The sequence below is a fragment of the Sorangium sp. So ce887 genome (assembly GCF_051521455.1).
Classification (GTDB): Bacteria; Myxococcota_A; Polyangia; order Polyangiales; family Polyangiaceae; genus Sorangium.
In genome coordinates, this window is sequence record NZ_CP150354.1 from 4,437,735 (window position 1) to 4,553,077 (window position 115,343).

Sequence of the window (115,343 nt, forward strand, 5' to 3'; positions counted from 1 at the left end):
GCGTCCGCGGGCGTGAGCTTCTGCCCCGAACGGGCTCCGCAGTCGAGATTGCGCTTGTCACGTGCGACGTGGGACGCCGGCGTGACATCGTTTGCCTGGGTGGAGATCGCACGGGGGGCACCCGTGTCGGGGGGACGCGTGGCAGACGGAACGTGTGGAACCGGGATGGAGGGGCAGGCGAGCACCGCGCCTCGAGCCAAGCTGCAAACCGAAAGGAGCCGCGTGAAACGGCGCAAGCAGATCCTGATCGTGGACGACGATCAGGAGATCCGGGAGATGCTCGAGATCACTCTGGCGGAGGAGGGCTACGACGTCCTCTCGGCCAGCGACGGAGAGGCTGCGCTGGCGCTGCTCGAGCGCAACAGGCCGAACCTCATCCTGCTCGACATGCGCATGCCGGTGATGGACGGCTGGGGGTTCGCGCGGGCCTACGCGTCGTGTCCCGGTCCGCGCGCGCCGATCCTGGTCATGACGGCGGCGGTGGACGCCGGCAGCTGGGCCCGCGAGGTCGGCGCGTGCGCGTCGGTCGCCAAGCCGTTCGATCTGAACCGCCTGCTCGACTCGATCGCGGTGCACGCCGGCTCGGCGCCCGGTCCGAGCTCCGCCTCCGCCTGAGCGGGGTCAGGCCGGGCCGGGCGCGATCCCGGCCCGAGGGGCTCGGCGGTGGAGGGGCCGCTCGGCGGCGTGGAGGGGCCGCTCGGCGGCGTGGAGGGGCCGCTCGGCGGCGTGGAGGGGGCCGCCGCCGAGCGACGCAGGTCCGTCGCCTGGCGGCGGATGGGTCGTTTACGCCGCAGTGGATCAGCCGCCGGTCGCGCGGCGCATGGCGCACAACAGGTCGCCGCGGCACGGGTCGGCGGGAGCGCGGCGGTCGGTCGTGTCCGGCGCCGCGGGGCCGGCCTTGCCGTGCGGCGGAGCGGCTGCCCCGGTAGCCCGTGCGCGGCCCTCGGGCGCGCGCCGCGAGGCCGTGGTGCCGGGCTCGTCGGCAGGGACGGCGCCGTCGACGCGAGGCGCGGCGGGCGCGCGCTCCGCAGGCGCGGTAGCGGTCGCATCGACGGCGATCGCATCGACGCGCGGGAGCCGCGCCTCGATCACGCGCGCCGCGGCCGCGAGCCCAGCCGTCGCGGGAGGCCCGGGGGCGGCGTCCGGGGCCGAGACGCCCGCGGTGATTGCCGCAACCGCGGCGGCGGCCGCGAGCAGGGCGGCGGCCGAGCGGGCGCGCCACACGCGCTTCGGCGCGTCGAGCGACGGCGCCACGGGCGTGCGGGCGGACGCGGGGCCGCGCGCGGATGCAGGGCCGTGCATGGACGCTGGCGGCTCGCCGAACGGGAAGATCGGCAAGAGGTCGAGGACCTGGGGGGGAGCGCCTTCCGCGCCGGCGCTCAGCGCGGTGAGGTCGATCTGCCCCGAGGGCGCGTCGCGATCTTCGCCCGCGGCCCGCTCCGCGGACGCGGTCGCGGGCGCCGCGGCGGCGGTCTCGCCGGCCGCCGGCGCGTCGATCGCGAACGCGACCGAGGTGTCATCCGCGGGGCTGGTGACAGCGGAGCGGTGTTCGTTCCTCCACTCCTTGTGCTGCGTGCTCTTCATGGTTGCTTCTGCTTCAGCCGTATCGGTCGAACGCTGGAGTCGTGACGCTCCCCCGGCCGGTCGGCGTGTCCTTTCGTGGTTTGGACATGCGCGCGAGCGCGCGCTTGGGCCAGCGGCGCGCGCGCCGGATCACCTCGCACGACGGCCAGCGCACGTCGTTGCGCTCCATTCCGCCCCGCGCGCGGGGCGACGGATGCGCCCCGCGCGTGTGGCGACGGACGCGCCTGCAGGCGCGGTCGGGGTGCACCTGAGGCGTGCCCGTCGGCGGCGTTCGCGATCTTGCGAGCGGGCTTGCGACGCCCATACTTCGACCGCTCGGATCGCCGAGGGCGTGCAGTCGGCGGGGTTCATGACCGCGTGCGCTCGGGGAAGCTGGTTACGATCGGGGCGTCCCTCGTCGAACAGAAGTTCCCACGCAAACGCGAATCGGATACTTGAGGTGAGATGAAACCTACACGGCTCTTCACGGTTCTGGGGGCGCTGACGTTCCCCCTCGCGGTGGCTCTGGTCAGCAACGGGTGCAAGAAGGAGGAAGAGGAGCCGCCGCCGGTGCCGGCGCCGACCGTGGTGACGCCGGCCCCGACGCCGACGCCCACGACGCAGATCGTGCCTGAAGAGGACGCCGGGGCGGACGCGGCGGACGTCGACGCGGCGGACGCGGACGCCGGAAAGAAGGTGGTCACCGGCGACTCCAGCGGGATCCGCAAGTGCTGCGCGGCGCTGCGCCAGAACGCGAAGTCGGCGCCGCCCGAGCAGCAGGGCGGCTATCTCGCGGCGGCCTCGGCGTGCGACGGCCTCGCGAACTCGCCGCAGGGCCGGCAGGCGCTCTCGACGCTGCGCGGCCTCCTGCTCGGCGCGCAGATGCCGGCGTCCTGCCAGTAACAGGGACGGGAGAGCGAGCAGCGCACCGGCGGTGAGCTGGTTTCGCGCGCGAGGCATCGGCCGCCTCGCGCAGCGAAGCCAGCTCAGCCGTGCACGTACACGAGCGTGCCGCCGCCCTCGATGTTGAGGGCTCCGTGCCACTCGGACGGGACGGCGGGCTCGGTCCACTCGAAGAGCCACGCCGCGTCGGCAGGCGCCAGGTTGATGCAGCCGTGGCTGCGCGCCTTGCCGAACTCGTCGTGCCAGTAGGCGCCGTGCAGCGCGTACCCGCCGTGGAAGTACTGGGTGTACGGCACGTCGCGCAGGTCGAACGCCTCGGACGCCTCGTCGTCGCCATCCATCGTGGTCGAGACGTGCTTCGTGTGGATGTAGAACGAGCCGCGGACGGTGGCGTCGGTCTCCTCGGGATCCGCCATGCCGCTGCGACCGCTGGAGATGAGCGACGCGAACACGGGGCGCGTGCCCTCGTAAGCGACGAGCATCTGGCGGCGGATCGAGATGTCGATCCACTTCTTGCCGTCGCGCGCGAACCCCTGAGGGTCCTTGCGCAGCTCGGCGATGACGAGGTGGCTCCCGGCAAGCCATGAGCCCTCCGTGGTCTCGACGAGCCCCCTGGCGCCGCCGTGCGTGCGGCCGGTGAGCACCCAGCCCGACCGGAACGGCGCAGCGCCCGCGCCGACGAGCGCACGGCCCGAGGCGGACAGGCGCTGCCGCGTCGCCCCGTGGACGCGGACGAAGGCCGGGGCTCCCTTCAGGTTGGGATCGACGCGAGGGTCGGTGCCAGGCGGCGCGGGCGGCAGCTCGTCGGCAGGGGGCTCGGCGATGGAGAAGCTCGCGGCGTCCGAGGCGGCGCTCGCGGGGGCGTCGGCGCCGTCGGCGTCGAGATCCTTGATGATCACGCCGCGCAGCTCGCTGAGGCGCGCAGGACGCGTGCGATCGAGCGGGATGAGGTCGAGCTCGGTCGTGAGGCCGAAGCGGCGGTCGGTCCACTCGAAGGTCGTGATCAGGCCGAACGCGGAGCTCTCCTTGGCGCGGCCCGTGTGCACGGAGTAGTGGAGCTTCTCCTCGGCGCCGTACGGCTTGGGGAGATCCCGGCCGGCGAGCAGGAAGGCCGGCACGGGGTCGAGCGGCAACGACGAGGGCGCAACAGCGGCGCGAGCGAGGTGGACGCCGAGCGTGGAGCCTTCGACGCGGCGCTGATCCTCGGCGGTCGGGAGCCGGAAGTAGAGGTGCGGCGGGCGCGAGCCCGACATGACGTAGTGGTAAGGCACGGGCGCACCACGGCGCGGGCCGCGCACGGCAGCGGCGACCACCTGGTGCTCGAGCGCGAGCGAGGCGCCCTTGCCAACGCAGACGTAACCGCGCGGCGCGATCCGGTACCAGCCGCCGGCACAGCCGTCGGTGCCCGCCGGGAGCTCGGCCCGATCGACCACCGCACCAGCGCGCAGATAGCCGAGCCTCGTCGAGCGTTCGTCGGGGGCGACGTAGATCCAGGTGCGCATCGCGATGCTGGCGATCTTCGCGCCGTGGCCCGGAAGGGTGGCCTCCTTCGCGGACGAGGAGGAGGCGGCAGACGACGTGAGGGACGCAGGGAACGCGGCGCCGGGCGAGGGGGAGCCAGGAGAGGGAGAGAGAGAGGCAGCGGAGGGTGCTGCCGGGTCGAGCGAGGGGAGACCCGGGGTGGCGGAGGCGGCGGAGAAAGCGAGCGGGGCGGGTGCTTCCGCGGAGCCGGCAAGGAGATCGTCGGTCGCCCTGCCGGGAGGATCCTGGGCCGGAGCGCAGGCTGCGGTCAGCAAGGCGAGGATGGGGGCGGAGGCGACGGAGGCGAGCGAGAAAAGGAGCGAGCCGGCGCCGGAAAGGGAGCCGGTGAGCGCCGCGGGGCAGGAGCGGGAGCCAGAGCGGGAGCGCGAGCGCGAGGCGCGCGGGGAGCGCTGCGATGGGGGCAGCGACGCGGGGGCGGAGGCTCGAGCGAAGGGAAGCATCGGCGCGAAGGCGAAGGCAGAGAGAGCAGGGCCGCGGGGGCGAGCGCGAGCGCGAGACCAGCGGGCGAGAGAAGCTGAAACCGGGGCCGCAAGGGGCTGAGCGGGCGAGGTGTACGCTCAACCGAGGGGGAGATGCAATCTCCTGCCGGCGGGATGGGGGGAGGCCGAGCGAGGCGTGTGCGAGAGGGAGAAGGCGCGCTAGCGCTTGACCTTCTTCGCGAGCAGGTCGCCCAGCGTGCCGAAGTTGCGAGGGGCAGGCTTGGCGACCTTGTCGCCGGCACCGCCGGCACCGCCGGCACCGCCGGGGCGGTCGCCCTTGGCGTACGACTCGAACTGGCCGCGCTCCTCGTCGACGCGGAGGGCGGAGATCGACAGACGGATCTTGCCGGACTCGTCCACGTTGAGGATCTTCGCCTCGATCTCCTGCCCCACGGTGAAGTGCTTCTTCAGATCGGCCGCGCGAGGCGTCGCCGTCTCGACCGTCGGGACGAGCCCGCGGCCCGAGCGACCCGACGTGCCGGTGATCTGGACGAAGACGCCGTACCGCTCGATGCCCGTCACCTTGCCCTTGACCCGCGCCCCCTCGACGAGCAACGGCGCGCCGCCCGCAGCAGGCGCGGAGACCGCGAGCGACGTCGAGCCGTCGCCGTCGTCGCTCGCGCGCACGACGACCGGCGAGAGGCGCACCTGGCCGGTGCTCGAGTCGACGCCGGAGACCACCGCCGAAACGCGCGAGCCGACCGCCACCCGGAGCTGGCCGTCGCCGTCGCTGAGGGCCGGGCGCTCGAACATGCCCTCCTGCTTGCCACCGATATCCGCGAAGACCGCCTCGCGAGCGATCGCGACCACCGTCACCTCGACGGTCTCACCCGTGTGGTACTGACGGCGACGCTGCTTGCCAGCTCCTTCCGACTGCTCGAAGAGCGAAGCGAACGATTCGTTGGAGGCGGCGGAAGGGCGTGACGGCGACATGGCGCGACCTCATAGCGCGAGGCGAGGGCGTGAGGAAGGCGGCGGTGAGGGGGAAGCGAGGGACGGGGTGGAAATCGGGGAGGTGAGACGGGCGGGGGGAAAGGGAGGGGAGGTGGGAAGGGGAAGGATGGGCGGGGAAGAGGGACGGGGGCGGGGGCCGGGTGATGGGCGACGACGCGGGTGGAAAGGAAAGGTGGAACCTGCCAGGGGCTTCTGCTAGCTTCGCCCGCCGCTGAATCGGGTCGATAGCTCAGTCGGTAGAGCTGCGGACTTTTAATCCGTAGGTCCAGGGTTCGAGTCCCTGTCGACCCACCATCACGAAATCGTTGAGGATTTCGCCCGCTGATAAAGCGCGCCTCAACGAGTGCCCGGAGAGGCCGTTCCCATCCGGTGACCACGCCGCCGAGCAGGCCGATCGCGGCCACGAGGTCCTCCGGACGACGTGGGCGTAGACCTCGGGGGCGTCAGGTGTAGGTGGGCGGTGAGGACCTGGACGGCCGGGGCACCACCGGCCACGGGTCTGGAGGGAGATCCAGCGGGCCGGCTTGGCTTCCGTGGGGCTGGGTCGGGTCGTCCTGTCTCGTCGGGGCACCGAGTACTACCGCTGCAATAGCGGTGAAGCGCTCGACCTGGACGGCGATTTCTGCGGAAAGTTGAGGAATCGTACTGGCTGGCCGCCTGGTGAGATCCTCACGAACAGCGTTTCTGCAACTGAACTGTAGTACTGGAGCGGAGCACATGACCATGGCCCCCAGCCAGGTCCAGCAAGCGGGACGAGATGCCGGTGCCGGAGGCTGAAGGCCGCTGCTTCAGTTTGCCGAGGTGCAGGCGCCCCATCTTCGACCAGCACCGCACGGCTTCGGCAGGTTCACCACCAGGCGGCACAGAGGGCATTCGGGGACGTGGCGCCATGCCCCTGGCTTGCCGCTCAGGGGCGGTACCGCGGATCGTCGAGGAAGGCGGGATCGGTCAGCGACCGCAGGAACGCCACCAGATCGGCCTTCTCGTCCGGAGAGAGCCCCAGTTCATCGATCTGCGGATCGGTGGAGAAATGGCCCAGCCCGCCGCGATCATAATGGTCGACCACCTCCTCCAGCGTCGCCAGCGATCCGTCGTGCATATAGGGGGCGCTCGCCGCAATGTTCCGCAAACCGGGCACCTTGAATTTTCCAAGGTCTCCCGTCCGCCCGGTGATCTTGCGCCGCCCGACGTCGCCGCCGTCGAGGTAGGTGCCGTTGTTGAAGAAGCCTTCGTTGGTGAGCATTCCGGACGGGTGGCAATGGAAGCAGCCAGCCCGCTCGGTCAGGAACAGCGCCTCGCCGCGGCGCTCGGCGTCTCCGAAGCTCGTGTCGTCCCCGCGCTGGTGCCGGTCGTAAGGGCTGTCGGCGCTGACGATCGAACGGACGAAGCTGGCGATGGCCTGGCGCAAGGACTCCTCGCCGGGAGGCCCGCCATAGGCATCCGCGAACGCCTTCACGTAGACGTCATCGCCGGCGACACGAGCGACGGCCTCGGCGAGCGGTAGATCCATCTCGTCGGGGTGCTCGATGGGCTTCCCCGCCTGCTCTTCCAGGGTAGCCGCGCGGCCATCCCAGAAGAAGCTCTCGCCCCAGGCCAGGTTCACTAGCGCGGGCGCGTTCCGCTGTCCCAGGCGGCCCTCGACCCCCCGGGAGACGGGGTCCGGATCGGCGAAGGCGTACTCCTGGCGGTGGCAGCTCGCGCACGCCATCTCGCCGGTGCGAGAGAGGCGCTTGTCGAAGAAGAGCCTCTTGCCGAGCTGGGCCCTCGCCTCGGTGAGCGCGTTGGCGGCCGGCGCTCTGGCCGCCGCGGTGCGCGCCGGAAACCCGGCGGGGATGGCGTCCGTGACGAGTGGCGGCAAAGGCCCAGGGGCCGCCGACCCGTCGTCGCCGCATCCGCCCGCAAGGAGCAGCGCCGCCAGGCCGATGGCTCCTCCACGGTTGAAGCCCGGCATCACGGACCGAAGGCGAACACCGTCAGGTCGGGGATGCCGCGCCGCAGGCGCTCACCCGCGAGGAGCTCGTCTCCCACGGGCCCGGGCGGCGCGACGAACCCGGTCAAGTCGACGTCCGCCGTGGCGCCCCCGAAGACCTCGTCCATGACGACCCGGACGACCTTGCCCGTCGCGCCGCTCGCGGGCACGGACAGGGCGCCTCGTACCTCGGTCCTGGGGGCGAGATCCATGACCAGGTTGCCTCCCATGTGGACCGCCGGCGGAAGCCTGGCCGTCCCTCCGTCCGGATCGACGGGACCACCCCCGGCCGGCGGAGCCACCGTGGCCTCGTAGCGCAGGAAGAGGTAGCCAGTGTGCGGCCACGTCATCTGGGAGGCTTCCGACAGAGGCGCGACGCTCGTTTCGGGCCGGGAGATGTTGCAGGCCTGGTGCAAGCCCCAGACGAAGCTGACGCCTTCATAGCTGCCAGCCGGAGCGCGCAGCCGGAGCGTCGCCGAGCCGAGGTCCTCGGCGTTGTAGAAGTGGACCCCGTAAGGGGTGGGGGCGCCGTCCGGGCCGACGATATCGACGAACATGAGATCGCCGTCCGCCCCGATCAGCGCCGCGTGCGAGACGTAGAAGCGAACGTTGAGCGGCGTGACGGTGCTGCCGTCCGGCGCGACGTTCGGCTCGCCGAACAGGAACGGCTTGCCGCCGAGGACGAGCTCGAACGCGAGCTCGACGATAGTGCCCTGGGTCCTGATGGACGCCGGCCGCTCTGCGCAACCGGTCGGCCCGGTGGCCTCGGCCTGGCCGCCCGCGCCGCCGGCGTCGGGGTGGGCGGCCGCTCCACCCGTGCTGCTCGCTCCACCGGACCCGTCGGGCTGGCCGCCGCCCGCCCCGCCGGTCCCGGACGCCATCTGCTGATACGAGCACGCGCCGCCAGCGGCTGCGGCGCCTAATAGCAACCCGATGGACCGGAACAAGCCAGGAGATTTCATCGTGGGATCGATTGTACGCGATGACGCACCACACGGGAACAGATGACGCATCGCTGGGATTTCGCTGGGCGAGACGCGGGGAGGGCGGGCGGCCATGCGCCGCCGGGCCAGCCAGCACGATTGCGCCGGGGCGGTGCGGACACGAACAGGGGCGCTCTGCGGCATGACGGCGGGCGGTGACACGCAGGGCAATGGGGCGCGCGCGATAGAGTGTTGCGACGAGCCTCCCGCTTCAGCCGCTTCATCGCCTCGTCGGTCAAGGTCGACGCGCGGATCGAGCCGCGCAGCGCGCACCCCGCCAGGCCTGGTTTCGAGAGCAAGAAGCGGAGTGATCGGCGCACGCCACGCCGGCAGAGTGCTGCTCGTCGGCCGGACGAACCGGCCGCGAGGAGGATAGCGAATCATGACTGCGCTCTCGAACAAGGTTGCCATCGTCACCGGCGCAAGCGCCGGTATCGGCCAGGCCACGGCCAGGCTGTTCGCCCGCGAGGGAGCTCACGTGGTCGTCGGCGCGCGGCGGAAGCAGGAGCTCGACGCGCTGGTCGACGAGATCCGCCGGGCGGGCGGCGAGGCGGTCGCGCTGGCCGGGGACGTGGGCGACGAGGGCTACGCCCGCGCGCTGGTCGAGGCGGCCGTCGAGCGCTTCGGCCGGCTCGACGTCGCCTTCAACAACGCCGCCACCGTCGGCGCGCTGCGCCCCGCACCGGAGCTCTCCCTGGCCGAGTGGGACGAGGTGATCCGGGTGAACCTGACCGGCGCGTTCATGGCGGCGAAATATCAGATCCCAGCGATGCTTGAGCGCGGCGGCGGCTCGATCGTGTTCACGTCGACGTTCGTCGGCTACACGGTCGGGATGCCGAACATGGCGGCCTACGCCTCGAGCAAGGCCGGCATCATCGGGCTCACCAAGGTGCTCGCGGCCGAGTACAGCGCGCGCGGGATCCGCGTCAACGCGCTGCTGCCGGGCGGCACGGACACGCCGATGGGACGCACGGTGATGAATACGCCCGAGGCGATCGCATTCGTGCGCGGACTGCACGCGATGAAGCGCATCGCGGCCCCCGAGGAGATCGCGCAGACTGCGCTCTACCTTGCGTCGGACATGTCGAGCTTCACCACCGGCGCCGCGCTCCTCGCCGATGGCGGCGTGTCGATCACCCGCACCTGACGGCAGATCGTGGCGCGACAAGGCCGCTCGGGCGCGCCGTCGCTCCTGAGCGGCCCCGCGCCGCCGCAAGGTATCCACGCTTCAGGTGATCGACAACTCCGACCCGGTAGTGATCGTCGAGCCCGCGACCCCAAGCGATACGGGAGCCGCGGACAGGGTCTCGAGGATCGTCGACATGCGCCTGCGGCCCAACGGTCCGATCACGGGATCAGCGGTCGACCTTGAAGCGCATGCCCCCGCCAAAGCTGACCGTCCACGCCTCCTCGAGGCGGTATGGGTTCCAGAACATCCGCACCGGCTGATGAAATGGATAGCCCTCGTCCAGCACGAAGGTCGGTGTCTCATCGTTGAGGTTCTCGGTTAGCCAGAGCCCGTCCCGCTGCGTCGTCATGTACATACGGTTCGGGTTCCGCGGGTCGATGGCGCACGACTCGACGCGATACCGGTCGCTGATGCGCTGCCACGTCGCGCCCCGATCTCTGGTCCGGTACAGCCCGCCGTAGAAGCGCTCGTCGTGGCTGAAGACCGCGACGTACCAGGTGCTCTCGGTCCTGTCGTTCGGATCGATGACGATGTCCTTGGTCCAGTAGTGCATCTCGGGCGAGGAGCGGTCCTCCCATGCCGACGCTCCAGGCTGGAGGAGGAACACGCCGGACCTGTCGGTGAACGTCCGGGTGTTGCCGGGCTGATGGCCAGAGTAGCTGGCGACGATGCTTCCGTCCTTCAGCACGTGGACGTTGTACGGGTGACCCTGCGTGCGCGGCGGGGCGGGGAGCGCGGCGGGCGTCGCCCCCGTCGCGCTCAGATCGAGGCGATGGATCCCCCCCGTCAGGCTGTTGACCACGCTCGCGTAGAGCTGGTCCGGATCGTTCGGATCGAGCGCCAGCCAGACGACGGGACGGCCGAGATCGGCGGAGAGCGACCACGTGGCGCCCTTGTCGGTGGAGACCATGATTCCCCCTCTGGCAGGGCGGCTCGGCGTGCCGTCGAGGCGCGCGTCGCGCAGGTAAGGGCTCTGGTAGATGTCATGAACGCTCCCGGTCGCGGCGTAGAGCGCCCCCGTGTACGGATGCCGGACCACGTGATAGGTGGTGTTCAGGAACAGGCCGTTCGCGCCGTCGCGAGACCAGGACTCTCCGCCGTCCTCGCTGAAGCCGCTGCGAATGTCCGTGAGCGACGCGAACATCGTGTCCTTGTCGTAGAACGTCAGCCACCAGCCCGACGTTTGCTCGACGCCGCTCGTGCGGTAGACGCCGGACTTGGGCGTATCTGCTCCCCTTGGGTTCTCATCCGCTGGTTTCACGTAGGCCTGCTGAAAGGTCCTGCCCCCGTCCTCGCTGACGTGGACGAAGCCGAGATCCGTGAGGGCCACGCGGCGGGGATCCGTGGGCGACACCGAGAGGCCGAGCGCGTACTCGCCGAACTCCCAGCTCATGTCTCCGTCGAACCCGCTCCATCCGGTATCGATGTTGGCGTTGTGATCGGTGCGGAGCACGTGCTGCCAGGTCTGTCCGCCGTCGATCGTGCGGAGGACAATGGGTGAGAGCTTCTCGCGATCGCCGCCGGCGACGTACGCGACGCGGGCGTTGTCGTCGGACATCGCCACGAAGGCGAGCTTGTCGCTCGGGCCGAGCCCGGACGTCGCGGTCTCCCAGCGCGTCGCGCCGAGCTTCAGCCGGTAGAGCCCAGCGTACGCGTCCAGCTCCCCGCCGGTCGTGTTCGCGGTGACGAGAGCGTTGCCTTCGCTGTCCATCGCCGAGAACGTGACCGCGAAGAAGCGCGTACTCCTTCCGTGCCTGGAGCCGGCGAACGAGACGATCTTCTCGCCCGCCGGTATGCCGCCGATCGACGTGTCGATGGCGAAGGTGTCGCCGCCGTTGTGCGAGACGAGCAGCCCGTCGCTCGTACCAACATAGATGTCGCGCCCGTCCCAGTACACGCCGCCGACCAGAAGGCCGCCCGGCCAGGTCGTCGCATGAACCGAGCGGAAGGTGCCGCCGCCGTCGTTCGAGAAGTAGAGCCCCGTGGAGTCCGAAAAGAGCAGCCGCCGCGTGCCGTGCCGGTCCACGAACAGGTGGTGGCCGTCTCCAGGCACCCCGGGCGTCGTGACCTTGGCACCCCACGTGGCCCCCCCGTCGGTGCTCTTGGCCAGCGTGGTCACGGCCTGGACGCCGTTCGTGGATAACCTGTAGCTCACACCATAGAGGACGTCAGGATCGGCGGTGAAGCGGAATTGTGAAAGGACGCCGCCCTGGAGTTTGTGAAAATGCAGGGGCGTCCAGCTCCTGCCGAAATCCCTCGTGCGATAGACGCCCGTCATGTCGCTGGCCATGAAGATCTCGCGGCCGTCGTGCGGGTTGATCGACGGCGAATAGAGGGCGCCCCCGCCGCCCACACCCCGCGATTGCCACCGGCGGCGCGCGCTCCCGGACCCATGCTTCTCCAGATCCTCCTTCGCCCTGCTCGTGCCCGTGGCGAGGCGTTCGCTCGACGATCTCGTCGCCGCGTCGGTCGCCGCCTTCTCCGCGCAGCCTCCCGCGACCAGCGCGATGCCAAGGACGAGCGACCTCGCCGTGGTCCTACCATTGACCGTGAATCCAACGTGATTCGTCATGCGTGCTCCTTCACGGGTGAAATATCAGAAGCACGAGAGCCTGTGTGCGACGCTTTGGAGATCGTCACGTCGTTCGCGCGAACCGGTCGCGCGACACGACAGACGCCGGCCGCGGGGGGCCTTTGTCGTGTAGTTGAAAGTCGGATGAAGTGCCGGATGTGATCATTGGATCGAGGGGATCGATCCATTGGGCGCCCACATGCCGCGGGGCGGTAGGCTCTGCATTGCCCTGCCGGAGGCGAAGCCGGGCCGCTTCGACATGGGGACCGGGTGGCCTGGCAGGCTTATCGCCCGCCCGCGACGCGGCTGATGTCCATGGGGTCGAGCTGCGCACCGCTCCTGCGCTGCGGTGCGGTAGCGGCATCGAGGGGCACGTCGGGCGCTGGTGACTGGACACCTGCGGCGCGCAGCATGGCGTCAATAACGTTTCGGTCAGCCGCCTTTGCGCGGGCGCGCTTCGCTCTCGAGGTCGGCGGGCCCCCGCGAGGGCTCGGGCGGGAGCTCAGGTCGCAGCAGCGGCAGCAACGTCCGGGCGAAGCTATGATTTTCCGCGATCTTTCGCCCCTCGAAGTAGGAAGGAGAGCGCGTCTCGAAGAGCGCCACGGCCGGCGCCGCATCGCCCTACCAGAGGCGCCGCAGCGGGTGGCGCGCCCGGGGGTACAGATCGACGGCGCGCGGGCCGCTCGGAGCCTCGCGATGGCGCGCGGTGAGATCGACGGTCAGCGCCTGCGCGACGGCGCGCGCGGCGTCGTCGCTCACCGCGAGCGGCGCGTCGGCCGAGCTGTCGAACCGCTTCGCCCAGAGCCGAAACGCCACCCGTCGGCGATCATGCCCACCGCGAGCAGCACGCCCGCGGCGAGCAGCGCTGACCGCGAAAATTACGTCATGCGGATGGAAGTACGGCGAGATCGACCAGGATTCTTCGAAGCTCGTCTACCCGCTCCTTCTCGAGGGGCTGCAGCAGGGCCCGAAGCGGCCCGACCCGTGTGCCCATCAGCTCGAGGGCTGCCGAGATGGCTCGCGGCAGGCCATGCGCGACGATGAACTGAAGGAGCGGCAGCTGGCGGTAGAAAGACCGGGTGCTTCCTTGTTTTCGAGTAGTCGCCGTGATGCCCGGCGGACTCGACCGCGGGGTGCGCGAGCTTCTCCGGCATCACCACGCGACGCGGCGGCGTCTTGTCGAAGTCTGCTGAATGGAATGAGCTGGAGGCCCACGCCAGGAGGCTCAAGGGGCGCCTCAAGGCCGTGTACGTGACGCCTCACCATCAGTACCCCACGACCGTCGCAATGTCCGCCGAGCGTCGAATGCACCTGCGACGAATCTGTGAGTCTTTCGGGCTCTACATCGTGGAGGACGATTACGACTACGAGTACCATTTCGAGGGCGCGCCGCTGCTGCCCCTCTCTGCGACCAAGGACCTCTCGTCGCGCTGCATCTACATCGCTTCGCTCTCGAAGCTCATCGCCCCGGCCATACGACTCGGGTACATCATCGCGGACAGGTCCGTGGTCGCGCGCCTGAGAGCAGTCCGTGAGCTGCTCGGTCGTCAGGGGGATGTCGTCCTCGAGCGCGCCGTGGCCGAGCTCATCGAAGACGGCGAGGTTCAGCGTCACGCGCGGCGCGCTCGACAGCTCTACCGGCAGCGTCGCGATCACCTGCTGCAAGAGCTCGCGTCGAGATCGCCCTTGCGTGCCGCGATCGCGTGCGACCCGCCTGGCGGGGGATTGGCGCTCTGGGTGCGCTTGCGCAGCTTGACTTCGGAGAAGCTCGTCAAACGCGCGCGCGCCCGCGACCTGGCCCTCACGCCGGGGTCTGCGCACGTCGCGGCTGGGTTCGTACCCGCATTTTGCTTCGGCTTCGCTGCTCACACGAGCGAGGAGCTGTCGAGGATCTGCGACACGTTGGAAGCGTGTCTGCGGGCCGACTCCGGCTCGAAGCGCCGATGAATGGCGTGCTCCACCGCCGGGCGAGGGCTTCGGCCGCATGAAAGGCTCGGCCCGCAAGAGGCTCGCGAAGGATCGTCCGAGCGAAAACTTGCCATGAGTCGTCCGAGAGGGCTCGCTCCGGGTGTGGAAGACCGGAGAGGATGCATGCTGGTACACCTTTGTTCTTGGAGACGAATTTTTCTCGTGGCTCCAGGAGATCGACCACGAGATCGCGCGGCAGGTGGCATTGGGGCGATGCCGCAAGGGTTTTCATGGCCACGTGAACCGCTCATGGGGCTGATCCGACCGCTTGCAAAGAGGTATTTGGTGGTCCTATGATAGATTACCAGAACGGAGCAAGAACCATGAAGAGATTCCTGGCCATTTACATCGGAACGGAAGACGCGCTCCAGCGAGCGCAGTGGAACAACCTGGACGAGAACCAGCGCAAAGCGCGCGAGGCTTCGGGCATGAAGGCCTGGATGGACTGGGTGACGGCCAATTCGGCCGCCATCGTGGCTCACGGCGGTCCTCTCGGGAAGACGAAGCGCGCGTCTGCGGAGGGAGTTACAGATATCAAGAACACCATGGCAGGCTACATGATCGTTCAAGCCGAGTCTCACGAGGCTGCTGCAATGTTGTTCGAGAATCACCCGCACTTCGCGATCTTCCCGGGCGACTCGGTGGAGATCATGGAGTGTCTGCCGCTTCCGGGGCAGTGACGCGCTGCTTCTTCCCGGCGCCTCGCGCGCTGTGACCTGAGAAATCCCCTCGTTCTGTTCCCGTTTTCAGCAGAAAAATTGAACAGGGAGGCGGAGAGACAGGGAGATTTTTGAGATATTACTCCCCGTCTCCCCGCCTCCCTGTGAATTTGTCCGAAAAATTGGAGGGGATGCCTCCGCGCTGTGACAGCACATCCGAGCGCGATGCACGCCACCATCGCGAGCCCGAGCGCGAAACGAGCATCCCGCGCTGGGGCGCCGGCCGCCCCCTCGCCGCCGCGTCGCTTCAGTCGAGCCGGAGGACGACCTTGCCGAAGTGCTTGCCCGCGGCGAGCTTGGCGAGCGCGTCGTTCGCGCGTTCGAGCGGGAAGACCTCGTCGATCACGGGACGGATCGCGTGCGTCTCGAGCGCCGTGGTGAGCTCGACGCACGACTGACGCGAGCCGACGAGGACGCCCTCGACGCGGACCGCGCGGAACAGGATCGGCATCGGATCGATCTGGGTGCCGAGCCCGGTGAGCAGCCCGATGAGGCTCACGACGCCGCCGGTCTTCACCGCCTGCAGCGAGCGCGGGAGCGTGCCGGCACCGCCGACCTCGATCACCCGGTCGACGCCCTCGCCGCCCGTGAGGCGCAGCACCTCTTCGTGCCACGCCGGATGCTGCCGGTAGTCGATCGTGTCGGTCACGCCGAGCGCGTGCAGGCGCTCGATCTTCGCCGGGCTGGACGATGTGGCGATGACGCGCAGCCCCGCGGCGCGCGCGAGCTGCGCGGCGAAGAGCGACACGCCGCCGGTCCCCTGGACGAGGACCGTGGCGCCGGGCGCGGGACGGGGCCACGACTCGAAGAGCGCGGTCCATGCGGTCACGGCAGCGCAGGGGAGCGTCGCCGCCTCGTCGAAGCCGAGGTGCGCGGGCGCGCGGACGAGCGCGTCCTCGGCGAAGACAACGAGCTCGGCGAGGACGCCGTCGTTCGGGCCGGCGCCGAGATGCGTGGCGCGGTACTCGTCGCGGAACGGCCCCGACGCCCACGTCGGGAAGTACGCCGAGACGACGCGAGCGCCGGGCTGCCAGCGGCGCACGCCGGCGCCGATCGCGACGACCTCGCCCGCAGCGTCGGAGAGCGGGACGAGATCGTCCTTGCGGTCGCCGCCGTACAGGCCGCGCGCGATCATGAGGTCGCGGTAGTTGATCGACGCGGCGCGGATGCGCACGAGCACCTGCCCCGGACCGGGCTTGGGCGCGGGGCGCTCGGCGAGCGTCCATGCGTCGGACTCCGAAGCGTTCTTGCGAATGATGACAGCTTTCATGGGGTGTCCTCCCTGGACACCCCATCCGTAGATCCATTCCGCGGGGAGCAGTAGTCCGCGCGAGGGAACGTCACCTGTGCTATTTCGGCACAGATCATGATCTCGCTTGCCGCGATCGAGCTGCTCGTCGCCACCGTCGAGTCCGGGAGCTTCTCAGGCGCGGCGCGCCGGCTCGGCGTCACGCCGTCCGCGGTGAGCCGGCGCGTGATGCGCCTCGAGCAGGAGCTCGGTGTGGCGCTGCTGGCGCGCACGACGCGGTCGCTCCGTCTGACGGACGACGGGCAGCCTTCTACGCGCGCTGCGTCCGCATCGTCGAGGAGCTCGGGGAGGCGACCGAGGCGATCGCGCGCGCGAGCAAGAAGCCGGTGGGGCTCCTGCGCGTCGACGCGCCGGTGTCGCTCGGACGGGAGGTGATCGCGCCGGGCCTGCCGCGCTTCTCGGCGCGCTATCCCGACGTCCGGATCAACCTGACGCTGCGCGATCAGCAGGTCGACCCCGTGGCCGAGGGGCTCGACCTGCTCGTGCGCATCGGCCCGCTCGGCGACTCGAGCCTCGTCGCGCGCCGGCTCGGCGCGAGCCGCATCGTCCACTGCGCGGCGCCATCGTACATCGCGCGGCGCGGCGCGCCCGCGACGCCGGATGCGCTCGCGCACCACGATTGCGTCGGGTACCTGCGCGATGGGCGGCCGGCAGGGTTTCGCTTCCTGACGGGGGACGGGGATGCGGTGCTCGAGGTACCCATCTCCGGGCCGTTCCACGCGAACGACGTGGATGTGCTGAAGCGCCTCGCGATCGCCGGGAGCGGGATCGTGGCGATGTTCGACTTTCTCGCGAAGGACGCGCTGGCCGAGGGGACGCTCGTGACCGTGCTCGAGGAATATCGGACGATGAGCTGGCCGATTCACGCGCTGTATCCGAAGAATCGGCATTTGTTGCCGAAGGTTCGGGTGTTTGTTGATTTTCTTGCGGAGATTTTCGCGCCATCCGGAGCGCCGCGCCGGGGAGAGCGCCGGCGGAGCGGGCGGCGTGGGTGAGAGGGGAGTTGATGGCTCTGGTCTGGCGTCTTGGACCGGGCGTCGCTACGCCCCGAACTCCGCGATCGACCGGCAGACGCGGCGGAGCCGGTCTCGCAGCCACCGGTGCGCGGGGTCGGCATCGAAGCGGGGGTGCCACGCCTGCGCGATGGTGATCGCCGGCGTGGTCACGGGCAGCGGGAACGTCACGAGATCGAAGCGCGGGGCGGCGTGCGCCAGCCACTTCGACGGAAACGCGCCGACGAGGTCGGAGCTGGCGAGGAGGCACAGCGCCGCGTAATGGCCCGACGCCACGGCCGCGGTAGTCCGGGCGAGCCCTTTCTTCTTGAGGGCCTCATCGATGGGGCCCCAGGTCTTTCCCAGCCTGGAGACGCCGAGGTGGGCGTGCTCGACGAACCGCTGCAGCGTCACCTTGCCGGATGCGAGCGGGCTGCCGCGGCGCACCACGCCCACGAAGCGGTCCCTGACGAGCGCCTGCACGCGGATCTCTGGGCCCATGTCGCCGATGATGCCCAAGTCGAGATCGATCCGGCCCTCCCGGAGCGCGGCCACGTCCTCGTCGCCCTCGGGGAGGAAGCGGACGGTGACGCGCGGAGCCTCGGCCCTCAGCGCGTCGAGGAGCGGGGCGCCGAGGAGCCCGAGCATGCCGTCGCTGGTCCGGACGGCGAAGCTGCGGGTGAGCGCGGCGACGTCGAGCGCGCCCCGTTCGCGGAGGACCGCGCTGGCCGAGGCGACCACCGCGCGCACGCGCGGGCGCAGCTCCGCGGCGCGGGGCGTGGGCACGAGCCGCCGGCCGGCGCGCACGAGGATCGGGTCGCCCACGGCCTCGCGGACGCGCGCGAGCGTGCGGCTCATGGCGGAGGGGCTGAGGTGCATCCGCTTCGCGGCGAGGAGCACGCTCTCCTCCTCGAGGAGCACGTCGAGCGCGACGAGCAGGTTCAGATCCATGGAGTGCATGGAACGCAACGATACCTTACCGACCATGCACTGGAAGTCATGTCTGCTCGGGCGCAGGATTCGTGTCGAACAGGGCAGCAGCGAGGGCAGCAGGGCCGTCGCGGTCAGCCTGACCGGAGGAGACACGCCATCATGAGCACCACGCTCGATTCGCCGCGCGTTCAAGGGACCCTCGATCGCCTTTTCCAGGACGCCGGCAGCGGCGATCCGCGCATCATCGCCCGCGTCCTCGGCGACTGGGAGCGCCGCGGGCCGAACCCCGACCCGGAGAGGCTCGCCCACATGTTCGCGGACGCGTATCTGCCGGTTTCCCGCGAGGTCGGCCGGCTGCTCCACCTCCTCGCCTTCGCGGCAAGGGCGCGCACGGTGGTGGAGTTCGGCACGTCGTTCGGGATCTCGACGGTGTTCCTGGCCGCGGCCGTCCGCGATGGCGGCGGCGGGCGGGTGATTGGGAGCGAGATGCACCCGGAGAAGGTGCGGCGGGCGCGGCAGAACCTCGAGGAGAGCGGGCTCGGCGAGCTCGTCGAGATCCGCGAGGGAGACGCGCTGGTGACGCTGCGCGACGTGGAGGGGCCGATCGATCTGGTGCTGCTCGACGGCTGGAAGAATCTTTATTTGCCGGTGCTCCGGATGCTCGAGCCCCGGCTGCGGAGGGGCGCGATCATCGTGGCCGACGATCTCGACCTCGCGCCCGATGACCTGCGGCCCTACCTCGAGTACGTGCGGGGCGCGGGCAGCGGCTACGGGTCGGTGGAGATCCCGCTGGGGGACAGGCTGGAGGTCTCCTGCTGGCACGGCCGCGAGGGCGAGGCGTGAAAAACCAGGGGGGGCGCGCCAGGTTCGACGCGGCAGGTGCAAGGCGTCGTTGGGCGCCGCCAAGGCCCCATGCGTAGCTCGGCACACAAGCGGTCGTGAGGCGCCGACGGAAGCGTTGCGCAACAGCGCAATCCGTTGCGGAGCATGACAGGACGTTGCGCTCCACTCCGCGCCGTCCTGATCCGCTGTGCCGAGATATGGGCGCACCTCGCGCCGGCACATCTGTTGCCGTGCCGCTATACCGCAACGAATCCACGGCGTGTCGCTATGGCGGCAGGGGATCTCCCAGGACCTCGGGTTACCAGGCGGTACCAGGCGGGCTCGTCGGTCCGCGACGCGAGCGGAGCGGATGGTGGTCCCGGGGGGGCCCGAGGCCGTGCGAACGCAGTGGATTGCGGTCCCGAGCGGGTCCCGAGGCCGCGCGAACGCAGTGGATTGCGGTCCGGAGGGGTCCGGACCCCTCATCTGGCACAAAAACTGGCGCTTCTGAGGGGGTGGTGGCGCATATTTGCGCAATTTCGGACGCTATTTGGCACAGAAATATCCCCGAAAGACGGTCCGTGGCACGTTCCGGAGGGGTCCGGGACCCGGTGTGTCGCAATGCATTGCGTCTGTGCCGGTGCCGGACCCCCCTCGCTTGGCACAGGATCAAGCCGTTTGGCACACCGGAGCGCCGCGCAGCGAGAGCGCCGGCGGAGCGCGCGGCGTGGGTGGGGCGCTCTTGAGCGGAAGCAGGAGACTCCGAAGGATGCAATGAGCGCATGTTTCGATGCCAGCGCTGTGGCCCCAATGCGTAGAGGAGCAGGCCCAGAGCACTTGATGCACGGCGGGCGATGCTCTTCAGTCCTGCGGCGCGTCCTGTCCGAGCGACGCAGCTGAGAGGGAGCCTATGCGCTCTGTCGCGCGAGGGCTGCGCTATCCGGCTCGGTCGCCTGCGAGTGCCGCACGAGCTTCCGCCTGAGGCCCGGCGGCCCCATGTGGCGGCGGGCGCGGTGCTGATACGAACGCGCCCCTGCCACTTCCTGCGTGCTGTACCCCAGACCTCATGGGCACGCTCAGCGCCGCTCCTCCGTAGCCGTCAGCACGAACTGCTGCCGCTTGTGCTCTTTCCAGGTCCAGGCCGAGGGTAAGCTCCAGGAGCACGTCGTGCGACGCTCGCGCGTGCCGGGTGGGCCAGTCGACAGAACAAATCTTCACCGTGTCGTTGTCGAGGCGTACCTTGCCGTGCACCCCCAGCTCTACGCGGCGCGTGTAACCCCGATGTCGATGTCCGTTTCTTCGCCCCCCGTTTCCTCGCCCTCCGTTCGCACTCTCCTCGAATCGCTGCCCTCGAGGGGGCGCTTGATCGAGCTCGCGCGCTACTTCGGCGTCTTCGTGCCCCAGCGCGGCACGAAGGCCGAGCTGGTCGCCGCCCTGGCCCGCTCCGAGCAGGTCCGCATGCGCTCCGTGGTCGAATGGATGGGACGCGACGAGCTCCGTGCCGCCTGCCAGGCCCACGGCCTGGACGCTTCCAGCCGCGCGCGCCAGGCGCTCGCGGAGCGCCTCCTCCACGCCCTCGGCGACCGCAAGAGCGCCCCGCCGACGGGCCTCTTCGGAGCTCACGCCACCCCGCGCCTCACGCCCGTGAAGGGGGATATCGCGCTCGTTCGGCAGCGCCAGTACCTCGTCGAGGATGTCGTCACGCCCGAAGCTCCGAACGAGGCCACCCGCGTGGACCTCGTCTGCCTCGACGACGATGCGCAGGGCGTTCGCCTCTCGGTCCTCTGGGAGATCGAGCTCGGCGCGAAGGTCTTGCAGCCCGAGGCCGAGGGCCTCGGCGCGGTCGCCTCGCTCGACCCCCCGCGCCGCTTCGCCGCCTACTTCCACGCCCTCAAGTGGAGCAGCGTCACGGCCACGCGCGCCGATCTCTTCCAGGCGCCGTTCCGGGCCGGCATCAAGCTCCTCGACCACCAGCTCACGCCGCTCAAGAAGGCCCTCGAGCTCCCCCGCGCGAACCTCTTCATCGCCGACGACGTGGGCCTCGGCAAGACCATCGAGGCCGGGCTCGTGATGCAGGAGCTCCAGCTCCGGCAGCGCGTGGACTTCGTCCTCGTCGTCTGCCCGGCCTCCCTCTGCCTCCAGTGGCGCGGCGAGATGGAGAAGCGCTTCGGCCAGCGCTTCGAGGTCATGGGGCGCGAGCTCGTCGCCCGCCGCCGGCGCGAGCGCGGCTTCGGCGTCAACACCTGGAGCACGCACAATCGGTTCATCGTCTCCTACCAGACGCTCCGCCGCCCCGAGTACCGCGAGCCGCTGCTCGCCCACCTCGGCACGCGCATGAAGAAGAGCCTGCTCGTGCTCGACGAGGCCCACACCGCAGCGCCCGCCTCGGCGAGCCTGTACGCCGTCGACTCCCACGTCACGACCATGATCCGCGACGAGCTCGGCCCGCGGTTCGAGAACCGCCTCTTCCTCTCGGCGACGCCGCACAACGGTCACTCGAACAGCTTCAGCGCCCTCATGGCCATGCTCGACCCCCAGCGCTTCACGCGCGGCGTGCCCATCCAGGCGGGAGCGAAGGCGCTCTCCGCCGTGATGGTCCGCAGGCTCAAGCGCGACCTCCAGGCGCTCGGCAAGAGCGACTTCCCCCTCCGGAGCGTCGTCCGGATCGCGCTCGAGCGCGAGGGCGACGGCTTTCGGGCGCGGTACTTCGAGGCCGAGGCCGGGAAGAGCGAAAAGCTCGCTGCGGAGCTCTCCCTCGGCCCCGTGGGCACGCCCGAGCTCGAGCTCTCGCGCCTGCTCGCCGAATATTCGGAGAAGATGAAGCCCAGGCGCGGCCGCGGGCAGCTCGTCTTCATCAACCTCCAGAAGCGGCTGCTCTCGAGCGTCGAGGCGTTCCACCGGACCCTGAACGCGCACGCGGCGCGCGTCGAGGAGGGAGCCGCGAGCGCCGAGCCCCGGTCCGCATCGAGGGTGGCACGCCCGCGCCCCGAGGAGGACGACGACGCGTACGGCGTCGACGACGAGCAACGCGACGAGGAGGACGCCGCCGAGGTCGCCTCGGCATCGGCCGCGCTCTCGTCCCCGGAGGGGCGCGCCCGCGAGCTCCTCCAGCGCATGCTCGACCTCTCCCGCCAGCATCGCCATCGGCCCGATGCCAAGGTCGTGGCCCTCCTCCACTGGCTCCGCGCAGAGCTCTGCCCGGGGATCAGCGCCTCGGGCGGGGGCAAGCGCGCGAGCGGCGCGTGGAGCGAGCGGCGGGTGATCCTCTTCACCGAGTACGGCGACACCATGCGCTACCTCCAGAAGACCCTCGGCGCCGCCATCGAGGCCACGGATCGCGGTGACGAGCGCATCGCGATCTTCCACGGCGGCATGGGCGACGAGGTGCGGGAGGAGCTGCAGCGGGCGTTCAACGGCGATCCGAAGGAGCACCCGGTGCGCATCCTCATCGCCACCGACGCCGCGCGCGAGGGCCTGAACCTCCAGAACCACTGCGCCGATCTCTTCCACTTCGACGTGCCGTGGAACCCGGCCCGCATGGAGCAGCGCAACGGCCGCATCGATCGCACGCTCCAGCCTTCGAGCAGGGTCCGCTGCCATTACTTCGTCTACCCCGAGCGCGTCGAGGACGCCGTGCTCGAGAAGCTCGTCGGCAAGATCGAGACGATCCAGACCGAGCTCGGGAGCCTCGGTGAGGTCGTCATGGACCGCATCGAGCGGACCCTCAGCCGCGGCATCGACAGGGGCACCGCGGCCGCCCTCGACGAGGCGGAGCGGCTCCCCGATCAGGCCGAGACGACCCGGCGGGAGCTCGAGAGCCAGCGCGTCGACACGGCCGCGCTGAAGAAGGAGATCGACGAGGCCCGCCGCATCCTCGGCCGGTCCCGCAAGGTCATGGACTTCAGGGAAGAGCTCTTGCACGACGCCATCGACGTCGGCCTCGAGCTCGCCGGGGCCGCGCCCCTCGCGCCGCTCGCCGAGAAGGTCGAGGGGCAGCAGGCCTTCGCGTTGCCGCCGCTGCCGGCGAGCTGGGGCCGCACCCTCGACAGCCTCCGCCGGCCCCGGCACCGGGACGAGCCCGAGTGGGAGTGGCGCAAGCTCTCCCCGCAGCCGGTCGTCTTCAAGGCGCTCGACCGCATGGGCGAGGAGCGCGTCCACCTGCACCTCGAGCACCCGTTCGTGCAGCGCATCCTCTCGCGCTTCCTGGCCCAGGGCTTCGGTGCCCAGGATCTCTCGCGCGTGACGGTCGTCCCGGATGATCGCTCGGGCGAGCCGCGGGTCATCGCCCTGGGACGCCTCTCGCTCTTCGGTCCCGGGGCCGCGCGCCTGCACGACGAGCTCATCGCCGTCGCCGCGCCCTTCCGCGAGAGCGGCGAGGGCGACCACCTGAAGCCGACGGGCACCGACGAGGATCGTCAGGCCGTCGCCCACCTCGAGGAGCTGCTCACGCGCGTCGGCAGCCTGCCGGCCGTCCCGGAGCGCCTCCGCGAGCGCCTGGCGACGACGGCCGCCGCCCACTTCGGCGTGCTCTGGCGGCATGTGCAGGACGAAGCCGATGGCCGAGCGCACGAGGCCGCGCAGCTCCTGCAGGCCCGGGGCGCGAAGGAGGCCGAGGATCTCCGGCAGATCTTGAAGGACCAGCGCGTCGAGATCGAGAAGCAGCTCAGCGTCCAACTCGGGCTCTTCGACCACCTCGAGGACGAGACCATGAAGCCGCAGCGCGAGCAGCTCGACAGCGAACGACAGGACATGAAGAAGCGCCTCGCCAGCATCGAGGACGAGATCCGCGACGAGCCGGCGGACCTCGAAGCGCTCTACCACGTGAGCCTGAAGCGGCTCTCGCCGGTCGGGCTCGTGTACCTCTGGCCGACGACAAGCCTCTAGGGATGACCAGGCCATGAGTGACGCCGACAAGCGATTCCACGAGCAATGGATAGGCATGGCGCAGCCCTCCGAGGGGCTCGTCGTGTCGTTGCCCGTGCTGGTCGATGCCCAGTGCGCGGAGAAGCTCCCGCGGGAGGCGCACCTGGCCTTCCTCGAGTGCCTGGAGGAAGACGCCGGGGGGAGGCTGCGCGTCTCCGAGCTCCCGCGGCTCTTCTCGACCGTCCTCGACCTCGGCCCCCCGCGCTTCGACGAGGGCGAGGCGCTCCCGAAGGAGCTGTCGCTCTATGTCGTGGAGGGCAAGCAGCTCCTCCGCCCGACGCGCGCGCTCACGTGGAACAAGCCCCGGGAGGACGCGACAACGGCCGCCGACAGCACGCCGGCGGCCCAGGCCGGGCGCCCGTACGCGATGCTTGTCTGGGAGGTCTCCCCGGAGGTCGAGCAGCTCGACAGGCCCGAGAAGGTCACCGGCGCGTGGGAGTACCCCGCCCAGGCGAAGTTCGAGCGGCTCCTGCGCGAGTGCCGGGTGCCGATAGGGCTCCTCTCGAACGGCCACGAGATCCGGCTCGTCTACGCGCCGCACGGCGAGTCGAGCGGGTGGATCGCCTTCCGCGTCGCGGACATGGCGTCCGTGAGCGGGCGGCCGATCTTCGATGCCTTCGTGATGCTGCTCTCGCGGCAGCGCTGGTTCGGGGTCGCGGCCGAGCAGGCGCTCCCGGCGATCCTGGCCGAGAGCCGCAAGCGCAACGCCGATGTCACGAACGACCTCTCGCGCCAGGTCTTCGAGGCGCTCGAAGCGCTGCTCGCCGGGTTCGCCGCGGCGGACGAGCGGGACGGCACGGGCGCGCTCCGGGACGCGCTGGAGCGGAAGGACGATCACCTCTACGCGGGCCTGCTCACGGTGCTCCTGCGGCTCGTGTTCCTGCTCTACTGCGAGGACCGGGGGCTCCTGCCGACCGAACAGCCGCTCTTCGCCGGGAACTACAGCATTCTCGGGCTCTTCGACGCGCTGCAGGCCGACTTCGGGAAGTACCCCGACACGATGCACCGGCGCTTCGGGGCGTACCCGCGGCTCGTGGGGCTGTTTCGCGCGGCGTTCCTCGGCGTCTCGCACGGGGAGCTCGAGATCCCGGCGCGGCGCGGGCAGCTCTTCGACCCGAACGTCTATCCGTTCCTCGAGGGGTGGGGGCCGGAGGGGAGCGCGCCGATCACGCAGCCGGAGGCGCGTGCGGCGGTGAAGTTGCCCAGCGTCGACGATCTCACCATCTATTCGGTGCTGGAGAAGCTCCTGTACCTGGGCGGACAGCGGCTCTCGTACAAGGCGCTCGACGTGGAGCAGATCGGCAGCGTGTACGAGGCGCTGATGGGCTTCACGGTGAAGCGCATCGAGCACGGAGCGGTGCGGATCCGGCTCGGGAGCAAGAAGGGGGCGGCGCGGGTCTGGGTGGAGGCGGACGCGCTGCTCGCGGTGCCGGCGAACCAGCGGGAGCGGTGGCTCCAGGACGAGCTCGGGTTCGACAAGAACGTGGCGGCGAAGATCGCCGAGGCGGTGAAGGGGGCGAAGAAGGCCGGGGAGGCGCTCGGGGCGATGGAGGCCCTGAGCGGAAGGAACCCGGAGCGGGCGGGTGCGGGGACGCTGGTGATCCAGCCGGGGCCGGAGCGGCGGAGGACGAGCAGCCATTACACGCCGCGGGAGCTGACGGAGCCGATCGTGGCGCGGACGCTGGAGCCGCTGATCAAGGCGATGGGGGAGGCGCCGAGCTCGGAGACGCTCCTGAACCTGGTTGTCTGCGATCCGGCGGTGGGATCGGGGGCGTTCCTTGTGGCGGCGTGCCGGTACCTGGCGGATCGCGTGGTGGCGGCGTGGACGCGGGAAGGGCGGATGGAGGTCATCGCCAGCGCGCACGACGATGTCGTCAATCATGCCCGGCGGCTGGTGGCGCAGCGGTGCCTCTATGGCGTCGACAAGAACACGTATGCGGTGCAGCTGGCGAGGCTGTCGCTGTGGCTCGTGACGATGGCCAGGAACGAGCCGTTCACGTTCGTGGATCATGCGATCCGGCACGGGGACTCGCTTGTGGGGTTGGGGTTCGAGCAGATCCGGGCGTTCCACTGGAAGCCGAAGGCGCAGGTGGAGCTGTCGGCGGGGCTCCTGGCGGAGGCGCTGGACGAGGCGATCGGGATCCGGAGAAGGATACAGGCGCTGGCGGGCGAGGGGACGTACGCGGCGCAGCGGGAGAAGGAGCGGCTCCTGGCCGATGCCGAGGATGCGCTCGAGCGGGTAAGATTGATCGGCGACCTCGTGGTGGGGGCGTTCTTTGGCCAAAAGAACGACAAGGACCGGGAGAAGGAGCGCAATCGGCGGCTCGATCGGGTGGAGCAGTGGCTCGGGGCGGAAAGGCGAGGGGAGCGGGAGAGGGCAGGGGAGATCTTTGCCGAGCTGCGGGGGATGCAGGCGGAGATCCGGCGGGAGCAGGTGCCGTTCCACTGGATGATCGAGTTTCCGGAGGTGTTTTTCGACGGGAGGCCGGATCCGCTGGAGGGGAACAAGGTCACGGGGAAGGCTTGGGTGGATGCGTTCGTGGGGAATCCGCCGTTCGCGGCGAAGAACGGGATCGTGGCATCCGGAGGTCGTGAATACGTTCCGTGGCTGCTTGCGGCGTATGACGAAAGTCACGGTAATGCCGATCTTTGCGCCTATTTCTTCAGAATGGCTGGGCAGCTCGTGGGCAGCCAAGGCACCATAGGCTTGGTTGCCACGAATACGATAAGTCAGGGCGACACTCGCACGACTGGCCTTGCCGCACTGTTGCGGCTGGGGTTTGTCATCGTTCGCGCCGATCGCGACATGCGGTGGACGGGGGAGGCGGCGGTGACTGTGAGTTGTGTCGTCTTGTCATCGGGGCGGCTCGCGGAGGGGCTCGCCCGGCAGCTTAATGGCGTCGTCGTGTCCGATGTCGATTCGCGTTTGAGGCCGAACAAGGAGCGCGCGGAAGCTCAGCAGATCCCTAGTATGGGAGAGCTGTTCTTCATGGGGTCGAAGGTGTACGGGGAGGGATTCTTTCTTGCCGAGAAGGAAGCACCGAATCTGCTGTCCGACCCGCGATACCGAGATGTGGTCTTTCCGGTGATCGGGGGAGAGGATGTCAACACGGATCCGCGGCAGCAAGCGCCAGATTTCGTTATTTCTTTCGGGCAGCAAACCCTTGCCGAGGCGCGGGCATGGCCTCGTGCTTTCGCGCTCGTGGAAACGCGCGTGAAGCCTGAAAGGGATAAGGCGAACGAGGCCACCGCCGATGGTGCACATCGCAAGAAGTACTGGTGGCAGCACGCGCAGCCTCGTCCAGAGCTATACGCCAGCATCGCCCCCCTCTCTCGTTGCCTGGTCACTGCCTGCGTGAGCAAGCACATGTGCTTCTCATTCCAGCCTATAGATCGAATCTTTATTCACACACTGTACGTGCACCCGCTTGAGTGCTTCACGGCCTTTGCAACTCTCCAATCCCGCGTCCACGAAGCGTGGGCTCGCCTCCTGTCATCATCGCTAGAAGACCGACTCCGCTACGCGGCCTCCGACTGCTTTGAAACCTTCCCCTTTCCCCAGCCCGACCCGCGCACTGTCATCCGCTCCCTCGAATCCATTGGCGAAACCCTCTACGAGACCCGCGCCCGCTTCATGGTCGACTCCAACCAGGGCCTCACCAAGACCTACAACGCCCTGAAAAACCCAGACTCCGACGACCCCCGTATCCTCGATCTTCGCGCCCTCCACGAGGAGATGGACCGCGCCGTCCTCGCCGCCTACGGCTGGAGCGACATCGCCGTCCCCCCTTACTGCCCGAAGACCGACGAGGATCGCGCCGCGCTCCAGGCCTTCGAGGACGAGGTCATCGACCGCCTCTTCGTCCTCAACGCCGAGCGCGCCGAGCAGGAGAAGCAAGCCGCCGCAGCCGCCGCGCCTCCCGCGAAGGGCGCCAGGAAGCCCGCCGCCGCCAGGAAGCCCGCCGATCCCGCGAAGAAGCCCCGTACCCCGCGCGCGAAGCCGGCGACGCCCTCGTTGCCCGGCTTCGCGGACGAGAGCGACCCGTGATCCGACGAGCCACGGCACGACCTCGCCGGGGCGCTTCCAGGACGGCCCCGCTCGCGAAGCGGCCGCCCGCGCCCGCCGTGGCGCCCGCGAAGCTCGTCGGGGACATCCGCCGCCTGATCGACGCCGCACGCCAGCGGGCGGCGGTGACCGTCAACGCCGTGCTCACCCGGCTCTACTGTCGCATCGGCGCGCGGATCCGGTCCGAGGTGCTCCGGTACGCCCGCGCCGCCTACGGCGAGCAGGTGATCGCCGCGCTCGCGGAGCAGCTCCAGCGCCGCTACGGCCGCGGCTTCTCGGAGAAGACGCTGCGGCGCATGGTCCAGTTCGCCGAGGCCTTCCCCGAGGAGCCGATTGTCGCGAAGCTGTCGCGACAATCGACCTGGAGCCACTTCGTTCTCCTGCTGCCACTCGAGGCTCCGCCCGCACCCCGATTTCTCGTATGCGTGCCTGGTCGTGAACGGTTACAGCTCGACTTGTAGGATCCCCCATGATCACCTCCGTTCGACTCCAGGATTTCAAGGGTCACCGGGACAGCACCGTTCCGCTCGGCCGGTTTACCGTGCTCGTCGGCCCGAACGGATGCGGGAAGACGAGTGTACTCGAGGCCCTCTGGGTTCAGGGCCAGCTCACGAACCGCCGATCCGACGCAGTCCTGGCTGGCGACTGGTCGTTCGATGATCTCCTGCGTCGGGGAACGCCGGGGCCGATCGTGCTGACGTCGCAGGGCACGGGGAACGACGGGGACTGGAGCTGCCGGATCGACCTCCAGGGCCCATCGTCCAAGATCCACTGGAAGCAGGGCGCCGACACGCGACAAGGACATCCGGGAGTGCATCCCCTCAGCGCCATCGTGCCGAAAATCGCTGGGATCCTCAGGCCGACAGCCCTCTACAAGCTCAACGCCGAGCGCATCGCCGCGGCTGCGTACAGCGATCAGCCGGGGCCGGACGTCGCGTACGACGGAACCAACACGGCCGTCGCTCTGGCCTCGATCAAGCTCGGGCACGACGAAGAGTTCGAGCGGATCGAACAATCGCTTCGCAGGATCATCCCGAACGTCGCGCGCATCCGCATCCGTCAGGCCGTCGTCAAACGGCCGAACCCCGCCGCGCCCCACCAGCTGGAAAATGTCGTGGGGAGCAAGGTGTTCTTCGATTTCACCGGCGCCCCAGGCGTCCCCGCGCACGCCGCGAGCCAGGGAACCCTGATCACGCTGGCGCTCTTGACCGTGCTCCACGGTCCGAGCCGTCCGAGCCTCCTGCTCCTCGACGACTTCGCCGAGTCGCTCCACCCGCAGGCGCAGATGGAACTGGTGCGGCTGGTCAAGCGCATGCTCGAGGAGTTCGACGAGCTCCAGATCGTCGCCACGACGCACTCCCCCTACATCCTCGACGAGCTCGACCCCTCCGAGGTGCTCGCCTTCGCCCTCCGGGATGACGGCACCGTCGCGCTCAAGCGCCTCTCCGATCACCCACAGGCCGAGAAGATGAAGGGCGCTCTCTCGGCAGGGCAGCTCTGGAGCCTGGACCCGGAGCGAGCATGGGTGCTCACGGAGGACGCTCCGTGAGGCTTCTTATTTTCTGCGAGGCGCCGGCCGACTTCCGGACCACGAGCGCGCTGGTCGACCGCGTGCTCCGCGAGGAGGGGCCAGACTGGGTCGCCGACCTGTTGCCTTCGCACCCGGAGTCCGTTTTCCAGTGGGCCAACGACGGCCCGGGGAAGGACTTCTTCGACATCCACAAGCTTGACCTCTACAGACGGCAGCTCGGGAACGTACGCTTTCCACAGGGGCACTTCGACGGCGAGCCGGGTGCGCCCGGCGCGCAACTGGCAAGAAATGCGTTTACCATCGTACGCGAGTTGGTAAGGCGAGAACCGTCGACAGCCATCGATGCGGTCTTCATCGTCTGGGACATGGACGATCAAGGAGACCTGCGCAGGCGGGGACTCGCGCAGGCACGGGCGGAGGCCTCGCGGTGGGCTTCCTTCAGGACCGTCCTTGGCTGCCCCGATCCGATGCGCGAGGCCTGGGTGCTCGCCGGGTTCGAGCCGGAGTCGGACGAGGAATGCGCCCGGATGGACGAGCTGCGCCGTGAGCTTGGCTTCTGTCCCTGCGACGACGCGCACCGGCTACACGCCAAAGACGAGCGGGCCAAGCTGAGCCCGAAGCGTGTGGTCCACCTCCTGACCGCAGGTGACTTCGAGCGCGAGACGCGCTGCTCGACCGACGCCCCACTCGCGCACTTGCGAGAGCGGGGGCTGGCTTCTGGGCTGCGTGTGTTTCTAGAAGAGGTAAAAGAGCACGTCGTCCCGCTGTTCAGCACCGCGCGAAAGTCCGTATATGATCACGTCCTTGCCGACGATCTGTGACCGCCGGCTCACCGCGGTCTTTTTCTCCCGCGCAATCTGACGTATGGAGAAACCTGCATGTTCGAAGCGACTGGCCCCCGCGACCACCTCGTCCGCGCCCTGCACGCCGACCTGATCGGCCCCTACCAGCTCGGCGAGGAAGGTATCGTCGAACAGGAGGTCCTCGAGCTTCCGCCGTCTCGCCACTACCTCACCGGCTTCCTCGCGTCCGAAGAAGAACGCGAGCCCGAGGACCCGACCGCCGACGACAGCCTCGGCGCCGGTCCTGACGAGCCGGAGGAGGAAACCCAGGGTGAGGAGCCCGAGGACAAGCGCCCCAACCTCTGGCCCGCGTCCATCGGAATGAGCGTGCTCGTCCCCAGGGAGACGCGCGACGTCAAGGCCACCGTCCGCTTCGCCGAGTATCGCCCCGAGACCCTGAAGCCCGAAGGGCGTGGTCGAGGGCAGCGCGTCTGGAAGCGAACACCGCGGCAGACGATCTCCACGGACGTCCCGCTGGACCCGCAAACCCTCAAGAACGGGATCGGCCTGCGGGACACGGTGGGCCTCGTGATCTACGGCCAGATCAAGGCCGTCGAGCACGCGCGCGGGCTCCGGGAGGGGACGCAGGCGCTCGCGCTCTTCGTCGTGAACCAGCGCGGCGCCGGCGAGAAGGGCCAGCGAGACGAGCAGCTCGTCTTCCAGATCGAGCTGGAGATCGAGTGTGCCGAGGGCATCGTCCCGCGGCCGAACTTCTCCGACGAGGAGAGCGACCAGTGGGACCAGAAGGTCGCCGATCTCCAGTTCCGCGAGCGCGTCGAGTACGCGGTCGGCCACGGCGTCGCCGTCGTGGTGCCCCCGGGCCAGAGCTCGGTCACCCGCGTGAAGACCACGTGGCTCCCCGAATACGAGGTGCGGCGGGTCATCGCGCACGAGGAAGCCGACGTGAAGGTCGCGATGGACGAGCTCGCGAAGCTCGACAGCGCCGAGGACGTGCGCGCCCGGCTCCAGCGCCTGCCGGCCGCCTACGGGGCGTGGATCGAGCGGCAGCGAGGCGTCGCGCTCGAGGGCGACAGGCGCGCCGAGACCCGCGACGAGCTCATGCAGAAGGCCGACGACGCCCGGCGGAGGATCCAGGAGGGCATCGCGCTCCTCGAGAGCAACGCGCAGGTCCGCCAGGCGTTCTGCCTGGCCAACGAGGCGATGGCCGAGGCCGCGCGGCACCGGAGCCCTTCTCGCTACCAGGGCGGCAAGCGCCCCGAATGGCGCCTGTTCCAGCTCGCGTTCCTGCTGATGAACCTCCACGGCGTGGCCAGCGGCGAGCACCCCGATCGCGAGCGCGTCGAGCTGATCTTCTTCCCGACCGGCGGCGGCAAGACGGAGGCGTACCTCGGCGTCATCGCCTATTGCCTGCTCCTCCGCCGCCTGCGACGGGCCAAGCTGCCCGACGGCGGCCTCGGCGTCACCGTGCTCCTCCGGTATACCCTGCGCCTGCTCACGCTCGACCAGCTCGGCCGCGCGGCGACGCTCGTCTGCGCGCTCGAATCCCAGCGCCGGAGGATGCCCGCGGTGCTCGGCGACACGCGCTTCTCGGTCGGCCTCTGGGTCGGGCGCAGCGCCACGGCCAACACCCTGGACGAGGCGTCGAAGCTCGTCACCGGCTTCAAGCTCGGCGCGAACGGCAATCCCTGCCCGCTGCCCGCCTGCCCGTGGTGCGGCGAGGAGCTCGGCCCGGGCAGCCTGACGCTCCTGCCCTCGAAGACCGCGCCCGACGAGGTGCGGGTCGGCTGCACCAGCGAGACCTGCGAGTTCTCGCGCGCCAACAACGACGAGGGCATCCCGGTCGTCTTCGTCGACGAGCAGGTCTATCGCGAGCTGCCGAGCTTCCTCATCGCCACCGTCGACAAGTTCGCGATGATGCCCTGGCGCGGCGAGGCCGGCATGCTGTTCGGCAAGGCCGGCGCGCGCGACGGCCGGCGCTTTTACGGCCCCATGGACGGGAAGCCGCCGCGCACGGCGAAGAACCTCCCCGGCGGCCTCGCGCCTCCAGAGCTCATCGTGCAGGACGAGCTGCACCTGATCTCGGGGCCTCTCGGCACCATGGTCGGCCTCTACGAGACGGCGGTCGACGCCCTCTGCTCGCACCAGACGAGCGCCGGCGTCGTGCGGCCCAAGGTGCTGGCGGCGACCGCCACGGTCCGCCGCGCCGATACGCAGATCCAGGCCCTCTTCGGCCGTCCGGCGAGCACGGTGAGCGTGTTCCCGCCGCCCGGCATCGACGACTCCGAGACGTACTTCGCGACCGTGGACACGAAGAGCCCCGGCCGAAAATACGTCGGCGTGGCCGCGCAGGGGCGCAGCATGAAGGCGATCCTGCTTCGGGTGTACCGGACGCTCCTCGCCGGGGCGATGAAGACCTACGACCCGTCGTCGTCGCCCGAGCAGACGGCGGACGCGTACATGACGCTCGCCGGCTATTTCAACAGCCTCCGGGAGCTCGGAGGGATGCGGCGGCTGGTCGAGGACGAGGTGCTCGGCCGCGCCGCGCAGGCGGACGAGGCGCGCCCGAGGAACGCGACGGGCAAGCACCTCTGGTTCGCCAACCGGGAGCTCGGCGAGCCGGTCGAGCTGACGAGCCGCGAGCACACCGACGCGGTGAAGCGCACAAAGGACCGGCTCAACAAGCCCTGGAGCGATCCCGAGCGGATCGACGTGCTGCTCGCGAGCAACATGATCTCGGTCGGCGTCGACATCGATCGACTCGGCCTGATGGTGGTCGCGGGGCAGCCGAAGACGACGGCCGAGTACATCCAGGCGTCGAGCCGCGTCGGCCGCCAGGACAGGTGGCCGGGGCTCGTGGTGACCGTGTACAACCTCCACAAACCGCGGGATCGCTCCCATTACGAGCACTTCGCCGCCTACCACGAGAGCTTCTACCGCTTCGTCGAGGCCACGAGCGTGACGCCGTTCTCGGGTCCAGCCCTCGATCGCGGTCTCGTGGGCACGCTCGTCGCGATGGTCCGCTTCGCCTCGCGCGATCTGACGCTGCCGAAGGGCGTCATGGGGCTGCCGGCGAACCGGCACCTGGCGAACGCCGTACTCGATCAGATCGCCGCGCGCGCGAGCCGCCAGCCCGAGCTGAACCAGGACGGGCAAAAGAAGCTCGAGGAAGAGGTCCGCATGCGCGGCCACAACCTGCTCGACACCTGGACCGACCTGGTGCGGTCGACCCCCGAGGAGCCAAAGCAGCGCCGGTACTCGAAATTCGACCGGGAGAAGGTCGGCGGCAAGCCGCTGCTCTACACGCCGCTCGACGAGGAGCGCCCGGGCCCCGACACGCCCGATGGGCGTTTCGCGGCGCCCACGTCGCTGCGGGACGTCGAGTCGACCGCGCACCTCTGGCTCATCGGGCGACGCCTGGGGAGGCAAGGCTGATGGCCATCGCAAAGAAGACCGCGAAGGGCGGGCACAAGCCCCCCGAGGGCAAGATCCGGCTGGGCCAGGTCGTGATGACGTTCGGTCCGGGCGCGATGGTCGACCTGCTCGAACATGCCGTGCTTATCGGCGGCACCGACTTCTGGCGCTACGACAGGTACAAGGATCAGGGCTTCATCGACGAGCCCCGCCTGCGCGAGGCCATCCTCGCCCGGGTCGGCTCGAAGCTCGGGATCGAGCTGAGCATCAACCGCGCGTTCCGGCTGCCCCCCGCGGGCGACGACGACGCGCCGTCGCAGCACAACGGCATCCAGGTCGCCGAGTTCCCGTCGTGGTTCGTCTGCCAGCGTTGCCGTGCGCTCGGGCCTTCGAGGAACCTCGAGCGTGAGAAGGGGCGCTACGTTCACCGCTGCACAAACACCCAGAAAGGCTTCTGCGTCCCCGTGCGGTTCGTGGCGACGTGCAAGCGCGGCCACCTCGACGAGTTCCCCTGGAGCTGGTTCGTGCACCCCTCCCAGGAGACGCGGTGCGAATCGCTGGATCTCCACCTCAAGGAGGACGCGTCCGGCGACTTCGCTCATATCCGCGTCTGCTGCGGCGTCTGCGGCGCGGAGCGAAAGCTCTCGGAGGCGCGTGAGCCCAAGGTCCTGCCCCAGTGCCGGGGGGAGAGGCCGTGGCTCGGATTCGAGGGACGCGAGGAGAAGGGCTGCGAGGAGAAGCTCAACCTGCTCGTCCGCACGGCGAGCAGCGGCTACTTCTCGCAATGGATGAGCGCGCTCTCGATCCCCGACAAGGCGCGCGAGGTGCTGAACAAGGTCAGCCAGGCGGACGTGTGGAATGTCGTGCAGGAGGCCGGGCGCGAGGAGCTCGCGCTGCTGCGCAAGGTCGTGGCCTCCGTGCGCAATGCGCTGCGCGACTACGACGACGACCAGGTGTGGACCGCCATGGAGACGATCCGCAAGGGCAAGGTGCCGGCGAGGGACGAGCTCCGGACCGCGGAGTACAAGGTCTTCCTCGAAGCGAAGGACGAGGTGGAGGGCCAGCTCCCGCCGCGGGACGAGGACTTCTTCGCCTGCCGTCTGTCCACGAAGCGCCATCCGCTGCCGCCGAGGGTGAGCCGCATCGTGCTCGCCAAGAAGGTGCGTCAGGTGCGCGCGCAGATCGGCCTGACGCGCCTGTCGGCAACGCAGATGAACCTGCAGGGCGAGACCGAGGACACGAGCAACCTCCAGCCGCTCGGGCTGACGCCGACCTGGCTGCCGGCGGCGGAGATCTTCGGCGAGGGTGTGCTTGTCTGCCTGGACGAAGAGGAAGTACAGAAATGGGAGCGCCGCCCGGCGGTGATCCGCCGGAAGGACGAGCTCGAGGACGGGTACAAGCAGGAGTTCAAGAGCAATAGCCGGGGGCCGGGCTTTCCGGGGGCCAGGTTTTACCTTCTGCACTCACTCTCGCACCTCCTGGTGTCCTCGATCTCGCTCCAGTGCGGCTATTCGGCGAGCGCGCTCTCCGAGCGCATCTATTGTGCGCCGGCGACCGACGACCTGCCGATGGCGGCGATCTTCATCATGACCGGCACGAGCGGCGCCGAGGGCACGCTCGGGGGGCTCGTCGAGCAAGGTCGCTCCATCGGCCGGCACCTCCGTCGCGCCTGGGACATGGCCTCCCTGTGCTCGAGCGATCCGGTCTGCGCGCATCATTCGCCCGGGGACCGGTCCGGGCGCCATCTCGAGGGCGCCGCCTGCCACGGGTGCCTGTTCGTCGCAGAGCCGGCGTGTGAGCGATTCAACCGCTACCTGGACCGGGCGCTCGTCGTGCCAGCGATGGGGCACGATCCCGAGCTCGCCTTCTTCAAGGTCCGCCCGTGACGGGGGCGGGATTATCCGCGGTCACGGAGCAGGATCTGCTCGCCCTCGTCGCCGCGCTCGACCGGGGGGACGTGCGCGCGCCGATGAGCGAGACGGGCCTGCGGGCCAACGGCTTCGGGCACCTCGTCGACGCGTTGCGGCCTTATCTCCGGCTCGATCGCGAAGGCGTTCACGCGGTCGTCGGCGTCGTGCTGGCCGAGCGGCGGCATCGCAAGGCCCCCAGGCTCACCCTGGTCTGGACGGGCGACGACCCGGGCGTCAGCCATTCTCGTCACACGCGGGTCCTCCTGTCCGAGCTCTTCGCGCGGGCGCGAGAGCACGTGCTCGTCGCCGGCTACTCCATCGACCACGGCGCGGAGCTCTTCGCGTCGCTGCACCGGGGCATGGCCGACCATGGGGTGACGGCGGATCTCTTCGTCGACGTGGATCAGCTCGCCCAGCGTCTACGGCAGGAGGCCAAGGGCGCAGGGCAGAGCTGGCCTCTCGTGTCGGCGCCGCTCGAGGCCGCCAGGGGGAACGTGGCGCGGGGTCAGGCCGTGGTGGCGCTGTTCTACCGGCTCATGTGGCCGTTCGGCGACCCGAGACCGGTCGTCTATTTCGACCCGAGGACGGCCGACAGGCAGAGCGCGGTCAGCCTGCACGCCAAGTGCGTCGTGATCGACCACGAGTACACGCTCATCACGTCGGCGAACTTCACGGATCGCGGCCAGACGCGGAACCTGGAGGCCGGGGTGGCGATCGAGGACCGGGGGTTTGCGGCGAGCCTCGAGAGGCAATGGCTTAACCTGGTGGATGCGGGAATGGTCGTGAGGGCGTGAGGCGCGCCCTGGCGGAAAGGAGCTTGCGTTGATCTCGACGTTCACCTGGCTGGATCATTCGGATCGGGAGCGGCAGCGGGTCCTCGAGGCGATCGACCGCTTCAAGGAGAGCGACACGCGCGACGAGCTCGGGCTCGGCGGCATCCGCGACGCCTTCGCGGACATGTTCTTCCCGGGTACAAGCGTCATCCAGACGCGGGCGAGGTACTTCCTGTTCGTGCCCTGGATCTACCGCGAGCTCGAGGCGCGCAAGACGCCATCGAGCGAGATCGAGGCCAGGGCGCGCAGGGCGGAGACGAGGCTCATCCAGGTGCTGAAGGCGTCCGACGACCCGCTCGGCACGATCGGGGGCCTCGCCGGCGAGACGCTGAAACGGCTGCCGAGCAACGTGTACTGGCTCGGCCTCGAGGCCTGGGGCATCCGCGCCTTCGATGGCTCGCAGGACGACTATCATCGCTCGCTCGACCGCTTCTACGCCGCGCGTGACCGCGCCGGGCGCGACGACGACGGCGAGAGTCTCGACGGGCGCGCGCGGCGCAACTGGCACGCCGCGATCCCGGATCCCCCCGAGGGTTTCCCGGGCGAGGCCGGCTTCGCCTTGCGGCGCGAGGAGGCGCGCTACCTCGTCGAACGAATCCAGCTCTCTGCGCCGCGCTCGCTGCTCGCCTTCCTGGCGCGCCACGGCCGCCCGGCGGCGGTCGACTTTGTCTGGATGCACCCTCAGCTCGGGGAGCTCTCCGGCGAGGTGCAGGAGGCGCTCGCGCACGCGCGGCTGCTCGCGGAGACGATGCAAGGCGCGGCGTGGCTCTACAACGTGCTGCTCGCCGAGGAGCGCGCGAAATCGACCGCAAACGGCGAGGCGGTAGAGCGGTTCCGGGGCGAGCTCGCCGACTGGTCCGAAGAGATGCGCGGTCGGCGCGCGGCGATCGCGGCCTGGGACCGCTCCGCCTTCTGGCGTCTCGTCCGCCAGCGCACGCGCGTGGCAGGGTCGACAGAGGCGTTCGTCGAGAGCTGGCTCAAGCTTGCGCCCTGGGACAAGCCGGGCGGCGGGCCCGACGACAAGGCGGCGCGCGCGCTGGTGTGGCAGCGGGAGCAGCAGCTCAAGGGCGGCCGGGCGCGGCTCACCAACCTTCGCGCGCTGGAGCTCTGGGGCGGTGAGTCGGGCACGGCCCGCCTCAGTTACAGGTGGCCGTCGGCGAGCCGGCTGCTCGCCGATCTGTACACGGCCCTGGGCCGGGGAGGGGACGATGCTTCAGCCGGGTGATCGCCGGGTGCTCCTCGAGGCGCTGCGGCCGCCGGACGGTTACGTCGTCGACCGGACCCTCGCCACGACCTACTCGCTCGACCTTGTCGCATTGCTTGTCGCGCCGCTGTCCTTCTCGCTCTTCGACCGGATCGCACGCCGCGGGGATCCAGCGGCCGGCGAGGCCGAGCCGCTGGGGGCGACGGCGCTGCTCCAGGCCGTGCGCGCCCATGCCGAGAAGCTCGTGGTGTTCTGCCAGGCGGGCTGTATCGCGCGCCCGGCGCAGTACCGCCAGCTCCTCGCCTACCTGGAAGGGTCCGTCGTCCAGGTGCGCGCGCGAAGCGAGCAGGGGGTGTTTCACCCCAAGGTATGGGTGCAGCGCTTCACCTCGGCCGACGGCCCCGTGCGGTATCGGGTCCTGGTCAACTCGCGTAACCTCACCTTCGATCGATCGTGGGATACGATGCTCTCGCTCGAGGGCGAGCTCAAGGACCGCACCAACGCGATCAGCCGGAACCATCCGCTCGGGGACTTCCTTGCGGCGCTCCCTGGTCTCGCGGTGCGCCCCGTCTCCGGGCGGGTGGCCACGGACACCGCGCTCCTCGCCGACGAGGTGCGCCGCGTCGCCTTCGAGGAGCCGGAGGGGTTCGAGGATCTCAAGTTCTGGCCCCTCGGCCATGACGACACGACACGGTGGCCGTTCGACACGCGGATCGATCGGATGCTGGTGATCTCGCCATTCCTCGCGGCCGAGACGCTCGGGCGACTGACCGCGACCGGGAGCGGCCACGTGCTCGTTTCGCGCACCGAGGAGCTCGCCCGCTTCTCCCTCGCGGCGTTCGCGCGCTTCGACGAGGTGCACGTCCTCAACGAAGGCGCGGAGGGCGAGCGCGAGGACGATGACGCCGGCGGGGACGTTGAAGCCGGCGAGGCGAACACCGCGGATACGGCCGCGCGCGGGCTTCACGCCAAGCTCTATATCGCCGATGCGGGGCGGAACGCGGAGGTATGGACGGGATCCGCCAACGCGACGCGAGCGGCGTTCCACGAGAACGTCGAGCTCCTCGTCCAGCTCACGGGCAAGAAGGGCAAGGTGGGCATCGACGCCGCGCTCGGCGACGGCGGCGGGTCGGCCGCCCTGCGGGCGCTCCTTGTGAAGTTCACGCCGTCCGCGGACGCCGTGCCACAAGACCCCGTCGACGCGGCGCTCGACCGTCGGCTACGCGCCCTGCGCCTCGCGCTGGGGAGCGCTCCATGGCGGGCGAAGGTCGAGCTCGAGGCCGCGCCGGGTGACGACACCGAGCGCTACCGCGTTCACCTCCGCGCGGAGGGCGCGCGGCTCGACCTCGGGCCGGGCACCGAGGTGCGTTGCTGGCCGATCGCGCTCCCGCCGGATCACGAGACGGGCCTGTCGCTGTCCAGCGCCGGAGCGTCGGCCACCTTCTCCCGGTGCTCGTTTCAGGCCCTGACGAGCTTCTTCGCCTTCTGTGTCGTGGTGCGGGAAGGCGCGCGGACAGAGCAGATCGTCTTCGTTGTCAACGTCCCGCTCGACGGGGCGCCGGAGCACCGGCACGCGCGCATCCTCCTGGCGATGCTCGATGATCCAGCCAAGGTGATGCGCTTTCTCCGGATGCTCCTCGCGCTCGATCCGGTGGAGGGCATCGAGGAGCTGCTCGACGCCGAGGGCACCGCGGAAGGGGCTGCCGCCCGCTGGTCCGGCGGGGGCTCGGGGACGCCGCTGCTCGAGGCCCTTCTCCGGGCGCTCGACCACGAGCCGGAGCGGCTGCGCGAGTTCGAGCGCGCGGTGCGGGAGCTCCGGACCACGCCGGAGGGCGCGGCCGTGCTGCCGCCCGATCTCGAGCGCATCTGGGAGCCGATTCGCGCCGCCTGGGAGGCGCAGCGCTCCAGAGGAGGCCGGTCATGAGCGGAGGCACGGAGGTGCGCGTCGCCGACGCGGTGCTGGCGGGGCTCAAGGACTTCCAGCGGCGGACGGTCGACTGGGTGTTCGAGCGGCTCTATGGCGAAGAGGGCGGGAGTTGCCGCTTTCTCGTGGCGGACGAGGTCGGTCTCGGCAAGACGCTCGTCGCCCGCGGCGTGATCGCGCGCGCGATCGATCACCTGCGCGCGACGGTGCCGCGGATCGACGTGCTGTACATCTGCTCGAACGGCGACATCGCGAGGCAGAACATCCAGCGGCTGAAGCTCGATGGAGACGGTCACGTGGCCCTGGCGTCGCGCCTGACCATGCTCCCGCTCGAGGTGAGCAAGCTCAAGAGCACGAGCACCGGGGTCAATTTCATCTCGTTCACGCCGGCGACGTCGTTCGATGTACGCGACGGGCTGGGCCAGGCGCAGGAGCGGGTGCTGCTCTACTGGATGCTCCGCAAGGCGTGGGGTCTCGGCGCCGGCAAGGCGATGATCAACGTGTTTCGTGGTCACGTCGGCGCGGACCGGTTCCGCGAGCGGATCGACGGCTTCGACACCTCCTTGATCGACGTCACCGCCCAGGACGCGTTCGAGAAGGCGCTCTCCAGGCGCGTGGCGCAGGAGAGGGCGGGCGGCGCGGTCGATCTGCGCGCGCAGCTCGACGCGCTGTGCCAGGCCTTCTCCTCGTCGAGCCGGACGATTGACCAGGAGACCGGCCGCGCCCGCGGCCGCTTCGTCGGCGCGCTCCGGTCGGTGCTGGCGGAGAGCTGCGTCGAGGCGCTCGAGCCCGATATCGTGATCCTCGACGAGTTCCAGCGCTTCAGCCATCTGCTCGACGACGACGACGACGAGGCGAGCGTGCTCGCGCGCGCCGTGTTCGAGTACCCGAAGGTCCGGGTGCTGCTCCTGTCGGCGACTCCCTACAAGATGTACACGCTGAGCGAGGAGGGGGGCGAGGACGACCACTACCGCGACTTCGTGCGTACCATTCGCTTTCTCGAGGGGAAGACCGGCGACGCCCGCCGGATCGAGGACGAGATGGAAGCGTACCAGTCCGCCGTCCTCGGGCTGACGCAGACCGAGGGGCCCGAGCGCCTCCGCGCGGCGACCGGGCGGCTCAGGGAGCGGCTCCGTCGGGTGATGGTCCGGACCGAGCGGCTCGCCTCGACGCCGGACCGGAACGGGATGCTCGTCGAGGTGCCCGGAGCGCCGCTGGAGCTTCGTTCGAGCGATGTGCTCGACTACCTCGCCGTGCAGGCCGTGTCGCGGGTGGTCGGGCAGCAGGACGCCATCGAGTACTGGAAGAGCGCGCCTTATGTCCTCAGCTTCCTGGACGAGGGCTACAAGCTCAAGACCGAGCTGCGCAAGGCGCTCGATGCGGGCGACCAGAGGATGCCTGTCGCCCGCGCCTTGTCGCTCTCTCCGACGGCCACGCTGCCCTGGGACAGGGTCCACGGTTACAAGGAAGTCGAGCCAGGCAACCCACGGATGCGGGCGCTGGTGGACGACTTCCTCGGTACCGGCGCGCACCGCCTGCTCTGGATCCCGCCCGCGATGCCCTACTACGCGCTCGGCGGGCCGTTCGCGGACGCGGGCGTGGCGCGGCTGACGAAGCGGCTCGTCTTCTCGTCGTGGCGGGTCGTCCCCCGGGCGATCGCGGCGATGCTGAGCTACGAGGTCGAGCGACGGGTGTTCAGCGAGGATACGGCCGCGGAGTACACGACGGAGTACCGGGCGGGGCGGCGCGGGTCGCTGCGCTTCGCCGAGGCCGATGGCCGCCTGACCGGCATGGCCGTGCTCGCGTTGCTCTACCCGAGCCTCTACCTCGCGGAAGCGTGCGATCCCGCGAAGCTTGCGGTCGAGCTCGCGCGGGACCGGTCGTGCGGCGGCGCGCCGTGCAGCCTGGGCGCGATCCCCGCGACAGACATCCTTCAGCTGGCGAAGGAGCAGATCCAGTTCGCCGTGGAGAGGCACCTGCCCCGCACCCGGGCGGACGGCCCTGCGGACGAGCGCTGGTACTGGGCCGCCCCGTTGCTGCTCGACCGCAAGCTCAGGCAGGCGACGACGGTGGCCTGGTTCCAGCAAGAAGACCTCGCTGCGGCATGGTCCGGCGCGGCGGACGCCGACGCGCCCGTCGAGGGCGAGGAGCGCGCCGGGCGGGGCCGCTGGGCGGAGCATGTCGAGGAGGCGCGGGCTGTCGCGCTCGGCGGCGCGGCCGTGGCGACGTCGGCGGAAGGGCAGAAAGCGCTCGGGCGGATGCCCGACGACCTTGTCGATGTCCTGGCGCACCTCGCCATCGGCGGGCCTGCGGTGACCATGTTCCGGGCGATGCTCCATGTCGTGGGCGGGGAATCCGCCCTCGACGAGGCGGCGCGGACGGCCCTACGCAACGGCGCGGGGACCACCGCGTGGGCGTTCCGCGCGCGGTTCAACCAGCCCGAGGTGGTGGCGCTCCTGCGCGGCATGCGGCGGGGCGATGATGAAGCGACGCCGTACTGGCGGCAGGTCCTCGACTACTGCGTCAACGGCTGTCTCCAGGCGGTGCTCGACGAGTACGTGCACGTGCTCCGCGATCACCTGGGCCTGCTCGCCGGGACGATCGGCGAGCGCGTCCACGAGGTCGCGGACGAGATCGTGGAAGCGATCGAGCTCCGGACGTCACGGGTCGCCATCGACGACCTCGCGCGCAGCGAGGCCGGCCGCACGGTGAAGCGCGTGAGCCGCAACTTGCGGACGCATTTCGCTCTCCGGTATGGAGATGAGCGGTCGGAGGACGGGTCCCTTGTGACGCGCGCTGACCACGTGCGCAAAGCGTTCAACTCGCCGTTCTGGCCATTTGTACTGTCGACGACCTCTGTCGGCCAGGAAGGGCTCGACTTTCATACGTACTGTCACGCCGTCGTGCACTGGAACGTGCCGTCGAACCCGGTCGACTTCGAGCAGCGTGAGGGCCGCGTTCATCGCTACAAGGGCCACGCGGTGCGCAAGAACATCGCCGAGGCGCACGGGGATGCGGCGCTCCACGACGGCGACCGCGATCGCTGGGAGGCGATGTTCGCCCGCGCCCTGGAGCGGCGCTCTGCGGACACGACCCACATCGTACCGTACTGGATCTTCCTCGAGGGCGCGGCGCGCATCGAGCGGCATGTCCCTGCGCTGCCGCTCAGCCAGGATCGAGAGCGCATCCAGCGACTGCGCAGCTCCCTCGCCGTCTATCGTATGGTCTTTGGCCAGCCGCGACAGGAGGACCTTGTCGCCTACCTGATCGAGCGGGTACCCCGGTCGGAGCTGGATGAGCTGATGGCGGAGCTGCGCATTGACCTGAGCCCGGACGGCGGCGCGTGAGTCTGAGCTCAAGTTGATCGAGCTCGCGGCCCAGCGCGGCAGCGTGCTCGCGGTCACCCACGCCTGGCTCCGCGAGGTGTTGGCGCAGGCGCTGGCCGATCGCCGGTGGAGGCGCGTGCACGCCTCGGGGCGCTATGCCCACTGGAGCGCGTGGACGTTGACCGATGGGCATCCCTCCCGATCGTAGTTGCCCGTCGGGTCGGCGCCGGTTCCCGTGGAGAGCATCCCGCCCGATCACCCGCGCTGCGCGCGGCGCTCCTGGACGCGTCACCGCTTCTTCTTGCAGCCCCCGTAGCGCTCCACGCTCGCGATCGCCGGCGGATTGGAGAAGTACGTCGCGTCATACCCGCCCGTGATGAGGACCGAGCCGTCTTGCAGCGTCGTCGCCGTGTGGAAGGCCCTCGGGATCGGGTCGTCGATCACGGTCCAGGTGTTGTTTGCCTCCTTGTAGATCTCGGCGCCCTCATCGCCGATGGCCATCACGCGGCCGTGGGACATGGGCGCCACGGCGGAGGCCCAGCTGTGGCGGAAATTCGGCGGCGGGGTCAGTGTCCACGTGTCGCTCGCGGGATCGTAGATCTCGGCGGTCTCGCCCGCATCGACGAGGACCACGATCTCCTCCTCGGTGCCGCCGTAGATCGCACCGCCGCCGCCGACCACCAGCACCCGCCCGCTGGGCAGCAGCGTGGCCGTGTGCTGCATGCGAGGCAGGTTCGTCGGCGCCGCCGCCGTCCAGGCGCCGGTGGCCGGATCGTAGATCTCGACGCCGGTGCGACCTTCGGGCATCTCGTTGCCGTTCAACGTGTACCCGCCGGCGACGAGCACGCGCCCATCCTGGAGCAGCGTCGCCGTATGCAGGTGGCGAGTCACCGACATCGACCCTGCGGTGGACCATGTATTCGTGGCAGGATCGTAGAGCACGGCCTCCTTCAGAACACTGTTGTCGTCGCTGCCGCCCGTGCGCAGCACCAGCCCGTTCGGCAGGGGAGTCAGCGCCGTCTGGGCAAACTCCCAGCCACGGGCCGCCTCGCCGGGCGTGAGGGGGACGCTCGTCGTCGCGCCCGTGCTCGGATCGTAGACAAGCCCGCCCGGGCTGAAGAGCACCCGGCCGTCCGGCAGGGGCGCCGCGCCCACGGGGGCCAGCGGGTAGGGCAGGGTGCCGCCGGTCGTCCACGCACCGGCGGCGGGATTGTAGAAGTCGACCGTCGTGGGGTAGGGGTAGTCGCCACTGCCGCCGGCGACCATCACCTGGCCGTCCGGCATGAGCAGGGCGATGTGCCGCTCTCGCGCCCGGGGCAGCGGCGCCACAGAGGACCACTCCGCGTGGACACCGATATGGCCGCGGCACTTCTTCTGCTTCTGCTTTTGCTTCTTCGCGTGGTGGTCGGCCGACGGCGCCGCGTTCGCCTGGAGCGCCGCCTCCTCGAGCGCACCGTCCGCGAGCGCCGCAGGCTCCGATGCAGGACCGCAGCCGGCGGCCGCGAGCGCGGCGAGGGAAAGGAAGGCGATCAGACCACGATGGCAGCGACCGGTGGGAGACATGGTAAGACCTCGTCGGGTGTTGGGGGAGGGCGGAGCCGTCCCCTGCGGGGACGCGCCACGAGCGCAACAGTGGATCATACTAGAGGATCGTGTCGGTGAGCGCGAGTTCCCCCCAGGAGGGCCCGATCCGTGGGCGGTCACCCGCAACACAGACGCACACTGCGCTTCTCCTGTCCGTGCCAGGATCCGATTGTGGAGGCCGTGCCAGATTCGGCGTGGAAAATTTCGGCGGTTCACCGGAATTGCACCGCGTCATTCGCTTCGGCCATTCCGGTTGGCCTCTGAATTTTCTCATTCCAGATCCCGTTTTCTCAACTGACCGACTCCCATCCGACACCGGATGCCCTGAGCCCGTCGGCAGTGCTGAATTGAGACGGACGTTGCGGTACGGTGCGCGCTCATGGCGAAGCCGAATCCCCGGATCTCGAAGGATCGTCAGCTCCGTCCCGTGGCGCGCACGGCGCGCGGTACCCAGCGGGACGACCGGCGCCCCAAGGTCGTCGATCTCCGCCTGCTGCGCACCTTGCTGCGGGTGCCCGATCCCCTCGACGAGCGCGAGGAGCCGCAGCCCCCAGCGTCCACGCTTCCCCTGCCCGGTGACGACGTCCCCCTGTCCCTCGACGAGATCGAGGCGGCTTTCCGCGATCAGGCCGTGACGCGCTTGCCGTGGATCCGACAGGCCGCGGCCGTGCTGGATGCGCGGCAGACGCCGATGAAGGCGGAGGAGATCGAGGCCTTCCTCGCCGGGCTCACGAGGCACCGGGAGAAGCTCGGCCCCCGCAACGGGCCGGGGAAGAGCGACCTCTTCATCCCCGGTGACGGCGGACGGCTCACGCTGAACCCCGCCGCGCCCGGCCTCGGCGCGATGCGGCGGGCCATCCGCGAGCTGTCACAGCCGGTGCTCGTCCAGCGAGCGCAGCGCTCGTCGCGAGAGGCGCAGCGCTCGGAGCCGGAGGCGCAGCGCACCGCACCGGAGCAGCACAGGGCGGTCCGTCGCGCGAAGCTCGACGCGGAGGCGCAGCGCTACGCCGAGATCGCGCGCGCGTCCCGTCGCGCCGTCCTTCGCGTGGTCCCTTCCGCCGCGCATCCGCAGGCCGTGGCGCTTCTCGACGTCGGCCCGCGATCGATCCAGACCTTCATCGGCCGCGACGCCGCCGAGCTCGCCGGGCTGCTCGCGGGATTCGACGTGATCGCAGGGCTCCACATCCGCGACGCGCTGAACGCGCTGGGGTTCGACGCGGACCGCTGCCAGGTCGTGGACCTCGGGCCTCCGCAGGAGTCCAGGCGCCTGGACCGCACGGGCCGTACGCTCCAGATCACGCCGGAGCTCGTCATCGCCGGAACCACCCGCATCAGCCGTCCTCTCGGCGAGCCCGAGCGGGTGGCGCGCTACCTGTCGCAAGGCGACCACCAGCGGCTTGCGCGCCGGATCGAGAGCGATGTCAAGGCGCTCCACGCCTTCTACCAGTACGGTGTCCTCCACGGCGCCGTTCGGCTTCGCTATGGCCCCCTCGACGAAGCGCTGGCCGCCGACTGGGCCCTGCCCGGCGACGTGAGCCTCAACCAGCAGCTGAAGAGCGCCCGCGAGAAGTGCGCGGCCGTCGACCTGGTGATCGGGGCAGCGCCGGGCTGGGCCGATCCGTGGTCGCGTGCGCGGCGCGTGCGCGTTATCGATCTCAGCTGGCCTGAGGTCGTCTTGACCAGGGACGAGGAGGGCAACGTCCTCCCGATCGGACGGGATGATATCCAGGCGATCCGCGTGGCGCCTGACGATGCCGCGCAGTGGGCGTGGAACGAGCTCCGGATCCCCGACGAGCAACCGTAGAAAGCAGGCCGTCCGTCTCGACGTCTGGAGGCCACGCGCCGCTGTCCATGTGTTCAGAGCGCTCGGCCTGCGGGCTGCGCGGGCTGCATTGAACACCCCATGCAGCGCTTGTTTTTTCTTCTTGTGAGAATTTGAGAAGGGTTCGCGTAAAGCGAATCGCGGCCGGTTTCTGCTCCACGAGCTGTTCTTCTGGATCTTCTGAAAACTGATGCTGGTATAAGAGCGACGCCGCGCAGAACGAGTCCGCGCGGCGTCGGGTCCACCTCGGTGCCGCGAGGCGAACCATGCGTGCTTGTAGACGACTGATCTGTTCATCACAAGGGGCTCTGGCAGCCGCCTTCGCGCTGTGCTCCAGCGCGCTCGCCGCGGATCCTGCGCCGCGGTCCCGAGAGGTGGATGCGCTCATCCGTGAAGCGGATGCGGCCGTGAAGCGGCTCGATGTCAACCGCGCTCGCGACCTCTGGGCGCAGGTCTACGCGCTCAAGCGCCTGACGATGGCGCTCTGTCAGCTCGGCCAGCTGGATCTCCGCCTCGGGCGTCTGGAGGAAGCCGCGGCGGAGCTATCGAGGTGCGTCGAGGAGATGCCTGCGCCCACCAACGCCGTCGAGCGCCGCCGTTACGAGGTGAGGCGAGCCGATCTCGCCGCGGTACGCCAGCGCGTGGCGGAGATTCACCTGCTCGCGCCCCCGGACGCGGCGCGGCTCCTCCTGAACGACAAGGAGGTGAAGGCCGGCAGCCCGATCTACGTCGCGCCGGGCCAGCACGAGGTGACCGTCACGGGGCGGCACGGGCAGGTCGCTCGCACGCTGGTGAAGGTCGCTGCCGGCGAGTCGCGAAGCATATCCCTCTCCTTCGAGAGCCCGCCAGGGGCCGCGGCGCCGCAAGCTCGTCCATCTGCGCGTGTCACAGCAGCGCCGGTGCGGATCGCGCAGTCCCCGGCGCGATCCGGGCCGAAGCCGTGGATCGTTGGCACGGGCGCCGCTGTCTCGGCGGCTCTGCTCGTCACGGGCATCGGGCTCCACCTGGGGGCCAACGCCTCGGACAACGAGGCTGTCGCGCGGGTCGCCCAGGTAGGCGACGAGCAACTGCTCCCGAGCAGCCCCGAGTTCCGTCAGGTTTACGACGAGGCAACAGCCGCCAGCACGCGAGCGAACCTGCTGCACGGATTCGGATCGGGGGTGCTCATCGCCGGCGCGGTGGCGGGCGCCGCAACGCTCATCTACGTCGTATTGCCGCATGACGCCGAGATCCGGGCTCGCGCCGCCGGTGCAGAGGTGACGATCGCATGGTAGCCAAGGGCGAGATCTGGGAGGGGCACGAGCTCGTGAACGAGCTGGCTCGGGGCATGGTGCGCACCTTCCTCGCGAGGCAGCTCGGAGACACAAGGGAGCTCGTCTGGCTGCACGTGCGGGAAGGCGCACGGATCGAGCGGGACGTGTTTGCCGCGGAGATCGAGCGCTTGCAGCGCCTCGCCGACGAGGTGCCGCAGGTCGCGCGCGTGCTTTACGGCGGGGTCAGCGGGACCGTCGCCTGGGCAGCAACGCCGTTCCTCAAGGACGCGATCCGGCTCAGGGACGCCACGCGCGCGGCAGATCTCGGGCTCACCGCCGTGAGGATGCTCATCGAGCTCGGGCAGAGCCTTGTGCGCGCGCACGAGCTCGGCGCGATCCATGGCGCCTTGAGCCCGGAGCGGGTGCTCATCGCCGCCGAGAACGGGTACGCCTTCACCCACTTCGGCTTCGTGCGCCTGTTTCAGCTCGCCGAGGAGGAGGCGCTCCGGGAGCCGTGCCACGCGGCGCCGGAGCTCATCTTTGGTGGCCGGCTGGGCAAGCGCACGGACGTCTACGGATTCGGCACCGTCATGTACGAGCTCCTGTGCCAGCGCGAGCTCTACGCCGACGAGGAGCATCGGACCCTGTCGGAGAAGACCTGGGAGCCCAGGTTCCCCATCACGGTTCCTCCGGTGCTTCGCTGTGTGATGAAGAAGGCCCTCGCGAAGGAGCCGAGGGACCGGTATCCCAGCGTGGAACAGATGCTCACGGTGCTGGCGGCCATCGCCGACGAGTGGGCGGAGCTGGGGCGAGCGCCCGCGGGCCTCGACGACGCTGCTGCGACCGGATCGCCTGCGGGGCGCCCGGTGGCTGCCGAGGAGGCGTGGGAGCCATTCGCGCGCGACGAGGAGGCGCCGATGGCTGCACCGGTGCCCGTGGGGACCCCGAGCCTCGACGGCGTGCTCGAGGACGACACAGCCCCGATCGAGGTGCCTTCCCTCGATCTCCCGTCGCGCCAGGCGCGCGACCTGGCGAAACTGGCGCCGAGCCCGCCACGCATATCGGAGCTGCCTCTCCCGGTGCGATCGAGCGAGGACACGGGAACGCGTGTCGCGGTGCGCTGGCTCGGCGCGGTGCTCGTGCTGGGAGCGGCGCTCGGGGCCGGGAGCGCGATGCCCCGGCGGCAGCGCCCTCCCGAGGCCGTTGCGCGCCTGGCGCAGGTCGTCCAGCCCGCGGCCCTTCGATCCGGCGCGCCGTGTCCTCTCACGCCCGCCGGCGCCCTCCAGGAAGCACAAGCCGCCGCGTCGCCCGTCGCGCCTCGGTCCCTGGCGAACGGCCAGGCGGCGGTCGCGCGGGAAGCCGCAAAGCGGCGGCCGTCGCCGCAGGCCGAGCACTGTGACGGTATCTACGCGGGCTATCTATGCGGGCACGACAACTACTGAGCCGCAGGGAGCAGGAGGGGTTCACGATGCACCCGGCAGCTTGGCTCATGCTCGGCGCTCTGGCGCTCGTCGCCTGTGGGGATGAGCTCGAGCTCTACGGGCCCCGCATGGATGATGACCCGGTGTTGCTCTGGGTGGGACGTCACGCGGAGGCGCCGTCGTGTCCTGGAGATCGCCTGGACTACTGGGAGGGCTGGGCCTACGAAGCCGCTTCGGACGAATGCGGCCCCTGCACCTGTGGCCCCGCCGCATGCGTCGCGCCGTCGAGCCTGACGACGTACGCCGCGATCCGCTGCGACGGCGAAGGAGAGCCGCTCACGATCGCTGCTGAGGAGGGCTGGCATGGAACATGTGTTGCCATCGATCCCGCTGTCTCGAGCGAACGCTTCGCGTCCGTCCTCTTCGAGCCGCCGGCGCTGGCTCCCCAGTGCGCGCCTTCGCCACCGCTCGAGCCGCCGCCCATCTCGGGAGACTTTGCAAGGGCCTGCCCGCTGGGATCGTCGCACATTTCCTGGGAGCGCTTCGCCTTGTGCATCACACCGGAGGCCGATGGGCTGTGCCGGCCTGGCTTCACAAATCGCTTGGAGTTCACGATGCGACTCAGCGACAACCGCGCGTGTACCCCATGTGCCTGCGGCGCTCCGACAGGGGGCCGCTGTATGGCCGACGTCATGCTGTATGGAGACGCCACGTGCAATACCCAGATCGACCTGGGTGCGTTCATCGATCAAGGAGACAACCCGTGTCACGATGTTCCTGCGCCCCTGCCGCTGGCGGCAGTGCGCGCAGTGCTCACCCGCGAGGAGCCGGGCTCCTGCACGCCAACGCCGGTCGCCTCCAAAGTGATTGGCACGGTGGAGCGAGGCGAGAGGCGCGTGTTCTGCTGCGAAACGTAGCGCTCGCCTGGGAAGCTGCGCGCGCGGAGGGCGCTCCTGCCAACGCACGAGTCACTCGTCGCGGATAAACCGGCGCATATCGGAGGACGACGAGCCGTATGACTGTCCAAATCTCGCGGAGAGCCCTGGTGGTCGGTGAAAGGGGGGTGCTTGCGATGCGATTTTTCGTGCTCTACACGCTGGTAACGCTTGCACTGCTCGGCTGCTCTTCGCCGTATCCCGACGAGCTGCCTCCTCCGGACCTCCGAGATAAAGTCTTCGTCTACCTGACGGGTTATCAGGATAGGCACGACTGTATACAAAGTAATCAGCTCCTATGGGAGTCATTGATCGAGGATATACCGATTGAAGAGGTTGAGCAGGACAAATGCGAGCCGTGCGAGTGTGGCCCGGCCGAGTGCGTCCTGCCGTCCAAGGTGACGGTACATGCATCCGTCTGCCCCGGCGACGGCGCCGCCGGCACATTCAATGCTGGCGCGTCGTGGGATGGTTCCTGTACGGCGCGCACTCCGCCCATAGAGAGCGACGCCTTCGCCGCGGTGACGTTCGATCCGCCAACGCTGGCTTCTTGCGCACCCGTGTCGCGAGCGCCGGAGCCGTCGCGTCGCGCTCTGGCGTTCGCCACGGTGTGCGCGGCGAGCCCCCAAGGTTCCGGTCCCACATCAGCGGTCCCCTGCTATCCTCCGCAGGAAGACGGAAGCTGCTGGCGTGGGTACGGTGTTCGGCACGAGCTCACGACAGTCATCGATACCCGCACATGTACCCCTTGCAAATGTGGTGCACCGAGTGGCGGGAAGTGCGCGGCGAATACAATATTATATCAAGACAAATATTGCCTGGACGAGCTGGATAACTATTATATTTCGGATAAAGATCCCCCGATGTGCAGCAGGGGGACCACCGGACCGCTCGCGGCGATGCGGTCTGTATTCACCCAGACGGAGCCGGGTACGTGCGCCCCTTCTGCCTCCGAATTCGAGGGCGGCGCGCTTGAGCGGGGGATTACACGCGCGCTGTGCTGCGAACACTAGATACGCTCGGCAAGCGTCTCTCGTTCTGTTCTCGGCGTACGGGCGGCCCGGACCGGACGCCCTCCGCCGCCGACCTCGCGTGCGCCCCTCATTCCTCATCCCAAGGCTCGACCAGGGCACGCAGCGCGGCGAGCGCACACGTGCGCCGCCTGTACGCGGTGGACATGGGGACCTCGATCTGCTCGACCAGATCACCCATGGACATCTCCTCGATGTCGTGCCCGACGAGCACCTCGCGTTCGTGGGGATCGAGCCTGTCGATCGCGTCGAGCACGCCGAGCCGGGTCTCCTCCGCGACAAGGAGGCTCAGCGCGTCAGGCGCCGGATCCGGAGCGTCCAGCGGCTCGTCCAGGAGCACCTCTCTCCGCCGCGACGCCCGCTCATGGTAGTGCGAGCAGACGTGCAGCATGATCCTGTTCAGCCATCGTTCGGGCCTCGCGTGCCCGGGGTCGTACGCGGGCCAGCTGCGCCAGACGCAGAGCCAGACGTCGCCCGCCACATCGTCCCGATCGCTGGCTGGAACGCCGAGGCGCTCCAGCCAGCGCAGCACGTCGCGGAACACCTTCGGGCGGAACAGGCTCGCTGCCGCAGCAGAGCGCGTGTCTTCGGTTGGCGGCCGATGCATCGGTCCTCTCCTCAAGGGTCAGCAGTCCGCCGTCATCGCGGCGGCCGCTGCCCGCCCACACCGGGCAGCGTGGCGTTGAGCGGGGTGCGGTCGAGGTCGTCCCAGGCGTCGCCGATCTCGGGAAGCGTTTCCCGGCGCTGTAGCGGACGGTCCGCGCGTCCGGCGTCGAGCGCTGCGCGCGCCGGCCTGGGCTCGGGTCTGGAGGCGGTCAACCGTGGGGAACGCGGCCTTGGCGGCGGAGGCAGGGCGCCACGCTGGCTCGACAGGACGAGCTCCGGATGCGCGGCAGCCGGCGCAGGGATCTCGGCGGGTGCAGAGGGGGCGGGCTGGCGCCCCACGACCACGGGCGCCGGGGCGAAGCCCGGAGCCGGCACGCGCGCCGGATGCCTCCGCGCCCGCGTCGCCTGGTCGACCAGGAGCAGCAACGTCTCGTCCGTCTCCGCCCGGTACTCGTCGTGCAGGCGCCACAGGTACTCCCAGTACCGCGCGGGCGCGCCGGTGAAGCGCTCCAGGCTCCGCGCGAGGCCCGGCGTGATCGGGAGCTCGTTCTTCAGGAGCCTCTCCACCTCCTCGGATCTCAATCCAGCGGATCGGGCGAGGTCCCGCTTCCAGTCGGCGTTCCACGAGCACAGGCTCTCCAGGATCCCGCCAGGGGATGGGACCAGCCGCTCACGAAACTCCGTCGCCTCCGCGACGATGGCGTCGATGTGACAGCCGAGGAGGCGGCGATATCGATCGATCTCGTGAAGCTCCCAGTCCTTGTGGGTCGTCAGGGTCTTGATGGCCGCATCGCGCGCCCGTTCGGCGGCTGCGCGCAGGCCGCGCTCCACCCCGAGCGCCTCCCGCGCCGCGAGCGCCAGGCCGAAGGCAACACAGGCGATGATCGCCAGCCCGACCGGCGACAGCGGAGCCATCGCATGAAGTAACCGTTCCATGATGTGATCTCCAGAGGACAGAGCACGGACCGCCGGGCAGCCCAGCAGGGGCGCCTGTCGCTGTCAGAACCAGGCACGGCGCGAGCGCCGTGATGTCAGAGAAGCCGTCGCTCGTCGGGCGGGCCCACGTGGAGCGAATCGGCGCTGATGCCCTTGATCATCAAGCCCGCCTCGCGGGCTCTGGCCTGCACGATCAGACCGACGGCGCGATCCGACAGGCGGTCGCCGAGCTGATCCCAGCGGTTGATCCCGACGAACAGCGGGCCATGTGCAGGCAGCGCAGCAGCGTCGAGCCATGCGCGCACGGCGCGCACGGGACAGGTGATGGGGTGGCAGCCACGCGGCAGGAGGATCCGCCGCGCCGGCACGACGAGCTCGAGCTCGTCCGCAGCAAAGCGCACGTCGGCGACGTTCAGGCGGACGAGGTCCGCGCGCCGGAGCCTGGCGGCGTAACCCACGAGCAGGAGCGCGCGATCGCGCAGATCCACGAGGTCGTCGTCCATCGAGGCGCTGATCTGGCGGATCTGCTCGGCCGTCAGCGGGACCGCTTGCCGTTGCTCGTGAGCGCCGCCAGCGACGAGGCGACGGCGCCACGCGATGACGATGGGGGAGCTCGTCGGCGGAGCCTGGCCGGAGAGCTCGTGCGCCTTGGCAATCGCCTGGCCAGCGGCCTTGATCGTCGACGGCGCCAGACGCTCCTGCGCGAGCGACGCGAGATAGAGGACGACCAGGCGCGGCCGGGCAGGGAGGGGGAGAGAGCGGCGCGCGGCGCACCAGGCCACGAACTGACGCCACTGCGCCCCGTAGAGCCGGCGCGTGTTCTCGGGCAGCTCAGCGTCGTCGAACAGGCGCAGAAGCTCGGCGCATCTCCTCACGACTTCGTTGCTGTTCAGGGTCGACGATCGCATGAGGCGGACGTGGTCCTCGGCGCATGGCCCACCCATCCATCCCAGAGCCACGCTCGGGATCCTGGACGCCGCCTGCGTTTGTGGGCGGAGAATGGATCGATATCGGAAGTCATGCAAGAGGTATCGGAAGTCATCGCTGACGGAAGTGGACCCCCGGCGTCGAGCTGGCTGGCATGCGCGTCGAGGCTCACGGCCGAGCGGAGCCGGCGGGTCAGAGGAGGCGTCGCTCGTCCGGCGAGCCCACGTGGAGTGAGTCGGCGCTGATGCCCTTCATCGAGAGGCCGGCGTCGCGGGCCCTGAGCTGCACGATCAAGCCGACCGCGCGATCCGACAGGCGGCCGCCGAGCTGGCCCCAGCGGTTGATCGCCACGAACAGCGGTCCGCGCGCCGGGAGCGCGGCAGCATCGCGCCATGACTGCACGGCGCGCCGTGGACAGGTGATGGGGTGACGGCCGGGCGGCACGATGATCCGCCGCGCTGGCATGAGGATCTCGAGCCCGTCGCCGGCAACGAGCGCGTGGGCGACATCCAGGCGAACCAGGTCCGCGCGCCGGAGCCTGGCGGCATAGCCCACGAGCAGGAGCGCGCGATCGCGCAGATCCACGAGGTCCTCATCCATCGACGCGACCATCCGGCGAACGTGCTCGGCCGTCAGCGGGGCCGTCTGCTGTTCAGCGTGAGCGGCCCCGGCCACGAGGCGCCGTCGCCACGCATCGACGATGGGGGCGCTCGTCGGCGGAGCATGACCGGAGAGCTCGTGCGCCTTGGTGATCGCCTGTCGGGCTGTCTTGAGCGTGGAGGGTGCCAGCCCCTCCCGCGCGAGCGACGCGAGATAGAGCACCACGAGGCGCGGCCTGGCAGGGAGCGCGAGCGAGCACCGCGCGGCGCACCAGGCCGCGAACTGGCGCCACTGCGCTGCGTAGACCCGGCGCGTGTTGTCGGGCAGCTCGGCAGCGTCCAGCAGGCCTTGGAGCGCGGCGCTCCTCTTCGCGGCGTCGTTGCGGTTCATGGTTGGCGATCGGAGGAGACGGACCTGAGCACCCGCGGGCGCTGCGGCGACTTGCGGCGGCGGACCGGCGGAGGTACTCGGGCGCTGCGCATAGCACGAACCGGTTCGGCACGGGCCAGCGGAAAGGGCAGATATGACAAATCACGACAGGACGCTGGCAGTCGAGGAGCGCCTCGCCATTCACGAGCTGATGGCCCTGCACGAGCTGCCTGTGCGGCCGCCCCTCGTACCGTGGCTGCTGCTCGCATCATGGAGGCGCCTGCGGTTGCCAGGATTGAGGGGAGGCGTTTATCGAGGGCCTGGCTCGTGATGCCTCTTGGGCGCGCCCTGATCTGTCGTAGACTCGCTCGTCCATGACGGCGAGCCGGCGCGGTCTCTACGAGATCCTGATCACGGAGGCGCTGGCCTCGGGCCTTCGCGAGCTCGACGCCAGCCTGGAAGCCCGCACCGGGGCGCTCCGCGCGGCAGAGGCCGCCGACCGCATCGCGCTGCATCTGGGTCGCATCGTGCAGCGCGCCATCGCCGGTGTTCCCGACCAAGAGCGGGTGAGCGTGGGCGTGGGTCTGGCGCGGCGGCTCGTCGCGCAGATCGACGAGGTGATCGCCGGCGCGGAGGTCCAGCCGGATGCGCCGGTCGAGCCGGGAATGGTGCTCCGGGCCATCGTGGGCCGCCAGCCGGACGGCAAGCCGGGGACGATCGCCGAGCCGCTCATCCCGCTCCTCGACACGACGCTGCTCACCAACGCGCCTGGCGAGCCCAGGGTGGGTCACCAGCTCCTGACGGAGGTGCGCTCGGCGGACCGCATCGACGTCGTCATGGCGTTCGTCCGCCGGAGCGGCATCGCCCCGCTGCTCGAGGCGCTCCGCGCGCATTGTCAGGCGGGCCGCGAGGTGCGCGTGCTGACGACCACGTACACGGGCTCGACGGAGGCGTCGGCGCTCGACGCGCTCTGCAGGATCGGCGCGAGCGTAGGCGTCTCGTACGACACGGGCACGACGCGCCTGCACGCGAAGGCCTGGCTCTTTCATCGAGCGTCGGGCTTTTCGACCGCCTATATCGGCTCCTCCAACCTGACGCACACCGCGCAGACGAACGGACTTGAGTGGAATGTGCGCGTGTCCGGCGCCCGCAACCCGGATGTCGTCGCCAAGGTCGCCGCAGTGTTCGAGAGCTACTGGCACAGCGGCGACTTCGTGCCGTACGACCGCGAGGAGTTCCTCGTGCGCGTCGGACAGGCATCGAGCGGAGCGTCCTCGGTGATGCTCAGTCCGATCGAGCTCCGCCCCGAGCCGTTCCAGGAGCGCCTGCTCGAGCAGATTGCGCTCTCCCGCGAGCGCGGGCATCACCGCAACTTGCTCGTATCGGCGACCGGAACGGGAAAGACCGTCATGGCGGCCGTCGACTACGCCCGGCTCCGGGAGGCGCTGCCCCGCGCGCGCCTGCTCTTCGTCGCGCACCGCGAGGAGATCCTGGAGCAGAGCCTCGCGACCTTCCGTCATGGCCTGCGCGCTCACGCGTTCGGCGAGCTGTGGGTCGGCGGCCGTCGCCCGCGACGCTTCGAGCACGTGTTTGCTTCGATTCAGAGCCTCTCCGCTGCAGGGCTCGACGATCTCGATCCGCGCCATTTCGACGTGGTGATCATCGACGAGTTCCACCACGCCGCTGCACGATCGTACCGCGCCTTGCTGGAGCACGTGCAGCCAGCCGAGCTCCTCGGCCTCACGGCCACCCCCGAGAGGAGCGATGGTCTCCCGCTGCTCGGCTGGTTCAATGATCGGATCGCCGCAGAGCTGCGGCTCTGGGACGCGATAGACCAGCACCGGCTCGTCCCCTTCGTGTACTACGGCATCCACGACGGGCTGGATCTGCGCGAGCTGCCCTGGCGCCGCGGGCGCGGTTACGACGTCGATGGCCTCTCGAGGTTGCTCACGGCCAACGACGTCTGGGCCCGGCAGGTGGTGGCCCAGCTCGCCGCGCACGTCGACGATCCGCGGAAGATGCGGGCGCTCGGGTTCTGCGTCAGCATCGAGCACGCGCGGTTCATGGCGCGTGTCTTCCGCGAGGCCGGCATCGCGGCGACGGCCGTGTGGGGGGACAGCCCCGATGGCGAGCGGCGCGCGGCGCTCGCGGAGCTCGGCGCGCGGGGCGTCAACGTTGTCTTCTCCGTGGACCTGTTCAACGAGGGCATCGACGTCCCTGCGGTCGATACGCTGATCCTCCTGCGCCCGACCGATAGCCCCACGCTCTTCTTGCAGCAGCTCGGGCGCGGCCTGCGGCGCAGCGCCGGCAAGACCGTCTGCACGGTGCTCGACTTCGTGGGGCACCATCGCCGCGAATTCCGCTTCGATCGCCGCTTCGGAGCCGTGCTCGGCGGGAGCCGAAAGGAGCTCGTTCAGCAGATCGAGGGCGGGTTCCCGTTTCTGCCGGCCGGCTGCCACATGGAGCTCGACCCGAAGGCGTCGGAGCTCGTGCTCGTGAACATCCGGCAAGCCGTGCCGTCGGGGTGGACGGCCAAGATCGAGGAGCTGCGACGGCTCGCCCGCGGTGGCGACGTGAGCCTCGCGCGGTTCCTGGAGGAGACCGGGCTGGAGATCGAAGACGTGGTTGCCGGACAGCGGTCGTGGTCAGACCTCCGGGCCGATGCGGGGCTTCCGTTGCTGGGCGCGGGGCCGCACGAGGAGGCGCTGCGGCGCGCGTGCGGGCGGCTGCTGCACGTCGACGACTTCGTGCGGATCGAGGCGTATCGCCGGCTGCTCGCGTCCGAGGCATGTCCGGATCCGGGGGCGATGAGCCTCCGCGAGCGCCGGCTCCTGCGCATGCTCGTCGCCACCGTGGCCGATCGCGCGATCGGCAAAGCGACCTCCCTTGCGCAGGCGTGCGCTCTCGTCTGGGCGCACCCCCAGGTGCGCGCGGAGCTCGTCGAGGTGATGGACCTGCTCGCGGACCGCGTCGACCATGTTCACCGGGCGCTCGCGACCCACCCGGATGTGCCGCTGGAGGTGCACGCGCGCTACTCGCGCATCGAGATCCTGGCGGCGTTCGGGGTCGGGGGCGGCGCGAAGGTCGCGCCGTGGCAGACCGGCGTGTACTGGGCGAAGGACCCCGGGGCCGACCTGCTCGCGTTCACGCTCGACAAGACGAGCGGGCAGTTCTCGCCGACGACGCGCTACCGCGACCATGCCATCAGCCGGCAGCTGATCCACTGGGAGAGCCAGTCGAGCACCCGCGCCGAGAGCGAGACGGGGCGGCGCTATCAGCAGCACGAGGCGCTCGGCACGGCGGTGATGCTGTTCGCGCGGCTGCGCAGCGATGACCGGGCGTTCTGGTTCCTGGGCCCGGCGAGCTATGTGCGGCACGCGTCCGAGTTGCCGATGGCGATCACGTGGAGGCTGCACCATGCGCTGCCGGGGGACCTCTTTGCGTCCTTCGCGGCGGCGGTGGCGTGATGTGAGCCTCGCCCGCTCGCGAGCCAGCGGTTCGAAGAGGCCGTGTCGCTCGTCCGAGATTCCGGGCGATGGGACCACCTCGCGTCTTGCCTCATTGATTGTGCGTGGTTCTGGCCATCTGGCACAAAAGCTGGCGCTTCTGAGCGGGTGTTGGCGCAAATTTGCGCAATTTCGGCCGCTGTGACGAAAGCTGGCCCCGGCGGCGCGCTCAGCCGTCGATGACCTTGGTCTGGCCGGGGTTCAGGATCTGGATGACACCGCCCCAGGCGCACATCAGCTTGGCGGCGCTGTCGAGGGCGGGCATGCCCTTGAGGAGCACCTTGGTGCTCCCCGGGATCCAGGTGCCGGCGGGGACGGGGACGCAGGGCATGGGGGTGAGGACGCCGAGGGCGGCGGCGGTCGCCGCGGCGACGGTGGGGTTCGCCAGGGAGGAGCAGGCGCCGAAGGGGAGGACGTTGAGCACCGGGGCGCAGTCCGAGATGTTGGCGGCGGGCAGGGTGGCCATGGCCTGGTGGACGGGGAGGGCCATCAGCGTGGCGGGGGCCATGCCGAAGCTGCACATCGTGGTGGCTCCCGCGCAGACTTGAACGGCCATGGCGGGGGAGGATAGGGGAGGGGGGCGATGAAAGGCCAGATTTCGAGCGGGCCGGCTCCCTCCGGATCACACGGGATCACGAAACACGCCGTAGAGGCCGTGCTTGCCGTCCTCATAGGCGTCCATGGCCTCCCACCTCTTCAGATTGAACCACGGTTTGCCCGCGTCCTTGATATTATCGATGTTGCGGAGGATGGCGTCCGTGTCGATGGCTTTGGTCTCCAGCGATGCGCCGAAGACGCCCACGCCCATCCCGCTTTCGAAGACGTCGTTGAAGAGGACATCGGCGAGCGCGTTCAGGAGGAAATTGCCGCCGTGTAGCGAGGGAGGAGGCCCGCCCGAGTTGCATCCCAGGAGGAAGACATAGAACCTGTTGTGCTTCCCCTCGGTGCAGGCGATCGGCTTCAGGCGCTCGAATACGCCAGGCCAGTGCTGCCGGGAGAGACCACTGATCTTTATCTCCGACCTGTGGAGCTGCAGCGCCTTGTAGGTGGCGGCGTCGTTCGGGCCGAAACCGAGATCGTCAGCAACATCGAGGTTGCCCTGGCCCAGGTTGTGTGAGCTCTCGTTCGCATGTCCGGTGATGATCAGGGTGCTCAGGCGACGGTTGCCGCCGTACAGCCCCTCGAGCTTGTCGAGCAGATCGTCGACGCTCGCCACCTCATCCCAGCTCTTGCCCTTGCCATTGCGGTAGAGCTTCTCGAGGAGCGCAACCTCCTTGTTGAGCGCCCGATCGATGCCCACCTTGCCCTCGATCCTCTCGCCGTACTCCTTCCACAGCCTCCTACCGCCCTGTCCTCGGAGCTCGGCGGCGTTCTCCTTCGCCCATCTGCAGTACGCGGCCAGGGAATCGACCGCGATGAACGTTGAACCTCCGGATTGCTCGGCGCGCTGCACGGCGCCGGCGACCGGTCGTCGCGCGGCCACGGCCGCCGCCCCGCCGGTGACCGGGTGCGGCGGCCTCGCCGGCTTCGCGGGCGCCGCCTTCTTCTGCACGACGGTCGCCGGGTGCGGCGGCCTCGCCGGCTTCGCGGGCGCCGCCTTCTTCTGCACGACGGTCGCCGGGTGCGGCGGCCTCGCCGGCTTCGCGGGCGCCGCCTTCTTTTGCGCCACGGTGGCCGGGTGCGGCGGCCTCGAGCTCTTCGCGGGCGCCGCCTTCTTCTGCGCCACGGTGGCCGGGTGCGGCGGCCTCGAGCTCTTCGCGGGCGCCGCCTTCTTCTGCGCCACGGTGGCAGGGTGCGGCGGCTTCGTCTGGGCTCGCGCCATCTCGGCTCCTCCGGTCTTCAGGTCTCGTCGTCCAGCGTCTCGTACATCACCCTCGGCCCCGGCGCCGCCCCGCCCTCGGGGACCGGCACCCGCGCCGCGCGCAGCACGTCGAGTGCGAACGTCGAGCACTGGCGCTTGTCCAGGCTGTATCGGTATCGCCCCGACTCGTACTCCGCGATCTTCGCCATCGCCGCCCGCGCCTGCTCCCCGGTGATCGCGTAGTCCCGCGTCTTCACCCCTGGCCTGTCGAAGGCGCCTTTGTCGTCGTGCACCACGCCCTCGACGCCCCTCCTGAGCCGCCCCAGGTCCCGCTGCGGATCGTAGCTCGAATACCGGGCCGGCGAGAACCCGAACGCCCGCCGCTCCCCGCTCGGCTCCTCGATCGCCACGAAGCTGTGTCCCGCCACCGGCTCGGGCAGCTCTCTGTCGTGCATGTAGGCGCCCACCAGCAGCCGATAACCCCCCTTCGCCTGCGCCCCGCCGCTCTTCGCCTGCGCCCCCGCTGTCCCTCCCGCCCCGCCGGGCGCCGGCCCCGACGACCCGGGCCCGATCTTCCCCTGCGCCGCCGCCTTCCCGTGCCGGTCCGCCTCGGCCTCCAGCTCGAAATCCTGCACCACCGCCACGCCGTCGCCGAAGGGGTTGGCGACCCGCCCCTCCCGCTGCTGCACGACGTGCGTGAGCTCGTGGCCGAGGAGCTCCTGGCCATAGTGCGTGTGCGGCTGGTAATGCTCCGGCGCAAAGTAGAGATCAGAGCCGAGCGTGAAGGCGAGCGCCCCGATCGAGGAGGCCTCGGGGCCGACGTGGACCCGCACGTCGGAGAAATCGGCTCCAAAATAGCGTTCCATGCGGAGCTGCACCGAGGGCGGGAGCTTCTGCCCGGCCTTCGCCGGCCCCTCCAGAAAGCCGGTGGGCGGCTGGAACGCGTGGACGTCCGCCTCCTTGCGCTGCGCCGCCCCGGCGGCCCGGGGCGCCGCGCCGAAGGGCGCCCGCGGCTGGGCGACGGTGGCGGGGTGCGGCGGCCTCGGCGCGAAGCTGAGCCCGGGGCGGGGCTGAGCGACGGTGGCGGGGTGCGGGGGCCGCTGCCGTGGGTCCATGGCGGCGCGCGGCTGCGCGGCGGTGGCCGGGTGCGGCGGCAGCACCGTGCGGGCGAAGCGCTGGACCGCGGTGCCCGCAGGCACGCGGCGCTCGGGGAAGAAGGCCTGGATGACGCGGGGGGGCGCAGCGGGACGCATGGCCGATGACGAGCAGGGTATCACCCCTGCCCGCGGAGGCTCCAGAAGCTTGCCGAAGAACCCGGCTCCGCGCGCACGGCGCTCCACCGAGGGCCTGGGGTGTTGCAGCTGGGATCGCGGTCCTGCCGGGGGTCGATTTGCGGTCACGTTTCGCCGCTTATGTTTCCCGGGACGGCATTACGTGCAACCGCACGAGTGGTGCGCACAAAATCAGCTGTTTCGGCGGATTTCTCGCTGGCACCACCCACCGGTATCGATACGTTATGCGGCGCGAGCGCCCCGCCGCGGCCGGTCGGCTATCGGTAGCTCGTGTGCACCAGCCCCCTCTGGCCACGGCGTCCACCGCCCATAGAGCCCCGCATGCCGACGCTCGAGCACAATGGCATTGTCGAGATGTTCCGCGAGAACCCCGAGCTCGCGCCCCATTTCGGCGGTGTATTTTCAGATCATCTACGACGCGCTGCGCGAGCCCATGAAGCGGGCTCTGGAGGCACTGGTCATGGAGCGGCAGACCCAAGGCAAGGCGACGTTCCCCCCGTTCGCGCAAAAGATCTTCGAGCGCGGTATCAGCGAGGGCTTCCGTGACGGCGAGCGGAAGGGCTTCCACGACGGGGAGCTCAAGGGGAAGCGCGACGTGCTGCTCCGGCTCCTCGCGCGGGCGGGGATCGCGCTCTCGGACGAGCAGCGCGACCGCATCCTGGCGTGTGAGGACGGCGCCACCCTGGATCGGTGGGCGGAGAACGTTCTGGGGGCGAAGACCGCTGCCGACGTGCTCCCCTGAGGCAATCTTGCGCCCGCCGGCCGTCCCGGTCGCGGTGTCGGCACCGCTGACGCAGGGGCGGGATCCAGCCCTGATCGCAACCTGCGCCGCCGAGGCGCTCCGCTGAGCCCCAGGCGGGGTAGCCCGCTCGGCCGCACCCGCTCGGCCGCACCCGGCACAATGTTGCCATCCATCAGAAGCCGCCGTTACGTTCCCGCCCCTGGAACTCCCCGCCGCCCTCCGCTCCCTCGAGCTCTCCCGCGAGGACGACGTCCCCGAGCTCGCCTGGCTCGCCGCGAGCCACGACGATCCCCCCGCCTTCTGGTCCGCCCTCGCCGATCACGCCCGCCGCGTCGGCCCCGCCCCGCGCAGCCGCCCCGGCCACGCCTACGACCTCTACCACGACGCCATCGGCCGCCACGCCGGCGCCGGCCGCGCGGCCTTCATCGCCTATCAGCGCCGCGCCGGGTGGCAATCGCTCTCCTATCCGGATCTCGCCGCCCGCGCCTCCGCCTGCGCCCGGCGCTGGGCCGCCGCCGGCGTCGCCCCCGGCGCCGCCGTCGCCCTCGTCCTTCCCCTCGGCATCCCCTGGCTCATCGCCTTCGGCGCCGCCCTCCGCCTCGGCCTCGTCGTCTCCTTCCTCGCCCCCGCCGGCGAGCGCGCCCTGCTCCGCCGCCTGAAGGCGCTGGATCCCGCCCACGTCGTCGTCGATCCCGCCGCCCCGCCGCCCATCGGGTCCTTCGCCGAGCGCGCCCTGCCGCTCGCCGGCGACGGCCCGCCGCACGCCGCGCCGCCGCATGCCTATGCGCCCGACGAGCCCTGCGCGCGCCTCTTCTCGCCCCTGCGCGTGCCCCTCGCCGAGCCGGTGGACCTGCCCGCGAGCGCCGCGTGGCAGCGCGCCCTCCACGACGCCGTTGTCGCGTATCGCCTTGGCCCCGGCGACGCCCTCGCGCTCCCCGGTTTCCACCCCCAGCAGCATCACCCCGCGGCGATCCTCGCGACCCTGCTCGCGGGCGCCACCTTCGTGCACCTCACGCCCGCCGACGTCCTCTCGCGCCCGGCCCTCCTGCAAGAGCAGCCCATCACCACCCTCGGCATCACCCCGGCGCTCTGCGAGGCGCTGCGCAAGGCGCCGATCGCGCGGCCGCCGAAGCTGCGCCAGTGGGTGCGGAGCGTCGACGAGCCGCTCGACTGGGTGGCCTGGAACGATCTCGTCAAGAAGAACGACCTCGCCGGCGTGCCCTCCACGAATCTCCTCGTCGACGCCGCCGCCGGCGGCGCCGTGCTCTTCTCCACGCGGCGCCCCGGCAGCGTCCAGGCCCTCGCGCTGCCGGCGGCCGGGCAGCCCTACGCCCTCTTCGACGCGACCGGGAGCGGCGAGCCCGCAGCCGGGGGCGCAGGCATCTTCGTGCCGATGCCCGACGGCGATCCGAAGAAGGACGGGTGGTTCGTGCTCGCGCGGCGCGGCACGGAGTTCCTGTGGGGCGGCACGCTCGTCCCCCGCCGCGCCGGGCGGGCCTTCCCGGCCGCGGAGCTCGCGGAGCGGGTCTCGGAGGTGCCCGGCATCCTGGGCGCCTGCGTGGTGCCCATCCCCACCGGAGACCCGGGGGCGCGCTGGGCCTTCGTCCTCCTCGCGTTCGCGGGCGCGCTGCCGGACGGCACCCCCGCGCGCGCCGCGCTCTCCGATGCCATCGAAGCCGCCATCCGCGAGGACCTCGGCGAGGATTTCCTCCCCGATCGCGTCACCGTGCTCCCCCTCTACCCCCGCATGCAGGGCCGGAAAGTGGACGCCGCGTGGTGCCAGCGGCAATACTCGTCGGGCTTCCTGGCGGCGAAGGCGCAGCACCCCGTATTCCGCCGCCTCGCCGGGCTGCGGGGCCTGGTCCTCGGGGCCTGAGCGCGGGCCGCCGCACGGATCCGCTGCATGATCGATATCGCCCTCGCCTCGCGCGCGCTCGACGGCCCCGGTCAGGACATGGCCGAGTCGGCCGTCGACGCGCTGGTGCGCCTCGTCCAGACGGGCGAACATCAGGAGGCGGCGAGGCAGGCGAAGAAGGCGCTCGCGGCGGGGGGGACCGACGTCCGGGCGATCGCCGCGCTCCTCCTCGGCGTCTTCGGGGAGCGGGGACCGGCGGCGCTCCCGGGAATGCTGGACGTCCTGACGGACGCGACCGGGCGGCGCTGGGAGGCGCTCCGGCCCGCGGCGCGGCGGGATCGGGCGGTGGACTCCGCGCTCTGCCTGCTGTTCCGGAGCGTGAAGGCGAGCATCGATTTCCACGAGAGCGCGCGCGACGCCACCTGGCGCGCATGGGTGGAGCAGGTGGAGCGCGATCTGGCGCGCGCCTGCCTGGAGGCCGCCGCCGCCTTCGAGGCCGCCGCCGCCGAGCGGATCGCGTCCCCGCGCTGCATCGTGGAGCTCGCCGGCCTGAAGACGCGCATCGAGCTCTGCCTGCAGAGAATGCCCCAGCGCGAGCCCCCGCCGGAGCCGGTCGCCGCCCCGGAAGCGGGCGCGGATGCGGCCGCGAAGGATGTGGATGCGGACGCAGGCGCGGCGCCTCCTGCCGCCGGGATCGAGCCGAGCGAGCCCGCGCCGCAGGCGCCGGGGGCGCGGATGATCCAGGTCTCGCCGGCGCTGGAGCGGTTCATTCGCAAGCTCGAGGCGTTCGCCGGGCTCGTCGAGCAGGGCGAGATGGGCAAGGCCGCGATCGTGGCCCGGGACATCAAGGCCGCGGTGGACGACTTCGATCCGCGCGTCTACCTGCCCGCGCTGCTCGCGCCCCATTTCCGCCTGCTCAGCACGCATATCGAGGCGATCGCGCCGCACTGGGCCGCGGCGGACAGCCCGGCGTGGGAGGCGCTGGAGCAGCTCTATCAGGTCGATCTCGACGCCTTCCTCGAGCATTGAGCGACGCGATGACCGCCGCCCGGGAGCGCCCCGACGAGGATCCCGCCGAGGAGGACGGCCCCGCGGCGCTCGAGGCGGCCATCCGCCGGCGCGCGAGCGCGCTCGACGCGCCGGCGCTGATCGCGCTGCTCCGGGAGAAGCTCCCCGACCACGCCATCCGGTTCCGCTGCCACCCGTCGCTCTCCACCCGCTCCGCGATCGTGCACGACGTCGAGATCGCGCCCGATCACGTGGTGGTGACCCTGAACCTCGGGCTCCGGAGCAGCACAAGCCCGCTGCCCTCGTATTTCCTGGAGCTGCTCGCGCACCCGCGCGCCGGCCCGGCGCTGGAGGGCGTCCTTGCGATACTCGACGATCGCCTGCTCCGCGACCGCGTGGACGCCCTCCTGCCCGAGCGCTCCGAGCGGCTCTTCCCCCGCGCGGCGGACGTGCGCCGCGACGCGTTCGCGCTGGCGCGGCCGGCCTCGCCGCTCGCGCTCCACTGGCTGCTCGAGAAGGTCTACCCCGAGCTCGGGGTGAGCGTGCGCCGCGCGCCCGTGCGGCGCGGCATGCCGGCGCAGGATCCGCGCCTCGGACAGGCGGTGCTCGGCTTCGCGGCGCTCGGGGGCGAGGCGGAGATCACGGCGCCCGGGCTCGATGCGATCCTCGTCGCCGAGGAGTCCACCACCTGGAGCGGCGCGCCCTGGGCCGCGGAGGCGCGGCGCCGCCTCGATGCGCGCGTCCTGCCCGCGCTCGGCGATACGGGCCTTCACCTCCGCGTCCTCCTGCTCGATCGCCAGGCCGATGGCCGGCTCGATCTGGTGGGCGCGTCCCACCTTGGATTCGAGCCGATCGTGCGGGCGCGCCCGCCCAAGGCGACCCTCCTGTTCGAGGGGCGGGTCCCGCCCACGTGACCTGAAAGTTGGTCCGCCGAGGATGGGCGTGTGAGCCTATGCATCGTTCCGGGGGGCCATGGCGTTGCGCAGAGAGCGCCCCTGAGCGTCCACTGTGCCGAGCGAAGAAGGAGGACGGCGTTGAGCAAGCCGATCCAGGAGCAGATCTTTAAGTCCCGCCTGACAATTACCTACCGGACCGACATCACCGGGACGGTGCAGCAGGAGAACCTGCCCTATCGCCTGCTCGTCCTCGGAGAGTTCGCCGGTCGATCCCTCCGCCGAGGGAACCTGCTCCCCGACCTGGGGACGCGGGGCGTCCGCACGATCAAGCGCGGCACCACGGTGAACGATCACCTGCGCGAGGTGATCCCGATCTGGCGGATCCCGGAGGGGGACGAGGGGCTGCGGCCGCTCCGGAGCGCCATCCCCGGGCAGATCCACTTCGACAAGGTGACGTGCCTCATCCCCCTGACCGCGCTCGACAAGCCCGGGGAGACGGCCTTCAGCCTGAGCGGGTCGGCGCACTTCCGGAGCGCGGAGGGCGACAACGGGATGACCGAGATCACCGGCGATGTCCGGGTCCACGGCTCCCTCACGGTGACCATCGCCGATCGCACGGCGACGGCCAAGGGCGCCAAGATCGACCTGACGGGCGCCGTCACCGGGACCTACGTCGATCCGGCGACGAACAAGGTCGTCGGGATCCTCACCGGGTTCCTGGAGATGCGGGACATCTCGCTCGACGACAAGCGGGTGACGATCTCGCCGGTGGAGGAGGGCGATGAGGACGGCGCCGCGGCAGCCGCCGGGGACCGGAAGGTGAAGGCCTTCGCGGTCAAAGTCGAAGGATCGCAGCCTGGCCACGCGGAGCGGACGATCCCGTTCACCTCCGTCGATTCGTTCGCTCCGGACGCGGTCGCCACGAGCATTCCCGAGGTGTACCGCCTGCGCGTGCTCAAGCAGCTCCTCCTGGACCTGCAATCGGGGCTCAGGAACCGACCCCAACTGCGCAAGCGGCTGAAGGACATGCTCCCCGCTTATGGCGAGACCACGAAGGCGATCGAGGCGAAGCTCGCGGGGTTCCGCGAGCTCAAGGCCTGGGCGGGCGAGAGCTTCCCGCTGCTCCAGATCGAGCCTTCCGCCGTCGCGCCCCCGGTGGGCGGAGGCGGCGCCCCGGTGGGCGGAGGCGGCGCCCCGGTGGGCGGAGGCGGCGCCCCGGTGGGCGGAGGCGGCGCCCCGGTGGGCGGAGGCGGCGCGGATGGCACCTGAGCACCGGTCCCTTGTGAGAGCGCTCGGCAAGACGAGGCGGGAGAATCAGCGATGGCTCTGACGGACAAAGCGAAAGAGTTGCAAGAGCGCCTCCTCGAGACGCTCGGAGAGACGCCCGGAGATCTCTACAAGAACGGAGATCCCGGCGGCAGTCCCAAGGCGATCATCAGCCTGGCGAGCAAGCCCGCGGCGGCCGTCGCCGCCCCCGCGGCGGCCGCCGCCCCCGGGGCGCTGCTGTCCTCCGGCGCGGGCGCGTCGGCCGGCGTGGCCGCGCCGCTCCATTTCGACGATCGCAGCACGGAGCTCAACGAGGGGGCGCGCTTCATGAATGCGCTCGCGGTGCTCCTCGTGAACAGCGACGACATCAACCGTGACCTGAAGAGCTTCAGCGATATCCTCGACACCATCGGCCGGCTCACCGCGGAGATCGACAAGAAGGTCGCCGGTTACCTGGATCTCGTCTACCACGACGACGACTTCCAGGCGCTGGAGGCCGCGTGGCGCGGGCTCGACGACCTCGCGTCGAGCGTGAACGAAGAGGACGTGACCATCGACTTCCTCGACGCGAGCAAGGAGGAGCTCTTCAACGACCTCGTCGACCACAAGTCCGACATCTTCGGCGGGGAGCTCTTCAGGAAGGTCTACATCGAGGAGTACGATCGCTACGGCGGCAAGCCGTTCGCGTCGATGATCGGCCTCTACGAGTTCAACTCCTCGGACGAGGACGTCGAGTGGCTCAGCGCCATGAGCAAGGTCGCGAACGCGAGCCACTGCCCCTTCGTGTCCGCGGTGCACCCGACGTTCTTCCAGCCCAGCAAGACGATGGAGGAGGTCGCCCAGATCGGGGATCTCGACGCGGTGCTCGCGCACCCGAGGTTCGGGAAATGGCAGGCGCTCCGCGACACCGACGCGGCGGCCTACCTCGCCCTCACGCTGCCGCGCTACCTGCTTCGCCACCCCTGGGCGAACGGCGCGTCGATCCAGCGGGGCAACCAGATCGGGTTCGGCGAGACCGTCCACCCCGGCCGCACCGACGACGCGAGCCACTTCCTCTGGGGCAACTCGGCGATCCTCTTCGCCAAGAACATGGTGCGCTCCTACGAGCGGAGCGGGTGGGCGCAGCACATCCGCGGCCCGAAGGGAGGCGGCATCGTCGAGGGGCTCACGGTCCACACGTATACAAAGAACGGTTACGAGGAGATCCAGCCCCCGGTCGAGATCGCCATCCCCGATTACCGCGAGCTCCAGTTCGCGAAGAACGGCTTCGTCCCGCTCGTGCACAAGAAGAACGAGGCCACCGCCACGTTCTTCAGCTCCCAGTCGATCAAGAAGCCGCGCCTCTTCGTCGAGGACCTGAACACAAAGAACGCGCACCTGGTGACGAACCTGGCGTATACCTTCTCGGTCACCCGCATCGCCCACTTCGTCAAGCGGATGATGCGCGAGTACATCGGGAGCACCGCCGACGGGCCGTACATCCAGCGGGTCCTCGAGGGCTGGCTCGGCCAGTACGTCACCACGATCACGAACCCCGACGACCTGACGCTGCTCTATTACCCGTTCAAGGCGGTCGCGGTCGAGGTCGAGCCGAAGCCGGGCCCCTTCGGCTGGTACAAGGCGACGCTGTCCGTGCTGCCGCACGTCCAGTTCGAGGGGATGGACGTGGAGCTGCGCCTCGAGGCGGCCCTCGGCGGGCCCTGAGGCCACGAGTCCACGAGGACGAGCTCCCCCACGCGCGAGAAAGGATGAGCGGCCATGCCGACGTTTCGTAGAACCCTCGATATCTACCAGGGATACAATTACAAGAAGGACAAGCAGACGCCGGTCGGCTTCATCACGAAGCTCAAGCTCGGTGACACTGCCCTCACGGCGGACCAGACTTGCAAGGACCCGACCAACCCGACGACGGATCTGAAGGTGGTCGCCGTGCTGTCCGACATCCAGTGGGAGACGGGCGTCACCGACGCGATCTATTTCGCCGGCCAGGTCTCGATCACCAACAAGCAGAGCCTCCTCACGCTTGTCTACACGTCGATGACCAACGTCCTCGCGGAGTTCCAGTTCTCCGTCTATGACTACGACCCGCTGGCGAAGAAGTATTTCCTCTGCTTCCACAGCAACAACACGGACATGAAGGGCATCCTCGAGAAGAACGGGGACGAGCTCAACCTGGCCGTGGCCGACGACGCCTCGACCCAGGTGCAATCGCCCGAGAACTACGCCGCCACAACGGGCATCAAGCCGCAGCCCACGGCGCAGGCGCTCCAGGTCGCGGTCGGCGACGGCAAGAACTTCGCCAAGGCCTGGGGCCTCACGGTCGGCTGAACGGCCGCCGGGAGCACGATGGCCGCCTCCACCCTGGCTCGTCCGACGTGGCGGATCGGGCAGATCCTCCTGCCCGAGCACTTCGCCGGCCTCGAGGCGGCGCTCGCCGCCGAGACGGCGCTGCGCGCGGGGCTCAGCGCGCCGGCCTACGGCGTGGCCCGGCTGGCGTGGAACGGCGACGATCCGACGGACGGCGTCCTCTGGGTCACCGCCCTCACCGCGGTGCTGCCGGAGGGCGCGCTCATCGACGTGCCGGGCAACGCCAGGATGCGCGCGCCGCTCGACCTCAAGGAGGCCGGGCGGCGCGAGGTGGAGGTCTTCGCCCACGTCCTCGACCCCGAGGCCGACGGCGGCGAGGGCGAGCCGCCGATGGAGCTGCCCTCGCCGCGGGAGATCCCGCGGGTGTTCCACGTCATCGAGCTCTCCACCGAGCGCGCCGCGCTGGGCGCCCGCGGCCGCGTCCCCCTCGGCCGCTTCGTCCTGCAGCGCGGCGCGTTCCGCCTCGACGAGGCCTCGGCGCCGCCGCTCCTGCGCCTCGACACCACCCCTTACCTCACCCGCGCCCTCGCGTCGCTCCGCGGCGATCTCGCCGGTCTGGAGAGCGCGCTCGACGCGCGGGCGCTCGACGCGCTGGGCCGCGGCGAGTCGCTCGGGCCGGTGCAGCGCGTGCGGCTGGAGGCGCGCAAGCTCGCCGCGCTGCTCGCGGACATCGAGCGCGGCGTCCCGCTCCACCCCTACGCCGTGTTCTCGGCGCTGCGCGCGTTCTCGCTCGACGTCTACCTGCTCGACGAGCACGCCTCGCCGTGGCGGCCGCCGGCCTACGATCACGACGCGCCGGCGCGCTGCTTCGGCGAGGTGCTCGCGCATCTCGGGCGCCGGACGGCGGCGCCGCAGCCGTCCTCGCCGGCCGTCGCCTTCCTCCCGGACAACGGCCGCCTCGTCGCCGCCGAGCTGCCCGACGAGGCGCTCTCGGCGCCCGAGGTCTACGTGGCCGTGCTCAAGGCGCGCGCGGCCGATCAGGTGCCGCTCGACGGCGTGCGGCTGGCCAGCCCGACCCGGCTGCGGATCGTGCGCGAGCACGCGCTCCGCGGCCTGCGGCTCGCGCCCACGTCGAGCCCGCCCTTCCGGCACGGCTTCGGCGGGGCGGTCGACTTCTACCGGGTGGTCGGCGGCGCGGCCGGCGAGGAGGGCGGCGAGTGGGCGCACGCGGCCCGCGAGCGCGCCCTCGCGTTCCACCCGCCGCCGCACCTCGAGGGCCACCAGGTCGTCCTCTGCTGGAGGCGGCCGTGATCGCGCTATCCTGTCAACGCTCGGGGGCTGCGCGGGGACAGGCCCGGACCCACCCGGCCACGGAGGCGCTGGATCGTGTCGTTCTTCGGGAAGCTTTCCGGCAATCCGGACGAGCGCGCGCTCGAGAGCATCGCGCGGAACCTCGAGGCGGTGCTCAACGCGAAGCGCGGGCACGCCGGCGCCGTGGAGGTCTTCGGGATCGGGGGCTACGACGGGATCCACGCCACGAAGCCGTTCATCGGCGCGCTCTCCCAGGAGATGCTCGAGCAGGTCAAGCGCCACGAGCCGCGGCTCACCGAGCCCCAGCTCACCCTGATCGGGCGGGATCGCGCGCTCTGGGTGCGCTTCCGGCTCAGCGGGCGCTGCCAGGGCGAGGCCTGCTCGTTCGCGATCCTCTTCCACAGCGTCTTCCGCAGCGTCCGGGTGCTGCCGGCGGCGTAGGGCCGAAGGGAGGGGCGCGGTCGTGAGGGAGCGCCTCCAGATCTCGCTCACCCTCACGCTGGCGGGGACGGCGCACGAGATCCCCGGCGGCGACGTGCGCGGCCTCGGGATCGAGATGCACGCCTGGGGCGTGGAGGGCTGGGTGGAGTTCGTCGTGCAGGCCGACGACGGCCGGCAGGGGAAATACGCCGACGCGATCCTCGAGGATTTCCAGAAGCCCGACCTCGCCGAGGTCTCGCTCTCCCTCCAGGCGGGGCACCTCGAGACCGACACCGAGCCGTCCGACGCGGTCCTGAAGACGGGCGGCGTGGTGCTGGAGCGGGCGCTGCGCGAGGAGGTCCACCAGCCCGAGGGCGAGGCGGCCGACGCGCTCTCCCGGTACTACCGGGTGAGCTTCGCCGATCCGGCGCGCGCGCTGTGGCGCCAGCACTTCCCCTGCGAGCTCACCACGAACAAGTCGTTCAAGGACGTCATCGAGGCCCACAAGGGCGCGAAGGCGACGCTGACCTACGACTTCGACCCGATCACGACCGCGGAGCCGCTGCTCTTCTTCCACCTCGACCCGGCCGGGGGGAGCAGCTTCTACGATCTCGTCCTCTGGTACGTGCGGCACCGGATGGGCGTGTTCACCTTCGATCACGCGGCGCGGGCGTACTCGATCAAGGCGGCCAAGGACACGAGCGGCGCGGCCGCCGAGCTGCCCGCCGAGGACCTCGCGCGGCTCACCTCGGTCTTCCCCGCGATCCCGCGGCACAAGCCGCGCGTGCGCTGCTCGTACACGGAGTCGCCGCGCACCGAGGTGGGCGAGAACGCGAACGCGGCCGCGGGGGTGTTCCGCGACGCGCTGATCCGCACGCCGATCGCCGCGGAGGTGGACGGCCGGGTGGCGCTCGAGAAGGCGCGGCCGCTCCTGCCGGGGCGGGAGGTCGAGGTGGTGTTCCGCCGCTTCCCCACCGTGCAGGTGGCGCCGGGCAGCCTCGTGTCGATCTCGGCGACCGGCGGGCACAGCGCCGCGCTCCTCCTCGCCGCGGATCCATTTCGCGTCCACCGGCTCTCGATCGAGGCGCGCGCCGTCGACGAGGGGCCGGAGCAGGGCTACGGCGAGCCGTCGACGGCGTTCGAGCTCTCGATGTCGGCCCACCTCGAGGCCAAGGCCGAGCCCGCGCTCCGGCTGCCGCCCATCGTGGAGCCGCGCTTCCCCGGGTACCTCGAGGGCAAGGTGGTGAGCACGGTCGGCGAGGACGCCCAGATCACCTACCAGTTCGCGACGGACTCGAGCACCTCGGTCGAGCGCTACACGATCAAGATCCCCCTCTTCGAGGACCAGGAGATCACCGCGCCCTACGAGCCCACCTCCGGCTCGGGGACGCTCTACCTGCCGCTCTACAAGGGCGAGCGGGTCCTCTGCGCGCTCGATTTCACCCGGGCGCGCGTCCTGACGCTGCTCGACTGGCGCGCTGACGCCAGGGCCCCCGCGGACGGGCAGGGGCAGCACCTGTTCCTGGGCAAGTCGGCCACGAACAGCACGTCGGTGCTCCACGATTACAAGGACGAGAAGCCCGTGCTCCGCGTCCTGCGCACGAACGACAAGGACACCGTCCTCCTCCAGCTCGAGGAGGGCAAGCTCACCCTCAAGGTCGAGGAGAAGCAGGGCTAGCCGCGATGGGGACCCTCGTCTGCACCATCGAGATGGACAAGGCCGCGGGGCTCACCGTCACCATCACCAACGCCGACGCCAAGATCACGCAGACCCTCAAGATGGACGGCACGAAGATCGAGCTGAAGGTCGCGGGCGATCAGGCGACGAGCATCATCCAGCAGGTGGCCGAGAAGATCACCATCACCTGCAAGCAGTTCGAGGTGAAGGCGGAGGAGACGATCGATCTCTCCTCGGGCAAGGCGTCCACGTGGAAGAGCGGCGACACGCTCACCGCGCAGAGCGCGAAGGACATGACGCTCACGTCGGACGCGAACGTGAGCGTCTCCGGGCAGAAGATCGCGGCCGAGGGGCAGACCGAGGTGAGCCTGAGCGGCGCGTCGACGAGCACGCTCTCCCTCGCGAGCGCGGGCGCGACGGTCGCCTCGGGGGGGAAGCTCGAGCTGTCGCAGGCGCAGGCCTCGATGTCGGGGGTGCAGGTGCAGGTGAAGGCGGACGGGATGATGTCGCTGGAGTCGTCCGGGATCGCCACGCTGAAGGGCAGCCTGACCAACGTGCAGGGCAGCCTGATCAACCTGGGCTGAGGAGGGAGCATGAGCGCGAACAGCGAGCGGCTCTCTGCGATGTTCCTGGCGGAGCTCCAGGCGCTCGACGCCTTCGCGGCCCGGCGCGAGGCGGAGGGGGGCCTCCTGCCCGGGCGCGACGACCCCGACGTCCGCCGGATCCTCGAGGCGATGGCGTTCTTCTCGGCGCGGACGCGCGCCGCCGCCGCCGCCGCGACCCGCGCGGCGGTGCGGCGCATCGCCGCAGGCACCCTCGACGATCTCCTCGCGACGTCGCCCGCGGCGATGATGGTGCAGGCGGCGCCGGACGGCGGCCTGATCGAGCCCTCGGGGCTGCCCGCCGGCACGCTCCTCCGCGTCTCCACGCCGGAGGGCAAGGCCGGCATCTTCTCCACCGCGCGGCCGCTCGCGGTGCTGCCGCTCGAGATCGAGGGCGCGGCCCTCGTCGAGGTGCGGCGCCGGCTGCGCCTCACCCTCCGGCTGCGCGCGCTCCGGCCGATCAAGGGCGCGGTGGAGCTCCCGATCTACGTGCGGCGCCTCAACGACTACCGCGCCTCGCTCGCGCTGCACGACGCGCTCGAGCAGCACGCGGCGCGGGCGTTCGCCGTGGCCGACGGCGACGGGCGCGAGGCGCCGTGCCGGATCGCCTTCGGCGCGGAGCCGCCGCGGCGGCTCGTCGACGAGGCCGGCGAGCCGGGCGCGCTCGCGCGGATCCGCGGGTTCTTCCACCTGCCGGAGCAGGATCTGTTCGTCCACGTCGCGGTGCCGGCGGCGCCCACGCCGTGGAGCGCGCTCGCGATCCACCTCGATCTCGACGAGGCGTTCCCGTCGGACATGGTCGTGCCGCGCGACGCGTTCCACCTCTTCGTCGTGCCCGCCGTGAACGCCTGGACCGATCTCTCCGCGCCCGTCCTCTGCGACGGCACCCGGGACGGCTACCCGGTGCAGAGCCCGAGCGCGGTTCTCGAGGCCGTCGAGCTCACGGGCGTGCGGGGGGTCTACCGGAGCGACGACCGGGGGCTCTCGCCGATCCTGCCCGCCGCGCTCGCCTGCGGCGGCGACACCCACGAGCTCGAGGAGGACGAGGAGGGCGGCCCGCCGCGGCTCCGCCTGCAGATCGCCGGCGCGTTCGAGCGGCCCGCGAAGGTGCAGGTGGACGCGCGGTGGTCTCAGCCCGGCCTCTGGTCCTCGGCGGTGGGCCGGCTCGCGATCGTGCCGCAGACGCGGCACTTGCCGGCGATCTCCTTCCGCGCGCTCGGGCCGCTGCGCCGCCCCGAGGAGAGCCCGCTCGCGCGCGATCCCGCGCGCTGCCTCGACGTGCTCTCGCTGCGGATGCGGCCTTCGCTCTCGCAGCGGGACCTGATGGGCGTGCTGGAGATCCTCGGCACGGGCGCCGACGGGCCTTACCGGGGCGCGCACGCGCTCGTGGACTCCCTCGAGGTCGCCGAGGCGGCCGATCCGGCGCGGCGCGCGGGCGGCGTCCGGCGCGTCTACCGCCTCGCGCTGCGGCGGCGCGGCCCGGAGGACGCGCCGCTCCTGCGGCGGCTCGCGGCGCAGGTGGTCGAGCTGCTCGACGCATGGACCGAGGAGCCGGTGGACGTCGAGATCGACGCGCGCGGGGACGCGCCCCGGCGGGCGCTCCCGGCCGGCGGGGGGCGGGCGTGACCCCGCGGATCTGGGCGGAGATCGTCGCGGCCCACCAGGACGCCGAGCGCCTCATCGCCGCGGCGTTCGGGGACCGGGCGGCGCGGCCGGATCTCGAGGCGCTGCGCGCGCGCCTGCGCCGCCGCCTCGACGAGCTGCTCGCGGCGCTCTCGCCTCCGGCCAGCGAGGAGGACGCCGTCTCCGCCCTGGTGCCGCTCGTGCTCCTCCTCGACGAGCGGGTCGAGGGCCGGCTCACCCGGCTCGACCCGGAGGAGCCGCCCGCGTGGCCGGCGCTCCAGCGCGACCTGTTCCCGGCGGGCGACGGCGGCGACGTGTTCTACGAGCAGGCGGCGGCCCTGCTGCGCCTGGCCGCGCCGCCGGCGCTCGTGGTCGGCGCCTACCTCTTCTGCCTCAGGGCCGGCTTCGAGGGTCGCCTCGTCGACGCACCGGCCCAGATCCCGCGCTGGAAGGAGCGCCTCGCCGCGAGGCTCCCGCCGGCTGCGCCCCTCGTGGCCGAGGCGGCGCAGGCCGCGTCGCGGAAGGCGAGGCCGCGCTGGCACCACGTGGCGGCCGTGGTCGGCGCCCTGCTCGCGCTGCAGCTCGTCCTCTTGGCCATCACGCGCGGGTTGTGATGCAGTGGCCGCCGTGGCGGCCGATCCCGAGAGCAAGCACCCCACGTCGCCGGTGCTCGCGCGCTGGCGCGAGACGGCGTCGCGCCCGGGTGCGCTGCCGCGCGGTCCGCGGCCCCGGGTCCAGGCTCCGCGCGAGCTGCCCGCCGCGCCGCCCGCGGATCCGGTCGACGTGGAGGGCTGCGCCGCGCCGAGCGAGCCTGCGCCCCGGGACCTCGCCGTCGCCGCGCCGAGCGAGCCTGCGCCCCGGGACCCCGTCGTCGCCGCGCCGAGCGAGGCTGCGCCCCGGGACCCCGTCGCGCTCTTCGCCGAGATCGAGGAGGCGATCGCCGCGGCGGCGCCGCCGGCGTTCGTCGCGGTCGCGCGCGCGGCGCTGGATCCCCTCCGCGCCGCCCTGAGTGCGCCCGATGCGGAGCGCGATCCAGCGGCGCTGCTCCCGGCCTTCGAGCAGGCCGAGGACATCCTCGAGGCGCTCCTCCTCCTTCCGGCGCGGCCCCCGCCCCCCGTGGAGAGCTGATGCGACCGGCGAGCGCGGCACCGCCGGGCCGCGCGGAGAGCGCGCTGCCGTGAGCCTCTGGATGATCGTCGCGCTCGCGGTGGTCGGGGTCGCGCTGGTGATCCTCGCCGTGGTCCTGCTCGTCCGGCAGCGTCGCCGCGCGCCGAAGGCGCCGAGCGCGCCCTCGCTCGGCGCGGCGTGGTCGCGCTTCGTGCGCGGCCTGCCGGCGAGCGCCCGGCGCGATCCGGTCGTCGTGGTCCTCGGCGAGCGGCTCGCGGGCAAGTCGCGGCTCGTCCTCGCCGCCCTCGAGCAGGGCGGCAGCCCCGCGCTGGGGGGGCCGGACGCGCCCGAGGATCCGCGGCTCACCCCCTTCGCCGGCCGGCAGCTGCTCGTGCAGGAGATCTCCGGCGACCTCCTCGAGGACACGCGCGCCGAGGCCCGGGACGCCCTGCGCGAGCTCTGGGAGCCCCTCTCGCTGGAGGTGCCGCTCGTGGTGGTCGTGCTCGACGCGGGCGCGCCCTCGTGGTCGCCGGCCGGGCTGCGGCGGCTGGGTGCGCTCGCGCGCGCCAAGGTCGACCTGCTCACCGCGCTGCGCGGCACGCCGCCGCGGGTGCGCGTGTGCCTGACGCACCTCGACGGGGCGGCGGAGGGCTTCCGCGAGCTCGCGCCGATCGCCCGCGACGCCGGCCACACGGCGGAGCTGGTCCCCGCCGGCCGCAGCGCGTCCGAGCTCTCCGCCGCGGTCGCGCCGCTCGGGACCTACGTCTCCCCGGCGCTCGCGGCGCTGTCCACCGAGGCGCTGGGCCGGGTGACGCGGTTCCTCACCGCGTCCGGCCCCGGCCTGCTCGGCGCGCTCGCGCCGTTCCTCGAGGCGCTGCTCGGCGGCCGCGGCGCCGCCGCCGCCCCGACGCTCGAGGGCATCGTGCTGGCGGGGCTGCCGGACGGGGAGGGCGGCGCCGCGGTCCTCGGCGATCCGCTCGCGTTCGACGGCGCGCTTGTCGATCGGGACGCGCGCGCGTTCGACCGCCGGCGGGCGCGGACCGCGGTCCTGGCCGTTGTCGCGGGGGCGGCGCTGCTCCTCGGCGTCTACGGCTGGCACCTCCACCTGCTCGGGCGCGCGGGCGACGCGGTGGATCAGCTGGCGAGGGCCGTGGAGGACGCGAGGCGCGCGCCGCCGAGGAGCTGGCCTGGGAACGCGAGGGCCCGCGAGGCCGAGGCCGCCGCGGCCGACGCGCTCTCCTCCGCGCTCGGGCCGCTCTGGCCCCCGCTGCGCGTCGCGTTCCCGTCCGACAAGCAGGACCTAGTCGAGCGCTTCCTGACGAGCCTCCGCGAGCTCTACCTCCTTCCCCCCGCGCGTGGCGGCGAGCGCGGCCGGCGCATCTATGCCCTCTCGCTGCTCTACGCCTCCAGGGACAACGCGCTCGGCGAGCGCATCCGGCGCGCGCCCGACGCCTGGGCCGCGGCGCTCGAGATCCCGGCGCGGATCGCGCTCGACCACATCGAGCGCAGCGAGCGTCCCTGGTCCGGCAGCGTGGAGCCGCCGTCGGGCGGCGAGGCCGAGGTCTCGCTGGCGGACTGGGAGGGCTGGCTCGGCGCGCTCGACGAGGCGCTGCGGCGGGAGACCCTCGACCAGGACGGGCTCGACGCGCTGCAGAAGCAGGGCGCCGCGCTGTCCGAGTCGATCGGCGGCGCGGTCGAGGTGGACGGGCTGGACGCCGTGATCGAGGAGCTCAGGGCCGTGCGCGGCGACGAGGAGGTCGACGCGCTGCTCGGGTCGGTGGCGGCCCGGCGGCGGGAGCCGCGGTGGGTGAGCGAGAACCGCGAGGCGCTGGAGGGGCTCCTCGCGATGGTGGGGCAGGGGAGCCTCGCCGTGCCCTCGGCGAAGGGCAAGAGCCTGCGCGAGGCGCTGAAGGATCTGGCGGTCGTCGGGGGCGACGCCGGCGTGAAGGACGCCGCCCACGCGATCGTCGTCGACGGCCGCGCCACGCGCACCTACCAGACAAGGGCCTTCTCGGATCTGCTCCGCTCGAGCCGGTCGGGCCTGTACGTGCGGGCCTTCGTCGACGACGTGGGCGCCGCGGGGCGGTCGCTCTTCTTCGCGCGGACCTCGGACTACCCTGCGGTCGGCCTGGGCGACACGCGCCAGCGCGGGCCCACCCGGAGCCTTCCGGGGACGTTCACGGCGCGGGCCGTGGACGCCGAGATCAAGCCGCCGCTGCTCGCGTTCGACGCCGCGCTCGAGGGCGCGCGCGTGCCCCGCGACGGGCGGGCCGCGTTCACCCGGCTCGTCGCCGACGGCATCGCGCGCCACGCGTCCGAGCACCGGGCGGCGCTGTGGGCGTACGTCTCGAGCTTCCGGCTCGACGTGACCTCCGCCGCGGGCCTCCGCGCCGATCTGGAGGCGATGATCGGCCCGGCCTCCTGGTTCACGGACTTCTGGGTGACGGTGGCGGAGAACGCGCGTGTGGAGCCCGAGGGCAACGTCTACCTCCAGGTGCTCGCGGACGCGCTCGCCGCGTTCCGGCCGATCGTCGAGGTGATGGCGGGCGACAAGGGGAAGTACCCGGCGCTCGACGCGTACTACGCGGCGATCTCGCCGATGGTGCCCTCGCTCGACGACGGCGCGCCGGCGGCGCCGGGTCCGGCCGACGCGCCGCTCGCGGATCGGCTGCCGCCGATCGGGAAGCTCGGGCTTGCGATCCTCGACGTCGACAAGCCGGCGCCGCTGCAGCAGGTGACCGCGTGGCTGGACGGGGCGCGCATCCACGAGAAGGCGCAGCGCGAGCCGTTCCTTTCCCCCGTGGCGCTGGCCTACGGGATGGCGCTCCAGCGGGTGGAGCGGACGATCGAGGCGGCGTGGCGGGAGCAGATGCGGCCGCAGGTGGCGCCGCTGCTCGTGCGGTTCCCGCTGGATCCGCGGGGTGAGGTGGAGGTGTCGCCGGACGATCTGCTGGCGGCGGTGGGGCCGAAGGGCACGTTCCGGTCGGGGGTGGATCTGATCCTGGGCCCTGTGTGCCGCAAGGGGAGCGCGGCCGGGTGCACGCCGAAGGCGCCGGCCGGGTCCCGCGCGGTGCGGGTGCCGGGCGAGGCGGTGGAGCTGGCGACCTGGGCGGAGAAGCTCTCGGCGGCGCTGTGGGACGACGGGGGCAACCCCAGGGCGATCGCGCTCCAGGTGCGGCCGCAGGTGCTTCCGGAGGTGCAGTACGGGGCGGGGATCGGGGTGACGCGATCGTTCCTGCGCTCGGGCGAGACGACGGTCTACGGGTTCAACCAGGCGCCGGCGTGGCGGGCGCTGGCGGTGACGTGGTGGACGTCGAGCGCGGCGAGCGCCGGGATGGAGCAGACCCTGGTCGGGGCCAGCGACACGCGGGCGCAGACGATCGAGATCAGCGGCTCTGCGTGGCGGTTCTACCGGCTGCTCTGCCGCGCGGCGGCGGGATCGGAGGGGGTGGTGACCTGGCCGTTCGATCCGCCGGTCTCGTTCGACATGCAGCCTGCCCCGTGGGCGCTCGTTGTGCCGCCGGGGAACCGGGGGCGGCGTTGCGTGAGCGCGGTGGCGGCGGACTAGCGGGCGATCCCGCGCGATGGCTGCGGGATCCGTCACGTCCGGAAGAACCCTCCGGGGCTGGCGAAGGGGTCGTCGACCCGTGGAGGAACCCTCCGGGGTTGGCGAAGGGGTCGTCGACCCGTGGAGGAACCCTCCGGGGTTGGCGAAGGGGTCGTCGACCCGTGGAGGAACCCTCCGGGGTTGGCGAAGGAGGTCGTCGACCTGTCGGGGCAGGCCCCGGGGGTTCCGGGATCGGGTCGCCGAGGTGTCGGTACAACCCGATCGGGTTCTTTCCAGGGGTCGGCGACCTCTCTCGACAGACCGGAAGGGTTCCGTGAGGACCTCTCCGGCGCCGAGGCGACAGTACCAGCGGCAGAAACGTCTACTATTTCAATGGGTTCCGGCTGACGCCTGGCCGAGTCGTCTTCCGGCGTGGCCCAACGCGGGCCCAACGAATAGGCGTTTTCGGGACTGCGCCTGAGCAGCAGCGGCGGCGAGGTCCCGGCGCAGTCCCGCAAACGCCTAGAACACCAATCAATCATGTTGAAACCCGGAGAATTTTCACAGGGAGGCGAGGAGGCGGGGAGGAAGAAAAAAAGAATCTCTCCCTCTCGCCGTGTCTCGCTCCCCGCCTCCTCGCCTCCCTGTGAAATTTCTGCTTTTTTTCGGGGCTTCAACCCGTTTGTCGCTCTAGTACTACAGCCGCACCTCGACATCGATCTGGTTGGACCCAGGATCCGGCCATGGATCCGGGGGCAAGCGAGCTGCCAGCAGCGGCCGCGTGGGACGCGTTGGCAGCAGATTTTGAGGCCTTTCACGCGCGATTTGCGGCGCTGTTCGCGCGCAGCGAGCCGCGCGAGCAGGCGATCAAGTACGTGCGCTCGCTGATGGGTCCGGCAGCGCGGCGGAACGGTTGGCAGCTGGCCGAGGCCATCGGGGACCCGACGCCCGATCGCGTGCAGCGGCTGCTGTACAGTGCGGACTGGAGCGCGGATGCGGCGCGCGATCTCCTGATGGACTTCACGATCGAGCAGTTCGGCGATCCGCAGGGCATCGGCGTACTGGACGAAACGGGCTTCCTCAAGAAAGGCACCAAGTCCGTCGGCGTGGCGCGGCAATACAGCGGGACGGCAGGCAAGATCGAGAACTGCCAGATCGGTGTGTTCCTCAGCTACAATGGCCCACGTGGACATGTGATCCTTGATCGTCGTCTTTACTTGCCAGAAGCGTGGTGCAGCGATCCGGAGCGGAGGCAGGACGCTCACGTTCCGGAGGATGTCGCGTTCCAGACCAAGCCGCAGCTGGCGATGCAGATGCTGCATGGCGCCTGGCAGCGAGGTGTACCGATGGCGTGGGTCGCCGGCGATGAAGTCTACGGGGACGACCCCGTGCTTCGCGACGGCATCGCCGCGCAGGGCCATCGGTATGTTCTCGCGGTCGTCTCGAGCACGCCGGTGTGGCCCGAGCGACCCGAGGTCGCGGAACCCCCTACCGAACGCGAACACCCTCGTGGTCCGCTCCGCACGCGCCCTCGTCTTGCACCGGGCGCGCCACACGCCTCCACCGTGGCAAAGGTGGCGGCGCAGTGGTCGCCGCAGCAATGGCATCGCCTTGCCGTCCATCAGGGCGAGAAGGGACCCATCGAGTACGACTGGGCCCGCGCGCGCGTCGTCGACAGCCGTCGGCGCTTGCCGGCCGACGAGGTCTGGCTACTGGCCCGCCGCTCTGTTTCGAAGCCGTCGGACGTGGCCTACTACCTGTCCAACGCCGAAGCCGACACGCCGCTGACAACGCTCGCGCACGTGGCCTCCACGCGTTACACGATCGAGCAGTGCTTCGAGGAGGCGAAGGATGACGTCGGCCTCGACCACTACGAGGTCCGCTCATGGCCGAGCTGGCATCGGTACATCACGCTCGGGATGATGGCCCTTGCGTGGTTGGCTTTCGTACGCGCGAAGCTTCCCGCGGAAGGCGCCTTCCCGTACGCCCCGGCGATGAACCCCGAGCTCGTGCCCAAAGCGGCGCGCCCGGGGCCGGGGAAGAAGGCCAAGTCCATGCGGGAGACGGCGCTTGACGCGTCGGGGGAAAAAAGCCTGCCGCGCCCGAAGAAAGCGACGGTCCGCCGACGCTGGCGCCCTGGAGCATTCCCGAAGTCCGTCGCCTGATGGAGCTGGTGCTTCCGCTGCCCGCCCATTCGCCCGAGTTCCGCTGGGCATGGTCGAGGTGGCGACGCCGAAAACGCGCCCAGGCTCGCGCCTGTTGCTACCGGCGCCGCCGCACCCGGCCGCTTGCCCGAGCCCGGGCTCCCTAACCGCGGCTGTAGTACTAGCCTCCGGCAGCTGATCCGCCCGCGTGGCCGTTGTCGCTGCAGCCGAGGCTGAGAGCGGCGCAGAGGCCCAATCCGCCCCAGCTCGGTCGCAGCCAGCGAGAGTGATGGTGAATGCGATCGTAGCCCACGGAGCCAACACTGGACGACACGGGTGCTCTCCTCGGTTGACATCCGATTCGACGCGAGGTCATTCCCGGCTCTTGCGCTGGGGATTCACCCAGGGCGAGGTGCACATCACGCAATCATCGCCGTAGAAATAGCTCTTCCCACCGGTGTCGTTGTAGATCCAGTAACGGAGCCAAGCCACGATCGCTGGCCGTTGGACGCCTCCCACGTCGCGCGTGATGTACCCATGATCCGCGCCCATCACCGTCGCCAGGAACGTCTGGGCCTGGGACATGTCGCAAGGCAAAAGAAGCTCCGGAGCGCCGGATGTGAACGGTCACATCGGCGGCGTCAATCAAAAACTGGCGGGCGGCGATCGTCGGCGAGCGCGAGGTTCGCGTCTGGCGAGGAACGGAGCTGAGCGCGGCCTTGCGCCACTCGACGAGCTGCCCCTCGTGCAGCCCCTCGCGGCGGAGAAACTCGCCGAGCTCCCGCTCGGAGTGCGCGGCCGCCTCCGTCACCGCGCGCAGCTTCTGCTCCGGAGTCCGGTCCTCGGGGCAGCGAGCGGCGGCAGAGGGTGAAGGTGCGAAGCCGCGAACGTCGTCGGTCACGGGATGGCGGCGCACTTCGATGCATGGGTCAAGTCGCTGATATAGCGTCGCTTTTTCATGGGGGTGTGCCAGATCGCAGCGACGAATGCGCGGCCGTTCGGGGCAAGGTCCCGCAGTTGGGGCTTGACGTTTCCGAAGGCTTTGGATGTCCTTGTCTCTTCGTTGGTTCGTCGAGTTCTCGTCGTCAGGCCAGAGCGCGCCGCCGACCCTTCTCCCTCGGGAGGCGCCAGGGCTGGCACTGGGCGCCAGGAGGAGAGCGGGAGGCGAGGGGGGCACAGCGGGTGAGCGGCTCCCGGCAGGGGGGTCGCGAAGCGCTGTGTCTCCTTCAGCCATCAGGGTGAGCGCCGTTCTCGATCACACGGCAGAACCAGCGTCGGCCAACGAAAGCGAGCGGGACGCAAATCAATGAACCGAAACAGTCAAGCGCACCTCGGTGAGGACGCTCATCAGATCACGGAGACCGTGGCCGTGTTGCCGCGCAGCATCTGGCGGCGCGCGCGCCGCGCGACCTCCGGCGCGAGCGTGCTGCTGCACTCGCTCCGGAACGAAGTCGCGCAGCCGCGCCGGGTCTTGGAGCTCGAGCTGCAGATGTGGCGTCGAATCGGCACGCTCGCGATCGACGGCGACGTGCGCGAGGTAGACGGCGAGCTCTCGCTCATCATGGAGGACTTCGGAGGCGCACCGCTCGAGATTCCCGCGAAGGGTCTGGACGTCGGAACGTGCCTCGAGCTCGCGCTCGGCATGTCTCGCTTGCTGCATCGCTTGCACGAGCAGGGGCTCCTTCATGAGGACGTGAGCCATGGCAGCTTTCTGGTCAATCTCGAGACTCGACGTGTCGAGTTTGCTGATCTCCTGGCAGTCTCCGAGGACGCGGCAGGCGGCGCCGCTTGCGAATCCGCGCCCTCACTCGCCCACGTCGCGCCAGAGCGGACGGGCCGCCTCAACCGTCGCCCCGATCACCGCGCAGACTACTATTCTCTGGGCGTCACGCTCTTCCAGATGCTGACGGGCCAGCTGCCGTTCGCGGCGAGCGATGCCATCGGCTGGGCTCACGCGCACGTGTCCAAGCGCGCTCCGCTCGTCACGGAGCTGTCGCCCGACGTGCCGCCGCTCCTTGCACAGCTCGTGTCCAAGCTGCTCGCGAAGAATCCTGACGAGCGCTACCAGAGTGATCACGGGCTGCTGAGCGACCTGACCACGCTCTGTGAGAGCTTCCGGCGAACGCAGACCCTCCCTGCCGTGATCCTGGGGGCGAATGACGTTTCCAGTCAATTCATCGTCAGTCGAGACGTCCAGGGACGCGACGCCGAGCTGTCGGCGCTGGGAGACGCCCTCCACGACGTGCGCACCGGCAAGAGGCTGCTCGTGCTCATGCCAGGAGCCGCGGGCGCCGGGAAGTCCGCCGTGCTCGCGGAGCTCCTGCAACAGCACGGCGGAGCGCCGGCGCGCCTTTTGTCGACGGCGTTCGAAGAGCGAGCTCAGGCAGTGCCGCTGTCTGGTCTGGCGCAGGTGCTACGACGCCTGGCAGGGGACCTGCTGTCGCTCTCCGAAGCCGAGCTGACGGAGCTGCGGCAGCGCGTGACCGCAGCTCTGGGGCACAACGCAGGCATCATGACCGAGCTTTTGCCGGCGCTCTCCTGCGTCACCGGTCCCTCCACGTCCATCGTCGCGTTGAATCCCATCGAGGCGCAGCGCCGGCTGCAGCATGTCTTCCTCTCCTTCATCCGTATCTTCGCCACGCCGGAGCGTCCGCTCGCCTTCGTGCTCGACGATTCTCAGTGGCTCGACGCCGGCTCTGCCGAGGTGCTGTCTGCCATTCTGACGAATCCCGACTCGAGTCACGTGATGGTGCTGGCCGCGTTCCGCGGCCGTGATGTCAGTGACGTACCGACGCTCCTGAACCTGCAGAGCGCGTTGGACCGGGCGAAGGAGGTCGTGCTGACATTGCCGCTCGGGCCGCTGTCCTCCGACGCGGTCGCGGAGATCGTGGCTCGCTCGCTTCGCGCGCCTGTCGCTGAAGCCCGTGGGCTCGCGGAGATCGTGAGGCGCAAGACCGACGGTAACCCGTTCTTCATCGGTCAGCTGCTCGTTTCCTTGCATCGACAGGGCATCCTGCGCCTGGCGGTCGAGCGCGGCCGATGGTCCGCTGACTTGCAGCGCGCGGAGGCGCACCCCGCTTGCGACAATGTCGGCGCGTTGATGGCGGAGCGCCTCGAGAACCTCTGTCCCGATGCGGCGAGGCTGCTGTCTGCCGCGGCGTGCTTCGGCATGCGTTTCGATCTGCAGACCCTGTCGGAGGCCGTGGGCAGACCGCTCGCGGCCTGTCTCGAGCTCGTTCGGGAGGGGCTGGCCCATCGTCTCCTGTCCGAGGTCTCCGTCGAGGCTCGAGCGGAGCCGTCAGCGCCTGGCCGGAGCCACGAGTCTGCATCGTACGCCTTCGAACACTCGCGCGTGCAGCAGGCGGCGCTCTCACGCGCCAGCGACGCGGAGCGCCTGGCAGATCATGGTTGCATCGGACGGACCCTGCGCGAGCGCCTGCGGGGCGATCGCGCGCCGAGTCGAATCTTCGAGGTGCTGCATCATTTGAACGCCGCTCGCGGCGCGATCCATGACCGAGAAGAGCGCCTCGACCTCGTGGAGCTCAACCTGACCGCGAGTCACCAGGCGCTTCAGAGCGGCGCGTGGAGCATCGCGGGGACCCACGCCGAGGTCGCCGTCGAGCTGCTGGCCAGCTGCGAGAGCGAATGTCCGCCGGATCTGGCCTTTCGAGCGATCTTCGCGCGCGCCGAGACAGCCTTCGTGCTGGCTTGTCCGCAGGTCGAAGCGTTCTGCGAGGAGGCGTTCAGGCTCGCCCCCGACCGCCTGGCGCGCGGCCGAGTTCATGTCTTGAAGACCCGGATCCTCGAGCACGGCGGGCGAATGCTGGACGCCGTGGTCCAGGTGCGCGCGGCGCTGGCCGAGTTCGGCGTGCGCTTGCCGGAGGCGCTCGACGAGATCAACCAGGGCATCGGTGAGGGGATCGGCAAGCTGCAAGCGCACCTGGCGCGCGTGACGATCGAGGGCCTGCCGGCTCTTCCGATGGCAGAGGACGCAGGCTCGCGCCTGGTCCTCGAATTGCTGGCGCAGGTGATTCCTCCGGCGTTTCAAACCTGTCCGCCCTTGTTCTTCCTGGCGGAGCTCATCATGTTCGACCTGGCGCTTTGCCGCGGCGTCGACGCGGTCTCGTGCAAGAACTTCGCCGACTGCGGCATCATCCTCCTCGCGGTGCTGGGCGACTACGATGCCGCCTATCGCATCGGCCTGGCTGCCTTCGAGCTCTTGAAGCGCTTTTCGCCGACCCCGGTCGAATCGGGCGTGTGCTTCGTGTTCGTGGGCTTTCTTGCACACTGGAAGGCGACTTACCGAGATCTGTTCGCGGTTTACGACCGAGGGGAGAAGAGCGGGCTCATGCTCGGCGACCGACAGCACGTCGCCTACGCCAAGAACGATCGCGCCCAGCGCTCGTTCCTGGTCGGTGCGCGGCTGCGGGCCTGCCGCGAGCAGGTAACGGAGCTGCGGCGGTACTTGACGCACATCTCGGCGGCAGGTCAGCTGGTCAATGCGCTGGTCGTCGAGCGAGCCGTCGCTCGATTGACGGCACGCGAATCGGAGAAGCAGGCCGTCGCCGCGGCCGACCGCGAAGCGACCGCCGTGGTGGTCGCCGAGAAGAGCACCCAGTACGGCTACGCCTACGGGCAAGCCCAGATGATGACGAGCTTCATCCTGGGCGACTTCGCTTCGGCGCGTCAGTGGATGGAGTTCACCCGGGAGTTCTTGATCATCGCGGCGGGGCAGTTCTCGCTGCCCGATTACAAGCTCTTCGAAGGGCTGCTGGCGGCGAGGGCGTGCGGCGAAGGAGGCCCGGAGGCGCGGGAGGCCCTGCTCGCTGTCATCGAGGAGAACCTGAAGCAGCTCGAGGCTTGGTCCCATCTGTGCTCGGAGAACTTCGCTCACAAGGCTCACTTCCTGGCCGCCGAGCACGCGCGCCTGACGGGGCAGCCGCTGCAAGTCGTGCTCGCCCGCTACCGCGACGCGATCAGAACGGCCGGAGACGGTTTCATCCACCTGCGGGCGCTCGTCCACGAGCACCAGGCCCAGATGTGGTTATCGCTGGACGAGCCCCTTCACGCCAGGACATGCCTGGAGACGGCTTACCGGCTCTACGCTGACTGGGGCGCCACGGCGAAGCTCGAATTGCTGGCGCGTGAGCACCCCGCTTTGCTCGCGGATACCGTCAGAGGAGACGTCGCGACACCACGCGGCGCGGTGGCGTCCGGCCAGGGTTTCGACAGCGCGTCCCTGCTCAAGGCAACGCAGAGCATCTTCGTCGAGGTCGAGACCGAGCGGCTGTTCGCTGCGCTGATGGCCACGTTGATCGAGAACGCCGGGGCAGAGCACGGCTGTCTCGTCTTGCGAGACGACACCGATCGCACGTACTACGTGGAGGCGCGCGCCCACGTGGAGCGCCCGATCACGAGCCTTTCGCAGCGCCTGGAGTACTCGGAAGCCGAGTTCTTGTGCCCCACCGTCGTCAGCTACGTGCTGCGCACGGGAGAGGCCGTCATGCTGGACGACGCATCGAAGGCCGGCGCCTTCCAGGCGGACCCGCAAATTCGAAAGCGGGGCGTACGTTCGGTGCTGTGCGCTCCCATCATGCGCAAGGGCGACATCCTGGGCGCGCTGTACGTGGAGAACAACGTCAGCGCGTATGCTTTCACGCTCGATCGACTGGCTGCGTTGCAGGTGATTGCCAGCCAGGCGGCGATCTCGATCTACAACGCAGAGCTCTACGAGAGCCTGGAGCGACGCGTGGTCCAGCGCACCGGGGAGCTGGCGCTCAAGAACCGTCAAATCGCTTCGATGCTCGACAATCTGGACGAGGGCGTCTTCACCATCGACCGGAACCGGCGCGTCGAACCGGGATACTCTCGACGATTGGCGGAGATCCTCGGCAACGCCGAGCTGGTCGGTCGAGACTGCCTCGCGCTGCTGTTCGATGGATCGAGCGTGCGACCGGACGCGTGGAGCGCGGCAGCGGCAGCGCTCAGCTGCGCCTTCGATCAAGAGCCGTGGCTGGCGGCGCTGAACGCCCACCACCTGATCCGTGAAGTGGAGCGCACGGGTCCCGGCGGAAGACCCCAGTTCTTGGAGATCTCTTGGAACTTCATCGAGTCGGAAGCAGGCCTGGTGGACCGCATGCTGGTCACGATTCGCGACGTGACCTTGCTGCGTAGCTTGAGGCAAGCGGCGCGCAACAAGGAGCGCGAGGTCGACATCATCGTGCAGGCGCTCGATTGCGGCGTCGAGGCCACACGAGCGTTCGGCGTCGACTGTCGCGAGCTGCTAGCCGCAAATCGCGCGGCGCTCGGGCCGCACGTCGAGAGCTCCGGGCGGCTCTGTGATGCCGCCTTGCGCGACCTGCACACCCTGAAAGGCAACGCTCGCCTGCACGGCTTCACGCACCTGGTGGACTCCCTGCACTCTGCGGAGGACGCCTGCCAGGCGTCGCGCCGGGAGCCAGAGCAGCCGTTCGACAGGCACGAGCTGCTGGAGCAATTGGATGCCGTCGAGCGAACGGTCGCGGAATACGAGTCGGTTTGCGAGCAAAGGCTGACGGCCGTGACCAAGAGGCTGGATGAACGGAGCGAGGGAGTCCTTCACGACATCCGGGGCTTGGTCGCGACGGCCGCTCCCACCGACGCGGCCGAGGAGCTGGTGCGCAAGCTGCGTGGCGTCCTCGCGCGCCTCGACCCTACGTCGGTGGCGCACGTGGTCGACGAAACGCGCGAAATGTTGCCGAGCTTGGCCGCCGAGCTCGGGAAGCCCGCGCCCGCGGTGCTCACGGAGCAGGCCGAGGCGCAGCTGGCCAGCGACTGGACGGGGCTCGTGAAAGACATCCTGGTTCAGTGCTTTCGCAACTCCCTCTATCACGGCATCGAGAGGCCCGACGTGCGAGAGCTCGCCGGCAAGGCGGCGCAGGGCCGCATCGATGTTCGCGTGCGGAGCGGACCGGGCGCGCTCGAGCTGCAGATCTTCGACGATGGCAGCGGACTTTCACTCGAGAAGCTGCGTCGGCGGGAGGGCGTTCATGCGCTGCCCGACGAAGCCCTGGCCGACCAGATCTTCCTGTCCGGCGTCTCGACCGCAGAGACGATCGGTCGAGTCGCCGGTCGAGGTGTCGGGCTCGACATCGTGCGCGCGAGCCTCCGGGCTCGCGGCGGTGACGCGCTGGTGCGCTTCACCGGGGAGGAGCGCGATGGCCACCGGCCGTTCATGCTGGTCCTCCTCATGCCGCAGAGCGCGCTCGCGAACTTCGGGCTCAACGACGGGACTCACTGCTCCGCGGCCTGCGTGACGACGCAGGCGTAGCCTCGATGGCAGCCACGCTCTTCTCACATGCGCGCCCGAGCCCAGGCCCAGGTCCGGGCCAGGCACGGCTCGAGCGGCGAGACGCGGTAGCCGAGCTCCGCTTCGGCTCGCTGCGACGAGTAGCGCCGGTCGCGCGACGAGATCTCGGCGAGCTCGGGCGTGAACTCCGGCTCCTTGCCGGTGAGCGCTCCGCGGATCAGCGCGAGCCTGCCGTACCAGCGCAGCAGGGACGGGGAGAGGACGCGCGCTTTCGCGGGGCGCCCAAGGATCGTCGCGATCCGCTGATAGAGCTCCTGGAAGGTCAACAGGTGGCCGCCGAGCACGTAGCGCTCGCCAGGGCGTCCGCGGACGAGCGCCGAGAGGTGCCCCGCGACCACGTCCTCGATCGTCGCGACCGTCGTGGCTCCAGGCGGACAACCGAGCGGCCCCCCGCGCGCTACCTGAAGCAGCATGCGGCTCGCGTTCTTGTGGACGTCCCGCTCGCCGAACGTGATCCCTGGGTTGACCGAGAGCCCCTCGATGCGCGGCTCGGTGCGAACCATGGCCTCGGCCTGCGCCTTGGTGTCGAAGTAGCCGATCCCGGCGGACTGCCAGTTGTACGGCGTCTCTTCGTCTCCCGGCGCGGCGGAGGTCACGAACCCGAGCGTGGCGATCGAGCTCGTGAAGAGGAAGCGCCGCACGGAAGCCTCGATTGCCGCGTCGAGGAGCGCCCGCGTGCCGAGCACGTTCACGCGATGGAGCTCGTCGCGCCGCGGCGCCCAGTACGAGACGACGCCGGCCGTGTGCACGACGGCCTCCATGCCGCGCACGGCCCGCCGGAGCGAGCCGGCGTCGCCGAGATCCCCGAGCACGACCTCGACCGCGGGTCCGAGAGCCTCCGCCCGCTCGGTGTGGCGCCGGACCAGGCAGCGGACCGCATGCCCCTCGGCGGCGAGCGCGCGCACCAGGTGCGAGCCGATCATCCCGGTGCTGCCTGTCACGAGGACCCTCACGAGACCATCTCCGCTGGAGGACCGCGATGAAGCACCCGGAATGGCTGCGGCAGGCCATCGCCGCTGGGCGAGAGCTGCACTATACACGGCAACCTCGGATCCGGCACAACGCGATCAACCTGATGAGCCTCGCCGCGCTGATCTGCGGCTGCGGGCTTGTGGGTGCAGCGAGCGAGAGCGTGCCTGTCTGGCTCTACGTGCCCGTCGGCAGCGTGCTCCTCGGCTGCATGCTCTTCGGCCTGTTCATCCTGGTGATCCACGAGTGCAGCCACGAGATGTTCGTGCTCCTCGCCGATCCCGGGCGCTCGCGCGCGCTCAACCACCGGATCGGGTGGCTCGTCGGTGTGATGCTCTTCACGGACTACGAGAACCACTGGGAGAAAGGCCACCTCCCGCACCACCTGCACCCCACCGACCCAGATCGCGACCCGCAGAACCCCGATCCGCTCGATGGCCGGCGGCTCCTCGCGCGGATGCGCTGGCTGTTGCTCCCGGGCGGCGCGCTCGCGCTGAACCCCTCGCGCCGTTACCCGGTCAGCCTGCCGCGCCTCGGCGCGGGGCTCGCGATCTGGGTCGGCCTCGGCGCGCTCGGCGTCAAGCTCGCGGGCTTTCAGGTACCCGTCGTGATGGTCCTTTCGTTCAACGTCACCGCGCTGCTCAACCTCATCAAGATCGCCCAGGAGCACGGCTCGGGGCTCTCCCGCGAGGCCGATCCCTACCTGCGCACGCGGACGTACTTCCACGCAACGTCGATCCTGACCTCGCCCTTCAACATCAACTACCATTTCGAGCACCACGCGAGCTTCGGCGTGCCCTGGTACGCGCTCCCGACGTTCCACCGGCGCGTGCTCGAGCTCATGCCGAGCGAGCTCCACGCGTACTACGTGACCCGCGGCTTTCGCGCGTTCTGTGCCCAGCTCGCCGGCCGGCGCCCGCTCCCGCCCGCCGAGCTGCGGTCGCGGCTCGAGGGTTGAGCTTGGCTGGCCGCGCTCATCCCTCCACCGCGGTAGCGGTTGACCGTCGGCATGTCCACGCGCTGGAGTCTGCGAGCTCGGATGAGCTGCGCGCGTCAGAGCCGCTTTCAGCGGCTCGGAACCCACGAAGCACCTACGGACCGACGTAGCGGTAGACGCGGAGCCAGTCGTACTCGGCGCGCGTGGGGGCGGTGCTGCTGTTGACGGGGCCTGCCCAATCTGGCGACCCAGAAGCCCAGATCGTCAAGAGGATGTTCTGAGGGAGGACCATGCGTTCCATTTCCTCGGTGGCAGTGTGCATGAGCGCTCCGTCGACGTAGAAGCGCGCCTCACCGGGCACCCATTCGATGGCATAGGTGTGAAAGCCCGCTGCGGGGTTGAAGTCCAAAGTAACGAGCTCGGGGAACTGGAGGTGGCCGGTGGCTGGATCAGCGGGCGGGATGTTCACCATGTGGTTAAACTGAATGCGATCGGCGTCTTTGCCCAAAAACTCGATGTCGAGCTCGTTCCAGTCGTCGGGGGGCCATGGGGTATAAATGAGCACCAGAGAAGAGACGACCGCGGAGCCCCGCGCAAACCGAGCTGACGCTTCTATTTTTCCGTAGGTCAGCGTCTCGCGAGAGCGCATTTCCACGCCGCGGAAGGGCTTGTTGGTATCGTTGGCTGCCGTCAGCGAAAGATGCAGGATGCCGCCGCTGACCGCAGTGGTTTCGCCGGTAAACTGCGCGAGATTTCCGTCCCAGCTGTGGGTCATCAGCTGCCAGCGAGTGAGATCGACGGTGTCGAACGGATCTTCCCAGGCGAGCTCGAAGCGGCCATCCCCAGCGCCACCTCCAGCGGCGCCACCCGTGCCGCCTGCAGTTGCGCCGCTCGTCCCACCGGAGCTCGCGCCGCTCGTCCCACCGGAACTTGCGCCGCTCGTCCCACCGGAACTTGCGCCGCCCGTACCCCCTGCGCCACCGGTCATGGGTATCTCCGGCGGCATGCCGCCATGGCCACCGGTCATGGGGTCGGCAGCAGCCCCACCCGTCGCCGTGTTGGGGGGAGCTCCACCAGCGGCGGGGGAGGAGCCCGGATCCGGCGAGTCGTTGGAGCATCCCGAAAAAGCCAGGAGCGCGAGGAAGGCAAGGGCTGATCGACTTCGCATGCCGATCGAATACTCAGCCGCCGCGCGGCGAGCATCAAGGTTTGTGCGTTTTCGCAGCCTGAACGCCGATTCGCGGAGCAGCGGTGCCGGAGACGATGGATCTGGGTGCGCGAGCTACCCGGGATCTCGGCAATCGTGCTGTGCGCTCAACGGTTCCAACCTGTCGGCGAGTAGTTTCCGGGTGCCTGGGTCGAGGAGCGCGCTGGGCGCCATGCCCAGCAACTCTCTGATCACCTGGTGACAGCGCGAGTAGCTGCCGAACCCGGCTTCGAGCGCCGCATGAGTCAAGTGGCTGCAGCCCTGTTCGAGCAGCTCGAGGAGCTTCAGCGTTTGCAGCCTGTTCTTGTACTCCGTCAAAGACAGGCCCTGGTCGCGGCGAAATTTGCGGCTCACATCGCCGCGGTTGCTGGCCAGGCGTCGGGTCAGCTCGTCGCGGCGGAGGCTTGGCGCCTCGACCAGCAGGGCCGCAGCACGGTGGCCAAGGCTCATCTGCGGAGGAGGTGTCATCTGGGCCAGCACTGCAAACAAATCGAGCAGCCGTCCTTCGACAGCCGGGTTGTCGCGGCTGTTGGGCACCTGGGCCATAGCGTCTGCACAAGCCAATAAGGCGGCCCCGTCAAGGCGCTGCTGAGGCCGAGAGAAGCTCGGCGCGCAGCCGTGCTCGCGCGCGAACGCATCGATCAGCTCGGGCCGGAACCCTACCACATAGAGCTCGAGGTCTGGGCTGGCGTCTTCGAGATAGTGATCCAGCCCGGGCGGGTACCAAGACAGCGATCCGCGGCCCATCAGAACGCGACGATGCCCCACGCGGAAGATGGCAGTTCCCCGGACGACGAGATTGAACTCCGGTTCGTCGTGAAAATGGGCTGGTCGCCTGTAGGCGGGATGATATCGCCAAGCCTGGGCGCGTCGACCTTCGGGCATGGGGAACGACTGCCACAGCAGGTTCACGGTAAGTCCAAGGATAGTGCAGCCTGGTCAGGGAAGCACTGCGAAGGTGCGCAGCGGCCCTTTTGGGCAGCCGGGGACCTTCAAACGCACATTCTTGGATGTGCTTCGAGGTGTTCGATGGGAGCATGTCCGCCGAGCGGTGGGCGTGGCGAGCATCAGGCGACGGGGCGCCCGAAGTCCGGCTTCCAGGCGTAGGAGCGCGTCTGCGCCTCGGCCGCGAAACGCATGAAAAGCGGGGGCTAGGACAGGCAAACGGCTTCCGAGAAGGCGCGCATCGACTGGGCGAGCCTGCTCCGCAGGGTGACGTTTCCGCGAGGGCAAGGCTGCCCTTCCGCGCCCGCGTCTACAGCGCGCCGCCGCGGCCTGCCAGAGTCCGGTCGTGGGCTCAGAGCAAGTCGGAGAGGTCCGGGGCGTGCGTGTTCAGGAACGCGATCAGCTTCGTCAGCCGGCCGGGGGTCAGGCGCCGCTCGCGGCGGAGCAGCGAGATCGGGACGGGCTCGGCGCGGAGCGGCGCGAGCACCTCGACCGCGGCGCCGCTCCGGAGGGAGGCCGCGGCGAGGTAGAGCGGCGTGCAGGCGATGCCGGCGCCGGCGAGCATCGCGCTGAAGCTCGCGTCACCGTCGTCGAAGGTGACGCGGGCCTTCGGCTCGTAGCTGCCGTCCCGGTGCGGCCAGGGCAAGACGCGCCCGCTGCCGTTCCGGAAGGCGACGAGGTCGTGCCCGTCGAGATCGCGCAGGGACGCGGGGCGCGCGCGGCCAGCGAGGTAGCCCGGCGTCGCGCAGAGCACCCACGGCGCGGCGAACCAGGGCTGGGCGATGTGCCCGGGCAGACCGTCGAACGGGCCGGAGCGGATCGCGAGATCGATCCCGCCCTCGGCGAGGTCGAGCACCCGGTTCGTGACGCGGATGTCGACCCGGATGTCCGGATGCACGCGCGCGAGCTCGCCCACGAGCGGCGCGAGGACGTGCCGGACCATGCCGGTCGCCGCCGTGAGCCGCAGCATCCCGCCGTCGCCGCGATCGGACGCGTGCGCGGCCGTCTCGGCGAAGGCCTCCGCCGCGCGCACGGCCTCGCGCGCGGGCTCGAGCAGCGCCTCGCCGGCGTCGGTGAGGGAGATCGCATGCGTCGAGCGATGGAGGAGCCTCACGCCGGCGCCGTCCTCGAGCCGCGTGATCGCCTTCGAGACGCTCGCGGCGGACATCCCGAGCCTGCGCCCGGCCTCGGCGACCGAGCCCGCGTCCACGACCGCGAGGAAGCACCGCAGCTGCGGGACGGACACCTCGAAGTCGATCGCGGCCATGCCGCGCGACGATGCGCGCGTCCGCGGCGCGCCGCAATGGCGGGCCTCCTCGCCGCGCTCGCGATCGGCTGCGCCCCGGCGCCCCGTCCGGCAGCGCCGACCGCCTTCGCCGACCCCCGCGTCGCCACCTGCGAGACGTACCTCGCGGCGTGGTCCGCGGTCCCGATCGACAGAGCATCGTCATGTTCACGGACATCCCGAAGGAAAGGCTGAAGTAGATGATCACGATCACCCCCTCCGACCTCGAGCGCTTTCTCCGCGAGGACGACGGCAAGCCCGTCGTCATGCTGAACCTCCTCCGCTTCCGCCCCGACGGCGGCCGCGAGCGCTACTTCGAGTACATCGCGCTCGCGCGCCCCGTCCTCGCCCGCCACGGCGGCGAGATCCTCTACGCGGGCGACGGCAAGACGGCGCTCTGCGCCGAGTCCGGCCAGTCCTGGGACTGCGTCGCCCTCGTCCGGTATCCCTCGCGAAGGGCGTTCACGGACATGATCGCCGACCCGGAGTACCACCGCGCCGACCCCGTGCGCCTCTCCGCGCTCAGCGAAGCCGTGCTCCAGCCGACAGACCCGCTCGGCTGAAGCACTCCGCGCTCTCGAAGCGCCTCGGCGCTTCTCGTGCTTGCGCCACTCCTGGATGCGCGACCAGAAGTGCTCGGTGAACTTCTCGACCTCGTGCTGCGGGAAGAGCGCGGTCACCTTCTGGCGGACCGCGCCCTTCGCCGCCCGCGAGGAGCTCCGGGCTATTGCAGCGTCACGGTGTAGGAGCCATTGGCTCGGAGGCCGAGCATCTGGATGACCCGGACGACGTACTGGCCAGGTTGCTCGAAGAGCGACGACACGTCATTGTCACCTTCCAGAAGATATTCCTCGAGGGGGAGCTCTTCGGCCGGCGCATCGCGCCGGCTCACTTCGATGCGGCCAGTGTCCGTATCCCGCAGCACGATGTGGAGGTTGGTCGATGCGCCTGCGCTCAGCAAGAACCAATCCTCGTCTTCTCCCCTGGCCAGCTCCCACTTGCCCTCGACGGCCTTGCCGGCCTCCAGCGTGGTCGCCGTCTCCAGGGACGTCCCGTGATCGTCCGTGTAGAGGGAGATGTAACGATCGATATCTTCGGGGCTCGGGAGCAGCGGCGACGAGACCATCTGTTCCCCCAGCGAAGCTCGGAGGTGGTATGTGCCCGTCTGGCTCGGCTTGAACGAGACGGTCCGGTCCGAGGCCGATGCCACAAGGTTCTGCTGGGCATCGAAGAGCTCGAGAGGCACGCGGCCACCGAGGGAGTAAATCGTGTTCGCCTGCAGATCGACGGCGAACATGTCCACGTCGCCGGGCGGCTCGATGCGCGCGCTCCATTCGCCGGGATCGACCACGCTGGCCGAATCGGGGCGATTACCGTGGTCGTCCTCCACGTGACACAGGGGCCGCGACGGGTCGTCCGTGTGACCCTCGCACGCGCGAAAATCCCGGAGGAGACCCAAGTAAAGCGAGAGCCAGCGGGAGAAGACCTCATGGTTCTCCTCGTTCATGTCCGACTGATCGACGGCGCGTTGCATCGCGTCGGCTCGAGCCAGCATCCACTCGATCTGGTCGAACAGCGCGGGGCTCTGGTTGCGCCGCAGCCAGTCCGCGAACGCGTCTCGGTTCTGTTCGAGCGTGCGCCCCTTGTTGGCCACGTAATCTGGCCGGGACACGCCGACCAGGTCGAAATCGTAGGGAGCGTAAAATATCGCCTTGCGCTCGAGGTCGACCATGGTGACCAGGTTCTTCCCATCGATTCCGTCGTACTGAATCACGAAATCGTGCAGCAGGTTCAACAGCAATAGACCAACCGGGTCCACCTTGAGCTGCGAGGTGTCGACCCCGGACAGTTCTTCCAGTTCCACCATGCCGCAGCGCTCGGCCATCTCGTCCTCGGGCTCGCGCACGAACGCGAGGTGCGTCTCCTCCTTGCCGGTCGGCGCGTCGTGGTAGGTGAGCCGTACGAGCCGCGTCTTGAGCGAGGGCACCTGCAGCTGATCGAGCACTTGATAAACAGTGTCCTCCATCCGCGCGCGCTGTTCGTAGGTCTCGATAGAATCCGCCTTGAGCGTGGGAGACAGGCCCTCCCTGTCTCCGCAATGCGTGACGAACTTCACCGACTTGCCGAGGTGCGCGAAGATGTTTTCTTTCTGCTTTTCCTCGAATTTGAGCGAGAACGGGCGAAAGCCGCAATGGAAGCGCGAAACTCCCCGGGCGATGATGTTCGCGGTGATCGGCGCCGCGCCGCTCTGGTCGCTCAGCTCGATCACGGCCTGTGAGCCGGATTCCTCTTTTGTGGGTGCACTGTTCAGCTTCGTAAAATCGGCAGAGATCCGCATGTTCAACACGTCGCGGCTCTTGAACATGGGCGACTTTGAAGCGTGACAGGTGAACATCTGCGAGTCCGGCGACGTGTCGGCGGGCGTGTCATCGCCATTGCCCGCGGGCGTGTCGTCGCCATTGCCGGCGGGCGTCTCATCGCCATTGTCGGCGGGCGCCTCATCGCCATCGGGATCCAGGATGGATTCCTTCGAGTTGTTGGGTGGCTCACTGGAGCATGCCCCGCTCAACGCGAGTCCAGGCAGGAGCAGGGCCGCAAGGGTAATCGAGCGCACTTGGTTCATAGGACATTCAACCATTAAGAATGGGTGGTACCGCGTTAGGAAGCACAGGTGCTGCGAGTGAAATATTCAGACCATGATAGACGACGATGCTCTCACTCATGTGCAACACCATCGTCGATGACCGGCCTCTCATGCCCATCCGGATCCTCCCCAGGGCTGCCGCAGGGGGGCTAGAGCGACAAACGGGTTGAAACCCCGAAAAAAAGCAGAAATTTCACAGGGAGGCGGGGAGGCGGGGAGCGAGAGACGGCGAGAGGAAGAGATTCTTTTTTTTTCTTCCTCCCCGCCTCCCCGCCTCCCTGTGAAAATTCTCCGGGTTTCAACATGATTGGTGTTCGAGAGCCATCGCGCGCCGCCCGGATGTGGGCCGCACACCGGGATTGATGCCGCCAGGGGGCGCGAGCCTTCAGATGATTTGCCGTGGCGTCCTCGACGCGCTCGCCTGGACACCTGGAGAGGTGTCGTCGCGGAACTTTCGATCCATCGAAGCGCGACATTTGCTATCGCACTGAAACCTTCTGACGCGTTCTGCTGCTGGGGCCGCATTGCCCCGCGGGCGCGCGGCACGCTCCCGCGGACCCTCCATCACCGCTTCCGCTGCACGAGCGATCTGTGACGCCTCCGCGTGCGGCCTCGTCGTGCTTCAGCGCGCGATCAGCTCCCCGTCGGAGGTCCACCCCACCTGCGCGCCGGGCGCCGTGGAGCCCGGCTCCGAGAACCACAGCGTGATGCGACCGCTCGTAGGCTCACGCTCCACTTCGGGGAGCCCGAGATCGGGATCGCCCGGGTAGCTCCGCTGCTCGCCGTCCGCCAGCGTGACCGCCATCTGCCGGATGAGCGCGCCCTCCAGCTCGAACGTCACGCGGCGGCCATCCGCCAGGGTGACGCCGCTGCGACCGATCGATGTCGGCGCGTTCGCCAGCCACGCTTCGCGCATCGCGACGCGCGGATCGCCGATGCGCTGGGCGTGCTCGCCGCAGGCCGGCGGCGCATCCCCCAGGCGCGCGCACGCTGCGTGGAAGAACGCGCTCGCCGCCTCATACTCGCGCACGAAGCGGTAGCGCGCGGCCAGGATCTCGTCGTCGAACATCGGAACGTTGGCGAGCGGCTCCGCGTCGATCTGATTCAGCGCGACCTGCACCGCGGCGATCCCATCGACGATGGCAACTCGGAGCACGTCCGCCGGCACCTCTTCCCGCAGGGTCCAGATCAGCTGCCGGAGCGACTGGCCTGTCTCGTGATCGGCGCGACCGAAGCGCCAGAATGCATCCGAGACGGACTCCTCGTAGACGTCCATCCTCCGGCGGCAGTCGACGGGCGTGCCCCCTTCGTCCAGCACCTTGCCATGGCAGGGATCACCGTCGAACACGTGCGCGAGAATGTCGGCGATGGCCTCATTCGCGGCGGTGCTGAGGCGCTCGCCGAGCGGACCGGAGGCGAGCCAGAGGCCGTAGTGCAGCGCATGGCCCAGCTCGTGATTCACGACGTCCCTCTCCAGGTAAGGGTGTGCGCGCGTGGGCTGCGTGGAGTGTCCGAGCAGGGTGTAGGAGCAGTTCCTGCGAAGCGGCAGCTCGAACTCGCCGTTGTCGGTGCGAAACGAGAAGGTTCCATCGGGTCCCAGGAGCTCGTCGTGCTCCCCGCGCAGCGCCTGCGCAATGTCTGCCGGGCCGATGTCGGGGTTGTCCGCGTGCTCCTCCACTTCTTCGAGGAAGTTGCGATGCAAGGGGGGCCGCTCGCACGTGAACGCATCGATCCGCTCGATCGATGCCCGGTTCGAGGGCGCGCTCGCGACCTCCGCCTCGAGCGCGCGCAGATCGTCGAAGATGCTCTCGCCGTAGAGCTGCGGCAGGGCCTCCGTCGCGCTCGTCCCGCGCGGCGGAGAGATGAAGAGCCGCGCTGGCGCATGCGGTACGCTCAGCCCTGCCTCCGCCCAGTACGCGAGGAACGTTCGCGCCGAGGGCAGCACGTCGGCCTCGAAGCGCTCGCGATCGGCCTCCGTGGCAAACGCTCCGCGCGCGACGATCGGATCGACGAGGGCCGCCGAGGGCGGCGTTGCCTCCTCGCGATCGCGGAGATCGGGCCCAGCGCTTGTCGTCGGTCCCACGTCACACGCCGCGAGCAGCGGGGCAAAGGCGAAGAGAATGGCTTTTTTCATGTTGGGATCTCGAGGAAAGAGGCGTCTCCCGTCGAACCGGCACGTCATGCGCTGGCTCGTCTATGGCCCTATTCCGCGCCATCCCGTGTTCCTTTAGACTCTGCGGACGATTTCTCGAGCTCTTCGGCACGATGCCGCGCTCCGCTGCTACTTGAGCGAGGGTGCGAGGCGCTCCGGTCGCTCGCGCGCTGGTCCGAAGAGTGGGCGCTGCTCTTGCGGGGCGCCGCCCTGCCCGGCGAGGGCGCCGACGCCCCCGCCTGCGTTGAGCCGAAGAGGGCCAGAAAGGCGCCCCCGCCGTGAGCGCTCGCGGCGCGCGCCCCGCCGCCGGGGGCGGCCCGCGCGGCGCCCCCCCTTACTTGTCGCCGTCGACCGGAAGCCCCTCGGCCCGCATCGCCCCCTGCACCGCGGGGCGCGCGGCCACCCGCCGCTGGTACGCGAGCAAATTGGGGAAGCCCGACAGGTCGAGCTTGACGAAATTCGACCAGTTGGTGACCGTGAAGAGGTAGGCGTCGGCCACGGTGAACTGCTCGCCGAACAGGTAGGGCCCCTTCGCGAGCGCCGCCTCGATCACGCCGTAGCGCTTGCGCAGGTACTCTTCGCGCTCTTGCCGCTGCTCGGGCGAGGTCTTCGGGTTGAAGAGCGGGCCGTAGGTCTTGTGCAGCTCAGAGTTGATGTACCCGAGCATCTCTTGCACGCGGTAGCGAGCCATCGTGCCCGGCGGCGGCACGAGCTTCGCTTCGGGCTTCTGGTCGGCCAGGTACTGAACGATGGCCGGCCCCTCGGTCAAGACCTCGCCGCCGTCGAGCTCGAGCGCGGGGATGTACCCCTTCGGGTTGATGGCCGAAAAGTCGCGGCCCGACGACGTCTTCTTGGACGCGAGGTCGACCTTGTCGAGCGCCAGCTCGATGCCGACCTCGCGGGCGACGATGTGCGGAGACAGAGAGCAGGCACCGGGAGTGAAATACAATTTCATGGAAGCATCCCTCGAATCATGTGGTGTTGGTGAGATACCCGAACGACCCCGCCCCGGCGACGCGCCCCCGGGCGTTCGGGGCGGCGAGGGGCGGGCGGGCGCGGGGGTCGGCGAAGGCCCCCGCGCGCCCCGGCGAAGCCCGTCGCTTCGGCGAGGGCCGCGGCGCGCCAGCCCCGATCGCTCGGGGCCGGCGCCATCGAGACCCGCAAGCTAGCGCGCGAAGTTACTCCTGGATACTAGCCAGGTGCTGGATACCTGAAAAAGGGGTATCTTCGGGGTTACCTATGGCACTGCCGGTGCGAAAAAATCGCGTCCCCCCGCCGCCCCTCTGCCCGCTGACGCTGTGCATGGCGCTCTTGCGCGGGGCCTGGGCGCCGAACGTCATCTGGTCGCTCAGCGGGCAGCCGCGCCGGTTCGGCGAGTTGCGCGTCGACATCCCGCAGATCTCGGCGCGGGTGCTGAGCGCGCGCCTGCGCGAGCTCGAGGCCAAGGGCGTGGTCAGCCGCCGCGTCATGCCCACCTCGCCGCCCTCGGTCGAGTACGAACTTACCCCACTCGGCCAGGAGCTGGTGCCCGCGCTCCGTGCCATCGTCGAGGTCGGCAGAAAGCTCAACGTCCGGGAGCCTCACACCTTGCCGGGGCCCGGGGCACGCTCGCGGAAGCGCGCGGCCGCCCCGGCGCGAAGCCACGCCGCCTGAGCGCGGGGCCGGCCCCTCGCACCCGCTCGGCCGGCGCCCGCGTCAGAGCGGAGCCCGAGCTGCGAAGCGGCGTGAGTGCCGCAGGCGAAGCCCCCTGGCGCCCGCGACGCCGAAGCTCACATCAATCCCCTCTTCCTGATGATTCTTGATGGTGTTTATCTGCTAGCGTTTATCAATCATTGAATCGGCGCAGGCGCCGCGTCCGGTGCAGGCGCGGGCGCAGGCGCCGCGTCCGGCGCGGACTCCGGGGCCGGCGTGGGCGCAGGCGCCGCGTCCGGCGCGGGCGCCGTGTCCGGCGTGGGCGCAGGCGTCGGCGCGGGCACCGGGGCCGGCGTGGGCACCGGGGCTGGCGCGGGCTCCGCCTTGGTGGGCACCGGCCTGCAGGGCACGCAGGGCGGCAACCCTGGCACCTTCGAGCCCACGGCATAGGAGAGCGTGAGCAGGATGTTATTCTGCACCTGCCAGGCGTCGATGAGCTGCGGCTGGCGCACGACATGGAGCTGGTAATCGAGGGACGCCCACTCCACGAGCTTGAAGGAGAGCCCCCCGACGATGTCGACGTTCATGAGGTCCAGCGCGCCGCGCTCATCGCCTGCGTCCAGCTCCGAATACACGATCGGCAAGAGGGCGGCGATGCCCGCCTTGTACGTGATCTGCTTCTCACGGAGCGCGCCCGAGGCCTCGATGACAGCCTCGGCGCCGAGCTGGCTATAGCCCGAGAGCTCGCTCACCTCGACCTCGGGCGTCCCGTCGTCGTCCCCCAGGGCGAGCACGCCCGACGCAATAACCTCCTGCGCGCCAGCGCCGGCGCGCGCCTCGACAAGGACGGACTCCCGATTGACAGGCTGGACGAAGACGCCGAACGACTGCTTGAGCGTCACGGGCTGGAACGGGTCGCTCAGGTGAAGGCTCATCCCGGTGCTCGCCTCGGTCGTCCCGTCCGCGCGCGTGATCGCGTAGGTCGTCGGCGCCGAGCGCGGGTCGCTGCCAGGGAACATCTGCGTATCGAGAGCGAAGCGACCGAACGGCCCGAACCAGGGCACGACGTGGTAGAGGTAAATAGCCTCGAAGGCGAGCGCGTCGCGCGTCTTGACCCAGGCATCCAGGGCCGGCGTGCGCGTCACGCCAGCGCCAGCCCCGAGCGTCATGCGGAGCTCATGGGCGGCCTGATTGAAGTCGAGGGAGCCCTCCAGAATGAAGCCTACGGAGACGCCTGTCCCGTCTGCCTGCCCGACGACGCTGCGGTTGTTGGCCAGGTTGAACGTGCCGCCGAGGAGCAGCCCCGGTGACCAGCCCTCCACGCGCCCCGGATCGGTCGCGGGCGCTTCGACGTACGTGGTCTCAACGGAGGGTGCCGACTGCGCAGAGGCTCCGCGAGCGAGGAGACCGGCCACGGCGCACGCTGAGGCTACAAGCCCGAAGCGTTCATGAGAGAATTTCATGGGATACCCTCGGCGAGTGTGCTGAATCAGGTGCAAACGCGGGGGCTATAGCACAGAGAGCGTTCGACGAGAGTCGAACGTAGAAATTTTCAAGAGAGAGCGGCGCCGTCGAGTCAACGGCTGGGGTTCACGTAAGCTCACCGCGCCCGAGCCTTCTGTCACGAACGACGCCGCTTGGAGGAGATGGGGCCAAGGCCGCTCCTCTCCAGTCGCTCGTAGGGCCCTGCCCACCTGCGCGCCGTTCCCGAGAACGGCGGCTGTTGATGAGCTCGCTCCACCCGCGCCACAGGTTCGGGGCCAACGCGCTCGGTCGCGCAGCGCCGACCGACCCGAGGCGCCCCGACAACCGGCGACTGGGCGGTAGAAGGCGCATTCGACCTCCTAGCCTCTCGGCCGGACCGCGATCACCGCGGGCCTGAAGCTCAAGAATCTCGTCCTCATCCCGGAGCTCGCTCGCGCTCTGCCGGCTTCTGAAAATCAGACTCCTCGCAGCGGCCGTGCGCTCCCGGCGCGGAAGCGCAAGAAGGCGACCGCCTGAGCGCGAGCGGCCAACGAAGCCGAGCGCGCGACGGTCCTCGAGAGGATCGCCGGCGCCGGACCTCGACCGATTAGATGCTGCACTCCACGAAGCCCTGCGTATTCGTGGAGACGTTCATCTCCCACCTGGACTGGGTGGCGTCGTACTGGACGACCACGCCGGTGGAGACGCCGCCGCGGAGAATGCCGCCAATCCCCTTGAGCCAGCACGTCTTGCCGTTCACCGCGGGGCCGAGGTTCACCGACCCTGCCTGGATGCCGCGGTAAGCGTCGCCGAGGTAGTCCGTCACCTGTACACAGCTCGCGTAGCCGGCGACCTTCCCCTGCCCGTGGAGGTACCAAGAGCTGCCGTCTTTCTCCACGCCGATGTAGTCCGACGCGCTGGCGAAGTTGTCGCCGCCCTCGTAGTTGATGACCTGCGTCAGGAAGCAGCGTCGGTTGTTGCTGGTGGACGCGAGGTACACCCTGGGGCTGGTCGTGGTATAGCTGTTGTTGGAGTAACCGACTTGCGTGATCATGGTGCCGGGGTTGGCGAGCCCACCGTAGGCACGGACCGACACACCCGAGTCGGCGTGCGCGAACACGCGCGCCGTGCCGAGGTAGCTGTACATCGCGACGTTGCCACCGTCCTGGAGGTTTCCGGTCACGCCCATGATGTAGGCCGCGTTCCCGCTCCAGGTGCCGAGGTTCTGGAAGGCGTTGCCCGACGTCGCGGTGGCGCTGCTGTACCCGAACGCGGCAAACGCCTGCTCGGCGGTGCCGATCGCCTCGTCCTCGCCCCCGTCGACGTTGCCGTTGCCCTGATCCGGGCTCTCGTCCTCGACGATGCACCCCAGGAGGACGACCAGCGAAGCGACCGACAGCACGCGAAAACAAGTGCGAATTAGTTGCATGTGCATATGATGTTCCCCTTTTCGAACGCAGCGCGCCGAGGCGGCGCGCTGCGACGACAATGCTACGCTGACCCGACCCGGTGACAACGGACACGCGGCTTACGGCTCGCGCGGGGCGGCGTTTTCGAGAAGAGCGCCGAGGGAGCGTGCTTCCACGAGGCGCCGCCGCCCTCGAAGGACGATGTGGGCGAGGACCACTACGAGATCCTCTCGCCGCATGCGAAGGATGTGGTGGTGGCTGCCATTGCGGAGAGTCGTGGCCAGAAGGACGACGCGCGAGACGCGTACAAACTGGCCGAATACGTGCGTACAGGGGCGATCAAGCGGCGCGTGTTCAAGGACGGGGCCAGTGCACGAGGCTGCGCGAGCCAAGCCGGACGCATGCGATGCGTGGGTCAGGACGTGGTGCGGATCCAGAACCGACTCAAGAGCGTTTTCCGCTCACGTGGGATCGCTGTCAGCGGTCCGAACGTCGACTCGGAGACTGGCCGGCAGGAGGTGGTCCTCCCCCGCTTGCGCCCCCCTCGGAGGCGAGTGCCCCGGCCGCGCAGAGCGGTGCGCGCACCCGCCTCGGCACCGGCGTCACGAAGCCAGTCGGTGCGCGCATCGACTGGGCGAGCCTGCGCCGCAGGGTGTACCTCGAGGACGTGTTGGCCTGCCCGTGTGGCGGGCGGCGGAGGCTCATGGCCGACCTCTCCGAGCGCGAGGTCATCGTCGCCATCCGGATCCGGGACGCGGATCTTCGCTGCGCCTTGTTCGTCGGGGCCGCGCCGTATTTGCGCGCCGTGGTTCGCGGGGGGGAGCACGCACGGAGCGCGCGGGGGAAGGCCACGCTTTCCCCTTCCCGCTGCAAGCGTATATCAGACATAGGGGCTTGCTGGAAGCCCCGGATCATGCGGCACAGTCCCTGACCATGACGAAGCACGCAGTGGTCATCGCTGGTGGGGGTCCGACGGGGCTGATGTTGGCGGGGGAGCTCGCGCTGGCGCGGGTGGACGTCGCCATCGTCGAGCGGCGCGAGAGCCAGGAGCTCGCGGGGTCGCGCGCAGGAGGGCTGCACGCACGCACGATCGAGGTGCTCGATCAGCGCGGGATTGCGGATCGCTTCCTCGCGGAAGGGAAGATCGCTCAGGTCGCGTCGTTCGCGACGACGCCCCTCGATCTCAGCGACTTTCCGACGCGCCACAACTACGGGCTGGCGCTGTGGCAGAAGCACTTCGAGCGCATCCTCGCCGCGTGGGTCGAGGAGCTCGGGGTGCCGAGCTACCGCGGGTGTGAGGTGACGGGGTTTGCCCAGGAGGACGCCGTGGTCGATGTCGCGCTGTCCGATGGGCGGTCGTTGCGGGCGGCGTACCTCGTCGGATGTGACGGTGGGCGGAGCCTGATCCGCAAGAAGGCCGGGATCGGCTTCCCGGGGTGGGAGCCGTCGGTCAGCTACCTGGTGGCCGAGGGCGAGATGGTCGAGCCGGCGCTGGGCATCCGCCAGGGAGACCGGGGTGTCTATGGCATCGGGCCGCTCGAGGACGGCAAGCGGGTGCGGGCGGTGCTGAGCGAGAGGGAGATCCGGCAAGACGAGGAGCCGACCCTGGACGACCTGCGCGAGGCGCTCGTCGCCTCCTACGGGACCGACTTCGGGGTGCACGGCGTCACGTGGCTCTCGCGGTTCAGCGATGCGACCCGGCAGGCGGCGTCGTACCGGGAGCGGCGGGTGCTGCTGGCCGGCGATGCGGCGCACGTGCACTCCCCGGCGAACGGGCAAGGGCTCAACCTCGGGGTGCAGGACGCGGTGAACCTGGGGTGGAAGCTGGCGCAGGTGGTCCACGGGACGTCGCCGGAGAGCCTGCTCGATACCTACCAGGCCGAGCGGCACCCGGTCGGGGCGCGGGTGCTCAAGCACACCATGGCGGCGACGGCGGTCCTTCGGGGCGACGACCGGACGAAGGCCTTGCGCGAGACCCTGGCCGAGCTGTTGACGCTGGAGGAGGCGCGCAAGCGGTACGCCGGGCTGATCTCGGGTCTGGACATCCGCTACGACCTCGGCGCGGGACACCCGCTGCTCGGGCGCCGCATGCCCGATCTGGACGTGGAGACCGAGGGCGGGCCACGGCGGGTGTTCACGCTGCTGCACGAGGCCCGGCCGGTGCTGCTCGACCTCGGTGAGCCCGGGGCCCTCGACCTCGGTCCCTGGGCGGATCGGGTGAAGCGGGTCGACGCGCGGTACGCCGGGGTGTGGGCGCTCCCGGTGCTCGGCGCGGTCGCGGCGCCCAGGGCCGTGTTGATCCGGCCCGATGGATACGTCGCGTGGGTGGGAGACGGCACGGACCAGGGCCTTCGTGAGGCCCTGACCACGTGGTTCGGGCCGCCCACGGCGGCGTAGCTCGCTCGGCCGCCCGCGTCACACCCGGTCGCCCGGCGATGCGCCCAGGCTCGCTTTACCTATCCTCGCATCCGGTATACATTGGAGCCTGAACCCCAATGAGCGATGATCCCCAGCTAGCACACTATACAGCACGAATCGGAACGGTCCTCCGAGGCAAATGGCGCATCGATTCGCTTATCGGCGTCGGCGGGATGGCTGCGGTTTACGAGGCGACACACAGGATCGGCCGGCGCTGCGCGATCAAAATCCTCCATCCGGAGGTCGCGGTCTCCAAGGAGCTTCGAGCCAGGTTCGAGCAAGAGGCGCTCGCAGTTAACCAGCTCGGTCACCCCGCAGCCGTCAATGTCCTCGACATTGATACGAGCGAAGATGGCTCGCCATTCTTGGTGATGGAGTTGCTCGATGGTGAATCGCTCGGGAAGCGCGCCCACGGCTCCGGCCGCATCGAGGAGCGCGAGCTGCTCCGCATTTTCTCAACCGTGCTCGAAGTGCTCGATGTCGCGCACGGGCTCGGCATCGTTCATCGAGACATCAAACCTGATAATTTGTTTTTGACCTCTTCAGGCGGCGTCAAAGTCCTCGACTTCGGGATTGCTCGAATGAAACAGGGCGAATCCAATGTTCGTACACGCACCGGCACGATGCTCGGGACTATACCTTACATGTCGCCCGAACAGATCGCTGGTCGCCAAATCGATGGGCGGGCCGACATCTTCGCCGTTGGCGCGACGATGTTTCGAATCCTGACAAAGCGCCATGTGCACGAGGGCTCCACGGAAAGCGAGCTCCTCATCAAAATGGCGACGCAGCCTGCGCCGGCCCTGCGCACCGTTGCCCCCTCTGTCAGCCCAGAGGTTTGCGCCATCGTCGATCGCGCGCTCGCTTTCGATCTATCGCGCCGCTATCCAACGGCCCGCGCCATGCGTGAAGACGTTGAGCGAGTTTTGGGCGCCAATGCTACCCCTCACGCGCCAGCCCCAGTGTCGATCCGAGCCGACGTGTCGTCTGCAATCAGCGTCGATGGCCCGACGATGGCTGCTCCTGCTCCCGGCCAAGCGATGCAGGCCGTGCCGCCTCAATCTGCTGCAACCAGCCCACAAGCGGGCTCGAATTCGCCATTTTTGATCATTGCAGTGATTGGATCTTTTGTTGTCGCTGTTTGCCTCGCCGCTGTCTTCTTCGTTGTTCGTTCGCGAGGCTCCGCCGAAGACGCTCGTGAGAGCGCGGACGATGAGACATCTCAAGAGGACAAGGCGAGCGGTAGCTCTCGCACGATGGCCACGTCTTCCAATACCAGCACGCCATCGCCAACCGCTGGGCCCTCATCGACGCCCCGGCCCGCCCTAAATGGCAAGTATCGCCTCCTCATCAAAGACGGCAAATATCCATTTTGCGTCACGTCGAAATTGAAACATGCATACCCAGTGCGCACGAATGATGAGGGCGTTAAAGCGTGCAGCGGCACCCCCGAAGGGCCCATTCCGATTGACGGCCTCAAGGCCTACCACCCCTCCGAGTTCCAATGGGAATAGCTTTGTGAGACGCGGCGGCCTTATCTTGTGCCGTGTCGGCATGCCGAAGAGCACGCCGCCGCCCAGCTCCCCGATCGCCCGCCCTCGATGTCTTCGTCGCGCCTTCGGGGCGGGGCTCGAGGTTCCGGCGATGCGGGCGGCGACCAGCGAGCTACGGCTCGATGCACTGTGGTCATCCTTGTAGGCTGATGTCGGAGTACGGAACCAGATCCACGAACATCGCGGAACTGCACAGCTCTTCCGTGCGGTGGGTGGATTGAGCATGATGTCCACTCGGACGGCGGTGCGGTTCCTCAGCTCTCAGCACCTTTGTGCGTGTACACTCCTCGGCATGCCAGGGATAATCCCACCCAAGGGGCGCTCAAGCACCGACGACCTCACGGTGCCGATGCTCGGGAAACAACGCGACGCATCCGTCGTTGAGCTCTCAAGCTCGGCGCTTGGGGAAGAAATCGAGACTGCGGCACGGTCATGGTCGGACGACGCACCCACGTTGGTGCGCTCAGACAACCAAGCGCCAGCGCTGATCGGGAGCTTGATCTCGGAGCGGTACCGCGTCCACGAGCTCATCGGGCAGGGCGGCATGGGAGCCGTGTACCGCGGCGAGCAGGTGCACCTCCGCAAGCAGGTCGCGATCAAAGTCCTCCAGCCGAGCGCCCGGAACCTCCCCCAGATCGTGGCGCGGTTCGAGCGCGAGGCGATCGCGGGGGCGCATATCCAGCATCCGAACGTGGTCTCGGCAAACGACTTCGGTCAGCTCGCGGATCGGTCGCATTTTCTCGTCCTCGAGTATGTCGAGGGCACCCCGCTCCAGGACGTGATCGCCTCGGCTCCGCTCCCCGCGCGACGCGCGCTCCACATCGCGAGGCAGATCGCGTCTGCTCTGGAGGCGGTGCACGCGAAGGGGATCGTGCACCGCGATGTGAAGCCGCAGAACATCCTTCTCGGCGCCCGTGATCAGGTGAAGCTCATCGATTTCGGCCTCGCTAAGGTGAACGTAGAGCTCCTGTCCACCGAAAGCCGCGAGGCCGCGCGCAAAGGTCAGGACCTCACCGCTGCCGACCAAGTCCTCGGCACGCTCAGTTATCTCGCGCCGGAGGCCGTGCGCGGCATGGATGCCGTCGATGCTCGCGCAGATCTTTATGCGCTTGGAATCATTTTGTACGAAATGCTGTCCGGGAGAAGCCCGTTCGACGCGAGCGATGGCCAATCTTCCTTCCGGCAGCGGCTCCTCGAGGATGCGCCCCCGCTCCGCCAGCGTGCTCCGGGATCAGGTATCCGCGTCGAAGTCGAGGCGATCGTGATGCGGCTCGTCCAGCGAGACCCAATCCAACGCTATCCGACGGCCACCAACGTGATCGCGGCCATCGACGGGGCCATTGCGGCGATGGAGGGCGCGCCGAGGCAGCTCGAGCCGACCGTTACGATGCACCCCGGTGCTCCGGGGCACCAGACGAGCGCGACATCGCTCGCGTCCAGGTGGACCTCGCCGGCGATGCGGCCGTGGCTCATTGCGTCCATCGTCGTATCGCTCTTGCTCAGCGTCGCGCTCTTGATCGCCATCCTGCTCAGCTGACAGAGACTCAACAAGGCCACATCGAGGAAGGCGATGGCCTGCGGCTGTCCGGTCGCCTGCTCCAACCTCACGTCGGTGCCCGAGGTGGCCGGCGACGCCGCGCTGCTCCGCGACCCGCGCGACGTGCGCTCGCTCGCCGCCGCGATGCGCCAGGTCGCGGCGGCCAGCGAGCGCTGCGGAGCGGCCTGTCCGCCCGGGGGCAGGCGGACGTGCTAGCATGTCACCTGCATCGAACAGCGGAAGCAGTTCAATCGAAGGAACGCGCCCCATGACCACCTTGCCCAAAGGCCCCACCAGCAACATCCTGGTGAACCTGCAGGGGATCTTCGACCCGATCGGCTTCACGCTGCGCATGCGGGAGCGCTACGGCGATCCGATGTCGCTCCCGAAGATGGACGGCAAACCGGTGCTGGCCACCGGCAGCGTGGAGGGTCTGCGCGCCGTGTTCGCGGCGCCGCCGAATGCCCGTCAGGCCCGACGAGCTCCCACGCATCTTCGCCGGCCTGCTCGCTCTGGCTGAGGGTCGGTACGGAGGCGAGCGCGGCGATCTCCGGCGCGCCGCCCAGGCGACGCGCGAGGGCGGGGCTCGCGACGAGGAACCGGCGGCTCTTCGCGAGCGTCTTCCGGGTGAGCGTGGCGTCGGTGTCGAGCTTTGTGCGCACTCGAAGCGCGATGTCGATTCGCTCCTCGATCAAATCGACGCGCCGATTGGTGGGGATGACCTGCAGGGCGACACGCGGGTAGCGATCCATGAAAGAGGGCCGGTACCGCCGCGGTCGGGGCGGTTGTGCATCTGCTGGCCACCGCTCATCGAGGAGGGCCGGGACCTGTCCTCGATGAGCGGCATCCTGGCCGACAGCTCCTATCGTCTGCTGCCGGCCTGACGGCCCGGCCTCACTTCAGGTGCCGGGCGAAGAACCGGCTCCCGTCGTCCCCCTCGAACTGCGGGACGCCGGTGTGCCCGCCCATGTTGGCGTGCAGCGTCTTCTCCTTGGAGCCGAAGGCGTCGAACAGGTCCAGGGCCAGCTGCCGGTCGTTTCCTTCGTCGTCCCACTGCAGCAGGACCAGCAGCGGAATGGTGACCTGCCGGGCCTCCTCGAACATGGTGCGGGGCACGAAACTCCCGGCGAACAGAAGGGCGGCCGAGATGCGCGGCTCGACCACCGCCAGCCGGAGGCCGATGGCGATCACCCCTCCCGCGTACCCGACCGGGCCGCCGATCTCGGGCAGCGAAAGGAGGGCGTCCAGGGCGGCCCGCCATTCCGGGACCGCCTTTTCGACCAGCGGGAGGACGAGCCGGTCGACGATCTCGTCGACCGGCTCGCCGGCCTCCAGCGCCCGGAGCAGGTCGGCGCGGGCCTCCTCGACGGCGGCGAAACGGGGCCGGTCACCGCCCCCGGGGAGCTCGATGGTGGCCGCGGCGAAGCCCTCCGCCACGGAGTGCCGGGCCCGGGCCACCAGTCGGGGGTACATCCTGTGCAGTCCGCCGGGGTGGCCGAGCAGGATCAGCGGAGCCGGTGCGGATTGGGATCCGGGCGTCCACAGGATGCCGGGGATCTCGCCGAGGGTGAATTTGCGCTCGAGGACACCGTCGTCGAGGCGCTGTTCGGAAGTGAATCGCATGGTCGTGCCTTTCGGGAGTGCTCGTGAACAGCGCTCCAGCTTCGCAGAGCGGCCGCCGCCCGCCAAGCTCCGGCCGCTGCGCCCCCTGCGTCGCCCTTCGCGGCCGGCAGGGATTTGCCGATCACACCTCGACGGCGCCGGGCTCGACGCTGAAGCCCGCCCCCAGCCGATTCCACGCGTTGATGAGGGAGATCGCCATGGTCAGGTCCACGAGCTCCTTGTCGTTGAAGACCGCCCGCACCTCCGCGAAGACATCCTCCGGCGCGTGCGTCTCCGACAGGCGGGTGAGGGACTCCGTCCAGGCGAGGGCGGCGCGCTCGCGCGCGGAGTACAAGGGTGCTTCCCGGAACGCGGGGATGCACGCGAGCCGCTGGATCGTCTCTCCGTCCTTGACTGCGTACCGGGTGTGCAGATCGAGGCAGAAGGCGCAGCCGTTGAGCTGGGAGGCCCTGAGCGCGATGAGGTCCAGCAGCCTGGGCTCCAGCCCGCAGTGGCTCACGTATTGTTGGAGGTTCATCAGGTGTCGGTAGCCATCGGGGGATACGTGCCCGTAGTACTCGGGAATGCGCATTGCTTTACCTTGACCTTCGTTCGAGCGCTTCGGGCAGGAGGTGGAGCTCGCCGGGGGCCGCCGAGCGCTGTCCTTGGCGCAGATGCACGTCACGCCTCCCTGTGCCCATCGGGCCCCTTCAGCGTCAGTTCGCCACGGTGAGATTGTACGTCATGTCGATGCTGAAGGAAAATTTCGGGACGCTGGCGGCGAAGGTGGGTAGGGGGTCCAAACGCCTTTGCGAAGGCAAGTGCCCACTCGCCCCAACGTTCGGTCGACATCATCGCACAACCACGACGTGGTCGTGCCATCCAGAATACCCTGGTAATCCGTGCGGTGTCGGTCGTGGGGCGCTCCTCGTCGACAACGCGCTTGGGCGGCCTCCAGTCGCCCGGCGCGCTCGGCGAGCACCTCCAGCCGCGGATTGGCTTCGTCTCGGTCCGGCACATCGACAGGCGGGCGGTCCAGGTGTTCCCGCGCAGCCGGACGGAGTCCACACCGTTGGCGCGCATCGCCCCTGTCGGTTTGCGGGCGGCGCGAGCGGCCGGCTTCGGGCATTCCGTCAAGCTCACCGGTCTCGACGAGTCCGCATCGGGCGCAGCCAACTCCTCGGACGACGGGCGCCCGCCGGAGCGGCTCCAGCGCGCCCGCCGGTTCGGCGAACGACGGTGCGGGGAGGGACGCGGCACGCGGGTGTCCTCTCCCAGGCGACACCCCGTCGAGGAGGAGCGTGGTCTGCCCCTCAGGTCTTGTCCGTTCCGCTGGACGGCGCCATCAAGTCGTCCACGAACCGGCGCATCAGGCGCACCAGGTCGCTCAAATCTTCCTCACTCCACTTGGCGAGGATAGGGGCCGCAAGTCTCTGTCGCGCGGCGTCCAGGGCGTCCGTCATCTGCCGCCCCTTGTCGGTGAGCACCGCCTCATGGATGCGACGATCGGCTGGGCTGGGTCGACGTTCGATCAGCCCCAGGCTCTCGAGCTTCGCGACCTGGCGGCTCACGGTCGTGTAATCGCGCCCGGCTCGGTCCGAAAGCTCGACCACGCCGATCGGCCCGAAGCGCTCGATCCCCACCAGCAGCACAAAGAGGGCTCGATCCAGGGAGAGGCCCGCCTCCGCGAGCAGCGCCTGATCGCGCTGCGGCTGATTCATGAGCGCGATCAGATCGACCATGGCTCCGTGGAGCTCGCGGAGCTTCTTTTTTGCAATCCGTGTATTTTGCACAAATTTTCTTGACGCTTCGGAAGGGGCGACTATATGCATATTACACATATATAGAACGCAGTCAACAAAACGTGGCTCCTTACCAAGCGCCCGGACCCTCCGCTCGTGAAGGATCCGGCTGCCCGGAGGTATCATGCCTGCTTCAACACGTTCGCGTTCCGTCGCCCGAGTCTCGCTGTCCGCCCTCGCCCTCGCCCTCGCCCTGCCAGCCGCCGCCTCGTTCACCGGCTGCTCCGGGGGCGACGAGCCCACGGAGCCCCAGGCTATTGGGAGTAGCCCCACGTTCCACAAAGACGTCGAGCCCATCCTGCAGAAGAGCTGCATGGGCTGCCACTCCGCGGGCAATATCGCGCCCTTCAGCCTTACCGCGTACGACGACGCCAAGGCTGTCGCGGCGCTCATGGTCCACACGACCAAGGCGGGCACGATGCCGCCCTTCGCCGTGCGTGACACGGACGAGTGCTCGACCCGTCACGCGTGGAAGGGCGACATCCGCCTCTCCGACGAGGAGATCAGCACGCTGGAGGCCTGGAGCAAGGCCGGCACCCCCAAGGGTGATCCGAAGGACGCGCCCGCCTCGTTCGTGCCGAAGAGCCCCGACCTGCCGGGCATGACCCTCGAGGTTCATCCGAACGAGCCCTACGTCACCTCCGGTGAGCAGGACGAGTTCCGCTGCTTCATCATCGATCCCGGGCTCACCGAGGACCAGTATCTAAATGGTCTACAGATGGTGCCCGGCAACCACAAGGTCGTTCACCATGGGATCATCTCCATCGATCCGGAGGGGAAGTCCGCGAGCCTGGCCGGCCCCGACGGGAGCTTTCCGTGTGGCGCCGGCGAGATCCCGAATGGCGTGGACATTGGATCGCTCCAGATGCTCACAGCCTGGGCTCCCGGCACCGACCCGGTCGATCTGCCCGAGGGGGTGGGTCAGCTGATCCCGAAGGGGTCGCTCATCATGATGCAGATCCACTACCACCCCGCCGGCACGACGGCCGACCCGGACCTGACGCGCATCCAGCTCAGGCTCACCAAAGAGAAGCCGAAGTACGGCTTCCTGTACCACCTGATCGGCAACTTCGATGATCCGGTCGGCCAGTTTGGCTTCGGGCTGCTACCGGGTCCGGGCGACAAGAACGGCGTCGAGTTCCTGATCCCCGCGGACAGCAAGGACCACGTGGAGACGCAGCAGTTCACGGTCCCGGCCCCGGACTCGCCCGGATCGCAAGAGATGCCGTTCCCGCCGGGCACGCGCATCTATGGCGACTTTCTGCACATGCACTACCTGGGATTCGACGAGAAGGTGACGGTCACGCGGGCGAACGGCTCACCCGATCAACCCAAGGAGGAGTGCCTGGCGCACGCGCCGAAGTGGGAGTTCGGCTGGCAGCGCTCGTACTCGTACGACGCGCCCATCGAGACGCTCCCGACGCTCGAGCCGGGCGATGTGCTCCAGGTCCGGTGCACGTACAATAACTCGACGGAGAACCCGTACGTGGTCAAGGCGCTCAAGGAGGCGAAGATGATCTCGACGATCGACGTGGCCTACGGCGAGGGGAATACGTTCGACGAGATGTGCGTCGCCGGGCTCTCGCTCGTGTACCCGATGCCCTGACGGGAGCGGAGGCGGGCCCAGCTGCCCTGAACCTCGCACAGCGGATCTTGGGCGCTCAGCTTTCCGTCGAGTCGAACATGCGCCGCAGCAGCTCCTGGAGGCGCTGCTGGTCCGAGGCGTCGAGCCGGTCGATGCGTGGCGCGAGCGCCTCTCGTAGTCGTGCATGCAGGCGCTCGAAGAGCTCCGCGCCTTCGCTCGTCAGAAAGACCTCGACGGCCCGATCGTCCCGTGGTCAAGTGCGCCCGGGGCCGGCGGCCGAGGGGCCGGCGCGTGCCGGTGGTTTTTTTGCCGGGGGCGGCGAGCGCGGATAGGGAGGAGGACCGCACTGGGTCTCCGGGAGCCGCATGTCCATCGTCGGTCGACCGCCTGCTCCGCCCCCGAACGCCCGCGCGCCGCACCCTGCGACGGTGGCGCAGCCCAGGCCCGCCATCGGCGGCGTGGCCCCCAGGCCACCGCATCCTGCGACGGTGGCGCAGCCCAGGGCCGCCATCGGCGGCATGGCCCCCAGGCCGCCGCACCCTGCCACGGTGGCGCAACCCAGGCCCGCCATCGGCGGCATAGCCCCCAGGCCGCCGCACCCTGCGACGGTGGCGCAGCCCGAGCCCGCCATCGGGGAGGCTCTCCAGCCGTATCGCAAGGGTCAACGCAACCGGGGGTTCCTCGACTCCAAGAAAGCGAAGACGAAGGCGGACCGAGCGCGGCACGTGAGCGGGGTGAAGCACATCGATCACCAGCAGCGGGCTTACCTCGCGGGGAAGGTCGACGCCTCCCTGCTGGACGGGCCCCTCGTGAACCTCCCCGTATGGGCGGCGCTGTTGCTCCTCTCGGCTTCCCTCATCACCGCCGCGGAGGCGCGATCCATCGACGCCCACCAGTCGCGCCAGCCGGCGCCGCGATCTCCCCAGAAGCTCCCGTCGAGCCCGGGAGGCTACTCCAACTCCACCGCGCTCGTTCCGGTTCGCGGCGGCACGGACGTGTGCCCGGTCCGGCCTCCGCTCGTGCGCACCCCCGGCATGATCGGCGGCTTGCTGCCCGTGCCGCCGCGGTCCTCGACCTCGCGGATCGGCTCCTCCGAGCTCGTCGAGCTCCTGCCGTCCCGCGAAGTCGCGCTGTCTCCCGGCGAACGCTTGACCCGATCGATCTTCGAGGCGTGGCGCCCGAAGGTGAAGGCGCTCGGCAAGCGCGAGAGCCTGAAGCCCATCTACAAGCAACTGGCGACCTTTCGAGGCGGCGGCGCCAGGCTGTCGGCCATCTCCGGCGGTGATGGAGGAGCGTACTTCCTGAAGGCGGGCGGGAAGACCGGCTGGGTCGTGAAGCCGGGCGACGAAGATCTGATGTGCCCGAACAACCGCAAAGCGATCACCAGCAGCGGGCTTACCTCGCGGGGAAGGTCGACGCCTCCCTGCTGGACGGGCC

The 115,343-nt window shown here is 69.8% G+C and carries 85 protein-coding genes, 1 tRNA gene and 1 pseudogene (3 of these 87 running past the window's edge); 57 read left to right on the forward strand and 30 right to left on the reverse strand.

The window, feature by feature from the left end:
* Together WMF36_RS16485 and WMF36_RS16490 are read left to right on the forward strand one after the other, a co-directional pair.
* A protein-coding gene (locus tag WMF36_RS16485; protein ID WP_437580559.1) for a DUF309 domain-containing protein crosses the window boundary here: on the forward strand, nucleotides 1-16 show its final stretch. It extends 416 nt beyond the left edge of the window; 16 of the gene's 432 nt are visible here — the last part of the coding sequence; the start codon falls outside the window, past its left edge; it ends in the stop codon at nucleotides 14-16.
* Nucleotides 17-222: 206 nt separating this feature from the next.
* Nucleotides 223-615, forward strand: a complete 393-nt coding sequence (locus WMF36_RS16490) for a response regulator (protein ID WP_437491757.1) — start codon at nucleotides 223-225, stop codon at nucleotides 613-615.
* 183 nt (nucleotides 616-798) lie between these two features.
* Here the strand turns inward: WMF36_RS16490 and WMF36_RS16495 are convergent, their stop codons facing one another.
* A complete protein-coding gene (locus WMF36_RS16495) occupies nucleotides 799-1,584 on the reverse strand; it encodes a hypothetical protein (RefSeq protein WP_437580560.1) in 786 nt (261 codons plus the stop codon).
* 444 nt (nucleotides 1,585-2,028) lie between these two features.
* Here WMF36_RS16495 and WMF36_RS16500 point away from each other — a divergent pair, with 444 nt between their 5' ends.
* Entirely contained in the window at nucleotides 2,029-2,466 is a 438-nt protein-coding gene (locus WMF36_RS16500; RefSeq protein ID WP_437580561.1) for an acyltransferase, read from the forward strand.
* Between the two features lie 83 nt (nucleotides 2,467-2,549).
* Here the strand turns inward: WMF36_RS16500 and WMF36_RS16505 are convergent, their stop codons facing one another.
* Both WMF36_RS16505 and WMF36_RS16510 read right to left on the reverse strand, forming a co-directional pair.
* The gene (locus WMF36_RS16505) at nucleotides 2,550-3,968 is read right to left on the reverse strand and encodes a L,D-transpeptidase (RefSeq protein WP_437580562.1); all 1,419 of its coding nucleotides are present in this window, start codon (nucleotides 3,966-3,968) and stop codon (nucleotides 2,550-2,552) included.
* 678 nt (nucleotides 3,969-4,646) lie between these two features.
* Entirely contained in the window at nucleotides 4,647-5,420 is a 774-nt protein-coding gene (locus WMF36_RS16510; protein ID WP_437580563.1) for a S1 RNA-binding domain-containing protein, read from the reverse strand.
* Nucleotides 5,421-5,659: 239 nt separating this feature from the next.
* Here WMF36_RS16510 and WMF36_RS16515 point away from each other — a divergent pair.
* A tRNA-Lys gene (locus tag WMF36_RS16515) sits at nucleotides 5,660-5,735 on the forward strand.
* A 613-nt stretch (nucleotides 5,736-6,348) separates the two neighbouring features.
* Here the strand turns inward: WMF36_RS16515 and WMF36_RS16520 are convergent.
* A complete protein-coding gene (locus WMF36_RS16520) occupies nucleotides 6,349-7,392 on the reverse strand; it encodes a cytochrome-c peroxidase (protein ID WP_437580564.1) in 1,044 nt (347 codons plus the stop codon).
* Nucleotides 7,392-8,291: an MbnP family protein gene (locus WMF36_RS16525; RefSeq protein WP_437580565.1), complete on the reverse strand. Its 900-nt coding sequence runs from the start codon at nucleotides 8,289-8,291 to the stop codon at nucleotides 7,392-7,394. Before WMF36_RS16525 ends, WMF36_RS16520 begins: the two co-directional genes overlap by 1 nt.
* Nucleotides 8,292-8,775: 484 nt before the next feature.
* On the opposite strand from WMF36_RS16525, the gene WMF36_RS16530 reads away from it, so the two are divergent.
* Entirely contained in the window at nucleotides 8,776-9,540 is a 765-nt protein-coding gene (locus tag WMF36_RS16530; RefSeq protein ID WP_437580566.1) for an SDR family oxidoreductase, read from the forward strand.
* 208 nt (nucleotides 9,541-9,748) lie between these two features.
* Here WMF36_RS16530 and WMF36_RS16535 read toward each other — a convergent pair whose 3' ends face one another.
* Both WMF36_RS16535 and WMF36_RS16540 read right to left on the reverse strand, forming a co-directional pair.
* The gene (locus WMF36_RS16535) at nucleotides 9,749-12,154 is read right to left on the reverse strand and encodes a hypothetical protein (protein WP_437580567.1); all 2,406 of its coding nucleotides are present in this window, start codon (nucleotides 12,152-12,154) and stop codon (nucleotides 9,749-9,751) included.
* A 621-nt stretch (nucleotides 12,155-12,775) separates the two neighbouring features.
* The gene (locus tag WMF36_RS16540) at nucleotides 12,776-12,970 is read right to left on the reverse strand and encodes a hypothetical protein (protein WP_437580568.1); all 195 of its coding nucleotides are present in this window, start codon (nucleotides 12,968-12,970) and stop codon (nucleotides 12,776-12,778) included.
* A gap of 435 nt (nucleotides 12,971-13,405) precedes the next feature.
* On the opposite strand from WMF36_RS16540, the gene WMF36_RS16545 reads away from it, so the two are divergent.
* Nucleotides 13,406-14,101 carry a PLP-dependent aminotransferase family protein gene (locus tag WMF36_RS16545; protein WP_437581922.1) on the forward strand — a complete coding sequence of 232 codons (696 nt, stop codon included), beginning with the start codon at nucleotides 13,406-13,408 and terminating at the stop codon, nucleotides 14,099-14,101.
* Between the two features lie 344 nt (nucleotides 14,102-14,445).
* On the forward strand, nucleotides 14,446-14,802 hold the full coding sequence (locus WMF36_RS16550) for a hypothetical protein (protein ID WP_437580569.1): 357 nt from the start codon (nucleotides 14,446-14,448) through the stop codon (nucleotides 14,800-14,802).
* Nucleotides 14,803-15,088: 286 nt separating this feature from the next.
* On the opposite strand, the gene WMF36_RS16555 is transcribed toward WMF36_RS16550, so the two are convergent.
* A complete protein-coding gene (locus WMF36_RS16555) occupies nucleotides 15,089-16,111 on the reverse strand; it encodes a zinc-dependent alcohol dehydrogenase family protein (RefSeq protein ID WP_437580570.1) in 1,023 nt (340 codons plus the stop codon).
* Nucleotides 16,112-16,207: 96 nt separating this feature from the next.
* On the opposite strand from WMF36_RS16555, the gene WMF36_RS16560 reads away from it, so the two are divergent.
* A complete protein-coding gene (locus tag WMF36_RS16560) occupies nucleotides 16,208-16,525 on the forward strand; it encodes a helix-turn-helix domain-containing protein (protein WP_437580571.1) in 318 nt (105 codons plus the stop codon).
* Nucleotides 16,477-17,145 carry a substrate binding domain-containing protein gene (locus WMF36_RS16565; protein WP_437580572.1) on the forward strand — a complete coding sequence of 223 codons (669 nt, stop codon included), beginning with the start codon at nucleotides 16,477-16,479 and terminating at the stop codon, nucleotides 17,143-17,145. Before WMF36_RS16560 ends, WMF36_RS16565 begins: the two co-directional genes overlap by 49 nt.
* Before the next feature lie 45 nt (nucleotides 17,146-17,190).
* On the opposite strand, the gene WMF36_RS16570 is transcribed toward WMF36_RS16565, so the two are convergent.
* The gene (locus WMF36_RS16570; RefSeq protein WP_437580573.1) at nucleotides 17,191-18,102 is read right to left on the reverse strand and encodes a LysR family transcriptional regulator; all 912 of its coding nucleotides are present in this window, start codon (nucleotides 18,100-18,102) and stop codon (nucleotides 17,191-17,193) included.
* Between the two features lie 132 nt (nucleotides 18,103-18,234).
* Here WMF36_RS16570 and WMF36_RS16575 point away from each other — a divergent pair, with 132 nt between their 5' ends.
* The 13 genes from WMF36_RS16575 to WMF36_RS16635 all read left to right on the forward strand — a co-directional run bounded on the left by WMF36_RS16575 (nucleotide 18,235) and on the right by WMF36_RS16635 (nucleotide 43,036).
* The gene (locus WMF36_RS16575; RefSeq protein WP_437580574.1) at nucleotides 18,235-18,918 is read left to right on the forward strand and encodes an O-methyltransferase; all 684 of its coding nucleotides are present in this window, start codon (nucleotides 18,235-18,237) and stop codon (nucleotides 18,916-18,918) included.
* A gap of 1,341 nt (nucleotides 18,919-20,259) precedes the next feature.
* Nucleotides 20,260-23,781, forward strand: a complete 3,522-nt coding sequence (gene drmD / locus WMF36_RS16580) for a DISARM system SNF2-like helicase DrmD (protein WP_437580575.1) — start codon at nucleotides 20,260-20,262, stop codon at nucleotides 23,779-23,781.
* A gap of 13 nt (nucleotides 23,782-23,794) precedes the next feature.
* A complete protein-coding gene (locus WMF36_RS16585) occupies nucleotides 23,795-27,868 on the forward strand; it encodes a DNA methyltransferase (protein ID WP_437580576.1) in 4,074 nt (1,357 codons plus the stop codon).
* A 77-nt stretch (nucleotides 27,869-27,945) separates the two neighbouring features.
* Nucleotides 27,946-28,347 (forward strand): DUF1016 N-terminal domain-containing protein, encoded by a 402-nt coding sequence (locus tag WMF36_RS16590; RefSeq protein ID WP_437580577.1) that lies wholly within the window; start codon nucleotides 27,946-27,948, stop codon nucleotides 28,345-28,347.
* 8 nt (nucleotides 28,348-28,355) lie between these two features.
* Nucleotides 28,356-29,435, forward strand: coding sequence for an AAA family ATPase (locus WMF36_RS16595; protein WP_437580578.1), 1,080 nt, complete (start codon nucleotides 28,356-28,358; stop codon nucleotides 29,433-29,435).
* Nucleotides 29,432-30,238, forward strand: coding sequence for a hypothetical protein (locus WMF36_RS16600; protein WP_437580579.1), 807 nt, complete (start codon nucleotides 29,432-29,434; stop codon nucleotides 30,236-30,238). The genes WMF36_RS16595 and WMF36_RS16600 overlap by 4 nt, the downstream gene beginning before the upstream one ends.
* Nucleotides 30,239-30,295: 57 nt before the next feature.
* Nucleotides 30,296-33,652, forward strand: a complete 3,357-nt coding sequence (gene drmA / locus WMF36_RS16605; protein WP_437580580.1) for a DISARM system helicase DrmA — start codon at nucleotides 30,296-30,298, stop codon at nucleotides 33,650-33,652.
* Entirely contained in the window at nucleotides 33,652-35,517 is a 1,866-nt protein-coding gene (gene drmB / locus WMF36_RS16610) for a DrmB family protein (protein WP_437580581.1), read from the forward strand. Before drmA ends, drmB begins: the two co-directional genes overlap by 1 nt.
* Complete coding sequence (locus WMF36_RS16615; protein ID WP_437580582.1) at nucleotides 35,514-36,335, forward strand: phospholipase D-like domain-containing protein; 822 nt, start codon at nucleotides 35,514-35,516, stop codon at nucleotides 36,333-36,335. The genes drmB and WMF36_RS16615 overlap by 4 nt, the downstream gene beginning before the upstream one ends.
* 28 nt (nucleotides 36,336-36,363) lie before the next feature.
* Nucleotides 36,364-37,599 carry a DUF6361 family protein gene (locus WMF36_RS16620; protein ID WP_437580583.1) on the forward strand — a complete coding sequence of 412 codons (1,236 nt, stop codon included), beginning with the start codon at nucleotides 36,364-36,366 and terminating at the stop codon, nucleotides 37,597-37,599.
* Nucleotides 37,583-39,502 carry a phospholipase D family protein gene (locus tag WMF36_RS16625; protein ID WP_437580584.1) on the forward strand — a complete coding sequence of 640 codons (1,920 nt, stop codon included), beginning with the start codon at nucleotides 37,583-37,585 and terminating at the stop codon, nucleotides 39,500-39,502. The genes WMF36_RS16620 and WMF36_RS16625 overlap by 17 nt, the downstream gene beginning before the upstream one ends.
* Complete coding sequence (locus tag WMF36_RS16630; protein ID WP_437580585.1) at nucleotides 39,499-42,849, forward strand: DEAD/DEAH box helicase; 3,351 nt, start codon at nucleotides 39,499-39,501, stop codon at nucleotides 42,847-42,849. Before WMF36_RS16625 ends, WMF36_RS16630 begins: the two co-directional genes overlap by 4 nt.
* 13 nt (nucleotides 42,850-42,862) lie before the next feature.
* Entirely contained in the window at nucleotides 42,863-43,036 is a 174-nt protein-coding gene (locus tag WMF36_RS16635) for a hypothetical protein (RefSeq protein WP_437580586.1), read from the forward strand.
* Between the two features lie 80 nt (nucleotides 43,037-43,116).
* Here WMF36_RS16635 and WMF36_RS16640 read toward each other — a convergent pair whose 3' ends face one another.
* Complete coding sequence (locus tag WMF36_RS16640; RefSeq protein ID WP_437580587.1) at nucleotides 43,117-44,391, reverse strand: Kelch repeat-containing protein; 1,275 nt, start codon at nucleotides 44,389-44,391, stop codon at nucleotides 43,117-43,119.
* A gap of 400 nt (nucleotides 44,392-44,791) precedes the next feature.
* Between WMF36_RS16640 and WMF36_RS16645 the strand changes: the two genes are divergently transcribed.
* The 4 genes from WMF36_RS16645 to WMF36_RS16660 all read left to right on the forward strand — a co-directional run bounded on the left by WMF36_RS16645 (nucleotide 44,792) and on the right by WMF36_RS16660 (nucleotide 49,825).
* A complete protein-coding gene (locus WMF36_RS16645) occupies nucleotides 44,792-46,216 on the forward strand; it encodes a hypothetical protein (protein WP_437580588.1) in 1,425 nt (474 codons plus the stop codon).
* Nucleotides 46,217-46,641: 425 nt separating this feature from the next.
* Complete coding sequence (locus WMF36_RS16650) at nucleotides 46,642-47,508, forward strand: hypothetical protein (RefSeq protein WP_437580589.1); 867 nt, start codon at nucleotides 46,642-46,644, stop codon at nucleotides 47,506-47,508.
* Nucleotides 47,502-48,929, forward strand: coding sequence for a serine/threonine protein kinase (locus WMF36_RS16655; RefSeq protein ID WP_437580590.1), 1,428 nt, complete (start codon nucleotides 47,502-47,504; stop codon nucleotides 48,927-48,929). The genes WMF36_RS16650 and WMF36_RS16655 overlap by 7 nt, the downstream gene beginning before the upstream one ends.
* 26 nt (nucleotides 48,930-48,955) lie before the next feature.
* The gene (locus WMF36_RS16660; protein ID WP_437580591.1) at nucleotides 48,956-49,825 is read left to right on the forward strand and encodes a hypothetical protein; all 870 of its coding nucleotides are present in this window, start codon (nucleotides 48,956-48,958) and stop codon (nucleotides 49,823-49,825) included.
* 1,119 nt (nucleotides 49,826-50,944) lie between these two features.
* On the opposite strand, the gene WMF36_RS16665 is transcribed toward WMF36_RS16660, so the two are convergent.
* The 4 genes from WMF36_RS16665 to WMF36_RS16680 all read right to left on the reverse strand — a co-directional run bounded on the left by WMF36_RS16665 (nucleotide 50,945) and on the right by WMF36_RS16680 (nucleotide 54,333).
* Entirely contained in the window at nucleotides 50,945-51,481 is a 537-nt protein-coding gene (locus WMF36_RS16665; RefSeq protein WP_437580592.1) for an RNA polymerase sigma factor, read from the reverse strand.
* A gap of 32 nt (nucleotides 51,482-51,513) precedes the next feature.
* Nucleotides 51,514-52,416: a helix-turn-helix transcriptional regulator gene (locus WMF36_RS16670; protein ID WP_437580593.1), complete on the reverse strand. Its 903-nt coding sequence runs from the start codon at nucleotides 52,414-52,416 to the stop codon at nucleotides 51,514-51,516.
* 95 nt (nucleotides 52,417-52,511) lie between these two features.
* Nucleotides 52,512-53,324 (reverse strand): integrase, encoded by an 813-nt coding sequence (locus WMF36_RS16675; protein ID WP_437580594.1) that lies wholly within the window; start codon nucleotides 53,322-53,324, stop codon nucleotides 52,512-52,514.
* A gap of 211 nt (nucleotides 53,325-53,535) precedes the next feature.
* The gene (locus WMF36_RS16680; protein WP_437580595.1) at nucleotides 53,536-54,333 is read right to left on the reverse strand and encodes an integrase; all 798 of its coding nucleotides are present in this window, start codon (nucleotides 54,331-54,333) and stop codon (nucleotides 53,536-53,538) included.
* A gap of 353 nt (nucleotides 54,334-54,686) precedes the next feature.
* Between WMF36_RS16680 and WMF36_RS16685 the strand changes: the two genes are divergently transcribed.
* Nucleotides 54,687-57,779 carry a DUF3427 domain-containing protein gene (locus tag WMF36_RS16685; RefSeq protein WP_437580596.1) on the forward strand — a complete coding sequence of 1,031 codons (3,093 nt, stop codon included), beginning with the start codon at nucleotides 54,687-54,689 and terminating at the stop codon, nucleotides 57,777-57,779.
* A gap of 208 nt (nucleotides 57,780-57,987) precedes the next feature.
* On the opposite strand, the gene WMF36_RS16690 is transcribed toward WMF36_RS16685, so the two are convergent.
* From WMF36_RS16690 to WMF36_RS16700, 3 genes are all read right to left on the reverse strand, one after another.
* The gene (locus WMF36_RS16690) at nucleotides 57,988-58,374 is read right to left on the reverse strand and encodes a DUF4280 domain-containing protein (protein WP_437491805.1); all 387 of its coding nucleotides are present in this window, start codon (nucleotides 58,372-58,374) and stop codon (nucleotides 57,988-57,990) included.
* A gap of 66 nt (nucleotides 58,375-58,440) precedes the next feature.
* Nucleotides 58,441-59,640 carry a hypothetical protein gene (locus WMF36_RS16695; RefSeq protein WP_437580597.1) on the reverse strand — a complete coding sequence of 400 codons (1,200 nt, stop codon included), beginning with the start codon at nucleotides 59,638-59,640 and terminating at the stop codon, nucleotides 58,441-58,443.
* A gap of 17 nt (nucleotides 59,641-59,657) precedes the next feature.
* Entirely contained in the window at nucleotides 59,658-60,872 is a 1,215-nt protein-coding gene (locus WMF36_RS16700; protein WP_437580598.1) for an eCIS core domain-containing protein, read from the reverse strand.
* A gap of 433 nt (nucleotides 60,873-61,305) precedes the next feature.
* Here WMF36_RS16700 and WMF36_RS16705 point away from each other — a divergent pair, with 433 nt between their 5' ends.
* The 17 genes and pseudogenes from WMF36_RS16705 (at nucleotide 61,306) to WMF36_RS16785 (ending at nucleotide 81,438) form a co-directional block, all read left to right on the forward strand.
* Nucleotides 61,306-61,653: a hypothetical protein gene (locus tag WMF36_RS16705; RefSeq protein WP_437580599.1), complete on the forward strand. Its 348-nt coding sequence runs from the start codon at nucleotides 61,306-61,308 to the stop codon at nucleotides 61,651-61,653.
* 424 nt (nucleotides 61,654-62,077) lie between these two features.
* Nucleotides 62,078-62,281 (forward strand): annotated as a pseudogene (locus WMF36_RS16710) (AMP-binding protein); the annotation flags it as partial.
* A 198-nt stretch (nucleotides 62,282-62,479) separates the two neighbouring features.
* A complete protein-coding gene (locus tag WMF36_RS16715; RefSeq protein WP_437580600.1) occupies nucleotides 62,480-63,529 on the forward strand; it encodes a hypothetical protein in 1,050 nt (349 codons plus the stop codon).
* Nucleotides 63,530-63,556: 27 nt separating this feature from the next.
* Nucleotides 63,557-64,537: a type VI secretion system protein IglI family protein gene (locus WMF36_RS16720; protein WP_437580601.1), complete on the forward strand. Its 981-nt coding sequence runs from the start codon at nucleotides 63,557-63,559 to the stop codon at nucleotides 64,535-64,537.
* 8 nt (nucleotides 64,538-64,545) lie between these two features.
* Nucleotides 64,546-65,430: a hypothetical protein gene (locus WMF36_RS16725; RefSeq protein ID WP_437580602.1), complete on the forward strand. Its 885-nt coding sequence runs from the start codon at nucleotides 64,546-64,548 to the stop codon at nucleotides 65,428-65,430.
* 120 nt (nucleotides 65,431-65,550) lie between these two features.
* Nucleotides 65,551-66,681 carry a type VI secretion system contractile sheath small subunit gene (locus WMF36_RS16730; protein ID WP_437580603.1) on the forward strand — a complete coding sequence of 377 codons (1,131 nt, stop codon included), beginning with the start codon at nucleotides 65,551-65,553 and terminating at the stop codon, nucleotides 66,679-66,681.
* Nucleotides 66,682-66,759: 78 nt separating this feature from the next.
* The gene (tssC, locus tag WMF36_RS16735) at nucleotides 66,760-68,382 is read left to right on the forward strand and encodes a type VI secretion system contractile sheath large subunit (RefSeq protein WP_437580604.1); all 1,623 of its coding nucleotides are present in this window, start codon (nucleotides 66,760-66,762) and stop codon (nucleotides 68,380-68,382) included.
* Nucleotides 68,383-68,436: 54 nt separating this feature from the next.
* Nucleotides 68,437-69,006, forward strand: a complete 570-nt coding sequence (locus WMF36_RS16740) for a hypothetical protein (RefSeq protein ID WP_437580605.1) — start codon at nucleotides 68,437-68,439, stop codon at nucleotides 69,004-69,006.
* 18 nt (nucleotides 69,007-69,024) lie between these two features.
* Nucleotides 69,025-70,296, forward strand: coding sequence for a type VI secretion system baseplate subunit TssK (gene tssK, locus WMF36_RS16745; RefSeq protein ID WP_437580606.1), 1,272 nt, complete (start codon nucleotides 69,025-69,027; stop codon nucleotides 70,294-70,296).
* A gap of 75 nt (nucleotides 70,297-70,371) precedes the next feature.
* Entirely contained in the window at nucleotides 70,372-70,737 is a 366-nt protein-coding gene (locus WMF36_RS16750; RefSeq protein ID WP_437491832.1) for a GPW/gp25 family protein, read from the forward strand.
* Nucleotides 70,738-70,759: 22 nt separating this feature from the next.
* Nucleotides 70,760-72,394 (forward strand): hypothetical protein, encoded by a 1,635-nt coding sequence (locus tag WMF36_RS16755; RefSeq protein ID WP_437580607.1) that lies wholly within the window; start codon nucleotides 70,760-70,762, stop codon nucleotides 72,392-72,394.
* A gap of 5 nt (nucleotides 72,395-72,399) precedes the next feature.
* Nucleotides 72,400-72,978, forward strand: coding sequence for a hypothetical protein (locus WMF36_RS16760; protein ID WP_437580608.1), 579 nt, complete (start codon nucleotides 72,400-72,402; stop codon nucleotides 72,976-72,978).
* 9 nt (nucleotides 72,979-72,987) lie between these two features.
* Complete coding sequence (locus tag WMF36_RS16765) at nucleotides 72,988-74,622, forward strand: type VI secretion system baseplate subunit TssF (protein ID WP_437580609.1); 1,635 nt, start codon at nucleotides 72,988-72,990, stop codon at nucleotides 74,620-74,622.
* Nucleotides 74,619-75,233, forward strand: coding sequence for a DotU family type IV/VI secretion system protein (locus WMF36_RS16770; RefSeq protein WP_437580610.1), 615 nt, complete (start codon nucleotides 74,619-74,621; stop codon nucleotides 75,231-75,233). The genes WMF36_RS16765 and WMF36_RS16770 overlap by 4 nt, the downstream gene beginning before the upstream one ends.
* 13 nt (nucleotides 75,234-75,246) lie before the next feature.
* Complete coding sequence (locus tag WMF36_RS16775) at nucleotides 75,247-75,747, forward strand: hypothetical protein (protein ID WP_437580611.1); 501 nt, start codon at nucleotides 75,247-75,249, stop codon at nucleotides 75,745-75,747.
* 49 nt (nucleotides 75,748-75,796) lie between these two features.
* Complete coding sequence (locus WMF36_RS16780) at nucleotides 75,797-79,294, forward strand: hypothetical protein (protein WP_437580612.1); 3,498 nt, start codon at nucleotides 75,797-75,799, stop codon at nucleotides 79,292-79,294.
* Nucleotides 79,295-80,016: 722 nt separating this feature from the next.
* Nucleotides 80,017-81,438: an IS701 family transposase gene (locus WMF36_RS16785; RefSeq protein ID WP_437575267.1), complete on the forward strand. Its 1,422-nt coding sequence runs from the start codon at nucleotides 80,017-80,019 to the stop codon at nucleotides 81,436-81,438.
* Nucleotides 81,439-81,789: 351 nt separating this feature from the next.
* Here the strand turns inward: WMF36_RS16785 and WMF36_RS16790 are convergent, their stop codons facing one another.
* Nucleotides 81,790-82,014, reverse strand: coding sequence for a hypothetical protein (locus tag WMF36_RS16790; RefSeq protein ID WP_437580613.1), 225 nt, complete (start codon nucleotides 82,012-82,014; stop codon nucleotides 81,790-81,792).
* 709 nt (nucleotides 82,015-82,723) lie between these two features.
* Between WMF36_RS16790 and WMF36_RS16795 the strand changes: the two genes are divergently transcribed.
* The gene (locus WMF36_RS16795) at nucleotides 82,724-88,726 is read left to right on the forward strand and encodes an AAA family ATPase (RefSeq protein ID WP_437580614.1); all 6,003 of its coding nucleotides are present in this window, start codon (nucleotides 82,724-82,726) and stop codon (nucleotides 88,724-88,726) included.
* Nucleotides 88,727-88,749: 23 nt separating this feature from the next.
* Here WMF36_RS16795 and WMF36_RS16800 read toward each other — a convergent pair whose 3' ends face one another.
* Nucleotides 88,750-89,718 carry an NAD-dependent epimerase/dehydratase family protein gene (locus tag WMF36_RS16800; protein WP_437580615.1) on the reverse strand — a complete coding sequence of 323 codons (969 nt, stop codon included), beginning with the start codon at nucleotides 89,716-89,718 and terminating at the stop codon, nucleotides 88,750-88,752.
* 26 nt (nucleotides 89,719-89,744) lie between these two features.
* Between WMF36_RS16800 and WMF36_RS16805 the strand changes: the two genes are divergently transcribed.
* A complete protein-coding gene (locus WMF36_RS16805; RefSeq protein WP_437580616.1) occupies nucleotides 89,745-90,692 on the forward strand; it encodes a fatty acid desaturase family protein in 948 nt (315 codons plus the stop codon).
* Between the two features lie 133 nt (nucleotides 90,693-90,825).
* On the opposite strand, the gene WMF36_RS16810 is transcribed toward WMF36_RS16805, so the two are convergent.
* From WMF36_RS16810 to WMF36_RS16820, 3 genes are all read right to left on the reverse strand, one after another.
* Nucleotides 90,826-91,698: a family 16 glycosylhydrolase gene (locus tag WMF36_RS16810; RefSeq protein ID WP_437580617.1), complete on the reverse strand. Its 873-nt coding sequence runs from the start codon at nucleotides 91,696-91,698 to the stop codon at nucleotides 90,826-90,828.
* Nucleotides 91,699-91,953: 255 nt separating this feature from the next.
* Entirely contained in the window at nucleotides 91,954-92,790 is an 837-nt protein-coding gene (locus tag WMF36_RS16815) for an AraC family ligand binding domain-containing protein (RefSeq protein WP_437580618.1), read from the reverse strand.
* Nucleotides 92,791-93,175: 385 nt separating this feature from the next.
* Nucleotides 93,176-94,090, reverse strand: coding sequence for a LysR family transcriptional regulator (locus tag WMF36_RS16820; protein ID WP_437580619.1), 915 nt, complete (start codon nucleotides 94,088-94,090; stop codon nucleotides 93,176-93,178).
* Between the two features lie 218 nt (nucleotides 94,091-94,308).
* On the opposite strand from WMF36_RS16820, the gene WMF36_RS16825 reads away from it, so the two are divergent.
* The gene (locus WMF36_RS16825) at nucleotides 94,309-94,671 is read left to right on the forward strand and encodes a DUF1330 domain-containing protein (protein WP_437580620.1); all 363 of its coding nucleotides are present in this window, start codon (nucleotides 94,309-94,311) and stop codon (nucleotides 94,669-94,671) included.
* A gap of 161 nt (nucleotides 94,672-94,832) precedes the next feature.
* On the opposite strand, the gene WMF36_RS16830 is transcribed toward WMF36_RS16825, so the two are convergent.
* From WMF36_RS16830 to gstA, 3 genes are all read right to left on the reverse strand, one after another.
* Nucleotides 94,833-96,731, reverse strand: a complete 1,899-nt coding sequence (locus WMF36_RS16830; RefSeq protein ID WP_437580621.1) for a hypothetical protein — start codon at nucleotides 96,729-96,731, stop codon at nucleotides 94,833-94,835.
* A gap of 643 nt (nucleotides 96,732-97,374) precedes the next feature.
* Complete coding sequence (locus WMF36_RS16835; protein WP_437580622.1) at nucleotides 97,375-98,886, reverse strand: hypothetical protein; 1,512 nt, start codon at nucleotides 98,884-98,886, stop codon at nucleotides 97,375-97,377.
* 352 nt (nucleotides 98,887-99,238) lie between these two features.
* Nucleotides 99,239-99,859: a glutathione transferase GstA gene (gstA, locus tag WMF36_RS16840; protein WP_437580623.1), complete on the reverse strand. Its 621-nt coding sequence runs from the start codon at nucleotides 99,857-99,859 to the stop codon at nucleotides 99,239-99,241.
* Between the two features lie 284 nt (nucleotides 99,860-100,143).
* Between gstA and WMF36_RS16845 the strand changes: the two genes are divergently transcribed.
* Nucleotides 100,144-100,557: a winged helix-turn-helix transcriptional regulator gene (locus WMF36_RS16845; RefSeq protein WP_437580624.1), complete on the forward strand. Its 414-nt coding sequence runs from the start codon at nucleotides 100,144-100,146 to the stop codon at nucleotides 100,555-100,557.
* 176 nt (nucleotides 100,558-100,733) lie between these two features.
* Here WMF36_RS16845 and WMF36_RS16850 read toward each other — a convergent pair whose 3' ends face one another.
* Nucleotides 100,734-101,999, reverse strand: coding sequence for a hypothetical protein (locus WMF36_RS16850; protein WP_437580625.1), 1,266 nt, complete (start codon nucleotides 101,997-101,999; stop codon nucleotides 100,734-100,736).
* A 608-nt stretch (nucleotides 102,000-102,607) separates the two neighbouring features.
* A complete protein-coding gene (locus tag WMF36_RS16855; RefSeq protein ID WP_437580626.1) occupies nucleotides 102,608-103,429 on the reverse strand; it encodes a hypothetical protein in 822 nt (273 codons plus the stop codon).
* 913 nt (nucleotides 103,430-104,342) lie between these two features.
* Here WMF36_RS16855 and WMF36_RS16860 point away from each other — a divergent pair.
* The 6 genes from WMF36_RS16860 (at nucleotide 104,343) to WMF36_RS16885 (ending at nucleotide 109,801) form a co-directional block, all read left to right on the forward strand.
* The gene (locus tag WMF36_RS16860) at nucleotides 104,343-105,806 is read left to right on the forward strand and encodes an FAD-dependent monooxygenase (protein WP_437580627.1); all 1,464 of its coding nucleotides are present in this window, start codon (nucleotides 104,343-104,345) and stop codon (nucleotides 105,804-105,806) included.
* 98 nt (nucleotides 105,807-105,904) lie between these two features.
* Nucleotides 105,905-107,341 carry a serine/threonine protein kinase gene (locus tag WMF36_RS16865; RefSeq protein ID WP_437580628.1) on the forward strand — a complete coding sequence of 479 codons (1,437 nt, stop codon included), beginning with the start codon at nucleotides 105,905-105,907 and terminating at the stop codon, nucleotides 107,339-107,341.
* Between the two features lie 388 nt (nucleotides 107,342-107,729).
* The gene (locus WMF36_RS16870; RefSeq protein WP_437581923.1) at nucleotides 107,730-108,917 is read left to right on the forward strand and encodes a serine/threonine-protein kinase; all 1,188 of its coding nucleotides are present in this window, start codon (nucleotides 107,730-107,732) and stop codon (nucleotides 108,915-108,917) included.
* A gap of 33 nt (nucleotides 108,918-108,950) precedes the next feature.
* Nucleotides 108,951-109,133, forward strand: a complete 183-nt coding sequence (locus WMF36_RS16875; protein ID WP_437580629.1) for a hypothetical protein — start codon at nucleotides 108,951-108,953, stop codon at nucleotides 109,131-109,133.
* 52 nt (nucleotides 109,134-109,185) lie between these two features.
* On the forward strand, nucleotides 109,186-109,437 hold the full coding sequence (locus WMF36_RS16880; protein ID WP_437580630.1) for a hypothetical protein: 252 nt from the start codon (nucleotides 109,186-109,188) through the stop codon (nucleotides 109,435-109,437).
* Complete coding sequence (locus tag WMF36_RS16885) at nucleotides 109,379-109,801, forward strand: hypothetical protein (protein ID WP_437580631.1); 423 nt, start codon at nucleotides 109,379-109,381, stop codon at nucleotides 109,799-109,801. The genes WMF36_RS16880 and WMF36_RS16885 overlap by 59 nt, the downstream gene beginning before the upstream one ends.
* Before the next feature lie 10 nt (nucleotides 109,802-109,811).
* On the opposite strand, the gene WMF36_RS16890 is transcribed toward WMF36_RS16885, so the two are convergent.
* The 3 genes from WMF36_RS16890 to WMF36_RS16900 all read right to left on the reverse strand — a co-directional run bounded on the left by WMF36_RS16890 (nucleotide 109,812) and on the right by WMF36_RS16900 (nucleotide 112,351).
* Nucleotides 109,812-110,540: a dienelactone hydrolase family protein gene (locus tag WMF36_RS16890; protein ID WP_437580632.1), complete on the reverse strand. Its 729-nt coding sequence runs from the start codon at nucleotides 110,538-110,540 to the stop codon at nucleotides 109,812-109,814.
* 121 nt (nucleotides 110,541-110,661) lie between these two features.
* A complete protein-coding gene (locus WMF36_RS16895) occupies nucleotides 110,662-111,111 on the reverse strand; it encodes a carboxymuconolactone decarboxylase family protein (protein ID WP_437580633.1) in 450 nt (149 codons plus the stop codon).
* A gap of 721 nt (nucleotides 111,112-111,832) precedes the next feature.
* Nucleotides 111,833-112,351 (reverse strand): MarR family winged helix-turn-helix transcriptional regulator, encoded by a 519-nt coding sequence (locus WMF36_RS16900; RefSeq protein WP_437580634.1) that lies wholly within the window; start codon nucleotides 112,349-112,351, stop codon nucleotides 111,833-111,835.
* Between the two features lie 283 nt (nucleotides 112,352-112,634).
* Here WMF36_RS16900 and WMF36_RS16905 point away from each other — a divergent pair, with 283 nt between their 5' ends.
* On the forward strand, nucleotides 112,635-113,927 hold the full coding sequence (locus WMF36_RS16905) for a hypothetical protein (RefSeq protein ID WP_437580635.1): 1,293 nt from the start codon (nucleotides 112,635-112,637) through the stop codon (nucleotides 113,925-113,927).
* Between the two features lie 467 nt (nucleotides 113,928-114,394).
* Nucleotides 114,395-115,343 carry the 5' portion of a hypothetical protein gene (locus tag WMF36_RS16910; RefSeq protein ID WP_437580636.1) on the forward strand. 8 nt of this gene lie beyond the right edge of the window, so only the first 949 of its 957 coding nucleotides appear in the window; its start codon is at nucleotides 114,395-114,397; the stop codon falls past the right edge of the window.
* A protein-coding gene (locus tag WMF36_RS16915) for a hypothetical protein (RefSeq protein WP_437580637.1) crosses the window boundary here: on the forward strand, nucleotides 115,264-115,343 show its beginning. It continues 1,402 nt past the right edge of the window; the window shows 80 of its 1,482 coding nt (coding positions 1-80); its start codon is at nucleotides 115,264-115,266; its stop codon lies off the right edge, out of view. The genes WMF36_RS16910 and WMF36_RS16915 overlap by 88 nt, the downstream gene beginning before the upstream one ends.

Coding starts and splice junctions, on each gene's coding strand:
- WMF36_RS16495 (WP_437580560.1), bottom strand. CDS start 1,584: ATGAAGAGCACGCAGCACAAGGAGTGGAGGAACGAACACCGCTCCGCT.
- WMF36_RS16500 (WP_437580561.1), top strand. CDS start 2,029: ATGAAACCTACACGGCTCTTCACGGTTCTGGGGGCGCTGACGTTCCCC.
- WMF36_RS16505 (WP_437580562.1), bottom strand. CDS start 3,968: ATGCGCACCTGGATCTACGTCGCCCCCGACGAACGCTCGACGAGGCTC.
- WMF36_RS16510 (WP_437580563.1), bottom strand. CDS start 5,420: ATGTCGCCGTCACGCCCTTCCGCCGCCTCCAACGAATCGTTCGCTTCG.
- WMF36_RS16520 (WP_437580564.1), bottom strand. CDS start 7,392: ATGCCGGGCTTCAACCGTGGAGGAGCCATCGGCCTGGCGGCGCTGCTC.
- WMF36_RS16525 (WP_437580565.1), bottom strand. CDS start 8,291: ATGGCGTCCGGGACCGGCGGGGCGGGCGGCGGCCAGCCCGACGGGTCC.
- WMF36_RS16530 (WP_437580566.1), top strand. CDS start 8,776: ATGACTGCGCTCTCGAACAAGGTTGCCATCGTCACCGGCGCAAGCGCC.
- WMF36_RS16535 (WP_437580567.1), bottom strand. CDS start 12,154: ATGACGAATCACGTTGGATTCACGGTCAATGGTAGGACCACGGCGAGG.
- WMF36_RS16550 (WP_437580569.1), top strand. CDS start 14,446: ATGAAGAGATTCCTGGCCATTTACATCGGAACGGAAGACGCGCTCCAG.
- WMF36_RS16555 (WP_437580570.1), bottom strand. CDS start 16,111: ATGAAAGCTGTCATCATTCGCAAGAACGCTTCGGAGTCCGACGCATGG.
- WMF36_RS16560 (WP_437580571.1), top strand. CDS start 16,208: ATGATCTCGCTTGCCGCGATCGAGCTGCTCGTCGCCACCGTCGAGTCC.
- WMF36_RS16570 (WP_437580573.1), bottom strand. CDS start 18,102: ATGCACTCCATGGATCTGAACCTGCTCGTCGCGCTCGACGTGCTCCTC.
- WMF36_RS16575 (WP_437580574.1), top strand. CDS start 18,235: ATGAGCACCACGCTCGATTCGCCGCGCGTTCAAGGGACCCTCGATCGC.
- WMF36_RS16585 (WP_437580576.1), top strand. CDS start 23,795: ATGAGTGACGCCGACAAGCGATTCCACGAGCAATGGATAGGCATGGCG.
- WMF36_RS16595 (WP_437580578.1), top strand. CDS start 28,356: ATGATCACCTCCGTTCGACTCCAGGATTTCAAGGGTCACCGGGACAGC.
- drmA (WP_437580580.1), top strand. CDS start 30,296: ATGTTCGAAGCGACTGGCCCCCGCGACCACCTCGTCCGCGCCCTGCAC.
- drmB (WP_437580581.1), top strand. CDS start 33,652: ATGGCCATCGCAAAGAAGACCGCGAAGGGCGGGCACAAGCCCCCCGAG.
- WMF36_RS16625 (WP_437580584.1), top strand. CDS start 37,583: ATGCTTCAGCCGGGTGATCGCCGGGTGCTCCTCGAGGCGCTGCGGCCG.
- WMF36_RS16630 (WP_437580585.1), top strand. CDS start 39,499: ATGAGCGGAGGCACGGAGGTGCGCGTCGCCGACGCGGTGCTGGCGGGG.
- WMF36_RS16640 (WP_437580587.1), bottom strand. CDS start 44,391: ATGTCTCCCACCGGTCGCTGCCATCGTGGTCTGATCGCCTTCCTTTCC.
- WMF36_RS16645 (WP_437580588.1), top strand. CDS start 44,792: ATGGCGAAGCCGAATCCCCGGATCTCGAAGGATCGTCAGCTCCGTCCC.
- WMF36_RS16655 (WP_437580590.1), top strand. CDS start 47,502: ATGGTAGCCAAGGGCGAGATCTGGGAGGGGCACGAGCTCGTGAACGAG.
- WMF36_RS16660 (WP_437580591.1), top strand. CDS start 48,956: ATGCACCCGGCAGCTTGGCTCATGCTCGGCGCTCTGGCGCTCGTCGCC.
- WMF36_RS16665 (WP_437580592.1), bottom strand. CDS start 51,481: ATGCATCGGCCGCCAACCGAAGACACGCGCTCTGCTGCGGCAGCGAGC.
- WMF36_RS16670 (WP_437580593.1), bottom strand. CDS start 52,416: ATGGAACGGTTACTTCATGCGATGGCTCCGCTGTCGCCGGTCGGGCTG.
- WMF36_RS16675 (WP_437580594.1), bottom strand. CDS start 53,324: ATGCGATCGTCGACCCTGAACAGCAACGAAGTCGTGAGGAGATGCGCC.
- WMF36_RS16680 (WP_437580595.1), bottom strand. CDS start 54,333: ATGAACCGCAACGACGCCGCGAAGAGGAGCGCCGCGCTCCAAGGCCTG.
- WMF36_RS16685 (WP_437580596.1), top strand. CDS start 54,687: ATGACGGCGAGCCGGCGCGGTCTCTACGAGATCCTGATCACGGAGGCG.
- WMF36_RS16690 (WP_437491805.1), bottom strand. CDS start 58,374: ATGGCCGTTCAAGTCTGCGCGGGAGCCACCACGATGTGCAGCTTCGGC.
- WMF36_RS16695 (WP_437580597.1), bottom strand. CDS start 59,640: ATGGCGCGAGCCCAGACGAAGCCGCCGCACCCTGCCACCGTGGCGCAG.
- WMF36_RS16700 (WP_437580598.1), bottom strand. CDS start 60,872: ATGCGTCCCGCTGCGCCCCCCCGCGTCATCCAGGCCTTCTTCCCCGAG.
- WMF36_RS16720 (WP_437580601.1), top strand. CDS start 63,557: ATGATCGATATCGCCCTCGCCTCGCGCGCGCTCGACGGCCCCGGTCAG.
- WMF36_RS16725 (WP_437580602.1), top strand. CDS start 64,546: ATGACCGCCGCCCGGGAGCGCCCCGACGAGGATCCCGCCGAGGAGGAC.
- WMF36_RS16740 (WP_437580605.1), top strand. CDS start 68,437: ATGCCGACGTTTCGTAGAACCCTCGATATCTACCAGGGATACAATTAC.
- tssK (WP_437580606.1), top strand. CDS start 69,025: ATGGCCGCCTCCACCCTGGCTCGTCCGACGTGGCGGATCGGGCAGATC.
- WMF36_RS16760 (WP_437580608.1), top strand. CDS start 72,400: ATGGGGACCCTCGTCTGCACCATCGAGATGGACAAGGCCGCGGGGCTC.
- WMF36_RS16765 (WP_437580609.1), top strand. CDS start 72,988: ATGAGCGCGAACAGCGAGCGGCTCTCTGCGATGTTCCTGGCGGAGCTC.
- WMF36_RS16785 (WP_437575267.1), top strand. CDS start 80,017: ATGGATCCGGGGGCAAGCGAGCTGCCAGCAGCGGCCGCGTGGGACGCG.
- WMF36_RS16795 (WP_437580614.1), top strand. CDS start 82,724: ATGAACCGAAACAGTCAAGCGCACCTCGGTGAGGACGCTCATCAGATC.
- WMF36_RS16805 (WP_437580616.1), top strand. CDS start 89,745: ATGAAGCACCCGGAATGGCTGCGGCAGGCCATCGCCGCTGGGCGAGAG.
- WMF36_RS16810 (WP_437580617.1), bottom strand. CDS start 91,698: ATGACCGGTGGCCATGGCGGCATGCCGCCGGAGATACCCATGACCGGT.
- WMF36_RS16820 (WP_437580619.1), bottom strand. CDS start 94,090: ATGGCCGCGATCGACTTCGAGGTGTCCGTCCCGCAGCTGCGGTGCTTC.
- WMF36_RS16825 (WP_437580620.1), top strand. CDS start 94,309: ATGATCACGATCACCCCCTCCGACCTCGAGCGCTTTCTCCGCGAGGAC.
- WMF36_RS16830 (WP_437580621.1), bottom strand. CDS start 96,731: ATGAACCAAGTGCGCTCGATTACCCTTGCGGCCCTGCTCCTGCCTGGA.
- WMF36_RS16835 (WP_437580622.1), bottom strand. CDS start 98,886: ATGAAAAAAGCCATTCTCTTCGCCTTTGCCCCGCTGCTCGCGGCGTGT.
- gstA (WP_437580623.1), bottom strand. CDS start 99,859: ATGAAATTGTATTTCACTCCCGGTGCCTGCTCTCTGTCTCCGCACATC.
- WMF36_RS16845 (WP_437580624.1), top strand. CDS start 100,144: ATGGCACTGCCGGTGCGAAAAAATCGCGTCCCCCCGCCGCCCCTCTGC.
- WMF36_RS16850 (WP_437580625.1), bottom strand. CDS start 101,999: ATGAAATTCTCTCATGAACGCTTCGGGCTTGTAGCCTCAGCGTGCGCC.
- WMF36_RS16855 (WP_437580626.1), bottom strand. CDS start 103,429: ATGCAACTAATTCGCACTTGTTTTCGCGTGCTGTCGGTCGCTTCGCTG.
- WMF36_RS16860 (WP_437580627.1), top strand. CDS start 104,343: ATGACGAAGCACGCAGTGGTCATCGCTGGTGGGGGTCCGACGGGGCTG.
- WMF36_RS16865 (WP_437580628.1), top strand. CDS start 105,905: ATGAGCGATGATCCCCAGCTAGCACACTATACAGCACGAATCGGAACG.
- WMF36_RS16870 (WP_437581923.1), top strand. CDS start 107,730: ATGCTCGGGAAACAACGCGACGCATCCGTCGTTGAGCTCTCAAGCTCG.
- WMF36_RS16875 (WP_437580629.1), top strand. CDS start 108,951: ATGGCCTGCGGCTGTCCGGTCGCCTGCTCCAACCTCACGTCGGTGCCC.
- WMF36_RS16880 (WP_437580630.1), top strand. CDS start 109,186: ATGACCACCTTGCCCAAAGGCCCCACCAGCAACATCCTGGTGAACCTG.
- WMF36_RS16885 (WP_437580631.1), top strand. CDS start 109,379: ATGCCCGTCAGGCCCGACGAGCTCCCACGCATCTTCGCCGGCCTGCTC.
- WMF36_RS16890 (WP_437580632.1), bottom strand. CDS start 110,540: ATGCGATTCACTTCCGAACAGCGCCTCGACGACGGTGTCCTCGAGCGC.
- WMF36_RS16895 (WP_437580633.1), bottom strand. CDS start 111,111: ATGCGCATTCCCGAGTACTACGGGCACGTATCCCCCGATGGCTACCGA.
- WMF36_RS16900 (WP_437580634.1), bottom strand. CDS start 112,351: ATGCATATAGTCGCCCCTTCCGAAGCGTCAAGAAAATTTGTGCAAAAT.
- WMF36_RS16905 (WP_437580635.1), top strand. CDS start 112,635: ATGGGCTGCCACTCCGCGGGCAATATCGCGCCCTTCAGCCTTACCGCG.